Source organism: Cellulomonas sp. PhB143 (assembly GCF_003752595.1).
Taxonomy (GTDB): Bacteria; Actinomycetota; Actinomycetes; order Actinomycetales; family Cellulomonadaceae; genus Paraoerskovia.
On the sequence record NZ_RKIJ01000009.1, the window covers coordinates 172052 to 286979 of the forward strand.

At 74.4% G+C, this 114928-nt stretch carries 97 protein-coding genes and 2 pseudogenes (2 of these 99 cut by a window edge); 39 read left to right on the top strand and 60 right to left on the bottom strand.

The genetic code is table 11. The features are described from left to right. The 3 genes in view from EDF32_RS02250 to EDF32_RS02260 are tightly spaced (at most 43 nt apart) and all read left to right on the top strand, a layout consistent with a single transcriptional unit that may run on beyond the window. Positions 1-84, top strand: partial view of a 2-C-methyl-D-erythritol 4-phosphate cytidylyltransferase gene (locus tag EDF32_RS02250; protein WP_123306901.1) — the 3' portion only. It extends 606 nt beyond the left edge of the window; 84 of the gene's 690 nt are visible here — the last part of the coding sequence; its start codon lies off the left edge, out of view; it ends in the stop codon at positions 82-84. Then, the gene (locus EDF32_RS02255) at positions 77-781 is read left to right on the top strand and encodes an SDR family NAD(P)-dependent oxidoreductase (protein WP_123306902.1); all 705 of its coding nucleotides are present in this window, start codon (positions 77-79) and stop codon (positions 779-781) included. Before EDF32_RS02250 ends, EDF32_RS02255 begins: the two co-directional genes overlap by 8 nt. 43 nt (positions 782-824) lie before the next feature. After that, positions 825-2546 carry a CDP-glycerol glycerophosphotransferase family protein gene (locus tag EDF32_RS02260; RefSeq protein ID WP_123306903.1) on the top strand — a complete coding sequence of 574 codons (1722 nt, stop codon included), beginning with the start codon at positions 825-827 and terminating at the stop codon, positions 2544-2546. Here the strand turns inward: EDF32_RS02260 and EDF32_RS02265 are convergent. After that, positions 2543-4078 carry a glycosyltransferase gene (locus EDF32_RS02265; RefSeq protein WP_123306904.1) on the bottom strand — a complete coding sequence of 512 codons (1536 nt, stop codon included), beginning with the start codon at positions 4076-4078 and terminating at the stop codon, positions 2543-2545. The two genes, EDF32_RS02260 and EDF32_RS02265, sit on opposite strands and share 4 nt — an antisense overlap. Next, positions 4075-5001 carry a hypothetical protein gene (locus tag EDF32_RS14515; protein ID WP_158614041.1) on the bottom strand — a complete coding sequence of 309 codons (927 nt, stop codon included), beginning with the start codon at positions 4999-5001 and terminating at the stop codon, positions 4075-4077. The genes EDF32_RS02265 and EDF32_RS14515 overlap by 4 nt, the downstream gene beginning before the upstream one ends. Here EDF32_RS14515 and EDF32_RS02275 point away from each other — a divergent pair. Continuing rightward, a complete protein-coding gene (locus EDF32_RS02275; protein ID WP_158614042.1) occupies positions 4979-6544 on the top strand; it encodes a SpoIID/LytB domain-containing protein in 1566 nt (521 codons plus the stop codon). The two genes, EDF32_RS14515 and EDF32_RS02275, sit on opposite strands and share 23 nt — an antisense overlap. 4 nt (positions 6545-6548) lie before the next feature. Here the strand turns inward: EDF32_RS02275 and EDF32_RS02280 are convergent, their stop codons facing one another. From EDF32_RS02280 to EDF32_RS02290, 3 genes are all read right to left on the bottom strand, one after another. After that, on the bottom strand, positions 6549-7850 hold the full coding sequence (locus tag EDF32_RS02280; RefSeq protein WP_123306907.1) for a CDP-glycerol glycerophosphotransferase family protein: 1302 nt from the start codon (positions 7848-7850) through the stop codon (positions 6549-6551). Between the two features lie 64 nt (positions 7851-7914). Further along, positions 7915-10524 carry an N-acetylmuramoyl-L-alanine amidase gene (locus EDF32_RS02285; RefSeq protein WP_123306908.1) on the bottom strand — a complete coding sequence of 870 codons (2610 nt, stop codon included), beginning with the start codon at positions 10522-10524 and terminating at the stop codon, positions 7915-7917. 36 nt (positions 10525-10560) lie between these two features. After that, positions 10561-12312 carry a glycosyltransferase gene (locus EDF32_RS02290; RefSeq protein ID WP_123306909.1) on the bottom strand — a complete coding sequence of 584 codons (1752 nt, stop codon included), beginning with the start codon at positions 12310-12312 and terminating at the stop codon, positions 10561-10563. 90 nt (positions 12313-12402) lie between these two features. Here EDF32_RS02290 and EDF32_RS14520 point away from each other — a divergent pair, with 90 nt between their 5' ends. Beyond that, on the top strand, positions 12403-13470 hold the full coding sequence (locus tag EDF32_RS14520) for an acyltransferase (protein ID WP_158614043.1): 1068 nt from the start codon (positions 12403-12405) through the stop codon (positions 13468-13470). A 97-nt stretch (positions 13471-13567) separates the two neighbouring features. On the opposite strand, the gene EDF32_RS02300 is transcribed toward EDF32_RS14520, so the two are convergent. The 4 genes from EDF32_RS02300 to EDF32_RS02315 all read right to left on the bottom strand — a co-directional run bounded on the left by EDF32_RS02300 (position 13568) and on the right by EDF32_RS02315 (position 16542). After that, a complete protein-coding gene (locus EDF32_RS02300) occupies positions 13568-14212 on the bottom strand; it encodes a hypothetical protein (RefSeq protein WP_123306910.1) in 645 nt (214 codons plus the stop codon). Between the two features lie 233 nt (positions 14213-14445). Beyond that, complete coding sequence (locus EDF32_RS02305) at positions 14446-14655, bottom strand: Trm112 family protein (protein ID WP_123306911.1); 210 nt, start codon at positions 14653-14655, stop codon at positions 14446-14448. A 7-nt stretch (positions 14656-14662) separates the two neighbouring features. Further along, entirely contained in the window at positions 14663-16153 is a 1491-nt protein-coding gene (locus EDF32_RS02310) for a phosphomannomutase/phosphoglucomutase (protein WP_123306912.1), read from the bottom strand. A 35-nt stretch (positions 16154-16188) separates the two neighbouring features. Continuing rightward, on the bottom strand, positions 16189-16542 hold the full coding sequence (locus EDF32_RS02315) for a DUF3499 domain-containing protein (protein ID WP_123306913.1): 354 nt from the start codon (positions 16540-16542) through the stop codon (positions 16189-16191). A 197-nt stretch (positions 16543-16739) separates the two neighbouring features. Between EDF32_RS02315 and EDF32_RS15060 the strand changes: the two genes are divergently transcribed. Next, positions 16740-17288, top strand: a complete 549-nt coding sequence (locus EDF32_RS15060; RefSeq protein ID WP_370449889.1) for a metallopeptidase family protein — start codon at positions 16740-16742, stop codon at positions 17286-17288. Here EDF32_RS15060 and EDF32_RS14525 read toward each other — a convergent pair. From EDF32_RS14525 to EDF32_RS02335, 3 genes are all read right to left on the bottom strand, one after another. Next, positions 17282-18961: a DUF5719 family protein gene (locus tag EDF32_RS14525; RefSeq protein WP_158614044.1), complete on the bottom strand. Its 1680-nt coding sequence runs from the start codon at positions 18959-18961 to the stop codon at positions 17282-17284. The genes EDF32_RS15060 and EDF32_RS14525 overlap by 7 nt on opposite strands. After that, positions 18958-22449: a glycosyltransferase gene (locus EDF32_RS02330; protein ID WP_123306914.1), complete on the bottom strand. Its 3492-nt coding sequence runs from the start codon at positions 22447-22449 to the stop codon at positions 18958-18960. Before EDF32_RS02330 ends, EDF32_RS14525 begins: the two co-directional genes overlap by 4 nt. Positions 22450-22520: 71 nt before the next feature. After that, on the bottom strand, positions 22521-22784 hold the full coding sequence (locus EDF32_RS02335; protein ID WP_199734808.1) for a WhiB family transcriptional regulator: 264 nt from the start codon (positions 22782-22784) through the stop codon (positions 22521-22523). A gap of 236 nt (positions 22785-23020) precedes the next feature. Here EDF32_RS02335 and EDF32_RS02340 point away from each other — a divergent pair, with 236 nt between their 5' ends. Next, positions 23021-23794, top strand: a complete 774-nt coding sequence (locus EDF32_RS02340; RefSeq protein ID WP_123306916.1) for a TIGR03089 family protein — start codon at positions 23021-23023, stop codon at positions 23792-23794. A 43-nt stretch (positions 23795-23837) separates the two neighbouring features. Beyond that, positions 23838-24722: a glucose-1-phosphate thymidylyltransferase RfbA gene (gene rfbA, locus EDF32_RS02345; RefSeq protein ID WP_123306917.1), complete on the top strand. Its 885-nt coding sequence runs from the start codon at positions 23838-23840 to the stop codon at positions 24720-24722. On the opposite strand, the gene rfbD is transcribed toward rfbA, so the two are convergent. After that, a complete protein-coding gene (gene rfbD, locus EDF32_RS02350) occupies positions 24719-25567 on the bottom strand; it encodes a dTDP-4-dehydrorhamnose reductase (RefSeq protein ID WP_123306918.1) in 849 nt (282 codons plus the stop codon). The genes rfbA and rfbD overlap by 4 nt on opposite strands. Before the next feature lie 98 nt (positions 25568-25665). Between rfbD and EDF32_RS02355 the strand changes: the two genes are divergently transcribed. Beyond that, entirely contained in the window at positions 25666-26310 is a 645-nt protein-coding gene (locus EDF32_RS02355; protein WP_123306919.1) for a dTDP-4-dehydrorhamnose 3,5-epimerase family protein, read from the top strand. Between the two features lie 135 nt (positions 26311-26445). On the opposite strand, the gene rfbB is transcribed toward EDF32_RS02355, so the two are convergent. The 4 genes from rfbB to EDF32_RS02375 are packed head-to-tail and all read right to left on the bottom strand — an operon-like array spanning position 26446 to position 30509. Beyond that, positions 26446-27441, bottom strand: coding sequence for a dTDP-glucose 4,6-dehydratase (rfbB, locus tag EDF32_RS02360; RefSeq protein WP_123306920.1), 996 nt, complete (start codon positions 27439-27441; stop codon positions 26446-26448). A gap of 21 nt (positions 27442-27462) precedes the next feature. Continuing rightward, positions 27463-28635, bottom strand: a complete 1173-nt coding sequence (glf, locus tag EDF32_RS02365; RefSeq protein WP_123306921.1) for a UDP-galactopyranose mutase — start codon at positions 28633-28635, stop codon at positions 27463-27465. 37 nt (positions 28636-28672) lie between these two features. After that, a complete protein-coding gene (locus EDF32_RS02370) occupies positions 28673-29518 on the bottom strand; it encodes a glycosyltransferase (RefSeq protein WP_123306922.1) in 846 nt (281 codons plus the stop codon). Next, positions 29511-30509, bottom strand: coding sequence for a glycosyltransferase (locus tag EDF32_RS02375; RefSeq protein ID WP_123306923.1), 999 nt, complete (start codon positions 30507-30509; stop codon positions 29511-29513). The genes EDF32_RS02370 and EDF32_RS02375 overlap by 8 nt, the downstream gene beginning before the upstream one ends. A gap of 130 nt (positions 30510-30639) precedes the next feature. Here EDF32_RS02375 and EDF32_RS02380 point away from each other — a divergent pair, with 130 nt between their 5' ends. Further along, a complete protein-coding gene (locus EDF32_RS02380) occupies positions 30640-31920 on the top strand; it encodes an LCP family protein (protein WP_233565634.1) in 1281 nt (426 codons plus the stop codon). A gap of 7 nt (positions 31921-31927) precedes the next feature. After that, the gene (locus tag EDF32_RS02385; RefSeq protein ID WP_123306924.1) at positions 31928-33352 is read left to right on the top strand and encodes an LCP family protein; all 1425 of its coding nucleotides are present in this window, start codon (positions 31928-31930) and stop codon (positions 33350-33352) included. Between the two features lie 52 nt (positions 33353-33404). Here the strand turns inward: EDF32_RS02385 and purE are convergent, their stop codons facing one another. From purE to EDF32_RS02405, 4 genes are all read right to left on the bottom strand, one after another. Then, positions 33405-33947, bottom strand: coding sequence for a 5-(carboxyamino)imidazole ribonucleotide mutase (purE, locus tag EDF32_RS02390; protein ID WP_123306925.1), 543 nt, complete (start codon positions 33945-33947; stop codon positions 33405-33407). Then, positions 33944-35131, bottom strand: a complete 1188-nt coding sequence (locus tag EDF32_RS02395) for a 5-(carboxyamino)imidazole ribonucleotide synthase (RefSeq protein WP_233565679.1) — start codon at positions 35129-35131, stop codon at positions 33944-33946. Before EDF32_RS02395 ends, purE begins: the two co-directional genes overlap by 4 nt. 119 nt (positions 35132-35250) lie before the next feature. Next, the gene (locus tag EDF32_RS02400; protein WP_123306927.1) at positions 35251-36585 is read right to left on the bottom strand and encodes an ATP-binding protein; all 1335 of its coding nucleotides are present in this window, start codon (positions 36583-36585) and stop codon (positions 35251-35253) included. A 21-nt stretch (positions 36586-36606) separates the two neighbouring features. Continuing rightward, the gene (locus EDF32_RS02405; RefSeq protein ID WP_123306928.1) at positions 36607-37293 is read right to left on the bottom strand and encodes a response regulator transcription factor; all 687 of its coding nucleotides are present in this window, start codon (positions 37291-37293) and stop codon (positions 36607-36609) included. Between the two features lie 180 nt (positions 37294-37473). Here EDF32_RS02405 and EDF32_RS02410 point away from each other — a divergent pair, with 180 nt between their 5' ends. Together EDF32_RS02410 and EDF32_RS02415 are read left to right on the top strand one after the other, a co-directional pair. Continuing rightward, positions 37474-38814 (top strand): sensor histidine kinase, encoded by a 1341-nt coding sequence (locus EDF32_RS02410; RefSeq protein WP_123306929.1) that lies wholly within the window; start codon positions 37474-37476, stop codon positions 38812-38814. Beyond that, complete coding sequence (locus EDF32_RS02415; RefSeq protein WP_123306930.1) at positions 38815-39540, top strand: response regulator transcription factor; 726 nt, start codon at positions 38815-38817, stop codon at positions 39538-39540. A 137-nt stretch (positions 39541-39677) separates the two neighbouring features. On the opposite strand, the gene EDF32_RS14820 is transcribed toward EDF32_RS02415, so the two are convergent. Continuing rightward, a complete protein-coding gene (locus tag EDF32_RS14820) occupies positions 39678-40055 on the bottom strand; it encodes a hypothetical protein (protein WP_233565635.1) in 378 nt (125 codons plus the stop codon). A gap of 884 nt (positions 40056-40939) precedes the next feature. Between EDF32_RS14820 and EDF32_RS02425 the strand changes: the two genes are divergently transcribed. From EDF32_RS02425 to EDF32_RS02435, 3 genes are all read left to right on the top strand, one after another. Further along, the gene (locus tag EDF32_RS02425; protein WP_123306931.1) at positions 40940-41764 is read left to right on the top strand and encodes an ABC transporter ATP-binding protein; all 825 of its coding nucleotides are present in this window, start codon (positions 40940-40942) and stop codon (positions 41762-41764) included. Then, positions 41764-44325, top strand: coding sequence for an ABC transporter permease (locus EDF32_RS02430; protein WP_123306932.1), 2562 nt, complete (start codon positions 41764-41766; stop codon positions 44323-44325). The genes EDF32_RS02425 and EDF32_RS02430 overlap by 1 nt, the downstream gene beginning before the upstream one ends. Before the next feature lie 98 nt (positions 44326-44423). After that, positions 44424-48449, top strand: a complete 4026-nt coding sequence (locus EDF32_RS02435) for an FtsK/SpoIIIE domain-containing protein (protein ID WP_123306933.1) — start codon at positions 44424-44426, stop codon at positions 48447-48449. On the opposite strand, the gene EDF32_RS02440 is transcribed toward EDF32_RS02435, so the two are convergent. Further along, positions 48415-48858: a hypothetical protein gene (locus EDF32_RS02440; RefSeq protein WP_148061552.1), complete on the bottom strand. Its 444-nt coding sequence runs from the start codon at positions 48856-48858 to the stop codon at positions 48415-48417. The two genes, EDF32_RS02435 and EDF32_RS02440, sit on opposite strands and share 35 nt — an antisense overlap. 251 nt (positions 48859-49109) lie before the next feature. Here EDF32_RS02440 and EDF32_RS02445 point away from each other — a divergent pair, with 251 nt between their 5' ends. Continuing rightward, positions 49110-49358 carry a WhiB family transcriptional regulator gene (locus tag EDF32_RS02445; RefSeq protein ID WP_123306935.1) on the top strand — a complete coding sequence of 83 codons (249 nt, stop codon included), beginning with the start codon at positions 49110-49112 and terminating at the stop codon, positions 49356-49358. A 102-nt stretch (positions 49359-49460) separates the two neighbouring features. On the opposite strand, the gene EDF32_RS02450 is transcribed toward EDF32_RS02445, so the two are convergent. Further along, positions 49461-50963, bottom strand: a complete 1503-nt coding sequence (locus EDF32_RS02450) for a sensor histidine kinase (RefSeq protein WP_123306936.1) — start codon at positions 50961-50963, stop codon at positions 49461-49463. 88 nt (positions 50964-51051) lie between these two features. Here EDF32_RS02450 and EDF32_RS02455 point away from each other — a divergent pair, with 88 nt between their 5' ends. From EDF32_RS02455 to EDF32_RS02485, 7 genes are all read left to right on the top strand, one after another. Then, on the top strand, positions 51052-51564 hold the full coding sequence (locus EDF32_RS02455; protein WP_123306937.1) for a DUF2505 domain-containing protein: 513 nt from the start codon (positions 51052-51054) through the stop codon (positions 51562-51564). Positions 51565-51790: 226 nt separating this feature from the next. After that, on the top strand, positions 51791-53104 hold the full coding sequence (locus EDF32_RS02460; protein WP_370449890.1) for an extracellular solute-binding protein: 1314 nt from the start codon (positions 51791-51793) through the stop codon (positions 53102-53104). 176 nt (positions 53105-53280) lie between these two features. Then, complete coding sequence (locus EDF32_RS02465; protein ID WP_123306939.1) at positions 53281-54264, top strand: carbohydrate ABC transporter permease; 984 nt, start codon at positions 53281-53283, stop codon at positions 54262-54264. Continuing rightward, positions 54261-55148, top strand: a complete 888-nt coding sequence (locus tag EDF32_RS02470) for a carbohydrate ABC transporter permease (RefSeq protein WP_123306940.1) — start codon at positions 54261-54263, stop codon at positions 55146-55148. Before EDF32_RS02465 ends, EDF32_RS02470 begins: the two co-directional genes overlap by 4 nt. Then, entirely contained in the window at positions 55145-56611 is a 1467-nt protein-coding gene (locus EDF32_RS02475) for a GH1 family beta-glucosidase (protein ID WP_123306941.1), read from the top strand. Before EDF32_RS02470 ends, EDF32_RS02475 begins: the two co-directional genes overlap by 4 nt. A gap of 17 nt (positions 56612-56628) precedes the next feature. After that, positions 56629-57672, top strand: coding sequence for a LacI family DNA-binding transcriptional regulator (locus tag EDF32_RS02480; RefSeq protein WP_123306942.1), 1044 nt, complete (start codon positions 56629-56631; stop codon positions 57670-57672). A 50-nt stretch (positions 57673-57722) separates the two neighbouring features. After that, positions 57723-58934: a DNA glycosylase AlkZ-like family protein gene (locus EDF32_RS02485; protein WP_123306943.1), complete on the top strand. Its 1212-nt coding sequence runs from the start codon at positions 57723-57725 to the stop codon at positions 58932-58934. Between the two features lie 6 nt (positions 58935-58940). Here EDF32_RS02485 and EDF32_RS02490 read toward each other — a convergent pair whose 3' ends face one another. The 3 genes from EDF32_RS02490 to EDF32_RS02500 are packed head-to-tail and all read right to left on the bottom strand — an operon-like array spanning position 58941 to position 64350. Continuing rightward, positions 58941-59990 carry a 1-acyl-sn-glycerol-3-phosphate acyltransferase gene (locus EDF32_RS02490; RefSeq protein ID WP_233565636.1) on the bottom strand — a complete coding sequence of 350 codons (1050 nt, stop codon included), beginning with the start codon at positions 59988-59990 and terminating at the stop codon, positions 58941-58943. 10 nt (positions 59991-60000) lie between these two features. Beyond that, a complete protein-coding gene (locus EDF32_RS02495) occupies positions 60001-60822 on the bottom strand; it encodes a patatin-like phospholipase family protein (protein ID WP_123306944.1) in 822 nt (273 codons plus the stop codon). Between the two features lie 51 nt (positions 60823-60873). Next, a complete protein-coding gene (locus EDF32_RS02500) occupies positions 60874-64350 on the bottom strand; it encodes a bifunctional proline dehydrogenase/L-glutamate gamma-semialdehyde dehydrogenase (protein WP_123306945.1) in 3477 nt (1158 codons plus the stop codon). Between the two features lie 62 nt (positions 64351-64412). Between EDF32_RS02500 and EDF32_RS02505 the strand changes: the two genes are divergently transcribed. Beyond that, positions 64413-65210 (top strand): AraC family transcriptional regulator, encoded by a 798-nt coding sequence (locus tag EDF32_RS02505; protein WP_233565637.1) that lies wholly within the window; start codon positions 64413-64415, stop codon positions 65208-65210. Between the two features lie 4 nt (positions 65211-65214). On the opposite strand, the pseudogene EDF32_RS02510 reads toward EDF32_RS02505, so the two are convergent. Together EDF32_RS02510 and EDF32_RS02515 are read right to left on the bottom strand one after the other, a co-directional pair. Next, positions 65215-66198: pseudogene (locus EDF32_RS02510) on the bottom strand (GtrA family protein); the annotation flags it as partial. Further along, positions 66195-67256: a phosphodiester glycosidase family protein gene (locus EDF32_RS02515; protein WP_123306947.1), complete on the bottom strand. Its 1062-nt coding sequence runs from the start codon at positions 67254-67256 to the stop codon at positions 66195-66197. The gene EDF32_RS02515 and the pseudogene EDF32_RS02510, both read right to left, overlap by 4 nt. Before the next feature lie 106 nt (positions 67257-67362). Here EDF32_RS02515 and EDF32_RS02520 point away from each other — a divergent pair, with 106 nt between their 5' ends. The 3 genes from EDF32_RS02520 to EDF32_RS02530 all read left to right on the top strand — a co-directional run bounded on the left by EDF32_RS02520 (position 67363) and on the right by EDF32_RS02530 (position 70036). Next, a complete protein-coding gene (locus EDF32_RS02520; protein ID WP_123306948.1) occupies positions 67363-68151 on the top strand; it encodes an aldo/keto reductase in 789 nt (262 codons plus the stop codon). 242 nt (positions 68152-68393) lie between these two features. Beyond that, positions 68394-69584: a Glu/Leu/Phe/Val dehydrogenase gene (locus EDF32_RS02525; protein WP_123307232.1), complete on the top strand. Its 1191-nt coding sequence runs from the start codon at positions 68394-68396 to the stop codon at positions 69582-69584. A gap of 152 nt (positions 69585-69736) precedes the next feature. After that, positions 69737-70036 carry an antibiotic biosynthesis monooxygenase gene (locus tag EDF32_RS02530; protein WP_123306949.1) on the top strand — a complete coding sequence of 100 codons (300 nt, stop codon included), beginning with the start codon at positions 69737-69739 and terminating at the stop codon, positions 70034-70036. A gap of 115 nt (positions 70037-70151) precedes the next feature. Here EDF32_RS02530 and EDF32_RS02535 read toward each other — a convergent pair whose 3' ends face one another. The 10 genes from EDF32_RS02535 to EDF32_RS02580 form a co-directional block, all read right to left on the bottom strand. Further along, positions 70152-71015: a tryptophan-rich sensory protein gene (locus tag EDF32_RS02535; RefSeq protein WP_233565639.1), complete on the bottom strand. Its 864-nt coding sequence runs from the start codon at positions 71013-71015 to the stop codon at positions 70152-70154. A gap of 68 nt (positions 71016-71083) precedes the next feature. Next, the gene (gene hemQ / locus EDF32_RS02540; protein ID WP_123306951.1) at positions 71084-71845 is read right to left on the bottom strand and encodes a hydrogen peroxide-dependent heme synthase; all 762 of its coding nucleotides are present in this window, start codon (positions 71843-71845) and stop codon (positions 71084-71086) included. A 43-nt stretch (positions 71846-71888) separates the two neighbouring features. After that, on the bottom strand, positions 71889-73043 hold the full coding sequence (locus EDF32_RS02545; protein ID WP_123306952.1) for a ferrochelatase: 1155 nt from the start codon (positions 73041-73043) through the stop codon (positions 71889-71891). Between the two features lie 214 nt (positions 73044-73257). Beyond that, complete coding sequence (locus tag EDF32_RS02550; RefSeq protein ID WP_123306953.1) at positions 73258-76206, bottom strand: cellulose binding domain-containing protein; 2949 nt, start codon at positions 76204-76206, stop codon at positions 73258-73260. A 50-nt stretch (positions 76207-76256) separates the two neighbouring features. Further along, on the bottom strand, positions 76257-77282 hold the full coding sequence (locus EDF32_RS02555) for a carbohydrate ABC transporter permease (protein ID WP_370449892.1): 1026 nt from the start codon (positions 77280-77282) through the stop codon (positions 76257-76259). After that, complete coding sequence (locus tag EDF32_RS02560) at positions 77279-78151, bottom strand: carbohydrate ABC transporter permease (protein ID WP_199734809.1); 873 nt, start codon at positions 78149-78151, stop codon at positions 77279-77281. The genes EDF32_RS02555 and EDF32_RS02560 overlap by 4 nt, the downstream gene beginning before the upstream one ends. Positions 78152-78326: 175 nt before the next feature. After that, positions 78327-79724: an ABC transporter substrate-binding protein gene (locus tag EDF32_RS02565; protein WP_123306954.1), complete on the bottom strand. Its 1398-nt coding sequence runs from the start codon at positions 79722-79724 to the stop codon at positions 78327-78329. A gap of 52 nt (positions 79725-79776) precedes the next feature. Beyond that, on the bottom strand, positions 79777-81423 hold the full coding sequence (locus EDF32_RS02570) for an alpha-amylase family glycosyl hydrolase (protein WP_199734794.1): 1647 nt from the start codon (positions 81421-81423) through the stop codon (positions 79777-79779). 221 nt (positions 81424-81644) lie between these two features. After that, complete coding sequence (locus tag EDF32_RS02575) at positions 81645-82664, bottom strand: LacI family DNA-binding transcriptional regulator (protein WP_123306956.1); 1020 nt, start codon at positions 82662-82664, stop codon at positions 81645-81647. Between the two features lie 63 nt (positions 82665-82727). Then, entirely contained in the window at positions 82728-83489 is a 762-nt protein-coding gene (locus EDF32_RS02580) for an isoprenyl transferase (protein WP_123306957.1), read from the bottom strand. Between the two features lie 142 nt (positions 83490-83631). On the opposite strand from EDF32_RS02580, the gene EDF32_RS02585 reads away from it, so the two are divergent. Then, positions 83632-84297 carry a hemolysin III family protein gene (locus tag EDF32_RS02585; protein WP_123306958.1) on the top strand — a complete coding sequence of 222 codons (666 nt, stop codon included), beginning with the start codon at positions 83632-83634 and terminating at the stop codon, positions 84295-84297. On the opposite strand, the gene EDF32_RS02590 is transcribed toward EDF32_RS02585, so the two are convergent. The 3 genes from EDF32_RS02590 to mca are packed head-to-tail and all read right to left on the bottom strand — an operon-like array spanning position 84287 to position 86368. Continuing rightward, positions 84287-85096 carry a carbon-nitrogen hydrolase family protein gene (locus EDF32_RS02590; protein WP_123306959.1) on the bottom strand — a complete coding sequence of 270 codons (810 nt, stop codon included), beginning with the start codon at positions 85094-85096 and terminating at the stop codon, positions 84287-84289. The genes EDF32_RS02585 and EDF32_RS02590 overlap by 11 nt on opposite strands. Before the next feature lie 28 nt (positions 85097-85124). Beyond that, positions 85125-85475, bottom strand: a complete 351-nt coding sequence (locus EDF32_RS02595; protein WP_123306960.1) for a hypothetical protein — start codon at positions 85473-85475, stop codon at positions 85125-85127. Beyond that, complete coding sequence (mca, locus tag EDF32_RS02600) at positions 85472-86368, bottom strand: mycothiol conjugate amidase Mca (RefSeq protein WP_123307235.1); 897 nt, start codon at positions 86366-86368, stop codon at positions 85472-85474. The genes EDF32_RS02595 and mca overlap by 4 nt, the downstream gene beginning before the upstream one ends. Positions 86369-86576: 208 nt before the next feature. On the opposite strand from mca, the gene EDF32_RS02605 reads away from it, so the two are divergent. Next, positions 86577-87017 carry a DUF4307 domain-containing protein gene (locus EDF32_RS02605; RefSeq protein ID WP_123306961.1) on the top strand — a complete coding sequence of 147 codons (441 nt, stop codon included), beginning with the start codon at positions 86577-86579 and terminating at the stop codon, positions 87015-87017. A 165-nt stretch (positions 87018-87182) separates the two neighbouring features. After that, positions 87183-87665 (top strand): transcription elongation factor GreA, encoded by a 483-nt coding sequence (greA, locus tag EDF32_RS02610; RefSeq protein WP_123306962.1) that lies wholly within the window; start codon positions 87183-87185, stop codon positions 87663-87665. A 3-nt stretch (positions 87666-87668) separates the two neighbouring features. Here the strand turns inward: greA and EDF32_RS02615 are convergent, their stop codons facing one another. From EDF32_RS02615 to EDF32_RS02630, 4 genes are all read right to left on the bottom strand, one after another. Beyond that, the gene (locus EDF32_RS02615; protein ID WP_123306963.1) at positions 87669-88997 is read right to left on the bottom strand and encodes an RNA polymerase sigma factor; all 1329 of its coding nucleotides are present in this window, start codon (positions 88995-88997) and stop codon (positions 87669-87671) included. Position 88998: 1 nt separating this feature from the next. After that, complete coding sequence (locus EDF32_RS02620) at positions 88999-89337, bottom strand: YciI family protein (protein WP_123306964.1); 339 nt, start codon at positions 89335-89337, stop codon at positions 88999-89001. Positions 89338-89443: 106 nt separating this feature from the next. Further along, complete coding sequence (gene ilvA / locus EDF32_RS02625; protein WP_233565641.1) at positions 89444-90691, bottom strand: threonine ammonia-lyase; 1248 nt, start codon at positions 90689-90691, stop codon at positions 89444-89446. Positions 90692-90700: 9 nt separating this feature from the next. Beyond that, entirely contained in the window at positions 90701-92056 is a 1356-nt protein-coding gene (locus tag EDF32_RS02630; RefSeq protein WP_370449893.1) for an AI-2E family transporter, read from the bottom strand. A gap of 169 nt (positions 92057-92225) precedes the next feature. On the opposite strand from EDF32_RS02630, the gene msrA reads away from it, so the two are divergent. Next, the gene (msrA, locus tag EDF32_RS02635) at positions 92226-92897 is read left to right on the top strand and encodes a peptide-methionine (S)-S-oxide reductase MsrA (RefSeq protein ID WP_123306965.1); all 672 of its coding nucleotides are present in this window, start codon (positions 92226-92228) and stop codon (positions 92895-92897) included. A 162-nt stretch (positions 92898-93059) separates the two neighbouring features. Here msrA and EDF32_RS02640 read toward each other — a convergent pair whose 3' ends face one another. Further along, the gene (locus EDF32_RS02640; RefSeq protein ID WP_123306966.1) at positions 93060-94628 is read right to left on the bottom strand and encodes an HNH endonuclease signature motif containing protein; all 1569 of its coding nucleotides are present in this window, start codon (positions 94626-94628) and stop codon (positions 93060-93062) included. A gap of 142 nt (positions 94629-94770) precedes the next feature. Next, positions 94771-95682 (bottom strand): LysR substrate-binding domain-containing protein, encoded by a 912-nt coding sequence (locus tag EDF32_RS02645; RefSeq protein WP_199734796.1) that lies wholly within the window; start codon positions 95680-95682, stop codon positions 94771-94773. A gap of 36 nt (positions 95683-95718) precedes the next feature. Between EDF32_RS02645 and EDF32_RS02650 the strand changes: the two genes are divergently transcribed. Beyond that, complete coding sequence (locus tag EDF32_RS02650) at positions 95719-96120, top strand: DUF5997 family protein (RefSeq protein ID WP_123306967.1); 402 nt, start codon at positions 95719-95721, stop codon at positions 96118-96120. A gap of 28 nt (positions 96121-96148) precedes the next feature. On the opposite strand, the gene EDF32_RS02655 is transcribed toward EDF32_RS02650, so the two are convergent. Next, the gene (locus EDF32_RS02655; protein WP_370449908.1) at positions 96149-96430 is read right to left on the bottom strand and encodes a SelT/SelW/SelH family protein; all 282 of its coding nucleotides are present in this window, start codon (positions 96428-96430) and stop codon (positions 96149-96151) included. A gap of 230 nt (positions 96431-96660) precedes the next feature. Between EDF32_RS02655 and EDF32_RS02660 the strand changes: the two genes are divergently transcribed. Beyond that, entirely contained in the window at positions 96661-97818 is a 1158-nt protein-coding gene (locus EDF32_RS02660; protein ID WP_199734810.1) for a methyltransferase, read from the top strand. A gap of 12 nt (positions 97819-97830) precedes the next feature. On the opposite strand, the gene EDF32_RS02665 is transcribed toward EDF32_RS02660, so the two are convergent. From EDF32_RS02665 to EDF32_RS02675, 3 genes are read right to left on the bottom strand one after another with little or no spacing between them, the layout of a single operon-like run. After that, complete coding sequence (locus EDF32_RS02665) at positions 97831-99276, bottom strand: GntP family permease (RefSeq protein ID WP_123306970.1); 1446 nt, start codon at positions 99274-99276, stop codon at positions 97831-97833. Beyond that, positions 99276-99827, bottom strand: a complete 552-nt coding sequence (locus EDF32_RS02670) for a gluconokinase (RefSeq protein WP_199734797.1) — start codon at positions 99825-99827, stop codon at positions 99276-99278. Before EDF32_RS02670 ends, EDF32_RS02665 begins: the two co-directional genes overlap by 1 nt. Positions 99828-99838: 11 nt before the next feature. Further along, positions 99839-100243 carry an FKBP-type peptidyl-prolyl cis-trans isomerase gene (locus EDF32_RS02675; protein WP_123306971.1) on the bottom strand — a complete coding sequence of 135 codons (405 nt, stop codon included), beginning with the start codon at positions 100241-100243 and terminating at the stop codon, positions 99839-99841. Between the two features lie 260 nt (positions 100244-100503). On the opposite strand from EDF32_RS02675, the gene EDF32_RS02680 reads away from it, so the two are divergent. After that, on the top strand, positions 100504-102414 hold the full coding sequence (locus tag EDF32_RS02680) for a glycoside hydrolase family 15 protein (protein ID WP_123307240.1): 1911 nt from the start codon (positions 100504-100506) through the stop codon (positions 102412-102414). A gap of 133 nt (positions 102415-102547) precedes the next feature. On the opposite strand, the gene EDF32_RS02685 is transcribed toward EDF32_RS02680, so the two are convergent. Further along, positions 102548-103441 (bottom strand): Bax inhibitor-1/YccA family protein, encoded by an 894-nt coding sequence (locus EDF32_RS02685; protein ID WP_123306972.1) that lies wholly within the window; start codon positions 103439-103441, stop codon positions 102548-102550. A gap of 298 nt (positions 103442-103739) precedes the next feature. Here EDF32_RS02685 and EDF32_RS02690 point away from each other — a divergent pair, with 298 nt between their 5' ends. The 4 genes from EDF32_RS02690 to EDF32_RS02705 are packed head-to-tail and all read left to right on the top strand — an operon-like array spanning position 103740 to position 107557. After that, a complete protein-coding gene (locus tag EDF32_RS02690) occupies positions 103740-104681 on the top strand; it encodes an ATP-binding cassette domain-containing protein (RefSeq protein ID WP_123306973.1) in 942 nt (313 codons plus the stop codon). After that, complete coding sequence (locus tag EDF32_RS02695; protein WP_123306974.1) at positions 104678-105523, top strand: ABC transporter permease; 846 nt, start codon at positions 104678-104680, stop codon at positions 105521-105523. The genes EDF32_RS02690 and EDF32_RS02695 overlap by 4 nt, the downstream gene beginning before the upstream one ends. Before the next feature lie 22 nt (positions 105524-105545). Then, entirely contained in the window at positions 105546-106823 is a 1278-nt protein-coding gene (locus EDF32_RS02700; RefSeq protein WP_148061553.1) for a sensor histidine kinase, read from the top strand. Further along, entirely contained in the window at positions 106820-107557 is a 738-nt protein-coding gene (locus EDF32_RS02705; protein ID WP_123306976.1) for a response regulator transcription factor, read from the top strand. Before EDF32_RS02700 ends, EDF32_RS02705 begins: the two co-directional genes overlap by 4 nt. Positions 107558-107570: 13 nt before the next feature. Here EDF32_RS02705 and EDF32_RS15065 read toward each other — a convergent pair. From EDF32_RS15065 to EDF32_RS02740, 7 genes and pseudogenes are all read right to left on the bottom strand, one after another. Beyond that, a pseudogene (locus tag EDF32_RS15065) lies at positions 107571-108286 on the bottom strand (DUF4396 domain-containing protein). Then, the gene (locus EDF32_RS02715) at positions 108279-109043 is read right to left on the bottom strand and encodes a glycosyltransferase family A protein (protein ID WP_123307241.1); all 765 of its coding nucleotides are present in this window, start codon (positions 109041-109043) and stop codon (positions 108279-108281) included. The pseudogene EDF32_RS15065 and the gene EDF32_RS02715 overlap by 8 nt, the downstream one beginning before the upstream one ends. 11 nt (positions 109044-109054) lie before the next feature. Continuing rightward, on the bottom strand, positions 109055-109600 hold the full coding sequence (locus EDF32_RS02720; protein ID WP_123306977.1) for a hypothetical protein: 546 nt from the start codon (positions 109598-109600) through the stop codon (positions 109055-109057). A 5-nt stretch (positions 109601-109605) separates the two neighbouring features. Continuing rightward, a complete protein-coding gene (locus tag EDF32_RS02725; RefSeq protein ID WP_233565645.1) occupies positions 109606-110346 on the bottom strand; it encodes a glycosyltransferase family 2 protein in 741 nt (246 codons plus the stop codon). After that, complete coding sequence (locus EDF32_RS02730; protein ID WP_123306978.1) at positions 110343-111752, bottom strand: PIG-L family deacetylase; 1410 nt, start codon at positions 111750-111752, stop codon at positions 110343-110345. The genes EDF32_RS02725 and EDF32_RS02730 overlap by 4 nt, the downstream gene beginning before the upstream one ends. Further along, positions 111749-112810, bottom strand: a complete 1062-nt coding sequence (locus EDF32_RS02735) for an acyl-CoA dehydrogenase family protein (RefSeq protein WP_123306979.1) — start codon at positions 112808-112810, stop codon at positions 111749-111751. Before EDF32_RS02735 ends, EDF32_RS02730 begins: the two co-directional genes overlap by 4 nt. Before the next feature lie 85 nt (positions 112811-112895). Continuing rightward, positions 112896-114928 carry the 3' portion of an efflux RND transporter permease subunit gene (locus EDF32_RS02740; protein WP_123306980.1) on the bottom strand. It continues 1177 nt past the right edge of the window, so the window shows 2033 of its 3210 coding nt (coding positions 1178-3210); its start codon lies beyond the right edge, outside the window — the gene reads right to left on this strand; its stop codon occupies positions 112896-112898.

Genomic DNA, 114928 nt, shown 5'->3' on the forward strand with positions numbered 1-114928 from the left:
CGGAACATCAAGGTCACGACGCCGACGGACGTCCGGCTCGCCACCTACCTGCTGACCGACCACGAGGAGGACTGGAATGAGTAAGACCCTGCTGGTCACCGGCGCCTCCAAGGGCATCGGGCTGGAGACCGTACGTCGGTTCGTGGCCGGCGACGACCCGCCCGCCAAGGCGATCCTGGTGGCGCGCCCGTCGGCGGAGTACTCCGAGGCGCTCAAGGAGCTGGCCTCAGTGAGTTCAAGCACCGAGATCGTCTCCTACGAGCTCGACCTCGCGGACCGTGACGCGGTCCTCGACCTGGTCCGGACGATCGCCAGCGATCACGGCAACGTCGACCTGCTGGTGAACAACGCCGGCTACACGAAGCCGGTCCCCATCCAGCAGATCGACTTCGCCGACTTCGAGCGGACGATGGCGGTGAACGTCTACGCGCCGTTCACGTTCGTCCAAGAGCTCCTCCACCAGGGGAACCACTTCGAGCTCATCGTGAACATCGCCTCGACCGCGGGGATCAACGGACGTTCCGGCTGGCTCACGTACTCCGCCTCGAAGGCCGCGGTCATCAACATGAGCGAGGTGATGCGCGAGGAGCTCGCCATCTACGGCACGCGCGTCGTGTGCATCTCGCCCGGTCGCACGGCCACCGCGCTGCGTCGAGTGCTCGCGCCGGACGAGGACCCCTCGACGATCATGCAGCCCGGGGACGTCGCGACGGTCATCGAGATGCTCGCTTCCCCGGTCGGCAGGTTCGTCGACTCGGCGAACCTCGTCGTCCGCCAGTAGCGCCCGCACCACCCATCGTCACGCCATCCCGGAGGGGCCTGCAGTGTCCAGCTCTCGACTCGTCAGCGCTGGGCTGACGACCGCCGCCGTCGTCGCCCTCCTGGTCGCGGCGGCGGGAACCCACGTCACGATCGCCGCCGGCGTCGCACTGGCGGTCCTTCTCGGGATCGCCGTGCGGCTCCGGCGGCGGTTCGCGAGCGAGGGGACGTCAGCCATGGGCGCGTACGCTCCCGCGCGGCTGCTGGTCGCAGCGACTCTCCTCTTGTGCCTGTCGAGCACGGGCCGCGACGGCTGGTCGGGTCTAGCCACGGTCCTCGCCGCGATGTCCGCACTGGCGACGTCCTTCGAGCCCCAGGCAGCACAGGTCTGGCGCCGCGGCTCGCGGTTCGTGCGGAACGTCCCCGGTCTCGAGGCTGAGATGGCCCCGGCACGCCGCGGGAGCCTCATCGTGCTCGGCAATCTGACGATTCTCGCGGCGTGCGCGCTCTCGGTGTGGCTGCCCGTCGTCGGCACCGTGCTGGCGCTGGTCCTCGCGCTGGCGCTCACCGTCGTCGCGGGAGTGTGGACGCGGACGTCGCTCGCGAGCGCGCGAAACCTCGACGAGCGGGTTCACGACGCCCTGGCACGTCTGGGACCCGCGCTCATGGTCTACCTCACGGGCCCTGGTGGTACGCAGTACCAGCTCGGGGTGTGGCTGGCGCAGCTCGAGGCACTTGCCGAGCCGCCGGTGATCGTGGTGCGCGAGACGCCGCTCGCACGGCGGGTCGCCGAGATGACCGGGCTCCCGGTCGTCGCTGCGCCTACGCTCGCCAACCTCGAGGCCGTCCACGCCCCGACCTTCCGGGTCTGTCTCTACGTCAACAACGGAGCCAAGAACTCGCACAACATCCGGTATCGCGAACTGACGCACGTACAGCTCCTGCACGGCGACAGCGACAAGCCGTCGAGCTTCAACCCCGTGACGGCCATGTTCGACAAGATCTTCGTCGCCGGCGAGGCGGGCGCCGACCGGTACGCAGCCCATGGTGTCGACATCCCCCGAGAGAAGTTCGAGATCATCGGTCGCCCGCAGGTGGCCGACATCACGACGGCCGGAAGCGGGAACGACGACTTCACGGTCCTCTACGCACCGACGTGGAGCGGCTTCAACTCCGACAACAACTTCGGGTCGCTCGAGCACGGCGAGGACATCGTCCGACTCTTGCTCGCGCGCAGCTGGCGTGTGATCTTCCGGCCCCACCCGTTCTCGCTCCGGGACCCCGTCTCCGTGGGCCGGATCGACGCCGTCGCCGCGCTCCTCCGTGACGACTCGAGCGCGACCGGGCGTCGGCACGTCGGCCCGGAGGCGCAGGGAGAGCTGAGCCTCGTCGAGTGCTTCAACGGCTCCGATGCGCTCGTCTCCGACGTGTCCTCGGTGGCCGCCGACTACCTGTACTCCGAGAAGCCGTTCGTCATCACCCAGGTCACTGACCAGGAGCCCCAGGACTTCCTCGCCGAGTTCCCGCTGGCCGGTGCCGCCTACGTCGCACGCACGAGCGACCCGCAGTCCCTGCGGACGGCGATCGACCAGCTCTCCCACGACGTCCGACGTGACGTCCGGCTGTCTATGCGCACCTACTACCTCGGTGACATCCCTCGCGAGACGTATGCGGAGGCGTTCCCCAGAGCGGTCGCGGCGCTCCTCGAGGCCAACCCGCGCTATGCCCTCGAGGAGACCCGCCCGCTCGGCGACATCCTCGACGTCGAGGATGACGCTCAGGCCTAGGCCTGGAGGTCGAAGAGCGCCTCCCAGCTGCGCAGGACCGCCTCGTAGGAGTTCCGTGCGCGGGCACGCTCTTGAGCCAGCCGTCCCATCTGTCGTGCCGCGTCCGGATCGCGCAGCAGCTCGACCAAGGACTGGGCTAGCGCGTCCCGGTCACCCCACGGGACGACATGGCCCGTCTCGCCCTCGTCGATGAGCGTGTCGGGTCCGTATCGCAGGTCATAGGCCACGACAGGCGTCGCGCAGGCGTGCGCCTCGAGGATCCCCAGCGGCATCGCCTCGCGCTGCGAGGTCAGGACTGTCACGGCTGCCCCCGCGAGCGCATCGTGGGGTCGGTCGGTCTTGCCCTTCAGGCGCACGACGTCGTCGAGCCCCAGCTGCGTGACGATCCTCTCGAGCCGCGCTGCGTCGGGGCCCCCGCCGTAGATGTCCAGCCGCGCTTCCGGCACGGCGGCGACGACCTGCGAGAACGCCCGGATCGACTCGTCGATGGACTTCATCGGGTCGAGACGCGTCACCAGGGTCACGAGGTCCGGGTTGCGCTCGACGTGCGAGACGTCGGGAAACTTCGTCGCGTTGGGGACGACGTACATCCGGTCCCCGAAGCCGACGGCTTCGGCGATGTGCCCGCGCTGCGGCTCGCTCAGCACCACGAGCGCCTCGAGGTTCTCGAGCACGGAGAAGACGGTCCTGTGGTCGCCACGGATCGTCGCTCCCTCGCGGTACGGCTCGTCGAAGTGGTTGTTGTGCAGCATCCCCGCACGGGTGGCGCTTCCCGCTCGAAGCCGGGAAACCTTGGGGATCGCGCTCGGCGACTCGGCCACCACGAACGGCGGTGTCTCGTACTCGTCGACGACCGACTGGAGCCATGCGGTCTGCCACTGCGGGATCCCGCCGTACGTGGTCTCGCGGACGGAGCGGGTCCCGACGTCGCCCGGCTGGCGAACGACGACACCCACACCGCGCCCCGTGGCCGGGGACGCCGCACGGACGAGGTAGGGGTCCCCGGTCGGCGCGCGGAACGTCTGCAGCCAGGGCCGGCCGTCGACGCACTCGTCGGACAGGATGACGTTGCCGTTCTTGTCGAACGTCTCGCGGAGCGTCACCGTGCCGCCCTGATGGTGCGCAACGACGCGAGTCTCTCGGACCGACTCCTCCCGCACCGTCAGCGCGAGACCGCCGTATGGGTCGAACCATCGGACGTACTCGCCCCGTCCGTCCGCGCCCTCGAGGCGCAGCAGGCCCGACGTGTCCGGCGCTCGTTGCCCGGACCGGTCATGCGGAGCCTGCTCCCGGGCCGCGACCCAGGCAGCGGCATGCACCTCGTGGATGTTGCGGACCTCGGCATCCGGGTGGAGCCGCCCCGCCGCCCGCAGGCCCGCGACGCGCGGTACCTGCTCGGTCCCCGGATCGAAGGTCACCACGGTGGTCGGATGTCCGGCCTCGCAGAACATCTGGATCTGGTCGAGCACGGCGGAGGTGAGCCCGCCGCCACCGAACTTGTGGATGACGACGATCACCGGCCGCGGGCTCATGCACGGCCTCCGTCGTTGTCCGCATCGCCCGCCAGGGCGACGACCCGGCCGGAAGGATCTGCATCGCCGGAGAGGTCGACGACCTCGCGACAGTCCGCGGCGAGAAGCGCTCCGACCGCAGCGGAGCGCTCGCCCAGGGTCGCGAGCACCGGTCGTGCCGCGCCGACGATCTGCCGGACCTGCTCGGCCTCCCAGTGCCGAGCACCGTTCGGGTAGCGCGTCACGCTCGACGCCGAGTGGTCGAAGGCGAAAGCATCCAGACCTTCTCCGGTCCCGGCCACCATCTCCGTGAGGTAAGCGAACCCGTCGGGCCGGACGAAGTCTCGCTGATAGACGGTTCCGCCGGGAGAGAGCCGCTCCCTGATCGCTACCGAGCCGTCGGCACGGCGGGTCTCCCGAGCCGTCGCCCTCTCGCTCCGCGGCGCCTTCACCTTCTTCTCGAGCGCCGGAGGAACGATGGACGCCACCGTCGAGCGTCGAGAGCTCTCGTCGGCGTCTGCCCACCGTGTGTCCGGTCGGCTCCTGAGCCGCATCAGCCTCGTGGACACGAGCGAGCGCGCACGGTGACCCGCAGCACCGTCGTGGACGTCGTGCACGTCGAACGGCTCGCGCGCCGCTCTGCGCCGGGAGCGCCAGCGGTCCGGACCGAGGCAGACGACGGTGACGCTCGTCCCGCGACCCGACAGCCGCCTCAGCTCGGCGAGCACCGACTCCTTCGCGTTGCCGTCAGGGATCACATCGCACAGCAGGACCAGACCGCTCAACGCGTACTCACCTCTCGAACCGGGACAAGGCGTTTCCTTGCCGCGACGTCGTATGACCGGCGACAGTCTCTCATCCGCACGCGCGGGACGCTCCGCCCGAGATGGCGTACCCGACGCCGCGGGGCACACTGGAAGCATGGCTCCCCGGAGGATGGTCACCGGATTCGTCACCGCGCTCGTGCTGGCGGTGCTGACGGCGCTGGTGCCTGCGACGGCCGCCTCTGCGGCGTCGGTCGTGGTGACAGGGAAGATCTCCGGCCCGACCACCATCGTCGCCGGCGGGACGACGACGGTCGCGGCGACCTACACCAAGGGCGGCGCGAAGGTGCCCAAGGCGACGGTCGAGCTCCAGAAGTACAGTGCCGGCCGCTGGATCGATGCCGCGCCCGTCTCGATCGTCAACGGCTCCGGGAGCCGGCTCATCTACCCCAAGGGGACGACCAGCTATCGCATCCGAAACTATGACAGTAGTGCGGTCAGCTCGACGTTCAAGGTGACCCAGGCGCCGTCGGGATTCACGATCCACGGGTCCGGCTACGGCCATGGGGTGGGGATGGCCCAGTACGGCGCCTACCAGCTCGCACGCACCAAGCACTCCTCCGCGACGATCCTGCGCGTGTACTACCCCGGGACCGCGGTGTCGCGCCTCACGACTCCGACGGACATCGCCGTGCAGGTGTTCGGCCCCGAGCCCTACGGCTATGCGCCCGGGAGGTACTCGGACGAGAAGACCTCGACCTCCGTGACGATCTCCGGCGGCGGCTGGCGCCTACGGAGCGCCAGTGGGTCGACGCTGGCCTCGGGTACGGGTTCGACGACGATCCAGCTCAGCACGACGAGCACCCGCGTGACCGCGAAGGTCGGGAGCAGAACCTACAGTGACAGCCTCTTGCGGATCCACTGGTCCGGGACGCGGTACTACGCGACGAGTGGTTCGAAGGCGATCGCGACCGTCGCCGGCGCGCAAGGGACGTACCGCAACGGCCGGTTCACGATCCGGCCTCGTTCGGGCAAGGTCAACGTCGTCAACGACGTCCTGCTCAACACCGAGTACCTCTACGGGATCGCCGAGATGCCGTCGTCCTGGGGCACGTCCTCCCTCTCTGCGCTGGCCGCACAGGCGATCACCGCACGAAGCTACGCGATGACCAAGGCGTGGAAGTCGGCCTGTGCCTGCAATGTCGTCGACGACGTCCGGGACCAGAACTACACCGGCTGGCGCAAGGAGGGCGAAGGCACCTCGGGCTACTACGGGAAGATCTGGGTCCACGCGGTCGATGCGACCGCCCTGGGACGCACGGCGGCGAAGGCCCTGACCTATCGAGGAGCGCCCGTGGTGGCGCACTACTTCTCGTCGTCCGGAGGCCGCACCGTGAACTCACAGGACGCGTGGGCGTCGACCATCCCGTTCGAGCAGAGCGTGGACGATCATTGGAGTCTCGAAGCACCCGGGAACTCGATGGCGAGCTGGACACGCACACTCTCCCAGAGCTCGGCGCGAACTCTTTTCGGCCTCGCGGACGTCAAGCGCGTCTGGGTCTCGAAGACGTCGAGCGGCGGCACGATGCTGGCGCTGACGGCAGAGTCGGCGGCGGGCTCGAGGCGAACGATCTCCGGCAAGTCCGACGCGTTGCGGAGCACGGTCGGTGCCGCCACGACCGAGGGCAACCTTCCCGCCGCTTGGATCCGCTCGATCGGCTGACGCGTCAGACCGGCGCGGTGCCTGATCCCGCGGAAGCAGGTCCGCGGAGCGTGAGCCGCCGCAGCTCACCGTCGTGCTCGGCGATCATGGCGCCACAGGCGTCCAGGAACCGTCGCGTGGCCGCCCCGGGCGTGATGTCCCCGAGGTAGTACTCGGTCATCCGCAGCCTCCGGTCCCGGAAGGGATCCTCGCGGACCTGGTAGAGCACCGTGCGCGCCACCTCGTCCGCGTCGTCCGCGCCGAGGCGTGCGCACGCCTCGAGGATCGGGCTCCGCGCCGTGACGACTCCTCCCGCGGGCTCCGTCACGATCAGCGGACGCCCCGTGGGCAACCAGTCCATGGCGACCGCCGACACGTCGCACACCAGGATGTCCGCACCGCCGAAGGCCTGCTCGATGCTGCCGCCGCTGGCGACCTCGTGGGGCGAGCCGTGCCCCACGTGGTTCGCCGACTCGATGATCTGCCGCACCTCGGCATCAGCATCGCCGTAGGCCGCCGAGCGGACGCCCGTGAGCGGGTGCGGCCGGTAGAGGAGCCGCACACCGTCCGCCGCGACCAGCGCTCGGGCGATCCGCGGGCCCTGCGCGGCCAAGGACCCGTACGCGGCAGAGGGTTGCGCACCCTCCCAGGTTGGGGCGTAAAGGACGGTGATCGGGTCGGCTGCGGAACGCAGGCGCGGCCGCCGCGCCTCGATCGACGCCGGGGCGTCGAGCTGGGGACGTCCCACCTCGACGCAGTGCTCGTTCGAGTCCAGGTGTGGCACGTAGCGGGCGAGGCGATCCACGGCGGCCGTCCCCGCGACGAACGACCGGTCGTACGCCTTCGTCTGGTGAGAGACGGAGACGACCTTGTCCGAGTCGCCGTGCAGCAACGAGACGTGCATCACCGACGTGAATCGCAGCATCGAGAAGTTGAGCGGGTTGTGGTTGACGTAGAGCGCGAGCCTCGTCGAGCTGCCGTCCAGCATTCCGTCGAGCGTCGCGTAGTGGGCGACCGTGACGACACGGAACGAGGTCTCGGACCGCACAGCGCGGGCAGTGCGCGAGTCGCTCGCGACCACGAGGAGCTTTCGCTCGGCGGCCAGAGCCTCGAACGGCCCGTACCACTGCCGCAGCTGGTACAGCCCGTCCGGTGTGTCGGCGAAGAAGACGACGATCTCTTCCTCGAGCGGACGTCCGGCGAGCGAGGCGTCGTCGCCCAGCCCGTCGGGCATACCGCCGGGCAGCAGGCCGAGCCGACGAAGGAGGGTCCCCCCGATGCTGCGGAGCTTCCGCCGGCGCGTGCTCCCGCGAGACTTCGACGACATCCTGGTCCTTGCTCGATCGATAGGGGTCACCCGATCCTAGCGATGAATCGGCACGTCCAGGACCTCACCGGTGCGCGAGAGCGATGGCCGAGACCCGTACCACCCGGTCGTCCAGCGACTTCAGCACGACGGTGCCGTCGGTCGCGCGCGGGAGCACCACGTCAAAGCCGTCCACCCAGTCGCGGGCTCCGCGCATGTCGATCGTGCCGTAGCGCTTCCCGCCCACGTACACCGCGATGCGCCCCGAGTCGGCGTCCTGCCGGCCGATCACCCGGACCCGTCGCACGTCCTGGGCCCCTCGGACCGTGATGGTGGACCCCGCGTTGCGGGCACCGAAGGCGTAGTTGCGGTAGTAGCGGTCGTCGGCGTCCTTGCCCCACACGTGGGCGCCCCCGGAGCGTTGCCACAGCGTGCTCGCGAGCGGCCGAGCGATGGAGGGATAGGAGGAGTGCCCCCCGGCCCCCGTCCGCCCCACGGCGCGTACGGCCACCACCCAGACCGTGCCCGGAGCGCTCATGGCCTGCGTATAGCTCGTCCTCGTGGTCGTGCCCAGCCGGGTCCATGACCCCGGGAGCGTGGCACCGTGGCTTGCCTTGCGCCCGTAGACCTCGTACCGCAGAGCCCCGTTGACCGCGGACCAGCGGAACGTCGTGCTGTCCGCGAGCTGGACCGGCGTCTGGCTCGACGCGAGCGAGACCAGCTTCGGGCGTCCCGGCACTCCCGGCGGAGCCGCGGTCCGCGGGAACGCAACGGCGCTGACGCGCACCTGCTTCCCCGAGTCGACGCTCGAGAGCCGGACCGTCCCGGACATCGACTTCGACAGCGGCACTGTCAGGACCGTGCGGCTGTGGGTCACCGCCGTAGCCAGGGAGACGGTGCCGACAGTGCTCCCGCCGATGGTCACCCGCAGGCGCCCGTACCCCGGGCCGGTCGGCGCGACGATGACGACCTGGCGAGCCTGTCTGACCCCGGACACCTGGACGTACGCCGTACCGCTCGTGCTCCGGCGGGCACTGCCCCAGTAATACTTGGAGCTCGAGACCTTGGTGTACGACGGGCTGAACTTCATGGACCCGACCGGCACCGGGCGCGTCGTCTGCCGCAGGACGGCGACCGGTCCCAGCCTCCCCTTCGCGTCGACGGGTCGCGCCGCGACAACCCTCGTGAGCCCTGCGGATGTCGTGATCGTGGCTTTGGGAGACTTCACGGACCCGATGACGGTCCAGGTCCGACCGTCAGGCATCGAACTTGTGAACGCGGCATGGCGCTCGAGCAGCTGGTACTTCACCGCGCCGGAGACCGCGCGCCAGGAATAGGTCGTCGTGGAGTACTCCTGCATCGGGGCCTGCGTCGCCGCGGGGGCGCTCGGCGAGACGGCTGCCGTGGTGTACCGGACCGAGCCGTACCGCTTCTTCGCGGCATCGACGAGGGTGTCGACGTTGTGGCGGATCCCGCCGAGCTTCGCATAGAGCTTCGCCCCCGGGCACGAGGTCTGGTTGGTGTCCCGGTGGCCCTGGATCGTGCGGACCGTGATCTTCTTCCCTGCCGCGGCCTTCGTGTCGCTCACCGAGCTGCTCCCGGTGGTGAGCGTCGCGCGCCCCTGGGGATCGATCCCGTACTGGTACGCCTTCCAGGCGAGCACCTTCTCGATGGACCGGACCATCGCGGCCGGCGGGTTCGCGGACTGGAAGTTGCCCATCGCGGAGACGCCGATGGTCTCGGTGTTGTACCCGCCGGCCTGCGCGCCGAGCGGGTTGTCGGAGATCGCGTCCTTGCGTCCCTGGAACACGGTGCCGTACCGGTCCACGAGGAACTGGTAGCCGATGTCCGGCCAGCCCCGGGACTTCGTGTGGTAGGCGTAGATGCCCCGCACGATGGACGCGGAGTCCGAGCGCGAGTAGGAGTTCGAGCCTGCGGTGTGGTGGACGTACATGACCTTGAGGTGGGCCGAGACCGTCGGCCAGCTCGAGGCCAGCCGCTCGTCGGCCCCCCACCTCGCCCGCGTCACGATCGACGGCTGGATCTCGTAGCCCGTGGCCGCGTCCGCGCTCGCCGCGGGCGCGCCGGCCGACAGCTCGTCCGCCGCCGACTCCCCCGGGTCGATCACGTCGATCCGCAGGCCCGCGGGCGCCTTCCCTGACGCGGTCACGACCCTCGCCTGGACCCCGTCGGACCCGGGGCTGATCACGGGCTGCGTCCCGCCGCGCTCCCCGGGGATGCCGAGCGAGTCGACCTCCAGCGCGGTCCAGTCGGACCACCGGTCGTCCTCGTGCACGCGCACCGCGACGTCGCGTACCTCGTCGCCCTCCGCGGGCTCGTCCCAGGTCACCCCGGCCACGAGGAACTCCCCCGTGAAGGTCAGCGGGCTCAGGGCGGCGAGCTCGCCGCCCGCATCGTTGCCCAGCTCGGTCTGGGCCTCCGCGGCCTCTCCCGCCTCCGCGGCGTCCGGTTCCGGGTCGGGCTGATCGGCCGTGGCGTCGATGTCCGCGTCGACCTCGGCGGGCTCCAGCGCGGTCGCGTCGTCGGCGGCGGCGGTGTCGACGCCGTCGAACGTCACCTCGTCCGTCGTCGGGGCGACGGCGTGCGCCTCGGGCACCGGGAGGTTGACGACCGGGACGACCACGCCCGCCCCGGCCAGGACGGTGATGACGGCTGCTGCGAGGACCTTGCGCATCGCACGAATGTAACCTCCGTCACATTCGCGTGCCTCTCAGCCGTCGAACCGCGCGTCCCACGCCGCGCGGGAGGACGCCTCGGGCAACGCCGCCGCGTAGTCGCGCCGCAGCCCGTGCCACGCGCGCGCCGTCCGCAGGTGCAGGTGCAGGGCCTCGCGCAGCAGGCGGCGCGCCCGCTGCGGGTCGCGCACGAGCGCGGCGCCACCCTCCCCCGCACCGAGCAGGACGACGTCGCGGCCCAGCGCGGCGCGCCAGGTGAGCTCCGCGGGGCTCGCGAGCGCCACCGCGCCGCGGCGGCCGCGCACCCGGGCGGCTCGTCGCAGTCCCGTCAGGGCACGCCGCAACGCCGGGACCAGGGCCAGCGGCGGACCGGGGACGGCGACGACGTCGGGCACAGGAGGACGGCCGGCGGCGTCGATCAGCGCCTGGGCGCGGGGCCGCACGGCGGTCAGGTCCTCGGAGAGCCAGCCCGGACCGCCGGCCGCCTCGGCGATGGCGGCGTTCCACAGCTCCGCGGCGTCGTACTGCAGGGAGAGCACGTGCTTGACCTGGTGCACGAGCGAGTCGAGCAGCACGCCGCGTCCCGCCCCGTACGCGGCGGCGGTGGCGAGCCGGTTGCGGTGCAGCGGCCACGACGACCAGGAGGAGATCGTCCCCTTCGCCGCCCAGGTGGGGTGCCAGACCGCGGGGCCCGGGATCGTGGCCACGGCCATGCCCGCGGCGCGCGCACGCAGGCCGTACTCGGCGTCGTCCCACTTGAGGAAGTACGGCACGGCGAGGCCGAGGCGCGCGACCGTCCCCGGTGGCAGCAGCGTGCCCCACCAGGCCGTGTACTCGGAGCGGTCGCGCGGCGCGGTGAAGGACCAGGTGTCCGGCCCGCCGTCCGCGACGTCGACGCCGTCGCCCAGGCCGTCGACAGGGCCCCAGGCGAACGTCCGGCGTCGGACGCCCTCCGCGAGCGCCTCCAGCGACGTCGGGGCCTCGGCGGAGAGCAGCCCGGTCCCGAGGATCGTCGGGTCGACGACGAGGGTGGAGAGCACGTGCAGGCGGCGCAGGCCCTCGGGCTCGATCTCCGCGTCGTCGTCGAGCAGGAGCACCGCGTCCTCGGGCCAGCGGAGCGACTCGACCATGCCGCGCGAGTAGCCGCCGGACCCGCCGAGGTTGCCCTGCTCCAGCAGCACCACGCGGTCGCCGGCGGCATCGAGCACCTCCCCCGCCCCGGCGGCGCTCGCGAGGCTCCCGCCCTGGTCGATGACGACGACGTGGCCCACCGTCTCGGCAAGGCCGGCGGCGCTGAGGCGGGCGACCTGGTCCAGGCAGTCCTGCTCGCGCCGATACGTCGGGACGACGACGGTCACCTTGCCCGCGCGCCCGCGCGACCTGCCGAGACCCCCGCCCGAGGCCCACTCCACGGACTCCAGCATCGCGCCGTCGGGGCCGGCAGCAAGCTCCAGCCAGTACCAGTCGGTGCCCTCGGTCCGCGGCAGGTGGGTCTCGTACGTCCCGTCGAGGAGCCGGGAGTCGACGACGTGCCGCCGGCCACCGCCCGCGCCCCAGACCGTCAGGGTGCCGCGCCCCCGCACCCGCAGGCGCAGGTGACCGGGCCCCAGGAGCTCGCGCCACCACCCGACCGGCGCGGCGTTGAACCACGTCCCGAGGTCGAGGACGCCGCCCGGCTCGACGACGAGAGCGTCGTCGTCCGACAGCTCCGCGGGCCCGCGCCAGAAGGCGGGACGGCGCGCGTCGATGTCGGTGACGGCCAGGCGCTGGAGGTCGGTCGACGGCATCGCGCCAGTCTAGGTGCGGGCCCGCACGGGTCCGGTGCGGACCCGCGAGCGAGACGGGGACCGGGTTCCGGTGGCCTGTATGTTGGCGCGGTGACCGTGAACCCCCCTCCGCCCCGGGCCCGGCTGCGCGCCCTCGACGGGCTGCGATTCCTCGCCGCCGTCGCAGTGGTCGGGTACCACTACACCGGCGTGCGCACCGGCTTCTGGGGAACCGCCCCCTCGAACGTCTTCCCGACGCTGAACCACGTGACCCGCTACGGCTTCATCGGCGTGGAGCTGTTCTTCGTCATCTCCGGCTTCGTGATCCTCATGACGGCGTGGCGTGCTCCTATCGAGCGCTTCACCGCGTCGCGGATCGCCCGGCTGTTCCCCGCGTACTGGGCGGCCGTGATACTCACGGCGATCATGCAGTACTTCTGGGGCGGCGGGCGGCAGCCGTCGCTGCGCGAGACCCTGGTCAACCTGACGATGCTGCAGGACCCGTTCGACATCGTGGACATCCAGGGCGCGTTCTGGACGCTGTGGATCGAGCTGAAGTTCTACCTGCTCATCGGGGTCTTCGTGCTCGTCGGGATCAACCGGGCCCGCGTCATCGCGTTCGCGGCCCTGTGGCCCTTGCTCTCGCAGATCGCCCAGGTGACCCACGCCCCGATGCTGGGATCTCTCCTCATCCCCTCCTACGCGCCGTACTTCGCGGCGGGGATGGCGCTGTTCCTGCTCTACCGTGACGGCAACAGCGTGATCGTGTGGCTGGTACTGGCCCTGGACACGATTCTGTGTCTCGACCAGATCACTGACTACGCACCGCGGGTCTCTCGCTACGTCGGCCAGGAGGTCTCCCCCGCCGTCTGCGGGGTCCTCGTCCTCGTGTTCATCGCACTGGTATGGGCTGTCTCGTCGGGCCCGCTGGCTCGCATCCAGTGGCGGTGGCTCACCGTGGCCGGTGCCCTGACCTACCCGCTCTACCTCGTGCACGGCCAGTTCGGGTTCATGATCATCGACCTGCTGCACGAGCGCCTGAACGCCTATGTCACGCTGTCCGTCGCCGTGCTCGTCGCGGTCGCCCTCGCGTTCGCGCTGCACTACCTCGTCGAGCGTCGGTTCCACGATCCGCTGCGCGGTGCGGTGCAGCGCGGACTGTCCGACCTGAAGACGTAGTGCCGGCTCGGCGACGCAAGTCCGGGTGCACGACCGTGGGCCCACGACCGGATGGTCGTGGGCCCACGGTCGTACGACGGGTTCGGAGGGACGACCGTCAGCGCACGTCGACAAAGTCGCCGGTGCTGACGTGTGACGCGTAGAGCGAGTTGCCGGCGTAGGTGGCGCTCCAGACGCCGTCCTGCTTGGCCGTAAACCGCTTGGAGTACTTCCCGTGGCTGTTCGTCGTCACGGAGCCGGCGTACCGCTTGGGCGAGGATCCGGTGGGGTCGAAGTAGAGCTTCACCGTGCGGCCCGAGAAGGGCGTGTAGTAGGCGCTGCCGTAGGACGGGACCTTCAGTGCCTTCACGGTGCCGACGACCGAGATCGCCGAGCCCTTCTTCACGGGCTCGGGGGTCGCGTTGAGGGAGATCTGTGTCGAGCGCTTCAGGTAGAAGGTGCTCTCGTAGTCGTCACTGATGTAGTCGTAATTGCCATTGGCGAAGTCCGCCCAGGCGTCGACCCCGACCCACCACTTGCCGACAGGGTTGCTGTTGTCGACGTAGGTGGTTCCCCGCCAGATGTCGCCGCGGCTGGTCGCCTTAAGCTCGAAGTACTCCCACCCGTATCCGTTGTCCGACTCGAGCGTCACGTCGGGCGCGTCGATCGAATAGCGGCTCGTGCCGTAGAAGTCGACGGTCACGGTGATCTTTGACTTGCCCGACGACTTCAGCGGCTCGGCCGAGACCTTGACGCTCTGCACGGACAGTGAGTCATCGCTAGCGGCCTGTGCTGGGGCGGCCATGCCAACCAGGGCAAGGCCGACGGACAGCGCCGAGGCCACGAGGGTCTTCTTCATCATGGGAGTTCTCATTCGTCCAGGGCGTAGCACCTCTACGCTGACGGAATCCTAGGTGCCCGAAGGCTCCTGGAACGCGTCCGGCGGGTGTCGACCTGGCCACAGCACCGAATTCACCCGCGGTGCTCACAGGCTCGCTACAACCACCGCGCGTCGCTCTCCAGCAGCACCGGGATCCCGCCGCGCACCGGGTAGGCGAGCGGGCGGTCCGGGTCGGTCGAGTGCAGCTCCGGCGCGCCGTCGGGCCCGGTGCCGGGCACCAGCCGCGCACCCGTCGCGGGGCACCGCAGGATCTCGCTGACCCAGGGGTCCAGCGCCGGCACGCCGTGGTTCGGGAAGTCGGTCATCGGGTCCTCAGCTCTCGTCCGGCTCGCCCGGCTCGTCCGCGCGCACGAGCGACAGGACGTCGTCGCGCACCTTCTCCATGATGTCCTCGTCGGCCGCCTCGACGTTCAGCCGCAGGAGCGGCTCGGTGTTCGACGCCCGCAGGTTGAACCACCACTGCGGCTGCGCGCCCCAGTGCGAGACCGTCAGCCCGTCGAGCTCGTCGACCTCGACCGGCCCCGCGCCCTCCTCGGTCACGTAGGCCTGCACGACGCGCGCGCGGGCCGCCGGCACGTCGGCGACGCGGGAGTTGATCTCGCCCGAGGCCGTGTACGGCTCGTACATCTCCGCCACGACGGACAGCGGGTGCGGCTGGCTGCCGAGCGCCGCCAGGACGTGCAGGGCCGCGAGCATGCCGGTGTCGGCGAAGAAGAAGTCGCGGAAGTAGTAGTGCGCGCTGTGCTCACCGCCGAAGACGGCGTCGTTCTCGGCCATCTGCGCCTTGATGAACGAGTGCCCCACACGCGTGCGGACCACGCGGGCGCCGGCGGCGTCGAGGAAGTCCGGGACCGCGCGCGAGGTGATGAGGTTGTGGATGACGGCCGGGTGCTCTGCGCCCCGTGCCTTTTCCTTCTCGACCTCGCGCAGCCCGACCAGCGCCGTGATGGCCGACGGCGAGACCGGGTCGCCGTGCTCGTCGACCACGAAGCAGCGGTCGGCGTCCCCGTCGAACGCCAGCCCCAGGTCCGCGTCGTGCTCGACGACGGCCGCCTGCAGGTCGCGCAGGTTCGCCGGCTCGAGGGGGTTGGCCTCGTGGTTCGGGAACGAGCCGTCGAGCTCCCAGTACAGGGGCACGAGGTCGAGCGGCAGCTCGGGCAGCCCGGCGCCCGTGCCGAGCACGGCCGGCGCGGTGAACCCGCCCATGCCGTTGCCGGCGTCGATCACGACCTTCAGCGGACGGATCCCGGAGATGTCCACCAGGCCGCGCAGGAACGCGGCGTACTCCGCGAGCATCTCCCGGTCGCTCACGTCGCCGGCGCGGGGCGCGGCGTCGGGCAGGCCGTCGTCGAGGTAGGACTGGGCGAGGGTCCGCACCTCGGCGAGGCCGGTCTCCTGGCCCACCGGGCGCGCGCCGGCGCGGCACAGCTTGATCCCGTTGTAGATCGCGGGGTTGTGGCTCGCGGTGAACATCGCCCCGGGCCGGTCGAGGACGCCCGACGCGTGGTACAGGCCGTCGGTCGAGCAGAGCCCGATGCGGACGACGTCCACGCCCGCGGAGGTGACGCCCTCGGCGAACGCGTCGACGAGGCCCGGCCCCGACTCGCGCATGTCGTGACCGATCACGAGGCCGGGGCGGTCGGCGTCCAGCGCCCCGTCGTGCGAGACGTCGGCCCACTCGGGGACGACCACGACGCGGGCGAAGGCCGCGCCGACGGCGCGCGCCACCTCGGGGCCCAGCTGGTCGGGGACGACGCCGCGGACGTCGTAGGCCTTGATGATCTCGGAGAGGTCCTGGGTCACGCCGGTCAGCCTATCGGTCGGGGTGGCCGCGATCCTCAGCCCCGGTCGGCGCGCAGCACGCGCAGGTGACCGCGGCGTCCGACCTCCGTGACGTCGTCGGGCTCCCCCCGGCGCGGGGCACGGCCGGCCTCGCGGACGGCGTCGGCGAGCGCCGACAGGTCGTCCGGGCTGGGCCCCGACTCGACGAACTCCGGCTCGAGTCGCACGACCTCCCAGCCGCGCGGCGCGGTCAGGCGCTCCGCGTGGTCGACGCACAGGTCGTAGCTGTGCGGCTCCGCGAGGTGCGCGAGAGGGCCCAGCACCGCGGTCGAGTCCGCGTAGACGTAGGTGAGGGTGGCGACCGCGGCACGCGTGCACGCGGTGCGGGAGCACTGCCGGACCGGTTTCACGGGCTCAGCGTAGGCCCGCGCACCGACATCGACGTCCCGCACACGCCGCCGCCCGGGTGCCGCCGTCTGCCCCCAACGCCGTCGGCCCCACCGCCGAACGCGTCCTTTGTCGGCCCGAACCGTCGATCCGGCCGACGGATGACGCGCTCGGCGGTGGGGCGATGGCCCCGGCCGGGAGCGCGGCCTAGAGTCGACGCGTGCCCCCGCCACGTCGACCCGATCAACCGAGCCCCGACGCGCCCCGCTCCACACGCCGCGACGGGCCGGTCTGGTCCAGCGCCCAGCGCGACCTGAGCGCCCGCGCGGAGGCGTTCGCGTTCGTCGTGCCCGACGGCGTCGCCCCGCACCGTCGCCGTCGCGACCGGCGGGGTCGCGGCGTCCGCGGCCCGTTGCTGCCCCAGAACGTGCCCGCCTACCTGACCCGCGCCGAGCGGTTCGACGACCACGTGCTCGCAGCCGTCGAGCGCCTCGAGCGCCGGTGGGGCGACGAGCTCGGCGGGACCGAGTTCGCCGTCGAGGACGTCCCGCCGTCCGACCCGGCCCCGTGGGAGGACCGCGGCGTACTGCTCGGGCGCTGCCACCCGGCGGAGTCGGGCCAGCCCGCACGGATCGTGGTGTTCCGGCGGCCGCTGGAGACCCGGGCGGGCAGCGTCGAGGACCTCGAGGACCTCGTGCACGACGTCGTGGTCGAGCAGGTCGCCCAGCTCCTCGCCCGCAGCCCCGAGGAGATCGACCCGGACTACTGACCCGACGGGGTCGGCGTGGGCTCGGGAGCGGGCTCCGGGGCGCCGGACTGGCCGCCCACGGTCTCCGTCTCCCGGACGCTCACGTCGCGCTCGCCCGGACCACGCAGGACCGGCGCGAGCGCCGAGACGAACGACCCGGGGTCGCCCTTCGTCGCGTGCGGTGCCTGCGGTCCCGCGTCCAGGCTCACGCCCCACACGGCCCGGGCGTCGTCCCCGCCGTCGGCGGTCAGCGAGACGGCCGCGACGCGGGGCGCCTTCGCGTCCTTCGCGGCCTTCTTCGCGAGGTCCGCCACGTCGACGGTCGCCGTGCGGCCGGCCTTGACCGACACCGCACGCTCGGCCACGGCAGCGCCGTCGGTCCCGTACGCCGTCAGGGTCCCGGCGACGTCCTCGTCCCCCACCGCGCCCACGCCGACGACGCCGTGCACGCCCTCGGGCAGCGCGACCGAGCCGAGGTACCCGGCGGCGTCGACGGACCGCGTGAGGTCGGACGCCGCAAGCCACGCCTGGTCGTACTGGATCCCGCCGCGCGTCGAGTCCGGGTCGGGCGTGCCGGCGCGCGAGAGCCAGGCGCCGCCGACTACGGGCCCGTCGGCGTCCACCACGACCGTGTAGGTGCCGGCGGGCAGGCCGCCGAGGCCGACGTCCTGGACCACGCCGTCGTCCAGCGAGACCTTCTCGGCGCCCGGGATGGCGACCTCGCCGTCCGGCCCGAGCGCGCGCACGGTGGCGGTGACCGGGTCCCCGTCGGGCGCCAGGAGCCGCAGGCGCGGGGCGTGGTCGTCGCCCACCGCCTCGCCCGCGCTGACGACGCCGGCCACGGCGAGCGACGTCGTCGGGCCGGAGCCGGGCGTGACGTCGTCGACCCCCTGGGCGACGATCCCGCCGACCGTGCTGTGCTGCAGGTAGGCCGAGACGAGGCCGCCCTCGCTCTCGACGTGCACGACGACGCGCTCCTGGTCGGGCACGCCCGCCTCGACGAGCGTCTCGACCTCGCCCTGCGGCGGGACGACGAACCGGTCGGAGCCGCCCACCGTGACCTCACCCGTGGGCCCGAACACCGTCATGGACACCGACGCGGCGGTGCTGCCGGGGTTCTGCAGCACCAGCCGGCTCGAGCTGCCGAGCTCCGTGCTGCCGCCCACGAGCCACTGGTTGATGGACGGCGCCGTGCACGACGCCGCCGCGAGGCCCCGCAGGTCGCCCGACGCCGTGGTGGACGCCACCGCCGCCGTGCCCGTCGGCCCGGTCCCGCCCTGCGGCTGCGCGACGAGCACGCGCGGGTGCTTCGCGTCGTCGGACGCGATCACCGCCGCGTCGGGCCCGGCGTCCAGCGTGACCGGCTTCGAGGCGTCCAGCGGGCCGAACGTGCCCTTCGCGTCCGGGCCGACGACGGCCGCGGCCGCCGTCGAGGTCGTGCGCACCGGGTCGGCGTCGAACGCCTTGTCCCCCACGGACCGGTCGTCCGTCAGCCGCGCGCCGGACGGGCAGGACAGCACCTGCTCGGCCGCGGGCACGCTGACCTGCCGCACCGCGGAGGAGCCGGCCCCGCCGTGGAGCGAGTCGCCGAGGCCGGGGAGCGGGTCGAGCCCGTAGGCCGCGACCGCGCCGACCGCCGCGACGAGCACGACGCCGCTCGTGATCGCGCCCGCGCGGCGCCACCGGCCCGTCAACGGACGGTCCCCCGACGGCGGCGCGTCGGCAGCGCGAGCAGCGCCACCACGAGGAGCACGAGGCCGCCACCGACGATCCACGGCGTGCGCAGCCCGTCACCGTCGTAGCGGACGGCGAGCGTGCCGGCACCGGTGCCGACCTCGAACGCCTGACGCCCGTCCACGGTCGCGGGCCGCAGCGCCCGGCCGTCGAGCGTGGCCGACCAGCCCGGGTCGGCGTGCTCGGCGAGGACCACCCGGCGCGGCGCGTCGGAGGCGAGGAGCTGCGCGTGCACCTCCGCGTCCTGGGCCGCGAGGTCGCGCAGGTCCGTGCCGTCGCCGGCGACGAGCGTCGCCCAGGCCGGCGGGACGGCGTCCGCGGCGTCCGTGCGCGCGACGCGCCAGAACACTGCGGAGCGGCCCTGCGTCACGCGCTCGAGCCCGTCGATGGTGTCGAGCCGGGTCACGAGCTCGGCGCGCGAGCGCGTCGGGTCCGGCGTGGCCGGGACCAGCACGCCGCCGACGCCCAGGTCCGCGAGCCGGTCCGCGACGTCGGCGCCCCCGACGGCGGAGATGTCCCCGACGACCTGCGGGACGGCGTCGGCCGGGGACGCGTCGCTGCCGACGAACGCGCGCAGCCGCGCGACGGCGGCCGAGTCCACGAGCTGCGCGCCGTCGCCGCGCAGCAGCGCGTAGACGATGGTCCCGTCCGGGCGGGTCTCCAGGGAGAGCACGCGGGCGAGCCGCGGTGGCGCCTGCAGCTGCTGGCCGACCGGCGGGACGACGGTGGTGGTCGTGGCCTGCAGGCTCCCGACGGCGGCCGGGCGCACCTGCGTGGCGCCGTCGGCCGCCGGGGCCGTACCGCCACGGTCGACCTCCGCGTCTACCCACGCCCACCCGGCGCCCACGGGCGCCGCCACGCACACGAGGACCAGGACGGCCGCGCCGACGTGCACCAGGGCGCGGCCGAGCCGCCCGCTGCGCGAGGCCGGCGCGGGACGCGGAGCGGCGGGGAGCTCGCCGTCGTCCCGGCGGCGCAGGCCGACGAGCCCGGCGACGAGCAGACCGAGGACGACGAGCGAGAGGGCCGGACCGGGCGAGCCGGGCAGGCTCGCGCCCGTCGCCGGGTCGACCGCGACCGTCGTCGCGGCCACCGGGACCGCCGTCGCCAGACCGAGGAGGGCGAGCACCCAGCCGAGGCGGGCGCCGCCGACGCGGGCGCGCCGGAGCAGCCCCACGAGCGCCGCGACCGCGACGAGGCCCGTCAGCACGTAGGGCGCCCACGCGGCCGCCGTCGTCCACGGGTCGGCCGAGGGATCGAACCAGCCGGCGGGCTCGCCCGGCCAGCCGAGAAGCATCTGCCACGGCTCGGCGGCGACCGACGCCGACGGCACGCCCGGCCCTGCGGCGAGGAGCCGCCAGCCGCCGTCGGTCCACGTCGTGACGACCTCCAGCAGGTACGGCGCGCAGACGACCAGGGCGGGGACGGCGACGAGCACGAGGTAGCGCCGGCCCTGGTGCACGACCGCGCCGACGACCACCAGCGCCACGAGGGCCGCGGGCAGCAGCATGGGGGCGGCGCCGACCGCGAGGGCGAGCGCCAGCCCGGCGGCGGCGGCCGAGCCGAGCGACGGAGGCGCGGCGGTCTCCGCGTGCAGGGTGCGGCGAGAGACGACGACCTCGACGTGGTCGGTGGCCTGCGCCCCCACGGCGCGCGCGACGCCGTACGCCGCCCACGGCAGCGCGGCGTGCGCCAGGACCGCGCCGAGGTTCCCGCCGGCCAGCCCGACCAGCAGCGGCGGCGCGACCACCCAGACCGCGACCGCCCACGACCGCAGCGCCACCGACCGGGTCACCGCGCCCGCCGCGAACCACGCGCCGAGACCGGCGAGCACGAACGAACCGATCAGCAGCACGTTCACCGCCGCCTGCAGGTGGCCCCCGGTGAGCACCGTGAACGGGACGAGCACCGTCAGGAGCGGGTCGGCCGGACCCTGCTCCCCCAGGCCGGTCTGCACCCAGCCGCTGGTCGCCGCGCGCCACAGGTCGCCCAGGGAGCCGTCGGCGGTCAGCAGCGCACCGCCGACGAGGCGCCCGCCCGAGGCGAGGGTGCCGAGCATCGGGCCGTACACCCACGCCGTCAGACCGAGCAGGACGACGGCCATGGCGGCGAGGACGGTGCGGCGACGCACCGCGAGCGCGCGCAGCTCCGACCGCTCGATCTCGGTGGGCGCGGTCCGCGCGAGCGAGCGCTCGAGGCGCGAGCGGCGCAGGTTGCGGCGCTCGAGGGTCACCTCGCGCCAGGTGCCGAGCAGCGGCGTCAGCGCCGAGCGCGGGACGGTGCTGGTGCGCCGGACGCCACCGCGCGCCCGGGAGAGCGGCCCGAGCCGGACGGCGACGACGACGAGCGCCGCGACGATCTCGTCCACGGCCTGCATCGGCCGTTTCGCGGCGAGCCGGTACATCGCCCGCACCGGCGACCACAGCACCGTGCCGACGATCAGGAAGGGCACGAGCGCACCGTGCACGCCGACGAGCCGGTAGTACATCTGCGACCGGCGCCGGGCGCGGTAGGTGTTGCCGGGGCCGGTGTCGATGTCGGGGCGCCGACGGCGCGGCACGTGCACCGGGGCGTCGGTCGGGCCGGCGTCTGCCGGCTCCGCCGGCTCCGCCGCTTCCTCCACGCGCAGCCCACGCAGGCTCGCCTGCGCGTGGTGCACCACGGCCCGCGGGACGACGACGACCCGGTGGCCGGCGAGCCGGGCGCGCCGGCACAGGTCCAGCCCGTCGCCGAACGCCCCGTACTCGGGGTCCGTGCCGCCGAGCTGGTCCCACACGCCCCAGCGCACGAGCGCGCCGGCGAGCCCGACGGCGAGCACGTCGTCGCGCGCGTCGTGCTGGCCCTGGTCGATCTCGGCGACGTCGATCCCGGTCATCCGCCGCCCGAGCGGGGACGTCGTGAAGCCCACCTCGAGCAGGACGTCCGGGTCGCTCCATCCGCGCTGCTTCGCGCCCGCCACGGCGACGCTCGGGGTGTGCTCGACGGCGGCGACCAGGTGGGCGAGCGCGTCGGGCTCCGGTGCGGAGTCGTCGTGCAGCAGCCACAGCCAGGTGGGGGCGTGGACGGCGTCGGACAGGGCGAGCTCGACGGCCTGGCCGAACGAACGAGCGTCGGGGGCGGCGACGAACCGGGCGTCGCCGAGCTGCAGGTCGCGGTAGTCGCGCATCGAGGCCGACGCGCCGACGTCCACGACGACGACCCGGTCCGGACGGTCGGACTGGGCGCCCAGCGCCGCGAGCGTCCGGGCGAGGTACGGGGTGTGACCGCGGGTGACGACGACGGCCGTCACGGTCACCGCGACGGGGACGGCGCCGGTCACGGCGCTCACCGCGGCAGCCGCACCGGACCCCGGGGCGTGGGGCAGGCGGTCGCCGGTGGAGTCGCGAGCCTCGTCGCGCGGGGCGGTGCCCTCGCCGACGGGGGTGGTCGCGGTGTCGGAGGTGCTCATGCTGCAGCCATCATGCGCCCGGTCACGGACGCATCACGGGAGCCGCGCGGCCCGGTGTGTCGCTGCGGCGCTCAGACGACCTGGCGCTTGAGCCGGCGGCGCTCCCGCTCGGAGAGCCCGCCCCAGATGCCGAAGCGCTCGTCGTTCTCCAGCGCGTACTCCAGGCACTCCTGGCGGACCGGGCACCCGACGCAGACCTTCTTGGCCTCTCGCGTCGACCCGCCCTTCTCGGGGAAGAACGCCTCCGGGTCGGTCTGCGCGCACAGGGCGCGCTCCTGCCAGCCGAGCAGGGTCTCGTCGATCTCGTCCTGCGCCTGCCCGAACAGCGGGAGCACCGGGGCAAGCTGCCCCTGCTGCTCGACCGCGGGCCGGTGCCCCACGTCGCTGGGGAAGTCCCCATCACTACCGTCCAGAACGTTCCACATGATGCGCCCCTCATCTCCGCGTGGAAATTGCTTACTGAGAATTACACGCGTGTCATCCGCCTCCGTCAAACGGAGGGTGTGCTATCGGCGTGCCGACATCGTGCTGTGCACCGATTTCATCCGGTACGTACCTCTACGCTGACGAGATGCCCGCCTTCCCCGCCTCCGTCGCCACGCTCCTGCAGGCCCTCTCGCGCGCGCCGGGCGCGCCGCGCATCACCTGGTACGGGGACGACGGCGAGCGCATCGAGCTCTCGGGCGCCGTACTGGAGAACTGGGTCAGCAAGTGCACCAACCTGCTGGTCGAGGAGCTCGACGCCGCACCCGGCACGCGGGTGGTGCTGGACCTGCCCGCGCACTGGCGCTCGCTCGTCTGGGCCCTCGCGGCGTGGCGCTGCGGCGCGACGCTCACCGCCGCCGAGCCCGCGGACGTCGTCGTCACGACGCGGCCCGACGCCTGGTCGGGCCCCCGGGCCGCCACCGGCACCGGCACCGCCGAGGTCGTCGCCGTGGCGCTGCCCGCCCTGGCGCGCCGTTTCGACGGGGACCTGCCCCCCGGGGCGATCGACGCGGCGTCGGCCGTGATGACCTACGGCGACCGGATCGGCTGGGCGCCGGACACCGACCCCGCCTCCCCCGCGCTGGACCGGACCGACGAGGGTGACGGGGACATCGTCGTCCACCGCGACCTGATCAAGGTCGCCGCGCGCACCGCTGGGGTTCCCGACGGCGCCCGCGTCCTGCTCGACGCGGGCGCGGCCGGGCCCGCACAGGTGCTGCTCACCGTCGTCGGCGTCCTCGCGGGCGACGGTTCGGTCGTCCTGGTCTCCCCCGCAACCGCCGGCGCGCTGCGCGCCGACGCCGCACGGCGCGCGAGGCTCGTCGACGGCGAGCGGGTGACTCTCGACCTGTTGGCCTGATCTGGCCGACCGGCGTGGCGCCGATGCGGCATGATGACTCACCATGCGCGGAATCATTCTGGCCGGCGGCTCCGGCACCCGGCTGCACCCGGTCACCCAGGGCGTCAGCAAGCAGCTCGTCCCGGTGTACGACAAGCCGATGGTCTACTACCCGCTCTCGACGCTGATGCTTGCCGGCATCCGCGACGTGCTGGTGATCACGACGCCGCACGACGCCGAGCAGTTCCGACGGCTGCTGGGCGACGGGTCGCAGTTCGGCATCTCGATCGACTACGCCGTGCAGGAGCAGCCGAACGGGCTCGCGCAGGCGTTCGTCCTGGGTGCCGAGTTCATCGGGAACGACTCCGTGTCGCTCGTGCTGGGCGACAACATCTTCTACGGACCGGGTCTCGGCTCCCAGCTCCAGCGCCACGCGGAGCCGGACGGCGGAACCATCTTCGCCTACCGGGTGTCCGAGCCGCGCGCCTACGGGGTCGTCGAGTTCGATCGATCGGGGCGCGCGCTCTCGATCGAGGAGAAGCCCGACCATCCCCGCTCGAGCTATGCGGTGCCCGGGCTGTACTTCTACGACAACGACGTCGTCGAGGTCGCACGGACCATCCGGCCCTCGCCCCGCGGCGAGTACGAGATCACGGACGTCAACCGCCACTATCTCGATCAGGGCCGGCTGAACGTCGAGGTCCTCCCGCGCGGCACGGCCTGGCTCGACACCGGGACCTTCGACTCGCTGCTCGACGCGGCCGACTACGTGCGCACCATCGAGAACCGGCAGGGACTGAAGATCGGGGCACCCGAGGAGATCGCCTGGCGTCAAGGGTTCCTCACCGATGAGGGGCTCCGCGAGCGGGCGGAGCGACTGGTCAAGTCGGGCTACGGCACCTATCTGCTCGGCCTGCTCGAGCACGCGAGCTGGGACGGACGCCTCTAGCCGGCGAGCACCTCGCTCGCCGCGAGAGCCCACCGATCGCGCCAGTCCCCGATCGGCTCGACGCCGGCGCCACGCGACCGCTCGTGCCCCAGGACCGAGTAGGCGGGGCGGGGTGCCGGTCGGACGAACGACTCGCTCGTCACGGGAGTCACGGAGTCGGCGTCGAGCCCTGCCGCCTCGACGGCGGAACGCGCGAACTCGTACCACGACGCCTCGCCCGACGACGTCGCGTGGTAGATCCCGCCGGGAGCGTCGGCCTCGACGAGCCGGGCGATCGTCTCCGCCACGTCGCGGGTCCACGTCGGCTGCCCGATCTGGTCGGTGACGACCGCCACGCCGCCGCGCTCGCGCGCGACCCGGACGATCGTCCGCGGGAAACAGCCGCCACCGGCACCGTAGAGCCACGCCGTGCGCACGACCATGTTCTGCGCGGAGGCGGCAAGCACTGCCCACTCGCCCGCCGCCTTCGTCCGGCCGTAGGCGGACGACGGCGCGATCGGAGCGTCCTCGCCGTACGGAGCTCTGGCAGCTCCGTCGAACACGTAGTCCGTGGAGACATGGACGACCCGAGCGCCGTGCGCCGCCGCGGCCCGTGCGACGTGGGCGGCACCGACGGCATTGAGCGCGAACGCGTCGGCCTCGTGGTCCTCTGCCGCGTCGACCGCCGTGTACGCGGCACAGTTCACGACGACGTCCGCGCCCTCGAGCGCGGCGGCCACCGCCGGTGCGTCCAGCACGTCGAGCTCTTGCCGACCGAGCGCGTGCACCTGTTCGCCCCGCGACCCGAGAAGGTCGGTCACGTCCTGGCCGAGCATCCCCCGGGCACCCACGACGATCCACTTCACGTTCTGCTCCCCCGTGCTCGTCCCTGCGGACCGTCGACGGTCCGGCTCGCCAGCGTAGCGGGATATCGTGGACCGCCGCCGCCGACGAAGGAGCCCTCATGCAGATCCGCGAGCTGTCCGTCCCCGGAGCCTACGAGCTCACACCGCGCCAGTTCGGCGATCCGCGCGGCGTCTTCCTCGAGTGGTTCACGGCCGGCTCGTTCGCGGGCGCCGCCGGGCACGCGTTCGGCCTCGAGCAGGCCAACCTCTCGGTCTCGGCCGCCGGCGTGCTGCGCGGCGTGCACTTCGCCGACATCCCGCCCGGGCAGGCCAAGTACGTGACGTGCCCCAAGGGCGCCGTCCTCGACGTCGCGGTCGACATCCGCGTGGGGTCGCCGACGTTCGGGCAGTGGGACTCCGTGCTGCTCGACGACGTGGACCGCCGCGCGATCTATCTGCCCGAGGGCGTGGGACACGCCTTCATGTCGCTGGAGGACGACTCGACGGTGCTGTACCTGTGCTCGTCCGGGTACGCCCCAGAGCGCGAGCACGGCATCCACCCGCTCGACCCGGAGCTGGGCATCGAGTGGCCGACCACGGCGCGCGACGGCTCGCCGCTCGTGCCGCAGCTGTCCGCGAAGGACGAGGTGGCGCCGACGCTCGCGCAGGCGCTGGCCGCCGGGACGTTGCCCGACGCCGGGACGGTCGAGGCCTACGTGGCGGGGCTGCGTCGTCGGGCGCACGAGGACCCGACACCCGCCTGACCGCCCACGCACCTGTCAGACCCTCCCCCCGCCATACCGGGGCCCACGTCTGACAACCCGCGAGGTCACCGACGTGTCAGACTCCGGCCCCGCCATACCGGAGCCCAGGTCTGACAACCTCGGAGGAACGGCGCGTCAGGCGTGGCCCGCCGCGCGGTACCGCTCCTCGGTCGCGGCCTTCGCGGGCCGCCACCAGTCCTCGTTCGCCCGGTACCAGTCCACGGTCGCGGCGAGGCCGTCGTCGAACGACGTGAAGCGCGGCGCCCAGCCGAGCTCGGTGCGCAGCCGCGTCGAGTCGATCGCGTAGCGCAGGTCGTGGCCCGCGCGGTCGGTGACGTGGTCGAAGTCGTCGCCGTCACGCCCGAAGATCCCCAGCAGGGCGCGGACGACCTCGAGGTTGGACTTCTCGCCGTCGGCCCCGATGAGGTAGGTCTCCCCGATCTGCCCTCGCTCGATGATCGCCCACACCGCCGCGTTGTGGTCCTCCACGTGGATCCAGTCGCGCACGTTGGCCCCGGCGCCGTAGACCTTGGGTCGCACGCCGTCGACGAGGTTCGTGACCTGGCGCGGGATGAACTTCTCCACGTGCTGGTACGGCCCGTAGTTGTTCGAGCAGTTCGAGATGGTCGCCGCGACGCCGAACGAGCGGACCCACGCCCGCACGAGCAGGTCGCTTCCGGCCTTTGTCGACGAGTACGGCGAGGACGGGTTGTACGGCGTCGACTCTGCGAACCGCGCCGGGTCGTCGAGCTCCAGGTCGCCGTACACCTCGTCGGTGGAGACGTGGTGGTAGCGCACCCCGTGGCGGCGCACCGCCTCGAGCAGCGTGAAGGTGCCGACGACGTTCGTCCGCACGAACGGCGACGGGTCGGTCAGGGAGTTGTCGTTGTGCGACTCGGCGGCGAAGTGGACCACGAGGTCGGCGTCCGCGACGAGCCCGTCGACCACCGCGGCGTCGGCCACGTCGCCGCGGACCAGCCGCACCCGGTCGAGGCCCTCGAGGTTGCGGGCGTCGCCGGCGTAGGTGAGCAGGTCGAGGACCGTCACCTGCGCGTCCGGGCGCTCGCGGACGGTCTGCCGCACGAAGTTGGTCCCGATGAACCCGGCGCCGCCGGTGACGAGAACTCGCATGTTCTGCCTCTTTCTCGGCGCTCAGGCCGTCAGCGACTCGCCCGACGCGAAGTGCGGGGCGATCCTGTTGTCCACCATCGACAGCGCGGACCCGATGGCCATGTGCATGTCGAGGTACTGATAGGTGCCGAGCCGTCCGCCGAACAGCACGTCCCGCTCGCCCTGGGCGAGCTCGCGGTAGGCGAGCAGCCGCGCGCGGTCGGTGGCTGTGCTGATCGGGTAGTACGGCTCGTCCCCGGGCTCGGCGAACCGCGAGAACTCCCGCATGATCACCGTCTTGTCCTTGACGTAGTCCCGCTCGGGGTGGAAGTGGCGGAACTCGTGGATGCGCGTGTACGGGACGTCGGCGTCGGCGTAGTTCATCACCGTGGTGCCCTGGAAGTCGCCCACGGGCAGCACCTCGCGCTCGAAGTCGAGCGTGCGCCAGGACAGGGGCCCCTCGGCGCCGTCGAAGTAGCGGTCCACGGGCCCGGTGTACACGACGGGCACGTTCCCGACGACGGCGCGCTTGTTCACCGGCTGCGTCTCGTCGAAGAAGTCGGTCCCGAGGCGCACCTCGATGTTCGGGTGGTCCGCCATCCGCTCGAGCCAGGCGGTGTACCCGTCGACGGGCAGACCCTCGTGCGTGTCGTTGAAGTACCGGTTGTCGTACGTGTAGCGCACGGGCAGGCGCGAGATGATCGACGCCGGCAGCTCGCGCGGGTCCGTCTGCCACTGCTTGGCCGTGTACTCGCGGATGAACGCCTCGTACAGCGGCCGCCCGATCAGCGAGACGCCCTGCTCGTCGAGGTTCGCGGGCGTCCGGTCGCCGAGCTCCGCCGACTGCTCGCGGACCAGGGCGCGCGCCGCGTCGGGGCCGTGCGCCGAGCGGAAGAACTGGTTGATCGTCCCCAGGTTGATCGGCATCGGGAACACCTCGCCGCGGTGCGTGGTGTACACGTGGTGCACGTAGCCGGTGAACGCCGTGAAGCGGTTGGCGTAGCGCCACACGCGCTCGTTCGACGTGTGGAACAGGTGCGCGCCGTAGCGGTGCACCTCGATCCCGGTCTCGGGGTCGTCCTCGGAGTAGGCGTTGCCGCCGATGTGCTCGCGCCGGTCGATCACGAGCACCTTGCGCCCGTGCTCGGCGGCGACCCGCTCGGCCACGGTCAGCCCGAAGAACCCCGAGCCCACGACCACCAGGTCGACGTCCACACCCACTCCTCTCGATCGACGCCCATCACTGTAGGGCTCAGTCCGCGTCGTGGCGGACGACGGCGCGGTAGGCCCGCCTCCGCACGACCTCCGGCGTCAGCCGGTATCCCCCGCGGACCACGACGTTGCGCGCGAAGGTCCAGAACGACGTCATCCCCGTGCGCCACATGCGACGCTGCAGCTCGACCTCCGAGCGCAGCAGCCGCGTGCCTCCGCGGCGCGCGTACGCCCCGGCGCCGACGCGGTACAGGACCAGCGGCCGGTCGACGTTCGCGACGCGGGCACCGTTCTCGATCATCCGCGCGAAGAGCCAGTAGTCCTCCATGAGCGGCAGGTCCTCGTAGCCGCCCGCGGCCGCCACGGCCGAGCGCCGGTACACGACCGACGGGTGGTTGAACGGGGAGCGGAACCGCGCGTGGTGCACGATCTCCGCCTGCCCCACCGGCGGGACCCGGACCAGGCCGCCCTCGGACTCGACGACGAACTCCTCGATCGCGGAGCCGACGACGTCGGCCCCACCGTCCGCACCACCGTCGCCGCCGCTGACCATCGGCACCTGGACGGCGAACCGCTCGGGCCGGGAGACGTCGTCGGCGTCCTGGCGGGCGACGACCTCGTGCGCGCAGCGCGCGAGACCGGCCTCGAGCGCCCGGGCGAGGCCGACGTTGCGCTCCAGCTCGACGACCACGACGGGGACCTCGCTCGTGCGGCGCAGCCGGTCCAGCAGCCGCTGCAGCTCGGTGCGCACGGGGCCGTCGCGGACGATCACGACCTCCGCGGGCGCGAGCGTCTGCTCGGTGGTCACCGACGTGAAGGACCGCTCCAGGAAGTCGGGAGAGTCGCCGTCGTAGACGGGCAGGAGTACGGAGAACTCCTCAGGCACGTCCGGCCGCCCGCTCGACGGCCCGCACGTCGTCGGACGCGCGGCCCAGCCCGGCGAGGACGTCGGCGGTGCGCTGGGGACCGCGCAGGACGCCGTCGCGCAGCCCCTTGGCCCCGCTGCGCACGAGGACCCCGCGGTCGGCGGAGCCCACGAAGGTCCGCGCCCAGCGCACGAGGGAGGAGCCGGTGTAGAGCACGCGCTCGGCGGGCTTGAGGCCGCCGCTGCGCGTGAGCAGCCAGATCTTGTTGCGCACCTCGAAGTAGAAGCGCTCGCCCGGGTCCACGTCCGTGGACCCGAACACCTTGGTCCGGTGCTCGACGACGCTGCCCGCCACGTGCAGGCCCGTCGCGCGGCGCAGCAGACGGCAGGAGAACTCGAAGTCGTCGTTCCAGATGAAGTAGTCCGCGACGGGCAGCCCGTGGGCGCGCACGGCACCCGCGTCGACGAGCATCGAGACGAACGACGACGAGCGCACGGGGATCGCGCCGGCGCCCTGCGCCTCGACGATCGTGGCCTGGTGCGCGCCGGGGCGGCGGCGCGGCGTGTTCATCGGGTGCTCGCGGCCGTCGTGCCACACGACGCGGCTGCCCAGCAGCGCCACGTCGCCCACGTGCTGGTCGCGCGCGCGCAGGAGGACCTCGAGCGCGGTGGGCGTGGGGATCGTGTCGTCGTCCATCAGCCAGACGAGCTCGGCGCCCATCTGCTCGAGCGCGACCGCGAGACCCACCGCGAACCCTCCGGCACCGCCGGTGTTGCGCGACAGCGACAGCAGCCGCGGGCCGGAGGGGTGCTCCGCCGCGACCCGCGCCGTACCGTCGGTCGAGGCGTTGTCGACGACGAGCACGGCGTCGACGGGCCGGGTCTGGTCGGCGAGGGCGTCGAGCGCCGCCCGCAGGAGCTCCTCGCGGTCGAAGGCGACGACGACCGCCACGACACGGGGCGTCGTGGGGGCGAAGGGCGTCGCGGCGTCCGCTGCAGTGTCCTGGGGCATCGTCGCAGGGTACCGGGAGACGGCCCCGGGACCCGAACCGGCACCACGGACCGCTTCTGCACAAGTCCTCCACCGCCTCGGTGCGGCCGGCCCGCAACTCCGCCGCCGCCGCACCCTATGCTCGTGGACCGTGGCTGACCAGACCCGTGCGCAGACGACGCACCGACCCCGCGGACCGGCGCACGCGCGCTCCCTGCACCGCGCCGGCGCGGCGCGACGCATCGGCCTGGCGCTGACCGGCGTCCTCGTGTTCGTCGGCGTCGGTGGCGTGGCCGTCGCCCAGAGCATCAGCGGCAACATCACCACCGCCACGGTCAGCGACGACATGCGCGGCGAGGTGAAGAAGCCGGCGCCCACGGACCCCGACGCGGGCTCGCCCCTGAACATCCTGCTGCTCGGCTCCGACTACCGCGGCGGCGACAACACCGACTTCGCGGTCCAGGGCGTAAGCGGGATGCGCTCCGACACCGCGATCGTGGCGCACGTCTCCGCGGACCGCTCGCGCGTGGAGCTCGTCTCGATCCCCCGCGACTCGATGGTCGACCGCCCCGAGTGCACCACGAGCAAGGGCACGAAGATCCCGGGCGGTCGCGACCTGTTCAACTCCGCCTTCGCCTACGGCGCCGACCGCGGCGGCGACATCGCCTCGGCCGCGGCGTGCTCGATGAACACCATCTCCTCGGAGACCGGCCTGTACATCGACGACTTCGTCGTCGTCGACTTCTCCGGCTTCGAGAAGATGGTCGACGCCGTCGGCGGCGTGCCGATGTGCATCCCCGAGGCGATCGACAACAAGAAGGCGGACCTCAAGCTCAAGGCCGGCGAGCAGACGCTCGACGGCAAGGAGGCGCTCGGGTTCGCCCGCGCCCGCTACGGCATCGGCGACGGCTCCGACCTCAGCCGCATCGGCCGCCAGCAGCAGCTCCTCGCCGCGACCATGAGCCAGGTGCTGAGCAAGAACCTCCTCACCGATGCCCCGGCGCTCTACAAGTTCCTCTCGGCCGCGACCGCGTCGCTGACCGTGAGCGACGGCCTGGGCTCGGTCCCGGACCTCACCGGCCTCGCCTACAGCCTGCGCGGCGTGCGGGCTGACAGCATCACCTTCATGACGATCCCCAACGCCGCGGACCCGTCCAACCCGAACCGGGTGGTGTGGACGCCCGAGGCCGACGACGTGTGGCAGAACCTCGTCGACGACAAGCCGATCGTCGACCCGGAGCCCGAGCGCGCCTCGACGAAGGACGGCGACGCGACGAAGGACGACGCCACGGACTCCCCCTCGGCGGACCCGGACGACGCCGCGAGCGACTCCCCCTCGGCCTCCGCCTCGACGACTCCCGAGCCGAAGGCGACCAAGGAAGCCGGCAAGGAAGCCTTCACGCCCGACGACGTCACCGCCGTCTGCGGGTGACGCGACGATGACCACCGACGACCGGTCCGGCGGGGGCGGCGCGCCGCGCTCCGTCCCGCCCAGCTTCACACCCCCCTCGGGCGGGTCGAACCGTCCGCGCAGCACCGACGACGCCATCGCCGTCGGCCCGCAGGGCGGGTCCGGCTCCCGGCCCGTCGTGCCGCGGCCGCCGAGCCCGTCCGGCGACCGCGGGTCCGGCCCGAGCCGGATCGTGCGCCAGTCCACCCGCAGCACCGGCGAGCAGAAGGTCGACCGGCCGGCGCAGGCCGGCGCGCGCCCGACGTCCTACCCGCCGGCCGGCGCGGGCGCCTCCGCGGAGCCCGAGCCCACGCGGGTGCCGCGCCGCGCGAGCAGCACCCCCCACTCCTCGGCCGCGCAGGGCCAGCCCCGGACCGCCGCGGCGCCGCCCCCCGGCGGACGCCAGGGGTCCGCGGCGCAGGGGTCCGCACCGCAGGGGCCCTCGCGCCCCTCGGGCGGGTCGACCGTGCGCATCCGCAAGGGCCGCGTCGTCGCCCTCGTGCTGGTGCTCGTCGTCATCCTGCTCCTGGCCTGGCCGGTGGGCCTGATCATCTGGGCGAACAGCAAGATCCAGCACGTCGACGCGCTCTCCGGCGCGAAGGACACCAGCGGCACGACCTACCTGCTCGCCGGCTCCGACGAGCGCGACGGCACGGTCTCCGAGGACGGCACGAGCGGGGCGCGCACCGACTCGATCCTGCTGCTGCAGCAGCCGAAGGACGGCCCGGCGTCGCTGATCAGCCTCCCGCGCGACACCTACGTCGACGACATCCCGGGGCACGGCCCCGGCAAGCTCAACGCGGCGTTCTCCTACGGCGGGGCCCCGCTGCTCGTGCAGACGGTCGAGCAGCTCACGGGCATGACCGTCGACCACTACGTCGAGGTCGGCTTCGCCGGCGTCGAGGAGCTCGTGGACGCCGTCGGCGGCGTCGAGCTCTGCCTCGACTACGACGTCGACGACGAGAAGAGCGGGCTCCAGTGGGAGTCGGGCTGCCACATGGCCGACGGCGAGACCGCCCTCGCGTTCTCGCGGATGCGCTACTCGGACCCCAAGGGAGACATCGGCCGCGCCGAGCGGCAGCGCCAGGTCATCGGCGCCATCGCGGACGCGGCGATCACGCCCTCGCTGCTGTGGCACCCGGGGACGCAGGTCGACCTCATCACCGCCGGCACGGACGCCGTCTCGGTCGACGAGGACGCCGGCCTGGTCGACCTCGGCAGGCTCGCCCTGACCTTCAACCGGGCCTCGGGGCCCGACGGCGTCACGGGCACCCCGCCGATCTCGGACCCCGACTATCGCCCGGGCGGCGTGGGTTCCACGGTCCTGCTGGACCCCGACAAGGCACCCCAGTTCTTCGAGGACGTCATGAACGGCGACCTGAAGGCGGGCAGCACGGTGGGCGGTCTGAACTGACGGCGGGCTGAGCCGACGGCGGGCCGAGCCGCCCGGCCCGAGCCCGGGCGGCTCAGGCGCTGAAGCCGGTGGTGGTCGCGCCGGCGCGCGAGGCCCGCAGCGCGGCGCCCTTGGCCCGCGCCTGGTCCGCCAGGGACGCCTGGAAGTCGGCCATCCGCGCGCGCAGGGCGAGCGAGGCGTCGTCGGTCCCGGCGCCGAGGATGCGGGCGGCGAGCAGGCCGGCGTTGCGTGCCCCGCCGATCGAGACGGTCGCGACCGGCACGCCCGCGGGCATCTGCACGATCGAGAGCAGCGAGTCCATGCCGTCGAGGTGACGCAGCGGCACGGGGACGCCGATCACCGGCAGCGGAGTCACGGCGGCGAGCATCCCGGGCAGGTGCGCCGCTCCCCCGGCCCCGGCGACGATCACGCGGACGCCCCTCCCGGCGGCGTCGCGGCCGTAGTCGATCATCTCGGTCGGCATGCGGTGGGCGGAGACCACGTCCACCTCGACGCCGACGCCGAGCTCGCCGAGGGCGTCGGCCGCCGCCTGCATCACCGGCCAGTCGGAGTCCGAGCCCATGACGATGCCGACGACGGGGTCCTGCGTGGTCATGATGCCTCCGGGCTGGGGTCGGTCTCGGGGTCGGTGGCGGGCTGCTCGCCGCGCAGCATCGCGGCGGCGGCCAGCGCCCGACGACGGACCTCGTCCAGGTCGTCGCCGCTGACGTTCACGTGGCCCAGCTTGCGGCCGGGGCGCACGCCCTTGCCGTAGAGGTTCACGCGCGCGTCCGGGAACGCGGCGAGCACCGCGGGCAGGGCGTCGGTCAGCTCCTCGAGGGAGGAGCCGAGCACGTTCGCCATGACCGTCCACGGCGCCGTCGCCCGCGTCTGGCCGAGCGGCAGGTCGAGCACCGCGCGCAGGTGCTGCTCGAACTGGCTCGTCACGGAGCCGTCGATGGTCCAGTGGCCGGAGTTGTGCGGGCGCATCGCGAGCTCGTTGATCAGCAGGCGCGGGCCGTCGGCGCCCGCGACCTCGAACATCTCCACGGCGAGCACCCCGGTCACGCCGAGCCCCTCGGCGACGTCGACGGCGACCTGGCGCGCACGCTCGGCGTCGGCCTCGTCCAGGCCGGGCGCGGGGGCCACGACCTCCGCGCACACCCCGCCGCGCTGCACCGACTCGACGACGGGCCACGTGCGCACCTCGCCGCCCGGGCGCCGCGCGACCAGCACCGCGAGCTCGCGCACGAACGGCACCTTCTCCTCCACGAGGAGGCGCGGGCCGCCGTCGGCCGCCCCGGCGAGCCACCCGGCGACCTGGTCCGCCCCGCCCTGCGCGGTCGTCACGACCCGCACACCCTTGCCGTCGTACCCGCCGCGGGACGTCTTGACGACGGCCTCGCCGCCGGACTCCTCGAGGAACGCGGCGAGCGCGACGCGAGCCGCGGTCTCGTCCTCGGGCAGCGCCGCCCACCGCGGGCACGGCGCGCCGAGCGCCGTGAGCCGCTCGCGCATGACGATCTTGTCCTGGGCGTGCACGAGGGCGTCCGGGCCGGGGTGCACCGGCGTTCCCGCGGCCACGAGGTCGGCCAGCAGCGCGTTCGGCACGTGCTCGTGCTCGAAGGTCAGGACGTCGGCCGCGGCGCCGTCGGCCGGGGCCACCAGGGCGCGCAGCGCGGACTCGTCGGACGCCGCCCCCACGGGGGCGTCCACCACCACCTGCCCGGCCGAGCCGCCGCGCTCCTCGACGAGCACCCGCAGGTGCACCCCGAGCTCGCCGGCCGCCGGGGCCATCATCCGGGCGAGCTGTCCGCCCCCGACCACTGCCACCACTGGTACGCGCGATGTTGCCACGGGCCACAAGCCTAGCCGCACCGGGCACGCGCCCCGGGCGCCGCCCGGGCCGGCCGGGGTCGCTAGGGACGCCCGAACCAGCCCTTGCGCGTCCCGGTCGAGGAGATCGCCCTGCCCCGCGGGAGCACGGCGGTCGCGTCCAGGGTGCGCGGCACGCCGGCGAGGAAGTAGGAGAACACGGCCGGCGTCCGCTGGGAGAGCTTCAGCCGGCCGCCGTCGGCCGCCGCGAGGTCCCGGGCCAGCGACAGGCCCAGGCCCGTCCCGGCGCCCGACGTGACCGAGCGCTCGAAGATGTGCGGGGCGAGGTCCTCGGGGACGCCCTCGCCCTCGTCCGCGACCTCGATGACGACGGCGCCGCTCGGGCCGCTCGGACGCGACCGGATGGTCGTGGTCCCCCCGCCGTGCTTGAGGGAGTTCTCGACGAGCGTCGCGAGCACCTGGGCGAGCCCCCCGGGGGTCGCGAGGACCTTCTCGCCCTCGGGGACGTCGATCACCAGCTCGCGCCGGGCCTTGGTGAACGTGGGGACCCACTCCTCCTCGAGCTGGCGTACGACGTCCATGAGCTCGACCGGCTCCGTCGTGCCGCCCTGCGCCTGGCGCGACTGGCGCAGCAGGTCGTCGACGACGCCCACGAGGCGCTCGACCTGCTCGAGCGAGATGCGCGCCTCCTCCTGGATCGCCTCGTCGTCGGACGCCATCGAGATCTCCTCGAGGCGCATCGTCAGCGCCGTCAGGGGCGTGCGCAGCTGGTGGGAGGCGTCGGACGCGAACTGCCGCTCGGCCGCCAGGCGCCCCGCCATCCGGTCGCCCGTCCGGGCGAGCTCGGAGGCGACCAGGTCGATCTCCTCGACCCCGGAGGGCTGCAGCTGGGGCCGGACCTGCCCGGAGCCGAGCTGCTCGGCGGACGCCGCGAGGTACACCAGCGGGGCCGCCAGCCGGTTCGCCTGCCACACCGCGACGCTGATCCCCGCGACGAACGCCACGAACGACGCGACGATCACGAGCACCACGACCTGCGCCTCGCGGAGCGCGATCTGCAGGGACGAGACGCTGACCGTGATGAACGCACCGTCCTCGGTGCGCCGGCTGTCGGAGACGACCTTGCCGTCGATCGGGTCGCCGCCCTCGATGCGGTTCCCGTCCGGGTCGATGACCAGCACCGACGCCGGCAGCCTCCCCGAGGCGTCGGCGGCGTTGTCGACCGTGCTCTGCGGGATCTCTTCGCCCGCGTCGATCCGCGAGTCGACACCGCGCGCGAGCGAGTCCGTGCGGGCCGTCAGCTCGCGCTGCTCGTTGTCGCCCACGTACATGGCACCGAGGTACGCGAGCGGGAAACCGAGCAGCAGCACGGCGACCGCGACGGCGGAGATGGTCGCCTGCAGCACCTTGCGACGCATGCCTGGCCTGCTTCCGTCGGGTCAGTCGGGGGCGCCGGCCTCGAAGCGGAAGCCGAGGCCGCGCACCGTCGAGACGTAGCGGGGCGACGTCGCGTCGTCCCCGAGCTTGCGGCGCAGCCACGAGACGTGCATGTCGAGGGTCTTCGTCGACCCGACCGGCTCCGAGCCCCAGACGTCCCGCATCAGCGCGTCGCGCACGACGACGGAGCCCACGTTCGAGACGAGGACGCGCAGCAGCTCGAACTCCTTCGTGGTCAGGTGGAGCTCGCGCTCGCCCTGGAAGGCGCGGTGCGCGGCGACGTCGACCCGCACGTCCTGCGCGTGCAGCTCGTCCTCCTCGACCGCGTCGACGTGCGTGCGGCGCAGCAGCGCGCGCACCCGCGCGAGGAGCTCGGCGAGCCGGAACGGCTTGGTCACGTAGTCGTCCGCGCCGGCGTCCAGACCCACGACCAGGTCGACCTCGTCGGCGCGCGCGGTCAGCACCAGAACCGGGGTCGTCAGGCCCTGGTTGCGGATCTCGCGGGCCACGTCGAGCCCGTCCATGTCGGGGAGCCCGAGGTCCAGGACGACGATGTCGGCACTGTGCGCCGAGTCGACCGCCCCTTGACCTGTCCCCTGCACGACGACGTCATAACCCTCGCGCGTGAGCGCGCGGGCCAACGGCTCGGCAATTGCGGGGTCATCCTCCGCTAGAAGTACGTGGGTCATTTGCACATGCTAGGGCATTCCCACCCGCACGGTCCGTCCCGCAGGCGCCGACCAGCGCCGGATCTCGCGCCTCGGACACGGCACCGCCGGACGCCGTCCTCCCCCGGGCTGACGCGCGGGTCCGGCGCGTCCACCCGGGGGTCGACGCGCCCCGCCCGGCGGCGCTCGTAGGGTGGGCGCATGGGCTGGTTCGAGCGTCTGGGCGCGTGGTCCGAGGACCACCGCCTGGCCGTGGACGCCGCCGCGGCGGCGAGCCTCGGGTTCGTCCTCCTCCTGTTCTCCGCCGCCGCCGGCGGGCTGCACTGGATCGTGTGGACGGTCCTGCTGATCACGCCCCTCGCGTGGCGGCGCACCAGGCCGGTCGCGTCCGTCGTCGCCGTCTACGCGGTCGCGCTCGCGCACCTCGCCGTCGGCGCGCCCGTGCTGCCGGCCGACGTCGCCGTGCCGGTCGCCCTCTACTCCGTCACGGTGCACGGACCCGTGTGGGCGCACCGGACCGCGATGGCGTCCGCCGTCGTCGGCTCCGTCGTGGTCGGGGTCGAGCTCGGCTGGCGCGCCGGGATCGGCGGCCTCGCGACCGCGACCGCCGGGAGCGCCGCGTTCGGCACCCTCTTCTTCCTCGTCGTCTGGGCGTTCGGCCTGCTGCGCCGCTCGCGCCGCGAGACCATCGAGGCGCTCGTCGACCGCGCCCGGCGCCTCGAGGTCGAGCGCGACCAGCAGGCCCAGATCGCCACGGCCGCGGAGCGGTCCCGGATCGCCCGCGAGATGCACGACATCGTGGCGCACTCGCTGTCCGTGATCATCGCCCAGGCCGACGGCGGCCGGTACGCCGCGGCGAAGGACCCCGCCGTGGCCGAGCGCGCGCTGGGCGTGGTGGCCGAGACGGGGCGCGCGGCGCTCGCCGACATGCGCCGGCTGCTCGGGGTGCTGCGCACGGGCGGGCCCGGGGACGTCGGCGTCGGCGGCGGCTTCGGCGGCGCGGGCAGGGGTGGCGGCGAGCCGGGCGCGGGGGTGGGCGGGGCGTCGTCGGGCACCGTGCAGGGCGGCCTGCCGGGCGACCTGCCGGGCGGTGGGACCGGCCCGGTCCTCCGGGAGCTCGGGCCCCAGCCCGGCGTCGAGGACCTCGACACGCTCGCCGAGCAGGTCCGCTCGAGCGGCACCCCCGTCTCCGTCGTCACGGTCGGGACCGGGCGACGCCTGCCACCGGGGCTCGGGCTGACGGTGTTCCGCATCTGCCAGGAGTCCCTGACGAACGTGATGAAGCACGCCGGGCCGGGCGCGGGCGCCACGGTGCTCGTGCGCTGGCGCCCCGAGGCCGTCGAGATCGAGGTGCTCGACGACGGGCGTGGCGCGGCCGCCGAGCCCGGGGCGGCCGGGTTCGGGCTCGTCGGCATGCGCGAGCGCGTCGCCGTCTACGGTGGGTCGCTCCGGACCGGCCCGCGGCCCGGAGGCGGGTACGCGGTGCGCGCCTCGATCCCCCTGCCCCCCGGCGCGGGGACTCCCCAGAGCACGGAGGACTAGGTGGACGGCAGCAGCTCTGCCCCGCAGGCATCGATCCGCGTGGCGCTGGTCGACGACCAGCAGCTCGTGCGCGCGGGGTTCCGGATGGTCATCGACTCCCAGCCGGACCTGACCGTCGTGCTCGAGGCCGGCGACGGCGCCCAGGCCCTGCGGCTCCTCGCCGACCACGCGGTCGACGTCGTCCTCATGGACGTGCGCATGCCGACCATGGACGGGCTCGCCGCGACGGCCCGCCTGACCGCGGACCACACCCCCGGCCCGGGCTCCGTGCCCGTGCCGCGCGTCATCGTCCTGACCACCTTCGACCTGGACGAGTACGTGCTCGAGGCGATCCGCGCGGGCGCGAGCGGGTTCCTGCTCAAGGACGCGCCGCCCGAGGAGATGCTCGCCGCGATCCGGACGGTGCATGCCGGGGACGCCGTCATCGCGCCGTCGTCCACCCGGCGCCTGCTCGAGCACCTGGTCACGGCCCTGCCCGCGGAGCAGCAGGCCGGCGAGGACACGCCGGCGCACCGGGCGGTGGGGTCGCTGACCGACCGCGAGCGCGAGGTGCTCGTGCTCATGGCGCGGGGGCGCTCCAACACCGAGATCGGCGGCGAGCTGTACGTGGCGGAGGCGACGGTGAAGACCCACGTCGGGCGCATCCTGGCGAAGCTCGGCGCCCGCGACCGCGTCCAGGCGGTGGTGACCGCCTACGAGGCGGGGCTGGTCCGCCCGGGCGAGTGACGCCGTCGTCCCCCCGAGCTGTCAGACCCTCACCCCGCCCCACCGGGGCAGGAGTCTGACAAGTATCTCGCGCCCCGAGCTGTCAGACTCCAGAGCCGCCCTGCCGGGGCTCGAGTCTGACAGCTCGCGGGCGCGCGCTACGCCAGGGCCTGGAGGTGGCGCGCGATGATCACCGCGACCCGGACGCCGTCGTGCCGTACCGCCGACGACGGCAGCCGGATCCGGATCTCGTCCTGACGTGCGCCGACCTCGGCCTCCCGGAGCAGGTCGTCGTACCAGCGCTCGCGCTCCATGTGCCCGATGCCGTCGATCTCGAGCCACAGGCTGCCCCGTCGGCACCGCCACAGCGCGTCGAGGTACCGCCACCGCCCCCGGGAGTCGCGGCGCCGGGCCTGCTGCTCGGGCGCCGGCAGGCCCGCCGTGCGGCACGTGCGCACGAGGTCGATCTCGGCCAGCGACTGCGAGCCCCCGGCGCAGTCGAGCAGCCCGAGCTGCATCGCCCGGCGGTGCTGCACGCCCCCGACCCGCTCGACCTGCTCGAGCAGCGGCTCCGGCGTCGCCAGTCCCTGCTGGACGCACGCCGCGAGCAGCCCGACGGCGGTGCGCCACGACGGCTGCCACGCCGCCGCACCGGGAGGCCGTCGCGAAGCACGATGTCCCCGGCCTCGGGGCGCCGGGACTCGTGGACGACGAGCCACGGATGGCGGGCCGCCTTCTGCCCCCGGGCCAGGACGATGTGCAGCGGCTCGCGGAACCAGTGATCGAGTCCCCAGACCTCGAGCGCCGACCACGCCCCGAGCGCCGTCCCGGGGACCGCCCCGAGGACCCCGATCCACCGGCGCGCGGGACGGGTCCATGGCCCGCGGTGCAGGACGGCGACGTCGCGCGACGCCAGCCGCCAGCGTCGGGCCGCGAGCTGGCAGTCGACGTGGTGGTGGGTCACCCCGAGGTCCAGCAGCTGCGCGCGGGTCAGGACCCCGTGCTGGGTCCGCGCACGGCGCGCGAGCCCGGGGACGTCGTCGAAGAACGTGGCAGAACCGCTCATGGGCTCAGCGTCGCGCCCGACGACGGACGGCGAGCCCCGTCGTCGGGCGCCTGTGGACGGGGGCGCGAGACGCACAACCTGGGGACGCCCGCTGCCGGGCGCAAACCTGTCAGACCCTGGATCCGCCCTACCGGGGCTCAGGTCTGACAAGTCCAGCGGGACGCAACCTGTCAGACCCTGGAGCCGCCCTACCGGGGCTCAGGTCTGACACGTCGAGGGGGGGTCGCGTACGACCTGGGTATGACCGCGCACCTGCACCGACCCACCCGCCGGCCGACGCGGCGACGCACCGCCGTTGCCTAGCGTCGTCGTGCAGGCGGACCCCCGCCGTCAGACCCAGACCCTGGAGACCCCGTGGACACGACCGTCTACCGCCCCCTCGACCCCGGCTCGCGGCCCGGCCCGCAGTCCGGCACGACGACGACCGCCGCCGTCCGCGCCCGTTCCCTGTCCAAGCGCTACGGGACCGGCGACGCCGAGGTGCGGGCGCTCGACGCCGTCGACGTCGACTTCGCCGCCGGGGAGCTGACCGCGATCATGGGGCCGTCGGGCTCCGGCAAGTCCACCCTCATGCACCTGCTCGCCGGCCTGGACACCGCCACGTCGGGGCGCGCCTACCTCGGCGAGACCGAGGTGACCGCCCTCGGCGACAAGCAGCTCACGCACCTGCGCCGCGAGCGCGTCGGCTTCGTCTTCCAGTCCTTCAACCTCCTGCCGATGTTCACGGCGGAGGCGAACATCGTGCTCCCGGTCGAGATCGCGGGCGCCACCCTCGACCGGGCGTGGTTCGACACCCTGGTGCAGACCCTCGGGCTGGGCCGCCGGCTCGACCACCGCCCGAGCGAGCTCTCGGGCGGCCAGCAGCAGCGCGTCGCCATCGCCCGCGCCCTGATCACGAAGCCCGACGTCGTCTTCGCCGACGAGCCCACCGGGAACCTCGACTCGCGCTCGGGCGCGGAGGTGCTCGGGTTCCTGCGCCGCAGCGTGCGCGAGCTGGGCCGGACCATCGTCATGGTCACGCACGACCCGACGGCCGCTGCGTACGCCGACCGCGTCGTCCTGCTCGCCGACGGCCGCATCGCCGGGGAGATCAGCGACCCCACCCCGGAGTCGGTCCTCGCCGGCCTCGACGCCCTGCGCACGCTCGACGACGCGCCCGGCGCGGAGGTGCGCGCCTGATGGTCCGGATCACCCTGGCCCAGATGCGGCGCAGCATCGGGCGCCTCAGCGGCGCGGGCATCGCCGTGCTCATCGGGACGGCGTTCGTCACCGCGACCCTCCTCGCGGGGGCCGTCATCAACGCGACGATGGTCGGCACGGTCGCCGCCCGCTACGCCGACGCCGACCTGGTCGTCTCGACGGACGACGGGTCCGCGGTGCCCGTCGACCGGGTCGCGGGGGCCGACGGCGTGGCCGCGGCCGAGCCCGTGAGCACCGGCTACGTCGAGCTCGGCTCGGGCGCCCGCACCACCTATCAGGCGGTCGTCGCCACCGACACCGACCGGGCGTTCGACCCGCAGTCCCTCACGGCGGGCGCGCTGCCCACCGCGGACGACGAGATCGCGCTCCCGGCCGACCTCGCCGACCGGTTCGGCCTCGGGACGGGCGACACGATCACGGCCACGACGTGGGTCTACGACGCGTCCGACGACTCCGACCCCGGCACCGAGCAGCACGAGGACCTGACGGTCGTCGGCCTCGTGGACGACCCGCGCGGCGCGTTCTCCGAGACCGGCGGCGCCGCCGTCGTCACCCCCGCGGCGCTGACCCGGCTCGCGCCGGACGCGGAGCGGAGCGAGGCGGTCGTCGCCCTGGACGACGCCGCGGACCCCGCCGCCGCGACGGCGGCGATCGAGGCCGCCGTGCCCGACGCCGCCGTCCGGACCACCGAGGCGGTGGCCAAGGACAAGGCGGCGTCCATGACCGGCGACCAGGACGTCTTCACGTGGCTGATCCTCTGCTTCGCGGCCGTCGCGCTGGTCGTCGCCGCCCTCGTCATCGCCAACACCTTCCAGGTGCTCGTCGCCCAGCGCGCGCGCACGCTCGCGCTGCTGCGCTGCGTCGGTGCCGACCGCGCCCAGCTCGCGCGGTCGGTGCTGCTCGAGGCGTCCATCCTCGGGGTGGCCGCCTCCGTCGCGGGGATCGTCGTCGGCGCCGGGCTGTGCCAGGCCGCGCTGGCGGTCGCGGGCCGGTTCGACCTCGGCGTCCCGCTCCCGGCGACCGTCTCGGTCACGGCGGCGGCGGTCCTGGTCCCGCTCGCCGTCGGCACCGCGGTCACCGTCGTCGCGTCCCTCGCCCCTGCCCGCGCCGCCACCCGCGTGGCCCCGCTCGAGGCCCTGCGCCCGGCGGCCGCGCCGTCGGGCGCCCGCTCCGGGGGCCGGGTCCGGCTCGTGGTCGCCGCCCTGCTCGTCGTGGGCGGGGTCGCCCTGCTCGCCGGCGGGGTCCTGCTCGGGGCCCACGACCTCGTCGGCCCGGGCCTGGCCGCCGGCGTGCTCGGGGGCGCGGCGTCGTTCGTCGGCCTCCTCGTCGGTGCGGTGTTCTGGGTGCCGCGGCTGGTGGCGCTCGTCGGGCGCATCGCGGCGCGCACGGGCGCGAGCGGGTCGCTCGCCGCGGCGAACACCCTGCGCAACCCGCGGCGCACCACCGCCACGAGCGCCGCCCTGCTCATCGGGGTCACCCTCGTGACGATGATGTCCACGGGCGCCGCGAGCGCCCGCACCTCCCTGACCTCGGAGCTCGACGCGCACTACCCCGTCGACGTCGACGTGCAGGGCGACCGGGCGCAGGTCGGCGCGGGCTCGGCCGACGACGCCGCGGCCCTCACCCCCGAGCACCTCGCGGCCGTCGGCGCCGTCGACGGGGTGAGCGACGCCGTCGCCGTGTCCGGGGTGACCGCGGACGTCACGCTGAGCGGCACGAGCGCGAGCGTCTCGCTGCTCGCCCTGCCGGCGTCGGACGCCGCGCGGGTCCTGCGCGACCAGGACGCGGCCGCCGCGTTCGAGGCGCTGACCGACCGCGACGTGCTGCTCACGCCCGGGGACGCGAAGGGCTACGACGTCACGGACGGCGACACCGTCACGGTGACGGGGGCCCGCGGCCCGGTCGACCTGACCGCGCGCGTCGTCGACGTCGCGTCCGAGGGCTCGACCCTGTACGTCACGCCCGCGACGCTCGGGTCGATCGATCCCGGCGCCGCGACGTCCGACCTGTGGGCACGGGTCGCGGACGACGCCGACCCGCAGGCGGTGGTCGGCGACGTCCAGGACGCGGTCGACGACGTCCCGGTCGCCGTCGTGAGCCCCGTCGCGGAGCGCGCGAGCCTGCAGTCCGCGATCGACACGATGCTGGCCGTCGTCGTCGGCCTGCTGGGCGTCGCGGTGGTCATCGCGGTCGTCGGGGTGGCGAACACGCTCTCGCTGTCGGTGCTGGAGCGGCGCCGGGAGTCGGCGACGCTGCGCGCCATCGGGCTCTCGCGGGGACAGCTGCGCGGGATGCTCGCCGTCGAGGGGGTGATCGTCGCGCTCGTGGGCGCCGTCGCCGGCTCCGTGCTGGGGGTCGCCTACGGGTGGGCGGGGTCGGCCGTCGCGCTGTCGGTGATGGGCGACGTCGCCCTCACGGTGCCGTGGCGCGACCTCGGGATCGTCCTCGTCGTCGCGGTCCTCGCCGGGCTGGTCGCGAGCGTCGTCCCGGGGCGGACGGCGGCCCGCACGTCGCCCGTCGCCGCGCTCGCGGTGGACTGAGCCGCCGCGGCACCGCGCCGCGCCTGTGGATGCCGACGGGGTCCACAGGCGCGGCCGCGGGCCGGGCGTCCGACCGCGCGGCCCGCCAGGCTCCAGCCGTGAGCACCGCGACGAGCACCACCGATGCCGGCGGTCCGGCGCGCGCACCCGAGGTCCATGCCCGGGACGTCCGGGTCACGGTCCGCCCGCAGGAGGACGTGCTGCTGCCCGCCGGCCGCCGGCTCGGGGAGCTGCGCCGCGACCTCGCCCGCGTCCTCGCCCGGCCCGAGCTGCACCATGACGCGCTCGTCGCGCTCGGCGACGCCGCCGTGCCGCCGACGCCGCTCGCCGACGACCAGGTCGTCGGCGTCCACCCGCTCGTCCCGGGCGCGACGCTCACCACGTGCCCCCGCCCCGCGGCTCCGCCCGGCCCGGCCGACGGGTCCGGCGTGCTCGCCGCGGCGTGGCACGTCGCCGTCGTCGCGGGGCCCGACGCCGGCCACCTCCTGGCCGTCCCCGCGCGGCGCACCACCCTCGTCCACGGGATCCGGGTCCGCGCGGGCCGGCGCACCGTGCGGGTCCTCGACACCGGCCGCGCCCGGTGGGTGCGCGGCGACCGCGGCCGGAGCCGCCGGGCGGCGCCGGGGTCCCGGTGGCGGCCGGGGCGCGAGCTCCTCGTCGACGGGGCGGTCCTGCGCCTGCGCGTCCGGCCCGACGTGCAGGCGTGGGGCCTGCCCGGCCGCGCCGCGGACGCGGCGGACGCCGCGGGCCCCGACCGGGCCGGCGGGGGCGGGACGGCGCCGGTCCACGCATCGGCGCCGGCGGGCCCCGGGGTCTCGACGCTGCTGACGACGGCGCTCGTCCCCGCGGCGGGCTCGGCCGCGCTCGCCGTCGCGCTCGGGCACCCTCTGCTGCTGCTCGTCGCGCTCGTGGGACCGCTCGTCCTGCTCGGGCCCCGGGCGGCACGCGGGCTGCGCCGACGCCGCGAATCCGACACCGGCGCGCGCCCCGCCGCCCCCTCCCCGGGCCGGGACGGGACGGCACCCCTCGCGGAGCCGGCTGACCTGCTGCTGACCGCGCTCGCGTCGGCGCACGGTGCCGCGTCGCCGCCGGGCGCGCCCCGGCCGCCGGGCGCACGCGTGCCCGCCCGCGTGGCCGGCGCGCTGCCGGACCGCTCCGTCGCGGTGCTCGGACCGCACGCCCGGGGCGTCGCCCGCGCCCTGGTCGCGGGGCTCGTGTGCGAGGGCGCGCACGTCGTGTGCGCCGGCTCGGCCGCCCTCGGGTGGGCGTGGCTGCGCTGGGTCGGCGGCCGCCGGGCGCGCGGCGTCCCGCCGGCCGCGGACCCGGCCACGGTCCTCGTGGTCGACGACGACGACGACCTCGCGCGCTCGTCCGCGCTCGTCCGCTGGCGTGAGGCCCGCCCCGGCGCGACCCTCGTCGTGGTCGCGCGCCGGCCCGACCAGGTGCCGGCGTGGTGCCGCACGGTCGTCGGCACGGGCGACCCCGTGCACGCCGGCACCGTGCACGCCGGAACCGTGCCCACCGGAACCGTGCCCACCGGAACCGTGCCCACCGGAACCGTGCCCACCGTGTCGTGGACGCTGCCCGGGGGTCGCCGCGCGACAGGCCGGCTGGGTGCGGTGAGCGCGGCGTGGGCGGAGTCGTTCGCCCGGTCGCTGGCCGGGGCGAGCGCCGCCGGGCGTGGCCCGGCCGTCCTCCTCGCCGGCCCGGCCGTCGTCGCCGGGACGCCGGGGGACGACGCGGCCGCCGCCGAGCCCGCCGACCCCCGGATCCCCCGGCAGGTCTGCCTCGCCGACGTCCTCGACGCGCCGGACCACCCGGACGCGGGGTGGGTGCGTGCACGCTGGGCACTGGCGCGCGACGAGCGCGGTCTCACGGTCCCGCTGGGCCGGACGGCGGCGGGCCTCCTCACGCTCGACCTGGCCGCCGGGCCCCACGCGCTCGTGGCCGGCACCACGGGCGCCGGGAAGTCGGCGCTGCTCCGCTCGCTCGTGCTCGGCCTCGCGCTGCGCTACCCGCCGGACCGGCTCGCGCTCGCGCTGGTCGACTTCAAGGGCGGCACGGGCTTCGGCCGCTGCGCGACGCTGCCCCACGTCGTCGGCACGGTCACCGACCTCGACCCCGGCTCCGCCGCGCGGGCGATCACCGGGATCCGGACCGAGCTGACCCGGCGCGAGCGCGTCGTGGCACGCCACGGCGCGACGCACCTCGACGAGCTGCCGCCCGGGACGCTCCCGCGCCTGGTCGTCGTGATCGACGAGTTCCGGGCGCTCGCCGAGGACCTGCCCGACCTCCTCCCCTCGCTCCTGCGGCTGGCGGCCCAGGGACGCGCGCTCGGCATGCACCTCGTGCTCGCGACGCAGCGGCCCGCGGGCGCGGTGAACGCCGAGATCCGGGCGAACGTCCCGCTGCGCATCGCCCTGCGGACCGTGGACCGCGCGGACTCGAGCGACGTCGTCGGCGTGCCCGACGCGGCGCGCATCTCCCCGTCCACGCCCGGGCGGGCGGTCGCGCGCACCGACGACGCGGCGGCGGTGGCGTTCCAGTGCGCGCTGGTCGACGGCCCGCGGCGCCGCGCGCGGCCCGGGGTACGCCGGGCGCCCGGCTGGGCGGCACGCGCCCCGGGTGACCTCACCGCCGATCCCGACACGCTCCGCGACGCTCCCCGCGGGGACCTCGACCTCGTCGCCCTCGTGCGCGACGCCGCCCCGCGGCCCGGCGCCGCGCCCCCGGCCCGGCCCCTCTGGGCCCCGCCCCTGCCCGGCGCGCTGGACCTGCGCGCCCTGGCCGCGCACCCGCGGGACGCGGACGACCTGCCGCCCGGGACCGTTCCCCTCGCCCTCGGGGACCGGCCCGCGCAGCAGCGCCACGTCGTCCTGGGCTGGCGGCCGGGCTCCGGCCCGCTCGGGATCCTCGGCCGGCCCCGGTCCGGGCGGACGACCGCGCTCGCCTCGCTCGCGCACGGGCTGCTCGCCGCGGGCCACCACGTCCACGCCGTCGCCGGACCGGGGCTCCGCTCCCTGCTCCCCGTGTCACCGGGGCTGGGCACCGTCCTCCCGCCCGACGACGTCGCCCGCCTCGCCCGCCTCGTCGACCTCCTCCTCGCGACGGGCGGGCAGGGCCCGCGGCCCGTCCTGCTCGTCGACGACCTCCCCGTGCTGCTCGAGCAGCTCGCCACCGTGCCCGGCGGGCCGGAGCTGGTCGACGCCCTGCTCCGCGCGGGCACGCCGCTGGCGGTCACCGGCACCGCGTCAGCGCTGCAGCGCTGGGTACCGGCCCTCGGCGCGCGCCTCGTCCTCGGCTCAGCGGACCGGCACGACGACGTCGCCGCGGGGATCCCGGCGGCGCTCGCCGGTCAGGGCGGGCCGCCCGGGCGCGGCGTGTGGATCTCGCGCGCGGAAGACGTCCCGGCCACGGCGTGCCAGGTGGCGCGCCCGGGCCCAGGACCCGGTCCGGGACCCGTCCCGGGCGCCCGCCGGGGCGCCGGGGCGCCGCCCGCACCGACGCGGCTCGCCGCCGTGCCGGAGCGCGTCGAGGCCGGTGCCCTGCCCCGGGACGGGCGCGGCCTTGCCGACCGGGTGGTCCTCGGCCTCGGCGGCGACGCCGCCGGCCCGGTGACGCTGGACGTCGCGGCGGGCGCCGTCGTGGTCGGGGCCCCCGGCTCAGGGCGGACCACGGCGCTCGGCGTCGTGGCCGCGGCCCTCGCGCGCGACGGCCGGCTCCTCGGCATCGTGGGCGACCTCCCCGGGCCGCGGTGGCCGGACGCGGCATCCGACCGGGCACCCGCCGTGGTCACCGGCGTGCTCGTCGTCGACGACCTGGACCTGCTGGCGCTGCGCGACCCGGACGGGGCGGAGCGGGTCGCGGCCCTGGTGCGTCAGGGGGTGGGCGTGGTCGCGGGGACGACGCCCGCCGCGGTGCTCGGCGCCCACCGCGGTGCGCTGGCGGAGCTGCGCGCCGCGCGCCGCGCCCTGGTGCTCGGACCGCCCGAGCGGGGCCTGCTCGAGGTCCTGGGCGCCCGCCCGACGCCGGCGTCGGCCGTCGTCCCCCGCAGGCCCGGCCGCGGGGTGCTGCTCGACCGGGGGTCGGTCACCCACCTGCAGGTCGCGACGTCCCCGCCGTGACCTGGACGACCGGCCGCAGCATCAGAGCGACCAGCACCACCGCGGCGACGACGACGGCCGGCACGCCCCACGCGGGGGCGCCGCCCTGCACCGCGGTCACGCCGACGATCCCCTGCAGGAGCTGCCACGTGGCGACCGGGGCACGCCCGGCCCGCCTCCCGCGCAGCAGGGCGCGCGTGCAGCCCGCCAGGATCGCCGCGAAGCCCAGGGCGAAGACGCACAGGCCGAGCGCGAGCCCCACGGACACGTCGTCGCCGCCCACCACGCGCCACAGGGCGTAGCCCGCGGCGGCGACGAGGGCCGCCACCTCCAGCGCGGCCCCCGCGACGACGACGCGCAGCCCGGCCGGCGCGCGGCGGAGCCCGGGCGCGCCCGAGGGCTCGGCGGCGGAAGGGGAGGTGGGTGGCACGGGCAGCACGATACGCCTGACCTGCACCGACGCCGAGGTGTGATTGACGCCTCAGCGTTTACCTGCAAGAAACATCCCCGTCACCCCTTGTGCGCCCCAGGGCGAGATGTGAACCTAGACGAAGAGCTTTTCGACCCCCTTCATCCCCCTCACGATCCTCGAGCACGGCCTGACGCGCCCCGAGACCCTGGGCGCCCCGGGCCCGCGCGCCCACGGGCTGCGCCGGGGCTCGATCCCGACAAGGAGAAGCCATGGACTGGCGCCACGAAGCAGCATGCCTCGACGAGGACCCTGAGCTGTTCTTCCCGATCGGGAACACCGGCCCCGCCCTCATGCAGATCGAGGAGGCGAAGGCCGTGTGCCGTCGCTGCCCGGTGACGGACACCTGCCTGAAGTGGGCGATCGAGTCCGGTCAGGACGCCGGCGTCTGGGGCGGCCTCTCCGAGGACGAGCGTCGCGCGCTCAAGCGCCGCACGGCCCGCGCCCGCCGCGCCGGCTGACCCACCGCCTGCCGCGACCCGAGGTCGCGTCGCACGGGCCGTCGTCCTGCGGGACGGCGGCCCGTCGTCGTCCCCCGCAGGCCGGTCACACGGGCAGGCTGGTCATGCGGGCCCCGAGACCGCCTCGCCCCGCGGGTCCTTGAGCAGGACGTCGAGCCGGACCTCGGTGCCGCCGCCCTCGCGCACGGCCCACTCGATGGACCCGTGCAGCTCGTTGGTCACCAGCGTGGAGACGATCTGGGTGCCGAGCCCGCGCTTGCCCCGGGTGGGGTCCGCCGGAGGCGCGTCGACGCGCGCGCTCATGCCCACGCCGTCGTCCGCGACGACGACCCGGACGGTGCTTCCGTCGCGGTCCGCGGAGATGGTCACGGTCCCCGTCGCCCGCCCGGACAGGCCGTGCTCGACGGCGTTGGTCACGAGCTCGGTCAGCACCAGCGCCAGCGGGGTCGCCACCTCGGCGGGCACCATGCCGAAGCTGCCCTCGCGCACGGTGTGCACGCTCGTGTCCGCGGAGGCGACGTCGGCCGCGAGGCGCAGCGCCCGCCCGACCATGTCGTCGAACTCGACGACCTCGTCCAGGGTCTGCGAGAGGCTCTCGTGCACGAGCGCGATGGTCGCCACCCGGCGCATCGCCTCCTCCAGCGCCGCCCGGGCCTCCGGGACGTCCATGCGCCGGGCCTGCAGGCGCAGCAGCGCGGCGACCGTCTGCAGGTTGTTCTTCACGCGGTGGTGGATCTCGCGGATCGTCGCGTCCTTGGTGATCAGCTCGCGCTCGCGCCGGCGCAGCTCGGAGACGTCGCGGCACAGCAGGACCGCACCGATCCGCTGGCCCGACTCCGTCAGCGGCATCGACCGCAGCGACAGCGCGACCCCGTGCGACTCCAGGTCCGTGCGCCACGGCGCCCGGCCCATGACCACGAGCGGCAGCGACTCGTCCACCGGGCTGAGCTGCTCGACCAGGTCCGTCGTGACCTCGATCAGCGCGCGCCCGACCAGGGGCCCGATCACGCCGAGGCGGTGGAAGCAGCTCAGGGCGTTCGGGCTCGCGTAGAGGACCTCGCCCTCGGAGTTCAGGCGGATCAGCCCGTCCCCCACGCGCGGCGCGCCGCGCCGCGAACCGGTGGCCGCGTGCGCCATGGGGAACTCGCCGCGGGAGATCATCGCGATGAGGTCGTCGGCGGACTCGACGTAGTTGAGCTCGAGGCGGCTCGGCGTGCGCCCGCTGCCGAGGTTGGTCTGGCGGGCGACGACGGCGATCGCCCGGCCGTCGTGCACCACCGGCACGGCCTCCTCACGCACGGCGTACGCGCCGAACCAGCGCGGCTCGCGCGAGCGCTGCGCGGTGAGCTCGACGAGCGCCCGGCGCAGCTGCGGGAGCTGGCCCTCGGGCGCCATGGAGCCGACGATGTCGTCGTAGTGCACCGTGGCCCCGGTGCTCGGCCGGCACTGCGCGACGGCGACGAACCCGTGGTCGTCGGTCGGCATCCACAGGACCAGGTCTGCGAAGGCGAGGTCGGAGATGACCTGCCAGTCGCCCACCAGGAGATGGAGCCACTCGTTGTCGGCGTCCGACAGCTCGGCGTGGCGGGAGATGAGGTCACTCATGGCAGACACGCCCACCAGGGTACGCACGCCGCGCGGCCCGGCTAGGCTCGGGCGGGCCAGGCCCCCGCCGCAGACCGGAGCACCGCGCATGCATGTGACCGTCACCCAGACCTACGACGCGCCCGTCGAGACGGTCGTCGCGATGCTCGCCGACGTGGACTTCGTGCGCTGGCGCGCCGACCGCTCCAGCGGGGAGGGGTCCGTCGAGCAGGCGGAGGTCGCGGGCACCCCGGCGGCGGGCTTCACGGTGAGCGTGCGGCGCACCCTGCCGGGTGCCGCGATCCCCGCCCAGGCGCGCGCGCTGGTCGGCGACCGCCTCGAGGTCCGCCAGGTCGAGGTGTGGGAGGCGGGCGTCGGCCCGGCCCGCGCCGGCACCGTCACCCTGGAGATCTCCGGCGCCCCCGTGCGGCTGACCGGCACGCTCACGCTCGCCGAGACGGCCGACGGCGGCACGCGCCAGACGTACGACGGCGAGGTGCGCGCCTCGGTCCCGCTGTTCGGCGCGGTCGTCGAGCGCGCGGCGGCGGACGCCGTCCGCGACGCGCTCGCGGCCGAGGAGTCCGCGACGCGCGAGTGGATCGCGCAGGGCACGGCGCCGTGAGCGACCGCCTGCCATGAGCGACCGCCTGCCGTAACAATTTGGAAACAGCCGCTGCCCGCGCAGGGCTCTGACCTGCACCGATGCAGGAACGGGAGCCGGCCTCGCAGCTTTCGTCCGGGCAGATGGTTGACACCGGTGCCGTGGTAGCGCTTCCATTCCGGTAGATGGAAGCGCTACCACCTGGCGGGGCGACCATCGCCAGAGTCCTCACGACAAGGGAGTTATCGTGCAGCGAAGCACACTCAGGAACGGCGCGCCCCGCAGGGCGGCCATGGTCGCGGCGGGCGTCGCGACCCTCGCCCTCGCCCTCACCGCCTGCGGCTCGGACAGCGACGACTCGGCCGAAGGCGGCTCGGGCGACAGCGGCGGCAAGGTCACGCTGACGATCTCGACCTTCAACGAGTTCGGGTACGACGACGGCCTGCTCGACGAGTACATGAAGCAGAACCCGAACATCACGGTCAAGCACACGAAGGCCGACACCTCCCAGGCCGCCGGCGACGCGCTGCGCAACGCGCTCGGCGCGGGCTCGGGCGGCTCCGACGTGGCCGCCATCGAGGGCGACCAGATGCCGGAGTTCCTCCAGTACGCCGACAAGTTCGAGGACATCAGCGACCCGTCGCTCGACGGCCGCTGGCAGGACTGGAAGACCGCGCAGGCCACCGACGCCAAGGGCCGCCTGATCGGCTACGGCACGGACATCGGCCCGGAGGGCATCTGCTACCGCTCCGACCTCCTGAAGGAAGCCGGCCTCCCCACCGACCGCGAGTCGGTCGCCAAGTGGATGGGCAGCACCTGGGACGACTACTTCAAGGCGGGCGAGGAGTACACCAAGAAGACGGGCAAGCCGTTCTACGACTCCGCGGGCACCATCCGTCTGGGTATGGAGAACCAGATGCAGAACGCCTTCGAGAAGGACGACGGCACGATCATCGCCACGGAGAACCCCGAGGTGAAGGACATGTACGACCAGCTCCTCGCGGAGTCCGCGAAGGGCCTGTCGGCCGGCCTGTCCCAGTGGACGCAGGACTGGAACGAGTCGTTCAAGACCGGCGGCTTCGCCACCACGCTGTGCCCGGGCTGGATGCTCGGCGTCGTCCAGGGCAACGCCCCGGACGTCAAGACCTGGGACATCACCAACAGCTTCCCCGGCGGCGGCGGCAACTGGGGCGGGTCGTTCCTGACCGTCCCGTCGTACGGCAAGCACGTCAAGGAGGCGAAGGCGCTCGCCAACTGGCTCACCGCTCCTGAGCAGCAGATCGAGGCCTTCAAGTCGAAGGGCACCTTCCCGAGCCAGATCGAGGCGCTGAAGGACCCGGCGATCACCGAGGCGACGAACCCGTACTTCAACGACGCCCCCATCGGCCAGATCCTGACCGACCGCGCGAACGCCGTGACCGTCAAGCCCTTCAAGGGCCCGCACTACCAGGCGATCAACGACTTCCTCGCCGACGCCCTCGGCCGCGTGGACATCGACAAGGTCGACGACGCCGACACGTCGTGGAACAAGTTCGTCACGGACGTGAACGGGCTCAAGTGACCACCGGTGACGACGGTCGCTGACCGCCGCTGAGCGGTGCAGCGCACCGTCGTCACCACCTTGGACGGGGCCCGCGGAGGACTTCCGTGGGCCCCGTCCGCTGCCCGCACGGGACCGGAACCGGCCCCGTGCCCGGCGCCGCCTCGTCCTGCGACCTGAGGGAACACACCACCGCCATGGCCACCACCACGAGCTCTCGCACGGCCGGCTCCACGCCGACCCCCGCGAAGCCACGCACACCGCGAAGGGCGGGCTTCTCCCAGCGCCTCGGCCGCTGGGACCTCAAGCTCTCGCCGTACCTCTACATCTCCCCGTTCTTCATCCTCTTCCTGGTGACCGGGCTCTTCCCGCTCTTCTACACGGCCTGGGTCTCGTTCCACGACTGGGACACCGTGATGGGCCAGGGCGAGTTCGTCGGCCTGGAGAACTTCCAGTACGTGCTCACGAGCGCGGACTTCTGGAAGGCGGTGCGGAACACCTTCAGCATCTTCCTGCTCTCCTCGATCCCGCAGGTGATCATCGCGCTCGTGATCGCGGCGATGCTCGACCAGAACATCCGCGCGAAGACCTTCTGGCGCATGGGCGTCCTGCTGCCCTACATCGTCACCCCGGTCGCGGTCGCCCTGATCTTCAGCAACCTGTTCGCCGACCAGTCCGGCATCATCAACCAGTGGCTCGGCGCCCTGGGCTTCGACCCGGTGCGCTGGCACGCCGAGGTGATCCCGAGCCACCTCGCGATCGCCACGATGGTGAACTTCCGCTGGACCGGCTACACCACGCTGATCCTGCTCGCCGCCATGCAGGCCGTGTCCCGCGAGCTGTACGAGGCGGCCGTGATCGACGGCGCCGGCCGCGCGCGACAGTTCTTCTCCATCACCGTCCCGCAGATCCGGCCGACGATGATCTTCGTCGTCATCACCTCGACCATCGGCGGGCTGCAGATCTTCGACGAGCCCCGACTGTTCGACCAGGCCGGCAACGGCGGCAGCGACGGCCAGTGGCAGACCCTGACCATGTACCTGTACCGGCTCGGCTGGAGCCAGTCCGACTTCGGTCGTGCGAGCGCGGTCGCCTGGCTGCTGTTCGTCATCATCGTCATCATCGGACTCATCAACCTCGCGGTCACTCGACGGATCGCCACGAGCGGAGGCAAGCGATGACCGCCCCAGCCCTGGTGCCCACGGCACCGACACCCGAGAGCCTGCGCCCCAAGAAGGTGCGCACCGCCGTCCGACGCCCGGGCTGGATCACCTACGGCCTCCTGGCCGCGGTCCTCGTCGGCAGCGTCTTCCCCCTCTACTGGTCGGTCCTCGTCGGGTCGTGGGACTCCAGCGTCCTGACCCGCGACCCGATGCCCTGGTTCCCCGGCGGGAACTTCTGGTTCAACGCCTCCCGCGTCCTCGACTCGATCCCGTTCTGGAAGGCCACCGGCAACTCGCTGCTGGTCTCGACCGTCACGGCATCCAGCACCGTGATCTTCTCGACGCTGGCCGGGTACTCGTTCGCCAAGCTCCGGTTCCGCGGCAAGGGCCCGCTGCTGATCTTCGTCATCGCGACGCTGGCCGTCCCGACCCAGCTCGGCGTCGTGCCGCTGTACCTGGTCATGGCCAAGCTCGGCTGGACCGGCTCGATGCTCGCGGTGATCGTCCCGGCGCTCGTCACGGCGTTCGGCGTGTTCTGGATGACGCAGTACATCGGCAGCGCTCTGCCCGACGAGCTCATCGAGGCCGCCCGCGTGGACGGCGCGTCGATGATCCGCACGTTCTGGCACGTCGGCCTGCCGGCCGCGCGCCCGGCAGCATCGATGCTGTTCCTGTTCACCTTCGTGCAGGTGTGGACGAACTTCTTCTGGCCGTTCATCATCCTGGGCCCGCAGAACCCCACGCTGCCCGTCGCCCTGCAGTCGCTGCAGGCCGCGTACTTCGTGGACTACTCGCTGGTCCTCGCGGGTGCCACGCTCGCGACGATCCCGCTGTTCATCCTCTTCCTCGGCGCGGGCCGCCAGCTCGTCTCCGGCATCATGGCGGGGGCGGTCAAGGGATGAGCCTGTACACGCCCACCGCGCCGCTCACGGCGCCGGGCCCGAACGCCACGGGGCGCGTGCAGTTCCCCGAGGGCTTCCTCTGGGGCGCCGCCACGGCGGCGTTCCAGGTCGAGGGCGCCAGCCAGGAGGACGGCCGCAAGGACTCGATCTGGGACGCGTACTGCCGCGTGCCGGGCGCCGTCCTGAACGGTGACGACGGCACGGTCGCCTGCGACCAGTACCACCGCTACCGCGAGGACGTGCGGCTGATGGCCGACCTGAACCTCGCGACGTACCGGTTCTCGACGTCCTGGGCGCGCGTGCGCCCGGACGGCGGTGCCGTCAACCCCCGAGGCCTGGACTACTACTCGCGGCTCGTGGACGAGCTCCTCGGCGCCGGTGTGATGCCGTGGCTGACGCTCTACCACTGGGACCTTCCGCAGGCCCTGGAGGACAAGGGCGGCTGGGCGAACCGCGACACGGCATACCTGTTCGAGGAGTACGCCGTCACGATGCACGAGGCCCTGGGCGACCGGGTCGGCGTGTGGACGACGCTCAACGAGCCGTGGTGCTCGGCGTTCCTCGGCTACACCGGCGGGCAGCACGCGCCGGGCCGGCGCAGCGTGCGGGACGGCCTCGCGGCCGCCCACCACCTGATGCTCGGCCACGGCCTGGCGGTCCGGGCGCTGCGCGAGCGCGCCCCGGAGGCCAGCCTGGGGATCACGCTGAACTTCGAGGTCGAGGATCCCAAGGACCCGCAGGACCCTGCCGACGTCGACGCCGCACGCCGGCTCGACGGGCAGTTCTCGCGGATCTTCGCCGACCCGATCCTCAAGGGTGCCTACCCGCTCGACGTCCTCGAGGACGTCGGCGGCCTCGGCCTGGCGGACGCGATCCACGACGGCGACCTCGAGATCATCTCGTCCCCGATCGACGCGCTCGGCGTGAACTACTACCACGGCAACCTCGTCGCGGCGACGCCCCCGGAGCGCTACCTCCAGGGCAGCGCCCCGACGACGTACCCGACGCGCTCGCCCTTCCCGGCGGCCGACGACGCGCACGTGCACCCGCGCGGCCTGCCGGTCACGGACATGGACTGGGAGATCCAGCCCGAGGGCCTGACCCGGCTGCTCGAGCGGCTGCACGCCGACTACACCGGTCCGCAGGGGGTCGCGCTGTACGTGACGGAGAACGGCTGCGCGTTCGACGACGTCGTCTCCCCGGACGGCTCGGTCGACGACCAGGGCCGCCTGGCGTTCTACGACGCGCACCTGCGCGCCATCAAGGACGCCATCGACGCCGGCGCCGACGTCCGCGGCTACTTCGCGTGGTCGCTCATGGACAACTTCGAGTGGACCTGGGGCTACGGCAAGCGCTTCGGCATCGTCCGGGTCGACTACGAGACCCAGGAGCGCACCGTGAAGTCCAGCGGCCGCTGGTACGCCCAGGTCGCCCGCGACAACGCCGTGCCGGCGACGGCGTAGTCGGGGAGCCTGGTCCCATGACGCAGACCATCGACTCCGGCCAGGGTCGGGGCACCGCGCACGCCGCCCCGACCCTGGACGAGGTCGCCCAGGCGGCGGGCGTCTCGCGCTCGACGGCGTCGCGCGCGATCAACGGGGGCCACCGCGTCTCGCCGGAGGCGCAGCTCGCGGTCGACGACGCCGTGGAGCGCCTCGGGTACGTCCCGAACCGCGCGGCGCGCTCGCTCGTGACGCGCCGCACCGGCTCGGTCGCGCTCGTGCTCCCCGAGCCGGACGAGCGGGTCCTCAACGACCCGTTCCTCACCGGGACGCTGCGCGGGGTGAGCTCGGCGCTCGGCACGAGCGAGCTCCAGCTCGTGCTCATCATGGCGCGCCCGGGCGACCAGGACGGTCGCATCGCGCGCTATCTCGGCGGCGGGCACGTCGACGGCGCGATCGTGGCGTCCCACCACCGCGAGGACGGCCTCGAGGAGGACCTCGCCCGCTCGGGCATGCCGTCGGTGTTCGTCGGGCGGCCGTTCGAGCCGGAGAACCACCTGTACGTGGACGTCGACAACTTCGACGGCGGGCGCCAGGCCGCGCAGCGGCTCATCGACCGCGGCTGCCGCCGGATCACGACGATCAGCGGCCCGCTCGACATGACGGCCGGGATCGACCGCCTCGACGGGTGGGCGGCCGCGCTGCGCGCCGCGGGCTTCGAGACCGACGGTGTCGAGCACGGCGACTTCACGATGGCCGCGGGCTCCGCCGCCGCGGAGCGCCTGCTCGCCCGGGTGCCCGACCTCGACGGCATCTTCGCCGCCTCCGACGCCATGGCGGCGGGCGCGGTCCGCGTGCTGCGCGAGCACGGGCTCTCGGTGCCCGACGACGTCGCGGTCGTCGGGTACGACGACCTCGGCTTCGCCGTGGCCTCCACCCCGCAGCTGACCACGGTCACCAACCCGGTCTCGGTGCTCGCGGGCGAGGCGACGATGCTGCTGCTCGACGTGCTCGCGGGGGCCGAGGCGCCCGTCGCGCCGACCGTGCTGCCCGCCGAGCTGGTGGTCCGCGCGTCGGCCTAGCGCGCCGGCCCGGTGTGCCGGCTGTCGGCGGCCCGGCGTAGCGTCGGTGCATGGACACGCTCCGGGTCACCGGCGCGCAGGTGCGTGCCTGGCGCCACCGCCGTCACGAGCTCGACCGCCCGCCGGGTGCGGCCGCGTCGGCGGAGGACGTCGCGGTCCTGGACGTCGGGGTTCAGGACACCGGGTCGGACGGCGCCGCGTGGGCCCTGGTCTGCCGCGGCGCGAGCACCGACAGCACCGACAGCACCGACAGTCCCCTGGTCCTCGCGTGGACCCTGCGCGGCGCCCCGCACGCGTACCGGCGCGCGGACGCCGCGGAGGTCGCCGTCGCGACGGCCCCGTTCTCGGAGGCGGACGCCGCGAAGCGCGTGATCAGCGCCGCCCCTGCCCTGCGCGCCGCGGGGATCGACGTGCTCGAGGCGCTGCGCACGGTCGCCGGTCTCGAGCGCGAGATCGTCCGCTCCCCCACGGTGAAGGGCGAGCTCTCGTCCCGCCTGAGCGGGCGCCTCGACGCGCCGTACGTCCGGTTCTGCGCGCCGTGCGACGCCACGCACGTGTACGAGATGCCGTTCCGGCTCGCCGCGCTGCAGGCCGGGCTCGAGCTCGAGCCCGGCACGTCGCCCCCCGTGCTGCGCCGCATCCCGGGGCTGCGGCCCCGTCCCTACGCCCGCCTCGGCGACGCGGCCGACCCCCGCCTCGACGTCGTGCGCGGGTACCTGCGGTTCTACGGCCCCGCGTCGGCCAAGGACGTCGCCGAGCACCTGGACGCACCGCTGCGCGACGTGCGTGACCGGCTGCCCCACGACGTCGTGCCCGTCGAGGTCGTCGACGTGGCCTTCCCGAAGGGCCGCCAGGAGCGGTGGGTCCTCGCGCAGGACGCGGACGGGCTCGCGGGCACGTCGCCGGACGCCGTGGCGGGCGGCCGCCGCGGCGGGGCTGCGGACGCGCAGGTCCGGCTCGTCGGCCCCTACGACCCGTACCTGCAGCTGCGCGACCGCGCGGTGCTCACCCAGGACCCCGCGCGGGCGAAGGACCTGTGGCGCACCCTCGGGCGGCCTGGCGCGGTGCTGGCCGGCGGCGACGTCGTCGGCACCTGGCGGGCGCGGAGCGCCGGGAGCGGGGCACGTCGCCGGCTGACCGTCGCCGTCGACCCGTGGTTCCCCCCGGACCGCGCGCTGCGCGGTGCGGTGGCAGAGCAGGCCGAGCGCCTCGCCGCGTTCCGCGGGACCGGGACCGTCGACGTCGAGGTCGGTGGTGCCTGACCGGGCTCAGGGAACGGCGCCGGCCTCGCGCTCGCGCCGCTCGTAGGCGTCGATCCACTCGTCGACCGACAGCCACTGCGCGAAGAGCCACTCCTCGCGCTCGCGCGCCGGCGTCGGCACCTGCGCGCGCGGCACCGTCCGGCCCGCCATCACGATGCGCTTGTCCATCGGCAGCGCCCGCCAGATGTCGCGGGCCGTCACGAGGCTCTCGAGGCCGGTGTGCGCGACGAACACGATCTCCGCCTCGGGCGCGGCGTCGAGGGCGGCCAGCACCCCGCCGAGGTGCGGGGCCATGACGTGCCGCATCGACTCGGCATAGGCGGCGAGGCGGTCGTCCCCGGCGTCGCGCAGCGCCTGGACCCGTCGCGCCTGGCGGCGCGGGGTGACGTTCCCGCCCTCGGGGAAGATGAGCAGGGCGTCGTCGTCGTCCATCCCGACCGCCAGGTCGCCGACGGCGGCGCTGCCGCCGGGCGCGCCGGGGCGGCGCCGGGAGTGGGGCGTGATGAAGCGCGTCGGGATGCGGTTGAGCAGCACGTCGATGGCCGGGTCCCACTGCATGCTGTCCTTGAGGACGATGCGCGGCTCGCGCGCGAACCGGTTGAGGAGCGCGTCGACCAGGACGAACGAGTCCCCCGGGCCGGCGTGCCGGCTGACCACGACGACGGGCCGGCCGGCCAGCGGTGCGAGCGCCTCGGCCCCCTCGACGTCGATCGTCAGGCGCAGGGTCCAGCGCACCTGCCAGAAGAACGCGGTGATCATCCGGCGCGCGAGCGCGTAGTGGGCACGCTGGAACGCGGGCCGGTGGATCGCCCACCCGAACCCGGAGGCCACCCAGAGCGCGAACAGCGCCACCAGGGCCGCGGCGTCCCAGAGCACGTAGAAGCTCGCCATCCACAGCACGCGCGTCAGGCGCAGGCGCCCGGGCAGCGCCCAGCTGACGATGCCGAGCACGAGCAGGGCGAGCATCGCCGTCGTCGGCACGAGCAGCACCGCGAGGAGCACGACCAGGGGGCCCAGCACCAGCCGGCGCACCCAGCGCGGAGGAAGTCGCCGCACGGCCCGCGCCTCAGGCCTCGTCGTGCAGGTAGCCGACCGCCGCGGCGTACGCGACGTCGATGCGCGCCTGCGTCGCGTCGAGGCGCCGGTACGCGCCGCGCTTCTCGTCGCCCGGCGCCGGGCCGCCGCTGGGCAGCACGTGCAGGACGACGCCGTCGGGCAGGTCCGCGCGCTCGCGCGCGAAGCGGTGCCGGCGGGCGACCTCGAAGCTGACGCGCGCGACGTCCACCGGGTTCTCGGGCGCGGTCAGCGGCTCCTCGATCCGCCCGACCTGCAGCACGTAGATCTCGGTGGCCCCGCGGCGCACGGCCTCGCCGAGCGGGATGGAGTTGACCATGCCGCCGTCGATGTAGTGCTCGCCGTCGATCTCGGTCGGCGGGAGCGCGCCGGGCACGGACGCCGACGCGAGCACCGCCTCGACGAGCGGCCCGGAGTCGAACCAGTGCTCGGCCGCCCGCTCGATGCTCGCGGCCGAGACGACCAGGGGCACCTCGAGGTCCTCGAACCGGGTGCCGGCGCCCACGGCACCGGCGATCAGCGCCCGCAGGGACTCCGGGTCGTTGAGGTGGGTGCGCGACGCGGCCAGGCGGCGCACCTGGCGCAGCCACGACTCGCCGTAGATCTTCGCGGCGGTCGGCGACGCCCACGCCTGGGCCAGCCGGCCGATCACCGCGGGCGTCGGGTCCTGGGCGAGCGCAGCCCCGTTGATCGCGCCGATCGACGTGCCGACGACGAGGCCGGGCCGGATCCCGGCCTCGAGGAGCGCGCGCAGCATGCCGATCTGCACGGCGCCGCGCACGCCGCCACCACCGAGGACGAAGGCCGTGGTCATGGCGCCGATGCTCTCACGATCCGCCGGCCCGCTCTCGGGCTCGGGACCCGCTCAGCCCATCACGTGGCCGTAGCGGTGCAGCGTGCGGCTCACCGCCTGCTCGCGCACCATCGTCAGCAGCTCCCGGCGCCCGGAGGCGAGCACCGGCCCGTCGAGCACCGTGACCTCGCCGACCCGCCCGGCCGCCGCGGCCCGCAGCCCCGCCGCGGCGCCCACGACCCGCACCCAGCCCGTGACCCGGCCGTCGGCGACCGCGGCGGCGAAGTCCGCGTCCGGGACCGACCCGGGGCCCTCCGACCGGCTCACCTCGACGGTGACGCCGGCCCGGCGGGCCGCGGCGAGCACCCGCGCGACCTCGACGGGCCGCGCGCCGCGCCCGACGCGCAGCGTGACCGCGTCGAGGGGGCGGTACCGGAAGACGTTCGCCTCGGCGGCCAGCCCCGACGGGTCGTGCTCGACGCCGAGCTCCTGCGCCCAGGCCCGTGCGTCGTCGGCCTCGGCCCGGGCGAGCCACCCCTCGGGCTCCGCCTCCCGGTCGGGGACGCCCGCGGCGTCGGCCCACGAGCCCAGCCCGGCGACGTAGTTGGGGCCGCCCGCCTTGGCGCCGGGACCCACGGACGAGGCCTTCCAGCCGCCGAAGGACTGGCGCTGCACGATCGCCCCCGTGATGTGCCGGTTGACGTAGGCGTTGCCGACCTCCACGCGGTCCAGCCAGCGCTCGACCTCCGCGTCGTCGAGGCTGTGAATCCCGCCCGTGAGCCCGAACGCGACGGCGTTCTGCAGGCCGATCGCCTCGTCGAGGCTCGCCGCCCTCATCAGGCCCAGCACGGGGCCGAACACCTCCGTCGTGTGGAAGGGCGACCCGGGGGCGACGCCCGCCTTGAGCCCCGGCGACCAGAGCCGGCCCTCGGCGTCCAGGCGCGCGGGCCGCACGAGCCACTCCTCCCCCGGCTCGAGCACCGTCAGCGCGCGCAGCAGCTTGCCCGACGCCGGCTCCGTCAGCGGGTTCATCGTCACGCCGAGGTCCGTGGGCGCACCGACCCGCAGGGAACGGACGGCGTCGGTCAGCTGGGTGCGCACGCGCCGGCCCGTGCGGGTCCGCGGGTCGCCGGCAGCGCCGACGAGGATCGCGAGCGACGCGGCCGAGCACTTCTGCCCCGCGTGACCGAACGCCGAGCGGACCAGGTCGGCGACCGCGAGGTCGATGTCCGCGGCGGGGGTCACGACGAGCGCGTTCTTCCCGGAGGTCTCGGCGAACAGGGGCCGCTCGGGCACCCACCCGGCGAACGCCTGCGCCGTCTCGAGCGCGCCGGTGAGGATCACGCGCGACACGCCGTCGTGCGTGACGAGGTGCCTGCCGAGGTCGCCGTCGGGGACCCGCGCGTACTGCACGAGGTCGCGGGCGAGGTCCTCGTCGAAGCCCGCAGCACCGACGCCCGCCGCGTCGAGCAGGCCCGCGCGGATCGCGGCGACCGCGACCTCCAGGCACCGCGGCGTCGGGGGCGCGGGCTTGGCGACGACCGGCGAGCCGGCGGCGAGCGCCGCGAGGATCCCGCCGACGGGGATCGCGACCGGGAAGTTCCAGGGCGGCGTGACCAGGGTGACGCCCGACGGCGAGAAGGTGGCGTCCTCGACCTCCTCGAGCTGCTCCGCGCAGAGCGCGTAGTAGCGCGCGAAGTCGACGGCCTCGCTCACCTCGGGGTCGGCCTCCCCGATCGTCTTTCCCGGCTCGTGCACCATCGCGGTCACCAGGTCGGTGCGCGCCTCCTCGAGGCGGCGGGCCACCGCCCGCAGCGCGGCTGCCCGTGCCGCGGGCGCGACCCGGGACCAGGTCGCGGCGGCCCGGCCGGCGCGGGCGACGACGTCGTCCACCTCGGCCGTGCTCGTGACCTCCGACGCCACCACCGGCCGGTACCCCTCGCCCGCCGCGACGCGGCGGGCCCACGCCCGGTGCTCCGCGACGGCCGGGTCGGTGTCCGCGGCGTTCTCGAAGCCGGCGTCGACGAACGCGGCGTCGATCACCGCGCCCGGCGCGGACCGCGGCCGCCGGCGCGGGGTCACCGCGTCGGCCGGGAAGTCGACGCCGAGCGCCACCGAGGCGCGGAACGCGGCCTCCTGCCGGTCCATGGGGCTCTGCCGGTGCGTCGGGTCCTGCCGGTCCATGGACTCGTGCTGCTCGTCCGCGAACATGGCGTGCAGGAAGTTCTGCTCGGCGGAGTTCTCCTCGAGCCGGCGCACGAGGTAGGAGACCGCGACGTCGAAGTCCTGGTCGGCGACGGCGGGCGTGTACAGGACGACGGTGCCGCCGTCCTTCGCGACCTCGTCGCGCACGGCGCGGGACTCCGCGGGGGCCATGCCCTGCAGCATCTCGACGTCCAGGCCCGCGCTGACGCCGCGCGCCCGCCCGAGCAGCACGGCGAGCGCCACGTGGAAGAGGTTGTGGCTCGCGACGCCGAGGCGCACCACCTCGGAGCGCCCCGGGCGCAGGGCGTGGTCGACGAGCCGGACGTAGTTGGCGTCCACGTCCGCCTTGGTCGGGTAGGGCGCCGGCGTCCAGCCGTGCAGCTCGGCCTCGACGTGCTCCATCGCGAGGTTGGCGCCCTTGACGAGCCGGACCTTGATGGGCGCGCCGCCCGCGGCGACGCGCTCGCGGGCGAACTCGGTGAGACCGTCCAGGGCGCCCAGCGCGTCCGGCAGGTAGGCCTGCAGGACGATCCCGGCCTCGAGGTCGCGCAGCTCGTCGCGGTCCAGGACCGCGCGGAAGACGGCCGTGGTCAGGGCGAGGTCCTTGTACTCCTCCATGTCGAGGTTGACGAACACCCCGTGCTCGCGCGCCGCCCGGTACAGCGGCAGGAGGCGCTCGACGACGCGGTCGCGCGAGCCCTCGAGGTCCCACGGCACGAGCTGGGAGACCACCGAGGAGACCTTCACGGAGACGTAGTCGACGTCGGGGCGCTCCACGAGCGCGATCGTGCGGCGCAGGCGCGCGGTCGCCTCGTCCTCGCCCAGGACCGCCTCGCCGAGCAGGTTCACGTTGAGCCGGTACCGCTGCGCGCGGGTGCGGGCGAGGTGGGCGCCGAGGCCGGGACCGGCGTCGGCGACGAGGTGACCGACGAGCTGGCGCAGGCGCGTGCGCGCGGCGGGCACGACGACCCGGGGCAGCGCGGGGGCGACGAGCGCGCCCGCGCGCAGCAGCAGCCGGTCGACCGGGCCGAGGAACCCCTGCGCGTCGCCCGCCAGGCCGCCGAGGCGGCGCAGCTCGCGGGCGGCGACGTGCACGTCGTGCGGGCGGGCGACGTCGTCGACGAACCGGACGGCGAGCTCCAGGCCGCGCGGGTCGGAGACCAGCGCCCCGAGGCGGCCGGCGGTGGCCTGCTCGGCGGCGTCCTGGTCGGCCTCCGCCGCCGCGATCCAGGTGCGGGCGAGGGCCACGGCGTCGTCGGCCAGCGCGGCAGGGTCGCAGGGGCGGGCGGGACCGACGGGCTCCGCGAGGGGTGCCGACGGGACGGGGGACGATGTGTGCGCCATCACACCACTGTGCTCCGCGCGCGGGCGTGCTGTCTTGTACGAACCGGGGTGGGATGGGCCCCGTGCCCGACAACCCGACCGACCTGCCGCTGAGCCCCGTCATGGTCGCCCTGATGGACGAGCTCGCCCAGACGATGTTCTGCGCCAAGGACCTCGCGGGCCGGTACGTCGCGGTCAACCGGGTCTTCGTCATGCGGACCAGCGCCCGCTCGCGCCGCGACGTCCTCGGGCGGACGGCGGCCGACCTGTTCGTCCCCCAGCTCGCCGAGCGCTACGCCCAGCAGGACGCCGAGGTGCTGCGCACCGGGCGCCCGCTGCGCAACGAGCTCGAGCTGATCCGCCGCCTGGGCGGCACCCCGGGCTGGTTCCTCACCTCGAAGCTCCCGGTGCACGACGACGCGGGTCGCCTGTGCGGGATCGTGTCCGTCTCCCAGGACCTGCACGAGTCGGACGCCGACGACGCGACCATGGACTCGATGGCGCGGCTCGTCGCCGCCGTCGAGGAGCGGCTGACGGAACCTCTCGCGGCCGCCGACCTCGCGGTCCTCGCAGGGTGCAGCGTCGACGTCCTCGACCGGCGCGTGCGGCGCGTCTTCTCCCTCACCCCGCGCCAGCTCGTGCTGCGCGCCCGCGTGGACCGCGCCACGGCGCTGCTGACGGGCGGCGATCTGCCGCTGGCCGACGTCGCGGCCGCGGCGGGGTTCTACGACCAGCCGTCCTTCACCCGGACGTTCGCGCGCCTGACCGGCGAGACGCCGGCGTCGTACCGGCGCCGGGCGCGCGCCCGGTCCCGCTGGGACGCGCGAACACCAGCCGCCGCTGCACCGACCAGCCGACGAGGAAGAGCACCAGGTCGGTGAGCACCTTCGCGGGCAGCACGGGCGCGCCCATCGCCGCGAAGCCGCGCAGGAGCACGTACCCGGCGGCGACCAGGACGACGGCGAGGCACGCGTAGCGCAGCGCCTCGCGCCGGGTGTGGCGGCGGTCGGTCGCGCGGAACACGACCAGCTTGTTCGCCAGGAAGTTCGCCGAGCCGCTCACCACGCGCGCGCCGACGAGGGCGAGCAGCAGCGACCCCGTCCACGACTGCAGCAGGACGAGGAGGGCCAGCTCGAGCGCGAACGACGCCGACCCGGTCGCCGCGAACCGCAGCACCGGCGCCAGCACCCGCAGGGAGTCGACGACGGGGCGGAAGTGCGAGGACGCGTTCTGCTCGAGGTAGACCGTCTCGACCGGCAGCTCGACGACGGCGTGGCCCGCGCCCCGCGCGCGCAGCAGCACCGCGAGCTCGTACTCGAACCGCTCCCCCGGCACGCTGAGCAGCCAGGGGAGCATCGCGAGCGGGTACGCGCGCAGCCCGGTCTGCGTGTCGTGCAGCGGCAGGCCGGTGACGAGCCGGAAGGCGCCGCGCGCGACGGCGTTGCCCAGGCGGCTGCGCAGCGGCACCCGCCCGGTGAACCGCCGGCCGCCGAGCACCATGCCACCCGCCGCCCCGGCGCCCGCCGCGCCGGCCCGCTCCGCGACCCGCAGGACGTCGCGGACCGTGTGCTGGCCGTCGCAGTCGGCGCACACGACGACCTCCTGGGCGTCGCGCCCGGCGCCCTCGAGGAGGTGCCGGAACCCGAGCCGGAGCGCGTGCCCCTTGCCGTGGTTGACGGCCCCGCCGTCGGCCGCGTCGACCACGACCGTCGCCCCCAGGGCCGCGACGTCGTCGAGCACCGGCGCGTACGCGGGCCCGGAGCCGTCGTCGACCACCACGACCCGCGCGCGGGGCGCGGACCGCGCGAGCTCCGCGACCAGGGCGGTCAGGCGCCCGTCCGGCTCGTAGGCGGGGACGAGGACGATCACGACGACGCCCCGGCGGCGGCCCTGCGGGCGTCGGCGACGTAGAGGATGTCCGACGTCCCGCGCTCCTGGCCCCGGCCGAGCGGGTCGTTGACGAGCGCGCCGTCGAAGTACATGGTCGACGAGCCGCCGCCGTCGATGTTGTAGGCGGTCGTGGCGCCGAGCCCCTGCATGATCGTGGCGAGCCCGGTCATCGTGACGCCCGCGCTGTACCCGGGGCTGCGGCCGTCGACCACGACCAGGACCAGGTGGTTCTCGTCCACCACCCCGATCGCGGTGCGCGGCTGGGCGCCCTGGATGGAGTGGTTGCCGACGTTGGTGTCGACCTCGACGTCGTCGATCCCGGCGGGGACCTCGCCGTCCTCGAGGATCGCGGGGCCGAAGGACAGGGTGTTCCAGACGCCGTCGTCCACCAGCGTCTGCGCGTCGGTCGCGGTCTCGTCGTAGACCTCGACGTGGCCGTCGCGGTAGAACGCCAGCCCCTCGCGGGCCCCCTCGTCGCGGAAGACGACACCGTCCCGGATGACGATGCCCGTGTCGCGGAAGCCGTAGTAGTCGCCGTTGATCGCCAGGATCGCGTCGTTGTCCGCCGCGATGTCGGAGGTGTCCTCGACGATGTTGGTGCCGAACTCGTCCTGCGCGAAGGCCGAGCGCAGCGTCGTGGCGTCGTCGAGGACGACGTCGGCGACGTAGTAGGTGACCGTGTCGTCGCCCGAGCCCTCGGTCACCGTGTCGATCGAGATGCTCGTGCCGCCGGACGTGTAGGAGGTGTCCGTGACGGCCGTGTCGTCGTCCCCGGAGGTGGCGGTGTCCCCGGAGGCGGCGGCGCCGGAGGCCCCGGAGGCGGCGGCGACGTACGAGCTCACGTCCCCGATCTCGACGTGGTCCACCACGAACCGGTCGAGCGCCCACGCCGACGTCCCGCCGACGACGAGCGCGAGCGACGCACCCCCGGCGACCCACGCGCGGCGGCGCCGTCGTCGGCGGTGCCGGTGCTGCTGGTCCTCGTGCTGGCTCTGGCGGTGGGTCCGGGTCTGGGTCTCACGGCTGTCGGTCGTCATGCCTCGTGTCTACGGACCGCGCCCACGCGCCCGGTCAGCCCGCGCTGGGTCCCGGCTGTGACCTGCAGAGGCTGTGACCTGCGCAGCCGCCGCGTACGGTGGCCCGATGACGCCTCCCGACGCGCACCCCGTGCCCTCAGCGACACTGCCCGGCGGCGAGATGCCGCTGCTGGGCCTCGGTACCTGGCAGGCCGAGGGCGACGACTGCTACCGCGCCGTCTCGACCGCGCTCGAGGCCGGTTACCGGCACGTCGACACCGCGACGGGCTACGGCAACGAGGAGCAGGTCGGGCGCGCGCTGCGCGAGTCCGGGCTGGCCCGCGACGAGGTCTTCGTGACGACCAAGCTGCCCCCGGAGGCCGAGGGCAAGGAGGCCGAGACGCTCGCGCGCTCGCTCGAGGCGCTCGGCACCGACCACCTCGACCTGTGGCTCGTGCACTGGCCGCCCGGAGGCGTGGCAGCTCCGTGGGTCTGGGCCCGCCTCGTCGAGGCCCGCAACGAGGGGTACGTCCGCTCGGTCGGCGTCAGCAACTACTCGGTCGAGCAGGTGGACGTCCTCTCCGAGCAGGTCGGCGAGACCCCCGCGGTCGACCAGATCCCCTGGAGCCCGGCCGACCACGACCCGAGGCTCGCGCACGAGCTCGCGCGTCGCGGCGTCGTCCTCGAGGGGTACAGCCCGTTCAAGCGCACCGACCTCGACGCGCCGGTGCTGCGCGAGGTCGCCGCGACGCACGGCGTGAGCCCCGCCCAGGTCGTGGTGCGCTGGCACCTGGACCACGGGTACGTCGTCATCCCCAAGTCGGTGACGCCCGGGCGGATCCGCACGAACCTCGACGTCACGGGCTTCGCGCTCGACGACGCCGAGCTCGCCCGGATCGACGCGCTCGGCGGCTGAGGCGCCCGGCCAGTACCGGCCGGCCGGGGTACGTTGATCGCTCAGCGGCGCCGCTGACCCGCGGCGCCCCGACGACCTCGTACCCCGGAGGGCCCGTGTCCACAGAGGCGGCCGCACGGCCGACGCCACCGTCCACCCCCGCACCGTCCACCCCCGACCCGCACCCGGGCACCGACCGCGACCGGCCGTCCCCGCACGGCCCGCTCGGCACGGCGCTCGCCCAGCTGGCCGGCGCGGTGGACATGCTCGGCCTCGACGAGGGCACCCACGAGATGCTGGCGACGCCGCGGCGCGAGGTGCACGTCGCGGTCCCGCTGCGCCGGGACGACGGCACCTCCGTGCTGTTCCGCGGGTACCGCGTGCAGCACAACGTCTCGCGCGGTCCCGGCAAGGGCGGCCTGCGCTACCACCCGAGCGTGGACATCGACGAGGTGCGGGCGCTGGCCATGTGGATGACCTGGAAGTGCGCGGTCGTCGACCTGCCCTACGGCGGCGCCAAGGGCGGGGTGACCATCGACCCGCGCGAGCACTCCGAGCGCGAGCTCGAGCGTGTCACGCGCCGCTACACCAGCGAGATCAAGCCGATCATCGGTCCCGAGCGCGACGTGATGGCCCCCGACATGGGCACCAACGAGCAGACCATGGCCTGGGTCATGGACACCTACTCCGTCAGCGAGGGCTACACCATCCCGGGCGTCGTGACCGGCAAGCCCATCGCGGTCGGGGGCTCGCTGGGCCGCGCGACGGCGACCTCCCGCGGCGTCGTGCACACGGCCAAGGCCGCCCTGAACGAGGCGGGGGTCGACGTCGTCGGCGCGAGCATCGCCATCCAGGGCTTCGGCAAGGTCGGCTCGCACGCCGCGGCGATCTTCGCCGAGGAGGGCGCCCGGGTCGTCGCGGTGAGCGACCAGTACGGCGGCGTCGTGAACCGGGACGGTCTCGACGTCGACGCGCTGTTCACCCACGTCGCCGCGACCGGGACCGTGGTCGGCTTCGAGGAGGCCGACGAGATCAGCAACCACGGGCTCCTGGGGCTGGAGGTCGACGTCCTGGTGCCCGCCGCCGTCGAGGGCGTGCTCGACGAGATCACCGCCCAGCAGGTGCGCGCGCGGTTCGTGGTCGAGGGCGCCAACGGGCCGACGACGGGCGAGGGCGACACGATCCTCGCCAAGAACGGCGTCGTCGTCGTGCCCGACGTGCTCGCGAACGCGGGCGGCGTCGTCGTCTCCTACTTCGAGTGGGTCCAGGCCAACCAGGCGTACTGGTGGACGGAGCCGGAGATCTCCGAGCGGCTCGAGCACCGGATGCACTCCGCCTACGCGGACGTCTCGGCCCTCGCCCGGCGCGAGGACGTCTCGCTGCGCGACGCCGCCCTCGCCATCGGCGTCCAGCGGGTGGCCGAGGCCCACGAGATCCGCGGGCTGTACCCCTGACCCTGCCCCTCCCCCATGCCCCTCCCCCATGCCCCTCCCCGGCGCCGAGCACGGGGTTACCGCCGGATCGAGCGACGCGATCCGGCGGTAACCGCGTGCTCGCAAGGCGGGAACGCCGGGGTCGGCGGGGCGGTCCGGGTGACGCTCCCGACATGATCCGCGAGCACGCCCTGCTGTCCGTCCGCCCCGGCTCGGAGGCCGAGTTCGAGTCCGCCTTCGCGACCGCGCGGCCGCTGATCGAGTCCCGGCCGGGCTTCCTCCGGCTCAGCCTGTCGCGCGGCGTGGAGTCATGGTCGACGTACCTGCTCCTCGTCGAGTGGGACTCCGTCGAGGCACACGAGCAGGGGTTCCGCCGCTCGGCGGAGTTCGCGCGCTGGCGTGAGCTGCTCCACCACTTCTATGAGCCGATGCCGGTGGTCGAACACTTCGCGCCGGTCGCGACCTCGGACTGACGCCACCGCTCCCCCGGCCGAGCCGCCCCCTGCCGAGCACGCCACCTGTATCGTTCCAGGCCACGGGATCGACACCGATGACGTGTTCGGCGCTGGGCCGTGCTGGGCCGGGCCGTCAGTGGCCGCGCACCTCGCGGGGGCGGCCCAGCCACGCGACGAAGGGCGCCACGAGCGCGACCGCCGCGGCGATCGCGGCCGCGACCGCGACGGTCTCGTCGACCAGCGGCCCGCCGAACCGGCCCGCCGAGATCCAGCCGAGGCCCCAGGCCATCGCGAGGCCGATGCTGATCGCGACCACCGGGCGCGGCGCGGCGAACACCGCGTAGGCCACGGACAGCACGGCGCCGGCGGCGACCACGACCACGCCCCACGCGCTCGCGCCCAGGCCGAGCTCCCCGACGTCGGACGCCGTGGGCGCCGCGGCGACGTCCGCGAGCGTCGCGACGCTCACCCAGCCGAGATAGAGGCCCGTGGTCACGTCCGTCACGGCGGCCTCCACGACGCCCGACGCCGGGATGCGGACCAGCCGCACGAGGACCACGGCGAGCACCGCCACCAGCGCGCCGATCACGACGACGCTGGCCCAGAGCCACCCGGCCTGGACCACGCCGATCCATGCGGCGTTGAGCAGCATCGACGCGAGCACCCACCAGGACACGGCCCGCAGCCGTGGGTTCGCGCCCTGCGCGGGCAGCACCTGGTAGACGGCGAAGGCCACGAGGCCGAGGTAGACCACCGACCAGATGCTGAACGCCGGGCCGTCCGGGGCGACGGGCGTCGCGGTCGCGGACAGCGCCCCGTCGGCGGCGTCCTGGATCGCGGTGCCGCCGAAGGCGCCCGAGCCCCACGCCGCGCCGGCGACCGCGAGCAGGGCGCCGACGAGCACGATCCCCTGGCGGACGCGGTCCCGCGTGGTCACGGCAGTCTCGGGCGGCAGGTCGCTGGCCGCGTCCCCGCTGTTCATGGCTGCACTGGTCATGCACCCACTGTGCCAAGTCCCGCGGGCCGCGGCATGCGGGACCGGTCGGGCTGCCGGCATGTCGCCGGTCAGGCCAGAGGCTGGCGGTCCGCCCAGGCGGCCAGGCTCGTGCGCGGCCCCGTGAAGAAGGGGACCTCCTCGCGCACGTGGCGGCGCGCCTCGGTCGCCCGGAGGTCACGCATGAGGTCGACGATGCGGTGCAGCTCGTCCGCCTCGAAGGCGAGGATCCACTCGTAGTCGCCGAGCGCGAACGCCGAGACGGTGTTGGCGCGCACGTCCTTGTAGTCCTTGGCGGCGAGCCCGTGGTCGCGCAGCATCGTGCGGCGCTCCGACTCCGGCAGCAGGTACCAGTCGTAGGAGCGCACGAACGGGTAGACGCACACGTAGTCGCGCGGGGCCTCGCCCGCGAGGAAGGCGGGCACGTGGGCGCGGTTGAACTCCGCCTGCCGGTGCAGCGCCGCCACGGACCACACGGGCTCGAGGCCGCGGCCCAGCGACGAGGCACGCAGCCTCTGGTAGGCACCCTGCACCGCCTCGATCGAGGAGCCGTGGGTCCACAGCAGCAGGTCCGCGTCCGAGCGCAGGCCGCCGACGTCGTACCAGCCGCGCCGCACGAGCTCCGCGTCCGTCGACGCCGGGTCGACGCCGTCCTCCGGGCCGCCGCCGACGGCGCGCTCGGCCGCGGCGACGAGGTCCGCGCGCTCGCCGTCGTCCTCCGGGAGGGTCTCCGAGAGCGAGAACGCCGACCACATCGTGTAGCGGATCGTCGCGTGGATCGAGGTGGTGTCGACGGCCTCGCCCGTGTCGCCGTGGACGTGGTGCTCGCTCATGGGTTCCCTCTCGTCGGTGGTGCGTGGGGCCGGGCGGCGGCGGTCAGGCGGAGACGTCGGCCCCGCACAGCGCGGGGACGTCGCTCGGCTCGCCGTCGCGGCGCAGGCAGCAGCCGGGGGCGCAGACCGAGCGGAACGCCGGCAGGCCGCCGACGGTCGCCTCGTCGACCTCCTCGCCGCGGGCCAGGGCGGCGCGCTCGAGGACGAGGTCGACGAGCCCGCGGACGAACGGCTCGCGGGTGCCGACCGTGCCGGCGCGCACCGCGGTCATGCCGAGCCGCGCCGCGGTCTGGATGGCCTCGGTGTCGAGGTCGTAGGCGACCTCCATGTGGTCGGAGACGAACCCGATCGGCGAGAGGACGACGTCGCGCAGGCCCTCGCCGGCGCGCTCCTCGAGGAGGTCGTTGACGTCGGGCTCGAGCCACGGCTGGCTCGGCGGGCCGGAGCGCGAGCAGTAGGCGAGCTCCCAGCCGACGTCGTGCCCGAGCCGCTCGCCGACCCGCGCGGCGACCAGGGCGGCGAGGTCGAGGTGCTGGGCCGAGTAGCTGGCGCCGGAGACCTTCGAGGCCGCCTCCATGGTGTCCGGGATCGAGTGGGTCACGAAGACCAGGCGCGCCGCCCGGGGGTCGCCGCCCTTCTCGGCGAGGGCCTCGAAGCCCTCGACGACGGCGTCGGTGTTCGCCTCGGCGAAGCCGGGGTGGTTGAAGTAGGAGCGCACCTTGTCGAACCGGACCGTCGTCGAGCCGCCCGGGCCGGTGCGGTCCAGCTTGCCCATCCCGTCCAGCACCACCGCGAGGTCCTCGCGGTACTGGCGGCAGCCCGAGTAGGACGAGTAGGCGCTGGTCACGAGGGCGACGGCGCGCTGGGCGCCGAGGGCCTCCAGCTCGCCGACCGCGTCGGCCGTGTACGGGGCCCAGTTGCGGTTGCCCCAGACCACGGGCAGGTCGATGCCGCGCCGGGCGAGCTCCGCCTCGAGCGCCGCCTTGAGCGCGAGGTTCTGCTCGTTGATCGGGCTCTTGCCCCCGAACCCGTAGTAGTGCTCGCCGACCTCCTCGAGCCGGGCGTCGGGGATGCCCTTGCCTGCGGTCACGTTGCGGAGGAAGGGGACGACGTCGGCCGGCTCGTTCGGGCCGCCGAACGAGTAGAGCAGGAGCGCGTCGTACGGGAGGACGGGTGCTGAGGGAGTCAGGCCGGGCATGGTCCCATCCTCCCCCACCGCGGGTGCGCGCGGGGGCCGGATCCGCCCGGATCCGGGGCTCGCGGGTGTGACGTCGACCCGACGCGCCGTCAGATCCCCCGCCGGGACGCGACGCCCCGCCCTCCGCCGAGATGTCGAATTCCGCCCCGGATTCGTCGAATCCTGGGGCGGAATTCGACATCTCGGCGGACGGGTCCTTCCGGGGGCGGGGGCGTCAGGAGCGGGCGCAGGGGATCCCGTTCAGGGTGAAGGCGTCGGGCACGTCGACGCGAGAACCGTTCGTCGTGCCCACATACCCGAACGTCACGCTGCGACCCGGCGCCACGACCCTGTTCCACCCCAGGTCGGACGCGGTCACGAGCGGCCCGTCCTGGACGGACGCCGCGCCCCACGCACGCCCGGCGCTCTGGCCGGAGCCCAGGTGCCAGCGCAGGTCCCAGCCGTCGACCGGCGTCGTGCCCGTGTTCTTCAACGTGACCGTCGCGACGTAGCCGCCGTGCCAGACGCCGGAGGCCGTGGCGCGCACGGTGCACGTCGACGGCAGCGGCTGCGTGACGCCGAGGTTCCCGCCGTCGTCGATCATCGTGCCCCAGAAGTGGAACCGGTTGCCGTCGTCCATCGTCGGGTTGCCCGAGACCACCACGTTCTTCAGGTGGTGGTTCCCGCCGACGCGGAACGCGAGGCCGTAGGAGCCCGTGTCCGTGATCGTCGTATCGCGGACGGTCAGCTCGTTGACCCACTTCGACCCGCTGACGAGGATCCCCTCGTACGTCGAGTCGAGGATCCGGTTGTCCGACAGCACTACGGGCGTCGTGATGTGCGAGGTGTCGGCGAACACCCAGACCGCCCCGAACGACGTGCTCCAGTTCGGCTCCCAGCCGCCCGTGCGCACCAGGGTGTTGCCGTCCACGACGGTGGTGCCGGAGAACGGCACCGGGTTGAACCGCGTGCTCACCGCGACGCCCGCCGCCGCGGTGAGCGTGTCGCTCACCGCGTTGTCGGTCACCGCGTTCGAGTCGCCGCCGTAGATCGCGAGGCCGTTGCCGAGCAGCGGCACCTGGACCGTGTCGTGGGCGAAGACGCTGCGCGTCACCGCGCCGCCCGCCGACCACATCGCCATCGCGTCGTCCCCGGTGTTGCGCACCACGCTGTGCTCGACGCGGCTGTCGCTCACCGACCCGTGCAGGTGCACACCGTCGGCGTACGTGTCGCGCACGCGCAGGCCCAGGGCGTAGAGCCCGTCGGTACCGGCGTCCGCCCACAGCCCCACCTTGGTGTGCTCGACCCACACGTCCTGGACGAGCGACCCGGCACCGAAGCTGCCCTCGAGGGCCGCGTCGGTGTGCCCGTCGTCGCGGTGGTCCACGTCGCCGTCGATCATCAGGTCGGCGACCGTCACCCCGCTCCCCTGCGCGTAGATCCCGCCCTTGCCGTCGGTGCCCTCGAGGACGGAGTACCAAGGACCCGCACCGCGGACCGTCACCGCGTGGACACGCACGCGCGCGGACAGCGTGAAGCGCCCCTCCGGCACCCAGACGCCGGTCCCGGCCTCCGTCGCCGCGTCGACCGCGGCCTGGACCGCGGCCGTGTCGTCGGTGCCGTCGTCGGGCGTCGCCCCGAAGCCCGTGACGTCGAGGAAACCGTCGGGCGCGGCCAGGGCGCGGGGCACGAGCTCGGTGTCCACCAGGTCCACCGTGTAGTCGAGGTCCGCGGAGGCCTTGTCCTTCTGCAGCCGCAGCGTCGTGCCGGCCGGCAGCGTCGGGAACCGCACGCGCGACTCGTCGAAGTAGCGCTGCGGGCTGCCGCCCGACGGGTCGTTGTCGTACGGGTAGCCGCCGTAGACCCACGAGTGCTCGCTCGAGACGGGGACGTCCGCGACCTTCTTCTTCCCGGCGTACACACCGAGGGAACCGATCTGCCCCGCGCCGTCGGCGGTGTCGGGGATCGACGCGCGCAGCACCAGCGAGCTGGTCGGCTCCGTGAGCCGCCACTCGACGTGGTCGCCCGCGTCGGCGAGCCGCACCGCCTGACGCCCCGACGCCTCGGCCGCGACATCGTGGAACGCGCGGCTCGGCGCGAGGATCTCGCCGTTCGTCAGACCCTGCTCCGCCTCGTGCTCGATGTACGGGACCGTCGCGCCGGTCTCCGCGAACGCCGTGCCCCGCTGCAGCACGACCCGGTCGAGGACGAGCGCACCGTCGTGCGCCGTCCCGGTCGCCCGCAGCTCGACGCTGCCGACGCCCGCGCGCAGGGTGACGGGCACGCCCACCTCGGCCCACCCGCGGGTCGCGGGCAGCGCGAGCCGCCCGAGCGCGGCACCGTCGGCGCCGAGCACGAGCGAGGCGTCGGCTCCGTCGTTGCGGTAGCGGACCGTGGCCGTCTGCGTGCCGGACTTCGTCGCATCCACCGCGACGACGGCGCGGGCGCGCTCCGCGGACAGGTCCACCCCGTCCTCGGTCACGACGGCGCCGTTCGCGTGGAAGGCGTCCTCGGCCTCGTAGGTCTGGCCCTGGCGCGCGTGCGTGGACCGGAGGATGTTCGTGACACCGTCCCACCGCGTGTCCGGCCCGGTGCCCTGCTGGTCGCCGGGGTCGGTCTGCCCGCCGCCCGGCGTCGTGAGGTCGCCCACGGTCGTCAGGGCGACGGCGTCGATGTTGACGTTGCCCGTGTCGTCGTCGTCGAACCGGTAGGTCACCTGCTGCTCGCCCGCGTCGAGGTCCACGACCTCCTGGTGGACGAACCAGAAGCTCCAGCCCGCGCCGACGTCGGACGGCAGCTCGATCTGCCGGTCCTCGCCGCCCGCGACCTGCGAGAGCGTCATCGTCGAGCCCAGGCCGTTCGCGTACCGGACGTTCAGCCCGTACTCGCCGGCGACCGGGACGTCGAGGTCGAAGGTGATCGACGCCGTCCCCGTGTTGTCGATGACGAACCCGTCGACGAACCCGCTGCCCGAGTAGCCGAGGTGGTCCGCGTTGACCCCCGCACCCCCCGCGAGGGCGGCGTCCTCCGCCTCGAGGGCGACGGGCAGCCCCGGGGTGTCGCCGGGCACGGCGGCTGCGGGCACGGCGGCTGCGGGCACGGCGGCTGCGGGCACGGCGGCGCCGCCCGCCCCCAGGGTGAGGGCCGCCGCCAGGCAGGCGGTTCTCCTGATGGTCGGTCGCATGCGGTGATCTCCTTTGATCCGGAACGCGGGGGCGGGTCGGGCGGGACGGGTCAGCCCTTGACCGCGCCGCCCAGCCCCGCGCCGTTGAGGAACAGGCGCTGGAACACGAGGAACAGCACGATGGGCAGCGCGGTCGAGATCGCGAGCGCCGCGAGGAACACGTCGAGCTGGACGTAGTCGGCGAGCGCCGGCAGCCGCACCGACAGCGGCTGCTTCGCGGGGTCGCGGAGCACGAGCAGCGGCCAGAGGAAGTCCTTCCACGCCGCGATGATCGCGAATACGGACACGACCCCGAGGATCGGCTTGGACATCGGCAGCACGATCGACCACGCCACCCGGAACGGCCCGGCCCCGTCGACGCGGGCCGCCTCGAAGATCTCGCGGGGCAGGTTGTCGAAGAACCGCTTGACGAGGACGACGTTGAACGCGCTCGCGCCCGCCGGCAGCCACACGCCCCACCAGCTGTTGATCAGGGACACGTGCAGGAAGGGCACGTCGAGCACCGTGAGGAACAGCGGCACGAGGAGCACGACCGCGGGGATGAACAGCGTCGCGAGCACGAGGACGTTCGCGACCCTCCCCCAGGCCGGCCGCAGCACGGAGAGCACGTAGCCGCCGCTCGCGGCGACGACGATCTGGACGAGCCACGACCCGAGCGCCAGCACCACCGTGTTGAAGAAGTACAGGTCGATGTCGAACCGGGTCCACGCGGTGGAGAGGTTCGCCCAGTCGACCCCGTGCGGGAAGATCGCCATCGGGGTGCGCAGGGTGTCCTGCGTGGGGGTGATCGCCGACTTCGCGAGCCAGAGGATCGGCCCGAGACCGGCGACGACGAGCCCCACGAGCAGGACCAGGTGCGAGGCGCGCATCGGCAGCCTGACCCCGCGGCGGCGCCAGTCGGAGGAGGACACGATCCCCCGGTCGCCCTGCGCGTCCGACGCGCCGGGGGCACGACGACGGCCAGACGGCGGCTGCGCGCCTCGCGAGGCGTCGTCCGCCTCGACGGGCGCGAGCTGCTCCGGCAGACGCGCCTCCGGCTCCCCGGCGACGGCGAGGGGGTCGCGATACCCGGTCACCTGCTCCACCTCTCCGTGGCCCTGAAGTAGACGATCGACAGCACGGCGAGGACGACGGCGAGCATCAGGCTCAGCGCCGTCGCCTTGCCGTAGGCGCCGAACCGGAACGCGTAGTCGTAGATCATCAGCATGATCGTGGTGGTCGAGTTCGCCGGGCCGCCGCCGGTGAACAGGTACGGCTCGAGGAACACCTGGGCGGTGCCGATGATCTGCAGGATGAACGTGATGAACAGGACGCCGCGCAACTGCGGCATCGTCACGTGCCAGACCTTCTTCCACACGCCCGCGCCGTCGACCTCGGCCGCGTCGTACAGCTCGGGGGCGACGCCGGTCAGCGCGGCCAGGTAGATGATGACGGTGCCGCCGGCTGCGGCCCACGTGGCCTCGAGGACGAGGGACGGCATCGCCATCGTCTGGCTCGAGAGCCAGGGGTACGGCCCGAGCCCGACCCACCCGAGGATCGTGTTGAACACCCCGGTCGGCGACCCGCTGTAGAACTGCTTCCACAGCAGCACGGCGACGACCGGCGGCACGACGACGGGCAGGTACGCCAGCGCGGAGAACAGTCCCTTGCCCCGCCGGAGCTCGCTCATCAGCACGGCCGCCACGAGGGGCACGGGGTAGCCGAAGACGAGGGCCAGGACCGCGAAGTACGCGGTGTTGAGGACCGCGGTGCTCAGCAGCGGGTCGTTCCACACGGCGACGAAGTTGTCCCAGCCCACCCAGACCGGGTCGGTGACGAGGTTCGTCGTCTGGAAGCTCATCACGGCCGCGCGGACGATCGGGTACCAGGAGAAGACCCCGAAGACGACGATCAGCGGCAGGCCGATGACGAGCGCGCTGAGCCCGCCCCCGCGCACCCAAGTCATCGGGGTGCGCGGCCGACGGCGCCGCGGCTGCCGGGCGGTCGGGGCGACGGTCGGGACGTCGTCCGCCGGCGGGCTGCCCGGCGGCGGGGAGACGGTGGTCGCGGTCACGTGCGGTGCCTTTCGGAGGGGACGGACGGTCGGCGGCGCGCGGGTCCGCGCGCCGCCGACCGCGAGGTCACTGTGCGTCGATGACGCCCTGGACGTTCGTCTGCGCGTCGGCGAGGAGCGCGTCGATGTCGGCGTTCTTGTCCGTCAGGACGGCCTGGACGACCGGGTCGAGCGCGGCGTACATGTCCTGCGTCGCCACCGGCGGCTCGGCCGCGAGCGGCTGGTCGTAGATGTGGTCGCTGTAGGGCTTGAACTGCTCGAGCGGGACGTTGATGTAGTCCTTGATCCACTCCTGCGTCTTGTCGTAGGTCGCCTTGTCGAAGACCGGCAGCACCGGCGCCCCGACCGGCTGGTCGGCGTCGGCCGTGGTCTTCGCCTCCTGGACGGCGGCGTCCTGCTCGGTCAGCTTCTCCATGTAGTAGAAGTCGATCCACTTGACGGCGGCCGCCTGCTCCGCGGGCTCCGCCTTGGCGCTGACCGCGGCGAGGGTGCCGCCGCCGAGGACCGCGCCGTCGTCGCCCTCCAGCGGGACGACGGTGACGCCGTAGTCGTCCGCCGGCATCGCGTTCTGCGTGACGAGGTTGCCGTAGTCGCCGCCGCCGGAGATGAACATACCGATCTTCCCGGCCGCGAAGTCCGCGTGGCTGCTCGCCCAGTCGTAGGAGAACTCGCTGCCCATCGACTTGTCGTCCCAGCGCATCTGCTGGAGCATCTCCAGCGCCTTCTTGTACTCCGGCGTGTCGACGCTCGCCTTGACGGCGTCCCCCTCGCCGGTCTCGCCCCGACCGCCGAGCGCGTAGACGAGGGTGGTCAGGATCCAGCCGCCGGTGTTGGAGGCGGTCATCTCGGCGTAGCCGGCCTGGCCGGTCGCGTCGGAGATCTTCTTGGCCGCGTCGCGGACGCCGTCCCACGTGGTCGGCGGGTTGTCGGGATCCAGGCCGGCCTTCTCGAAGAGCGCGCGGTTGTAGTGGATGCCCTGGCCGTAGGCCGCGATGGGCACCGCCCACTGGCTGCCGTCCTCGGCCTGGCCCGCGGCGGCCACCGTGTCGCTGAAGTCGTTCGCGTAGGGCAGGTCCGCCACGAGCTTCGAGACGTCGGCGATCTGCTGCCGCTCGATCAGGCCGCGCCCGTCGGTGAACGGCACGGTGAAGACGTCGGGAAGCGTGCCACCGGCGAGGTCCGCCGTGAAGGTCGTGCCGACCCAGGTGTACTCCTGGGGCTCGACCGTGATGGTCGGGTTCGCCTTCTCGAACTGGTCGACACGGGCGTTGAACGCGTCCTTCGCGCCCTGCTCGAGCCCCTCGTCCATGGCGACCTGGATCGTCACGGGCTGGTCGTTCGCGGCTGACGCGCCGTCGCCCGAGCCGGTGCCGTCGTCGTCGTTCGAGGAGCTGCAGGCCGCGAGCCCCGTCAGGGAGAGCGCGCCCACGAGCGTGAGGGCCAGTGTCCTGCGTGATGACTTCATCGTCACTCCTTGGTGGTGGTCCGCCCCCGGTGCCGGGTGCGGGTCGTGTCTGCTAGGTGGTCGTTCGGTACCAGGCGCTCGCGTCGCTGGGCAGCGCCCCGTCGTCGAGCTCCGCGCTCGCGAGGAGCAGGTCGGCGTCGTCGGGCAGCGGGAGCGGCCCGGCGCCGAGGTTCGTCACGGAGACGACGTCGCCGCGGGAGAAGGCGATGACGTCCTCGGACGCCCCGGGCAGCTCCACCCACGAAAGGTCGGCGGAGCGCAGCCCGGGCTCGCTGCGGCGGAGCGCCAGGGCAGCGCGGTACAGCGAGAGCATCGACGCCGGATCGGCGGCCTCCGCCTCGGCGGACCAGCGCCCCCAGCCCTCGGGCTGAGGGAGCCACGGCGGGGCCGCGCCGTCGGGCGAGAAGCCGTGGCTGTCGCCCCCGACGGTCCAGGGCAGCGGGACCCGGCAGCCGTCCCGGCCCGGGTCGACGCCCCCGGAGCGGAAGTGCATCGGGTCCTGGATCGCGTCGCGGGGCAGGTCCTCGACCTCGGGGAGCCCGAGCTCGTCGCCCTGGTAGACGTACAGCGAGCCCGGCAGCGCCGCCGTGAGCAGGGCGGCGGCCCGCGCGCGCCGCTCGCCGAGGGCGAGGTCGGTCGGCGTCCCGAACCGCTTGGCGGCGAAGTCGAACGAGCTGTCCTCGCGGCCGTAGCGCGTCACGGGCCGGGTGATGTCGTGGTTCGAGAGCACCCATGTGGCCGGGGCGCCCACCGGGGCGTGCGCCGCGAGCGTCGCCGAGATCGCGGCGCGCAGCTCCTTGGCGTCCCACGGGCGCGTCATGAGGTCGAAGTTGAAGGCCGTGTGCATCTCGTCGGGCCGCAGGTACATCGCGAACCGCTGCACGTCCGGCAGCCAGATCTCCCCGACGAGCACGCGGGGCTCCGCGTAGGAGTCGGCGACGGCGCGCCAGCCGCGGTAGACGTCGTGCAGCTCGTCGCGGTCGAGGTGGGGGTGCTCCCCCGGGCCGAACCCCTCGGGCACCTCGGGCAGCGCCGGGTCCTTGACGGGCAGGGCGGCGGAGTCGATGCGGATGCCGGCGGCGCCGCGGTCGAACCAGAACCGCAGGACGTCCTCGTGCTCGCGGCGCACGTCCGGCGAGGACCAGTTGAGGTCGGGCTGCTCGGGGGTGAACAGGTGCAGGTACCACTGGCCCGGCGTCCCGTCGGGGTCCGTGGTGCGCGTCCACGTGGTGCCCTGGAAGCTGGACTCCCACCGGGTCGGCATCTCGTCGCCCCCGGGCCCCTTTCCGTCGCGGAACCAGAACCGCTCGCGCTCCGGCGAGCCCGGCCCGGCGGCGAGCGCCGCCCGGAACCACTCGTGCTCGGCGGAGACGTGGTTGGGGACGACGTCGACGATGGTCCGGATCCCGAGGTCCCGCGCCTCCGCGATCAGCGCCTCGGCCTCCTCGAGGGTGCCGAACGCCGGGTCGATGGTGCGGTAGTCCTGGACGTCGTAGCCGCCGTCGGCCAGCGGGGACAGGTACCAGGGCGTGAACCAGACGGCGTCGACGCCGAGGTCGCGCAGGTAGGGCAGGTGGCGGCGGACGCCGGCGAGGTCGCCGGTGCCGTCACCGTCGCCGTCCGCGAAGCTGCGCGGGTACACCTGGTAGATGACGGCGTTGCGCCACCACTCGTCGGCCGCCGGGCTGGTGCTCGTCAAGGCGCCTGACCTCTCCTCCGTCACGGGACGGGCCGGCCGGCGCCGGGCCCGTCGTCGGGCGCCGGGGCGGATGACCTCGTCGTCTGGGTGTGACAGTAATCACCGGACAGGATCAACGCAAGAACTCGACACCACCGTTACCGAACCGCGACCTGATGACTGCAGGAAGGGAGCGATCGACCGCGGGTGCCGCGCGGGCGCAGCCTGTCGGGGCCGCCGCGTCAGGCGCGCGCGGGCGCGGGGGCTGCCGCGGTGGAGCGCCGCACCACGAGCTCGGGCTCGAACAGCAGCTCGTCGCGCGAGACCTCGCCGCCCGCGATCATCGCGGCCAGCAGGTCGACGGCGGCGCGGCCCATCGCGTCGATGGGCTGGCGCACCGTCGTCAGCGCCGGGTCCGTCGAGTTCATCAGCGCGGAGTCGTCGTAGCCCACCACGGACACGTCCCGGGGCACGTCGAGCCCCGCGCGGCGCACGGCGCGGATCGCGCCGAGCGCGAGGGGGTCGCTCGCGCACACGATCGCGGTCACGCCGTGCTCGAGCAGGCGGTTCGCCGCGGCCTGCCCGCTCTCGAGCGAGTACTGGCTGTGCACCACCAGGCGCGGGTCGATCTCCATGCCGCGGGCCTGCGCGAAGGCCTTCGCGGCCGCGACCTTGCGCTCCGACGGCACGTGGTCCGCCGGGCCCAGCAGCAGCCCCACGCGGGTGTGCCCCATGGAGATCACGTGGTCCAGCGCCTGGTGCACGGCCACGAGGTCGTCGCACGAGACGTGCGGGAAGTCGAGCGTCTCGATCGACGCGTTGATCAGCACGGCGGGCAGCTTGAGGGCGGACAGCCGCTCGTAGTGCGAGTGGTCGGCCTCCCGCTCCGCGTACAGGCCGCCGGCGAAGATGACGCCCGAGACGTGCTGGGCGAGCAGCAGGTCGATGTACTCGGCCTCCGTGATGCCGCCCGCGCTGCGCGTGCACAGGACGGGGGTGAACCCCTGCTGCGCGAGGGCGCCGCCCACGACCTCGGCGAACGCCGGGAAGATCGGGTTCACCAGCTCGGGCAGGACCAGCCCCACGAGCCGGCTGCGCTCGCCGCGCAGCTTGGTGGGCCGCTCGTAGCCGAGGACGTCGAGCGCCGTGAGGACCGCGTCACGGGTGGCCTGGGAGACCCCGGGCTTGCCGTTCAGGACGCGGCTGACGGTGGCCTCGCTGACCCCGACCTTCGTGGCGACCTCGGCCAGACGTCTCGACATGCCGGCAACTATACGCACGGACGCAAGCCGCTTGCGCGATTTGCAAGCGCCGGCAAGCGCCGGTCAGCGGCCGAGCCGGCGCTCCCGCGCGCCGAAGGCCCGCAGCGCCCGCAGGTAGTCCACGCGCCGAAAGTCGGGCCAGAACGCCTCGCAGAAGTAGAACTCCGACGTCGCGCTCTGCCAGAGCAGGAACCCGCCGAGGCGCTGCTCGCCCGACGTGCGGATCAGGAGCTCGGGGTCCGGCTGGCCCTTGGTGTACAGGTGCGCCTCGATGTGCTCGACGTCGAGCGTCTGCGCCAGGTGCTCGAGCGACCCGCCGGACGCCGCCTCGTCGCGCAGGACGGCGCGCACGGCGTCGGCGATCTCGTGACGCCCCCCGTACCCGATCGCGACGTTGACGTGCAGCCCGTCCACCTCCGCGGTGCGGGCCTCGGCGGCGCGCAGCGCGGCGGTCGTGCGCTCCGGGAGCAGGTCGAGGCGCCCGACGACGCGCACCCGCCACCGACCGGTCTCGGCCAGCCCGCGGACGGCGTCCTCGATGATGTCGAGCAGCGCCTCGAGCTCGTCCTGGGAGCGGGAGAGGTTGTCGGTCGAGAGCATCCAGAGGGTGACGACCTCGATCCCGAGGTCCTCCGTCCAGCCCAGGAACTCCTGGATCTTGTCGGCCCCCCGGCGGTGGCCGTGGGCGGCGGGCTCCCCGAACGAGCGCGCCCAGCGCCGGTTGCCGTCGAGGATGACGCCGACGTGGCGGGGCACGGCGGTCGGGTCGAGGGCGGCGGCGAGCCGTCGTTCGTACAGGGCGTACAACGGCTGCGGCAGGCGCACGACTCTCCTCGGCAGAACTCCACGACGGTCGCGCTCACGCTACCGGACGGCGCCCCGGGTCCGAACCTACGGTTGCGTAACCTACGATGGCGTAGGTACGCGTGGTCACGCGTAGGTACGGCCGCCGACCCGAGGAGCACCCGTGGCACCCGCATCCCCCGGCCTCGCCGACGTCGTCAAGCCCCACCTGCGCGGCTGGATCCACGCCGGCACCTTCCCGCTCGCCCTGGTCGCGAGCATCGTGCTCGTCGCCCTCGCGCCCACCACGGCGGGCAAGGTCTCCTGCGCCGTGTTCGGGGTCTCGGCGTGCCTGCTGTTCGGCACGAGCGCCGTCTACCACCGCGGCACCTGGTCGCCACGGGTCGCCGCGATCCTGCGCCGCGCGGACCACTCGAACATCTTCCTCATCATCGCCGGCACGTACACGCCGCTGGCGGTGCTGCTGCTGCCGCCCGACCAGGCGAAGGTGCTGCTCGTCCTCGTCTGGGCGGGCGCCCTGCTCGGGCTCGCCGCGCGCATCGTCTGGCTGAACGCCCCGCGCTGGGTCTACGTCCCCGTCTACGTCGCGCTCGGCTGGGTCGCCGTCGGCTACATGGGGCGCTTCTGGGCGACGGGCGGACCGGCCGTCGTCTGGCTGCTCGCCGTGGGCGGCCTGGCCTACACCGTCGGCGCCGTCGTCTACGCCACCCGCCGGCCCGACCCGAGCCCCCGCTGGTTCGGGTTCCACGAGGTCTTCCACGCGCTGACCGTGATCGGCTTCGGGTGCCACTTCGCCGCGATCGCGGTCGCGGTGGCCGTCACGTCCTGAGGCCGGGCTCCCGGGGGACGACGGCGTAGCGCCGGTTCGCGAGCGACGGGTTCCGCTCCCGCACCCCGGCCAGCAGCGAAGGGTCCAGGTCGACGGTGCGGACCTCCGGGCCGTCGCCCAGCTCGAGCCCGACCTGCCCGTCGGGCCCGACGAGCAACGAGTGCCCGACGACGCCGCGCCCCGCCTGGCCGACGGCGAGCACGACGGCAGTGTTCTCGATCGCGCGGGCGGCCGCCAGGGTGCGCCAGTGCTCGAGCTTGAGGGGGCCGCTCGCCCACGCGGCCGGCACGACGAGGACGTCCGCACCGGCGTCGACGAGCCGGCGGGCCGACTCGGGGAACCGCAGGTCGTAGCAGGTCATCACGCCGAGGCGCACGGCGCCGACGTCGAGCACCAGCGGCGGCGCTTCCGCGGGGCCCGGCTCGATCCGGTCCGACTCGCGGTGGCCGAACGCGTCGTACAGGTGCACCTTGCGGTACGTGCCGACGAGGCGTCCGGTCGCGTCGACGGCGACGACGGTGTTCACCGCGTGCTCCGCGTCGCTCCCGGGGACGAGGGTCCCGGCGACCACGGCGAGCCCGTGCGCGCGGGCCTGCTCGCGCAGGAACGTCACGAACGGCCCGTCGAGCGGCTCGGCGTGCTCGGGCCCCACCCCGTCCGGGTCGAACGCCGAGGAGTACTCGGGCAGCACGAGCACCTGGCTGCGCAGGGACGCGGCCGCGCGGACGGCGTTGCGCACGACGTGCCGGTTCGCCGCGGCGTCGTCGGACACCGCGAGCTGGGCGACCGTGACGCGCACGGGGGGTACGGGAGGCACAGCGCTCACGTCAGCCCCGCTCGCCCGGCGACCCGTCGCTGCCGCCGGGACCGGCAGTGCCGGCGGCGTCGTCGCTCCCGCCGGACACGTCCTCGGCGGAACCCGCCACCGGGTCGCCCGCGGCGGCCCTGAGCTCCTCGTTGTGCCGCACGCGGCGCAGGTGCTTGGTCAGCGAGAGGAAGAGCAGCACCGCCGCGAGGGCGACCGCGAAGATCGCGAGGAACCCGACGAGCCCCGGCGAGACGTCGTACGGCGAGAGCTCCGGCTTGAGCGGGCCGGGCGTCGGGGACGGGCTCGGCGCCGCCACGGCGACCCAGCGGCCGACGAGCCCGGTCGTCAGCCCGGCCGTCAGGGCGATCACGCGGCGTCCGCCGTGCCGGGGCCGACGCCGGGACGCACGCCCGCGAAGAGGTCGGTCTCGAAGCCCTCGGCGGGGAGCGTGGAGCCGACCCGCGAGCGGGCCAGCTCGTACTCCTCCCACGGCCAGACGTCGATCTCCAGGTCGCGCGGCACCGCGAAGAAGAAGCCGTCCGGGTCGATCTGCGTGGCGTGCGCGCGCAGGGCGTCGTCGCGCCGGTCGAGGAAGTCGCTGACCTCGATGCGGGTCGTGACCTCGCGCTCGGGGATCTCCCGGGCCGCGCGCGACTCGACCCACTCGCCGAACGGCGACTCGAGGCCGGCGCCCTGCATCGCCTCGTGCACCGCGCGGATGCGGCCCATGGAGAACCCGTGGTTGTAGTAGAGCTTCGCGGGCGTCCAGGGCGCCGCGCCGCCGTCGACCACGTAGCGGTCCGGGTCCCCGGCCGCGTCGAACGCGACCACGGCGACCTCGTGCGAGCGGATGTGGTCCGGGTGCGGGTAGCCGCCCGACGGGTCGTAGGCGGTGATCACGTGCGGACGGAACCGGCGCACCGACTCGACGAGCGGGGCCGCGGCGTCCTCCAGCGGGACCAGGGCGAAGCAGCCCTCGGGCAGCGGGGGCAGCGGGTCGCCCTCGGGCAGCCCCGAGTCGACGAACCCGAGCCACTCCTGGCGCACGCCCAGGGCGGCCGCGGCCGCCGCCATCTCCTCGCGGCGCAGCGCGGCCATCTCCTCGATGGTGTCCGGTCCAGGACCGAACGACGGGTTGAGGATGTCGCCGCGCTCGCCGCCGGTGCAGGTCACGACGAGCACCTCGACGCCCTCGGTGACGTAGCGGGCCATCGTGCCCGCGCCCTTGCTCGACTCGTCGTCCGGGTGGGCGTGCACCGCCATGAGCCGCAGCGGCTCGCCCGGGGCGGGCGGCGCGACCTCGACGAGCGAGGCGCTGCCCGTCGGGTCGGTGCTGTCGGTGTGCGGCGTTCCGGCCGTCTCGGCCACGGGGTCCTCCGGGTATCGGTGTGACAATGGTGCGGAGCAGGTGCTGACCCCATGATCGCGCATCCGCGACGTGCACCGCACACCCCCGACCCCGGTGGAGCCCATGACCCAGCACGACCTGAGCACCGACGACCTGCCCGCCGGACGGTACGGCCCGGCGACGCGCGGCCCGCGGCGGCGGGTGCGTCTCGGCAGGTTCCACGTGCCGGTCACGGCCCTGGTGCTCGCGGCGCTCGTGGTGCTCGGGACGCTCGCCGTCGCCTGGCTCTCGGCGGAGAACGCCAAGGACTCCGTCGACTGGCAGGACGTCGGGTTCTCGATCCAGGGGCCCGAGCAGGTCGACTCGACCTTCGACGTCACCATGGCCCCGGGGACGACGGCGGTGTGCACGGTCCAGGCCCTCGACCCCGGTTTCGCGGAGGTCGGGTCGCTCGACGTCACGGTCGGCCCGAACCCGACGCGCACGGCGCGCTACACGGTCTCCGTCTCCACCTCCCAGGAGGCCACGACGGCGGTCGTCAAGACCTGCGACGCGCAGGACTGACAGGGCTGAGCTGGGCGCGCTCACCGTCGTCGGCCCCGGCGTTTGCTAGCCTGAGGGATTCAGTTGCCGCCTCGTTCCGCGAACCCCACCCGTCCTGGTCGGGACGGGTGCGCCCCCGTGCACCGACGAACGACTGGTTCGACGAACGACAGAAAGGAGCGAACCGTGACCGAGACCAACGTCACCTGGCTGACCCAGGAGGCATACGACAGGCTGCAGGCCGAGTTGGCTCACCTCAGCGGCGAGGGCCGCGCCGAGATCGCCGAGCGCATCGCCGCCGCCCGCGACGAGGGCGACCTCAAGGAGAACGGCGGCTACCACGCCGCGCGCGAGGAGCAGGCGAAGAACGAGGCCCGCGTCCGCGAGCTCACCGAGAAGCTGCGCAGCGTGCAGGTCGGCACCCCCAAGGACGACGGCAAGGTCGAGGCCGGCATGGTCGTGACCGCCAAGGTCGGGGGCGACCCGATGACGTTCCTGCTCGGCTCGCGCGAGATCGGCGAGGGCACGGACCTGCGCGTCTACTCGCCCACGTCGCCGCTCGGTGCCGCCATCGACGGCCGCGCCGTCGGGGACACCACCTCCTACGAGGCACCCACCGGCGCGAACATCGCCGTCGAGATCCTCGAGGCCAAGCCCTACACGGGCTGAGGCCTACACGGGCTGACCGCACTGCGCGAGGCGCCGCCCGAGATACCGGCGGTCGACGTCGCGCTCGGCCACGGCGAGGGCCCGCGCGTACTGCGCGCGGGCCTCGTCGAGCCGCCCGGCGCGGCGCAGCAGGTCGGCGCGCACGGCTGGCAGCAGCCGGTAGCCGGCGAGCGCCGGGTCGTCCGCCAGGGCGTCGACCGCGGCGAGACCCGCCTCCGGGCCGTCCCGCATCCCGAGCGCGACGGCCCGGTTGAGCCCGACGACGGGCGAGCCGGTCATGGCGAGCAGCACGTCGTACAGGCCCACGACCTCGGCCCAGTCGGTCTGGGCGGCCGACGCCGCGTGCGCGTGCGTCGCGGCGATCGCGGCCTGCACCTGGTACGGGCCGGGGCGGCGCGCGGCGAGGGCCCGGTCGAGCTCGGCGGTGCCGGCTGCGACCTCGTCGGTGCGCCACGTGCCGCGGTCCTGCTCCTCGAGGGTGAGCAGCTCCCCGGCGGCGTCCGTGCGGGCGTCGCGGCGCGCGTGCTGCAGCAGCACCAGGGCCAGCAGGCCGCGCGCCTCCGGGTCGTCGGGCAGCAGCGCGGCGACGGTCCGGGCGAGCCCGACGGCGTCGTCCGCCAGCGCCCGCTGCTCCGGGCCCCCGGTGGCGGGGTCCGGGTCCGCCCAGGCGTCGTACCCCTCGGTGAAGAGCAGGTACACCACCGCGAGCACGGCCTCGGTCCGCTCGGGCAGCATCTCGCGCGGCGGCACGCGGAAGCGGATCCCGGCGTTCCGGATCTTGCGCTTGGCGCGCGTGATCCGCTGGGCCATCGTCGCCTCGGGGACGAGGAAGACGCGGGCGATCTGCGCCGTCGTCATCCCGGTCAGGGACCGCAGGGTCAGCGCGACGCGGCCCTCGAGCGGGAGCGCCGGGTGGCAGCACGTGAACACGAGGCGCAGCAGGTCGGCGGCGGCGTCATCGGCGACCCAGGCCCCGTCGTCGTCGGACCCGTCATCGTCGGTCCCGTCGGTCCCGTCGGTCCCGTCGACCGTCGCGCCGTCCATACGGTCGAGTCCGTCGAGCCGCGCCGCGGCGTGCGTCTTCGTCGTCTCGACGGCCCGGCGGCGCAGCACGTCGAGCGCGACCCGACGGGCGGTCGTGGTGAGCCAGGCGCCCGGGGCGCGCGGGACGCCGTCGGCCGGCCAGCGCACGACGGCGCGCGCGAACGCCTCCTGGGTCGCGTCCTCGGCGAGGTCGAGGTCGCCCGTGCCGCGCGCCACCGTGGCGAGCACCCGGGCCCGCTCGCCGCGGAAGGCGGCGGCGAGCGCGGCGCGGGCGTCCTCGTCCCCCACGTCAGTCCTTGCCGGACCAGAAGGGGCGCAGCTCGATCATCCCCACGTGCGCCATCGGGTGGGCGGCGGCGATGCCGATCGCCTCGTCGAGCCCGTCGGCCTCGATGATGTCGAACCCGGCGATCTGCTCCTTGGTCTCGGCGAAGGGGCCGTCCGTGACGACGAGGCGACCGTCGCGCACCCGCACGTCGGTCGCGTCCTGCGGGTCCCCGAGGCGCTCGCCCATGACCCGCGCGCCGCTGGCGTCGTTGCGGGCGGCCCACTCGTCGACGTCGGGCACGGTGCCGGCGGCAGGCTCGGGGGCCGTGGGGTCGGTCATCACCAGCATCAGGTAGCGCATGGGTCTCTCCTCCTGTGAGCGTTCGCGGCGGCCCGGTCGGGCGCCGTCACGGGGACGACGAACGGGAGGGCGTCAGATCGACACCCCGTTGCAGGGCTTCCGCGCGTCATGTCGCGACGACCAGGAACCCCGCGGCGCGGAGCCGGTCCACGAGCAGGTCGCAGTGGTCGGGGCCCTTGGTCTCGAGCTGCATCTGCACCCACGCCTCGTCGACGGCGAGGTCGATGTCGGTGCGCGTGTGGTCGATGTGCATGATGTTGCCGCCGACGCCGGCGATCACCTCGAGCAGCACGGCCAGCGACCCGGGGCGGTCGTCGAGGCGGACCCGCAGCTGCAGGTAGCGGCCCGCGGCGGCGAGCCCGTGGCGCAGGGCGCGCATCTGCACGTTCGGGTCCACGTTCCCGCCCGAGAGCACGGCCACGACCGGGCCCTCCAGCCCGGAGGGGTCGGCGAGCAGGGCCCCGACGCCGACGGCGCCCGCGGGCTCCACGACCAGCTTGGCGCGCTCGGCGACGAGCAGGAGGGCGCGGGCGATCTCGAGCTCGGGCACGGTGCGCACCTCGACGCCGAGCTCCGCGAGGACCTCGAACGGCACCCGGCCGGGGGTGCCCACCGCGATCCCGTCGGCCATCGTCGAGGACAGGCGGGCCGGCGTCGGGCGCCCCGCGGCGAGTGATCCCGGCCAGGACGCGGCCCGCTCGGCCTGGACCGCGACGACGCGGACGTGCGGGGCCGCGTCGGCCAGGGTCGCGGCGACGCCCGCGGTGAGCCCGCCACCGCCGAGGGGCACGAGGACGGTGCGCGCGTCGGGCACCTGCTCGGCGATCTCCAGGCCGACGGTGCCCTGGCCCGCGACGACGTCGGGGTGGTCGAACGGGTGGATCAGCACGGCCCCGCTGCGCGCGGCCTCGCCCGCTGCGGCGGCGAGCGTCTCGTCGACCGTGTCGCCCACGAGCCGCACCTCGGCGCCGTACTCGCGGGTCGCGGCGACCTTGGGCAGCGCGGCGTCCACCGGCATGTACACGACCGCCCGGATCCCCAGCTCGGCCGCGGCGAGGGCGACGCCCTGGGCGTGGTTGCCGGCGCTCGCCGCGACGACGCCGCGCGCCTTCTCCTGCGCGCTCAGGCGCGCCATGCGCACGTAGGCGCCGCGCACCTTGAACGAGCCGGAGCGCTGGAGGTTCTCGCACTTGAGGAGCACCGGGACGCCCGCGAGCGCGCTCAGGGCGCGCGACGTGTGCACCGGGGTGCGGTAGGCCACGCCGTCGAGCAGGCGGGCGGCGGCGCGGGCGTCGTCGGCGATCGCGCGGGCGTGCTGGGGGCGGCCGGTGCGCTCCGGGGAGGACGACGTCACGGTCGGAGGTCAGCCGTTCTCGTCGCCGCCGCGGCGGAAGCGCTCGCGCCACTCGGCCATGCGCTGGGCCGCCTCGGCGTCCTGCCACTGCGGGCGCGGGGCGCCCGTCTCGTTCGCGACGAGGAGCCCGATCTCGGAGCGGCGCACCATCACCGGGGTCTCGCCGTCCGAGGGCAGGACCTCCTCCCCGCGCAGGGTCAGGTGGTCCTCCTTCCCGAGCTCGGGGAACTTGTCGTGCCCGTGGAAGTAGAGGACGACGGTGTTCAGCACCGCGGCGATCGGCACCGCGAAGAGGGCGCCGACGATCCCGGCCGTGAAGCCGCCGGCCGCGACCGCGAGCAGGACCGCCACCGGGTGCAGCGAGAGGGCGTGGCCCATGAGGAACGGCTGCAGGAGGTGACCCTCGATCTGCTGCACCAGGAGCACGATGCCCAGCATGATCAGGGCCGTCACCCAGTCGTTCGCGACGAGGGCGACCAGCACGGCGACCGTGCCCGAGAGCACCGCGCCGACGACCGGGATGAACGCGCCGACGAACACGAGGATCGCCAGGGGCAGCGCGAGCGGTACGCCGAGGATCGCCGCACCGACGCCGATGCCGACGCTGTCGACGAACGCCACGAGGATCTGGGTGCGCGTGTACGCCGAGAGGGTGACGAAGCCGCGGCGTCCGGCCTGGTGGATCCGGTCGCGCGAGCGGGCCGGCATCAGGCCGACGATCCAGCCCCAGACGAGGCGGCCGTCGAGCAGGAAGAAGAACGTGCAGAAGAGGGCGATCAGGGCGCCCGTGAGCACGTGGCCGAGGGTCGTGGCCGCCCCGAGGGCGCCGGCGACGATCTGGCTCTGGTTCTTCGAGACGGCGGAGGTGATGTCGTCCGTGTAGGAGCTGAGCTGGCTGGCGTCGATGTGCAGCGGCCCGGAGGCGAGCCAGTCCACGAACTCGTTGAACCCGGCCTGCGCCTGGTCCGCGAGGTCCTGGAAGCCGCCCACGATGGAGCGTCCCGCCACCGTGACGAGGCCGGCGACGAGCACGAGCAGGGCGATCAGCGAGGTCCCGGCGGCCCAGCCGCGACGGAAGCGCAGGCGGCGCTCGAAGAAGTTGCGGACCGGCGTGAGCAGGACGGTCAGGAGGATCGCGACCGCGATGGGCACGACGATGACCTTGATGGTCCCGATGAGGTAGATACTCGCCGCGACGGCCCCGCCGATCACGAGCGCCCGCCACGACCACGAGGCGGCGGCGCGCACGGCCGGCGGGACGGCCTCCGCCTCCTGCTGACCGCCGACGATCGCGACGGGGACGTCGGCTCCCTCGGGCGCGGGGCGCTGGGGCACGGACGGACGACGACGACGGAAGAGGCTCACGTCGCCACCCTACGGCGGGGCGTCCTTCCTCACCGCGTCGGTGCGCAGCGCGTCGCACGCGCGCCGGGAACACCCGCCGGTGCGGGCCTGTTCTCCTGGCACGACCGGCGTCCCGCGACGGGACGCCCGGCACGACTCCCCGGCCGCGGCCGGGGCACAGGAGGTCTGGATGTTCGAGTCACTGTTCGGGTCGTCGCTCAGGTCCACGATGGTCACCGCGGACCGGGCGCTGCGCGGGCGCGGCGCTCCCCCGGAGCAGGTCCCCGCCGCGCACGCCGTGCTCGGCACCCCGCTGCAGGGACCGTGGCCCGAGGGGACGCGCGTGATCTACCTCGGCCTCGGGTGCTTCTGGGGCGCGGAGAAGGAGTTCTGGCGCCTGCCGGGCGTGGTGACGACGGCGGTCGGGTACCAGGGCGGGTTCACGCCCCACCCGACGTACGAGGAGGTGTGCACCGCGCGGACCGGACACGCCGAGACCGTGATGGTCGCCTACGACCCCGCGAAGGTCTCGGACGCCGAGGTCCTCGCGGCGTTCTGGGAGGCACACGACCCGACCCAGGGGTACCGGCAGGGCAACGACGTCGGCACCCAGTACCGGTCCGCCGTGTACTGGACGACGCCCGAGCAGGAGAAGGCGGCGCGGGCGACCTCGGCCGCGTTCGCGAAGGGCCTCGCGGAGAAGGGCTTCGGGGCCATCACGACCGAGCTCCGCTCCGCCGAGGAGGCCGGGCCCTTCTACTACGCCGAGGGGTACCACCAGCAGTACCTGTACAAGAACCCGAACGGCTACTGCCCGGTGCACTCCACCGGCGTGGCCTGCCGGGTGCCCGACGACGTCTGAGTCGGCTCGGTCCGCCGGTGACCAGCCTGGTGCCCTGGGGGCGCTGGGTTGGGCGCCGCCGCCCGTTCCGATCGGCAAGAGCCTCAGCGTCCTGGCGCGCCGGAATGCCAGAGCAGCGGAGCGCCGGAGTACTCACGCTGAGCTGCGGGCTGCGCCTCAGGCTCAGAAGGGTGGTGGTCCGAGGTCGGGCGGTGGCATCGCTCGACGGGCCGTTCGCTCGATCGCTCGATCGGCTGGGTGGTCGTAGCGTTCGGGTGGGCGGTCGTAGGTGTGGCCGGTGGGCGCGGTCCAGGTCGTGGTCCCGTCAGGGCGGGTGCTCACGGTCCACTCGCCGTGGGTCTTGAGGCGGTGGTGGTGGCGGCACAGCGCCTGGAGGTTCGACGCGCGCGTCTGCCGCTCACCGCCGCCGGGGCCAGTGTCGGGGTTGGGTTGGTAGGGGTCGACGTGGTCGAGGTCGCACCGGTCGGCCGGGACCCGGCACCCGGGGAAGCAGCAGGTAATGTCGCGGGCCTCGACCGCGGCCCGCAGCGGCCGCGCGGGCCGGTAGGTCGTGGTCCCGGCGTCCAGGAGGCGCCCGTCGGCCGGGTCGGTCAGCAACCGGGTCCAGGTCGCGTCCGCCGCGATCTGACGGGCCACGTCCGCGGGCACGGGCCCGTACCCCGCGATGTGACCGGGCAGGTCGTCCAGTCCCGCGAGGGTGGTGAACGGCACCGTGACCAGCACCCGCGCCCGCGGACGGACACCAGAGCCCCGGCTGGCGAGACCACCAGTGCCGGTGCCAGTGCCGGTGCCGGTGCCGGTGCCGGTGCCGGTGCCGGTGGAGTCGGTGTCGGTGTCCGGGGCGACGCCGACGTCGTCAGCGCCGGTGGCCGGGGTGCCGCAGACCTGGTCGACGAGGGCGTCCGCGCGGCGCTGGTCCGCGCTGCGGTCATCCGCGGGCAGGGCGCGGGCAAGGTCGTCGACCGTGCGGTACAGGGCTTGGGCGTCCTCGGCGGGCAGGTACGCGCTGATCCGGGCCATCGCATCGGGCAACGGGTCGAAGAACACCCCACGACGCCGCTTCTCACCCTCGCGGCGGGCCCGGGCCGCGGCCGGGTCGTACTCGATCTCCGCCCGGCGGGCACGGTCCCGCAACCGGGGCGCGGTCAAAGACTCGGCCTCACCCAGGAGGCCTGCGACCAGCGCCACCCGCTCGTCCTGCGGCACGGTCGGGGCCGCCTCGATCAGGACCCGGGCACGACGCTCGCAGATCCGCCCCGCCGCCAGCGCGTCTCCCACGCTGGGGTGGACCCGCAACCCCACGGCCAGGTCCACGCTCCGGGCCGCCACGGCCCGCGTCGTGGTCAAGGCCGCGGCGACCTCATCGACCGCGAACTCCGCCTCCCGCGACCCGCGACGGCGTGAGAGGAGCTCGTCGACGCCCGCCGCCTGCGCGGCCGTGGCCCACGAGATCAGGTGCTGCCACGCCACGATCCGGTCCACCACCTCATCATCCGTGCCCCCCGACACGTCACCACCCGCCAGACGGGCCGCGAGCGCGGGACCCGGGGGCGCCTCGTGCACCGGCAGGCGAGACGCCGGTGAAGGCACGGGCACGGACGCTTCCCGCGGGAAGGTCGCAGCCAGGTCCCCGCCACCCGACGAGCGCCACCCCGCCACGATGCCCGCGAAGGCGACCTCGAGGACCGACGACTCCACGTCGTCGGCCACCACACCGCCCTGTTCGAACATATGTACAGACTAGAACGAGCCACCGACACCCGTCCCCGATCCCCGACGGAGTCCGGGCAGCGACGCTCTTGTCTGATTCCGAACGCACAGCGGTCCCGTCCGGATGCTCGGGAGGGGTCCGTTGTCCAGAGCGGGTGACGTGTCAGCCTTCCCGGCGCCGCGCCCGCTTGCCCGCGGCCGCGCGCCGGGCCGCCGCGCCACGTCGCGCCGCATCCACCGACGACGCACCCGCGCCCTTCCCGCCGCCGCCCTTCGCGCCCTTGGAACCGCCCTTGGCGGCCCCCTTCCCGGCGCCCCCCTTCGGCGCACCCTTCGCCGCCTTCGCGGTCTTCCCCGACCCAGGGCCGGCCTCGGGCGCAGGCGCCCCCACCCCGGCACCGGTCCCGCGCCCGCGCGAGCTGTTCGCCGTGCGCCCCCGCACGATCCCGACGAGCTCCTCGACGAGCGGCGTCGTCCGCTCCGTCGCCCACACCAGCCCGACGGGGGCCGACGGCGCCCCCGTCAGCTCCCGGTAGGTCACGTCCTTGCGGTGGTGCAGGCGCGCGAGGGACTTCGGCACCACGAGCACCCCGACGCCCGCCGCGACGAGCTCCACCGCGTCGGACGTCGTCGTCGGCCGTTCGCGCGCCGGCACCCCCGGGCGCTCGCCGGGCCAGGCGAGGACGTCGTCCTGGGGGTGGAGGACGACGTCGTCCCCCAGGTCTCCCGGGTCGACCGGCTCGTCCTCCTCGAGCGCCGCCACGGCGTGCTCGCGCCCGACGACCACGACCGCGACCTCCTCGTACAGGGCGATCGCGCTCAGCACGTCCCGGCCGACGGGCAGGCGCGCGAGCGCCGCGTCGATCTCTCCGGACAGCAGCGCGGCGTGGGCCTGCGCCGCCTCGACGGGCACGAGGGTCAGCGGCTCGCGCGGCAGGCGCTCGCGCCACACGGACGCCCACTTCGCGGGGGTCGCACCCGGCACGTAGCCGAGGCGGAGGCCGGCCGTGGAACCGTGCGCGGACCCCTGGTCGCCGTCGTCGGTGGTCGGGTCGCTCGCGCTGGTGTCGGTCACGGTCCCCAGGCTAGTGGGGGCGGATATCCTGGGCACATGACCTCCCAGGCGTCCCAGACCATGAAGCCCGCGACCGCGGCCAAGAAGCTCGGGGTGTACCTGCCGGCGACCCCCGCCGAGTTCCAGGAGGGCCTGATCACGCGCGGTCAGCTCGAGGACCTCGAGAAGAACCCGCCCGAGTGGCTCAGCGAGCTGCGCCGCAACGGCCCGCACCCCCGCCCCGTCGTCGCCGGCCGGCTGAGTGTCTCCATCGCGGGCCTCGCGCGCGGCGGCGTGACGGAGCCCCTCACGACCGAGGAGATCAACGCGCTGCGCGAGGACCCGCCGACCTGGCTCGTGCGCGAGCGCACCGTCCAGGAGGGCGTCCGCGCCGAGGAGGAGCGCATCAAGGACGAGCAGGAGCGGGCCGAGCGCGCCAAGCAGCGCGGCAACCGCTGAGCCGTCCGACTGCTGAGCCGTCCGACTGCTAAGGCGTCGGCTCCGCGGCGGCCCGGTCGGTGTGCCCGAGCGACATCTCCGGCGCGACCCGGTCGCGCACCAGCTGCTTGAGCACGGGGATCTCCGGGAAGCCCCGCTGGACCGCCCGGTCCCAGACGACGTCGTCGTCGATCCGCACCCGGAACACCCCGCCGGTACCGGGGACGAGGGCGACCTCGCCCAGCCGGGTGCCGAACGTCGTCAGCAGCTCCTGACCGATCCAGGCCGCGCGCAGGAGCCACCGGCACTGCGTGCAGTAGGTGATCTCCACCCGTGCGCCGCCGCGCTCGTCTCCCGTCCCCGCCGGGCCTGCCGTCTCGTCCGTCGCGCTCACGGCCCCAGCCTGCCAGAAGGCCGCCCCGCGCCCGCCCCCGCGCCCGCCGAGACGCAGTCGGGGAGGATGGTCCCGTGACCACTCCCCCGCAGCCCGGCCCGCCCGACGACGCCCCGCAGCCCCGCAGCACCCCGCAGCCCGACGCCGTCGAGCGCCTCCTTGCCGGCCTGCGCCGCCACCCCGACGCGCCGAAGGACCGCACCGCCAGCGCGCTCGTCGCCGTCGACGCGACCGACCGGCTCCTGCTCGACCTCGCGGCCCCCGAGCTCGCCGGCGCCGCGCCCGGGGACGTCGTCGTCGTCGAGGACCGGTTCGGCGCGCTGACGCTCGGCGCGGCCCTCGCCCACGACCTGGACGGGATCCGCGTCCACCAGGACCTCGTGACGGGCGAGACGGCGCTCGCCGCCAACGCCCGCGCCGCGGGCCTCGCCGACCGGTACGCCTCGCTCCCGCTCGGCCCCGAGGCGTTCGACGGCGCCCGCGTCGTCCTCCTGCAGCTCCCCCGCTCGCTCGCCGCCCTCACCGAGATCGCCGAGGCGGTCGCCGCCTCCGCGCACCCGGACGTCGTCGTCCTCGCGGGCGGGCGCCTCAAGCACATGACCCGCGCGATGAACGACGTCCTCGCCGCCTCGTTCGACGACGTGTCGGCGTCGCTCGCGCGCCAGAAGTCCCGGGTCCTCGTGGCCCGCGGCGTGCGGCCGGTCGACGGCGCACGCCCCGCGTCGTTCCCCGTCACGACGCGGGTCGACGTCCCCACCGGCGCGGGCCGCGTCCTCCCGCTCGACGTCGTCGCCCACGGCGGCGCGTTCGCGGGCTCCGGTCTCGACCTCGGCACCCGGTTCCTGCTCGAGCGCCTCGACCAGGTCGCCGCGAGCACGCCCGACGACGCCCCGCTCGACGGCGTCGACCTCGGGTGCGGCACCGGGATCCTCGCCACGGCCCTCGCGACGGTGCGCCCCGGCGCCCAGGTCGTGGCCACCGACGCCTCCGACGCCGCGGTCCGCTCGGCGGCCGCCACCGCCCGGGCCGCCGGCGTCCGGGCCCGCGTGCGCGTCCTGCGCGACGACGTCGGCTCGACGCTCGAGCCCGCGAGCGCCGACGTCGTGCTGCTCAACCCGCCCTTCCACGCGGGAGCGGCGGTCGACACGGACGCCGCGCACCGCATGTTCGAGGCCGCCGCCCGGCTGCTGCGGCCCGGCGGCGAGCTGTGGACCGTGTGGAACTCGCACCTGCGCTACCGGGCCGCGCTGGACCGCGCCGTCGGGCCGACCACGGAGGTCGCGCGGGACAAGCGCTTCACGCTGACCCGCAGCCGACGCCGCTAGACCACCGCGCCGCTAGACCACCACCCCCAGGATCATCACGACGACGATCGCCGTCACGGACAGCACCGTCTCCATCAGCGACCACGTCTTGAACGTCTGCCCGACGGTCATCCCGAAGTACTCCTTGACCAGCCAGAACCCCGCGTCGTTGACGTGCGAGAGGAACACCGAGCCGGCGCCGATCGCGAGGACGAGGAGCGCGGCGTGGGTGTCGGTGAGGTCGCCCGCGAGCGGCGCCATGATCCCCGCGGCGGTGATCGTGGCGACCGTCGCCGAGCCGGTCGCCACGCGGATGAGCACCGCGACGAGCCAGCCGGCGAGCAGCACGGGGATCCCCCAGTCCGCGATGCCCGACGCGACGACGTCGCCGACGCCGGTGTCCACCAGCGTCTGCTTGAATCCGCCGCCGGCGCCCACGATGAGCAGGATGCCCGCGATCGGGGCGAACGAGGAGCCGACGAGGTCCGAGACCTGCTGGCGGGTGCGCCCCACCGCGGTGCCGAACACGACGAGGGCGACGAGCGACGTGATGAGCAGCGCCACGAGCGGCGTGCCGACGAAGACGAGGAGCTTCCCGACCGTCGAGTCGTCGACCTCGGCGACGTCGACGACGGTGCGCAGCAGCATGAGGACGACGGGCAGGAGGATGACGGCGATCGACGCAGCGAACGACGGGCGGCGCGCGGGCGCGTCGTCGTCCCCCGAGCCCTCCCCCGGTCCCCCGCCCGAGCGCTCCCCGACGCCGAGGATCGTCTCCGGCGGGTCGAGCGGCACCCAGCGGGCGAGCGGTCGGGCGAGCAGCGGGCCCGAGATGATCACCGTCGGGATCGCGACGATGAGCCCGAACCCCAGGGTGAGGCCGAGGTTCGCGCCCAGCGCGTCGATCGCGAGCAGCGGGCCCGGGTGCGGCGGGATGAGGCCGTGCAGGGCGGACAGGCCCGCGAGCGCCGGGATGCCCACGAGGATCGGCGAGACCTTGCTGCGCCGGGCGACGAGCATGACGACCGGGATGAGCAGGACGACGCCGACCTCGAAGAACAGCGGGATGCCGATGACGAACGCGGCGAGCGCCATCGCCCACGGCAGGCGCTTCGTGCCGGTCTTCGCGAGGATCGTGTCGACCACCTGGTCGGCCCCGCCGGAGTCGATGAGCAGCTTGCCGATGATCGCGCCGAGCGCGATGAGCGTGCCGACGCCCGCGACGGTCTCGCCGATGCCGGTGGTGTAGGAGTCGAACGCCGAGACGTAGTCGACCCCGGCCACGATCGCCATGACCGCCGAGCCCAGCGTCAGCGCGAGGAACGGGTGCAGCTTGAGCCACACGATCAGGACGATGATGACGGCGATGCCGACGACGGCGGCCACGACGAGCTGGGTCGTGCCGGCGTCGGTGGTGCGTTCCGGGTCGGCCGCCTGCAGAGCGGCCGGCAGGGCGGTGGCGGCGACGAGATCGAGCATCAGTGCTCCTTCGCGAGACGGGCCAGGACCTCGTCGGCGAGCTCCTGGGGCGGACGCGCGACGTCGAGCACGACGCCGTCCTCGTCCGGGTCGAGCGGCTCGAGGGTCTCGAGCTGGCTGGTGAGCATCTCCGGCTTCATGAAGTGCCCGGACCGGTGCCCGATCCGCTCCTCGAGGAGCGCACGGGGCCCGTCGAGGTGCGCGAACCACACGCCCCCGCGGGCCTCGCGCAGCACGTCGCGGTAGCTGCGGCGCAGGGCGGAGCACGTGACGACCGCGCTCTCGCCGGCGTCCGTGCGCTCCGAGAGCCAGTCGCGGATCGCGCGCAGCCATGGCCACCGGTCCTCGTCGTCGAGGGGGTGGCCCGCGCTCATCTTCTCGATATTGGCGGCCGGGTGGAACTCGTCGGCCTCCGCCGAGGCCCAGCCCGTGCGCGCGACGAGCAGCTCGGCGAGCGTCGTCTTGCCGGAGCCGGCGACGCCCATGAGCACGACGTGCACCGGGTCGCTGCCGGCCCGGCCCGGGACCCCGGCGTCGTCGGCGGCGTCCATGGCGGCCCGCCCTACTTCACGTCGACGAGGTCGATGACGAAGACGAGCGTGTCCCCGCCGCCGATGCCGGCCTGCGGGACGCCGCGCGTGCCGTACCCGTGCTCCGGCGGGATCGAGAGCAGGACGCGCGAGCCGGTGCTCTGCCCGACCAGGCCCTGGTCCCAGCCGCCGATGACGGCGCCCACGCCGATGGGGAAGTCGATGGTCGCGCCGCGGTCGTAGGAGTTGTCGAACATCCCGCCGTCCCAGACCTGGCCGTAGTAGTGGACGACGATGGTGTCGCCCTTCGCGACGACGCGGCCGTCGCCCTGCTCGAGCACCTGGACGTGCAGGCCCTCGGGGGCGCCGCCCTCGGGGAAGCTGAGCGCGGGCTTGTCGCCGAACGTGCCGGACGCCTCGGGAAGTGCGGGTGCCATGGGGTGCCTCTCTCGTCGGAGCCGCACCGTCGCGGGCCCGCGACGGTGCCCGGCCAGCCTACGGGCGGTGTGACGACCGTGTTAATTCACCTCGCCCGGGCGCGGCCTGCGTGGAAAAGGCGTCGCGCCGGGAGCACGCTGGAGGCATGTCCCACGTACCTGCCGAACCGACCAGCACCCCTCCGGTGCCGCAGCGCGTCGCCGCGGACGGCCCCCTCGGGCACGGCCAGCCACGCCCCCGGCCGGGCAGCGTGAGCGGCATGGACTACGGACCCGAGCCGACCGAGGGCCGCAGCACCTTCCCGTCGATCGCGGAGTACGCGTTCCTGTCCGACTGCGAGACCAACGCCCTCGTCGCGCCGAGCGGGTCCGTCGAGTGGATGTGCCTGCCGCGCCCCGACTCCCCCAGCGTCTTCTCGGCGATCCTCGACCGCGGCGCGGGCTCGTTCCGCGTCGGTCCCTACGGGGTCCGCGTGCCCGTGGCGCGCCGCTACCTGCCCGGGACCCTGATCCTCGAGACGACCTGGCAGACCTCGACCGGCTGGCTGCAGGTGCGCGACGCGATGGTCATGGGGCCGTGGCACAACGTGGCCGAGCGCTCCCAGACCCACCGCCGCACCCCGACCGACGACGACTCCGAGCACGTCCTGCTGCGCACCGTGAAGTGCGTCAGCGGCGCCGTCGACCTCGAGGTGGTCTGCGAGCCGATGCCGGACTACGCCCGGCACGAGGGCCACTGGCAGTACGACGGCGAGGGCTACTCGTCGGTCGTGTCCCCGAGCCTCGACGCCCGCAACCCGGACCTGCGGATCACCAGCAGCCTGCGGCTCGGCATCGAGGGCCGCCGCGCGCACGGGCGCACCCGGATGTCCAAGGGCGACGCGCACTTCGTCGCGATGTCGTGGTCGCCCCTGCCCGCCCCGGACGGCTGGCGCGAGGCCGCTGACGCGATGTGGCGCACCGAGCAGTTCTGGCGCGACTGGATCACGCAGGGCTCGTTCCCCGACCACCCGTGGCGCAACTACCTCCAGCGCAGCGCGCTCACCCTCAAGGGCCTGACGTACGCGCCGACGGGCGCCCTGCTCGCCGCGGCGACGACGTCCCTGCCGGAGACCCCGGGCGGCGAGCGCAACTGGGACTACCGGTACGCGTGGATCCGCGACTCGACGTTCGCCCTGTGGGGCCTGTACACGCTCGGCCTGGACCGCGAGGCGAACGACTTCTTCGCGTTCATCCACGACGCCTGCCGCGACAACAAGGAGCTGCAGATCATGTACGGCGTCGGCGGGGAGGAGCGGCTCGAGGAGTTCGAGCTGCCCCACCTGAGCGGGTACGAGGGCGCCCAGCCGGTCCGGGTCGGCAACGCCGCCTACGACCAGCGCCAGCACGACGTGTGGGGCGCCGTCCTCGACTCGGTCTACCTGCACGCCAAGTCGCGCGAGCAGCTGCCCGAGTCGCTCTGGCCGATCCTCAAGCAGCAGGTCGAGGAGGCCGCCAAGCACTGGCACCTGCCCGACCGCGGGATCTGGGAGGTGCGCGGCGAGATGCAGCACTTCACGTCGAGCAAGCTCATGTGCTGGGTCGCGATGGACCGCGGCGCGCGCCTGGCGCGGATGTACGACGAGCACGACTTCGCCGAGCAGTGGCAGAAGCTCGCCGACGAGATCCACGCGGACGTGTGCGCCAAGGGCGTCGACGAGCGGGGCGTGTTCGTCCAGCGCTACGGCTCCGACGCGCTCGACGCCTCGCTCCTGCTCGTCCCGCTCCTGCGGTTCCTGCCGCCCGACGACGAGCGCGTGCGTGCCACCGTCCTCGCGATCGCCGACGAGCTCACGGAGGAGGGCCTCGTGCTGCGCTACCGCGTCGAGGAGACCGACGACGGCTTCGCCGGCGAGGAGGGGACGTTCACCATCTGCTCGTTCTGGCTCGTCTCGGCGCTGGTCGAGATCGGCGAGCTCGAGCAGGCGCAGCGGCTGTGCGAGCGGCTGCTGTCCTTCGCCAGCTCCCTCGACCTGTACGCCGAGGAGATCGACCCGCGCTCCGGGCGCCACCTCGGCAACTTCCCGCAGGCCTTCACCCACCTCGCGCTGATCAACGCCGTCATGCACGTGATCCGCGCCGAGGAGGGGCTCGTCGACGGCCACTACTTCGAGGCCGCCAACCAGTCCTGAGCCCGCTGGACAGCCTGGGCGCCGCACAGCGCACAGAAAGACCCGCCCCGACGTGGCCTGGAGATGGCCGTCGGGGCGGGTCCGCTGTTCTGTGGGGTCGTGCAGGTGCTACGGGGGCTGCTGGACCCTACGGTCAGTCGCGACCCTGCAGGATCGCGAACAGCCGCAGGAACTCCGTGTACAGCCAGATCAGCGTGACCATCAGGCCGAACGCCGCCGACCACGCGTACTTCGCGGGCACGCCGTGCTCGACGCCGCGCTTGATCGAGTCGAAGTCCATGATCAGCGACATCGCGGCGAGCACGACGGCGATCAGGCTGACGCCGATCCCGATGGCGCCGCCGCGCAGGCCCCACTCGCCCATCCCCGGCGCGAAGATCAGCACGAAGACGTTGACGATCGAGAAGAGCAGGTAGCCGACGAGCCCGATGAGCAGGATCTTCGTGAACTTCGGGGTGACGCGGACCTTGCCGGAGCGGAACAGCAGCAGCGACGCGGTGAACGTGCACACGGTCGCGACGACCGCCGTCGGCACGACGCCGGAGTAGAACGCCTCGTAGAACGCGCTGATCCCGCCGAGGAACATGCCCTGCGCGATCGTGTACAGCGTGATGAGCAGCGGGCTGGGCTCGCGCTTGAACGCGTTGACCAGGCCGAGCACGAGCCCGGCGATCGCGCCGAGGATGTACAGCCCCGGCGCCAGCACCCAGGTGGCCGCGGCGACGACCACGAGCAGGGCGAGCAGGCCGCCCGTCTTGATGATGACGTCGTCGTACGTGAGCCGCTTGGTCTGCGCCGTCGTCGCCGACGGGGCGTCGTACATGGCGTTCAGCTGCGCGGCGTCGGTCGTGGCCGGCCCGGCGCCGTACGCGCCCGGGGTGCCGTAGGCGGACTGCCCGCCGGGCGTGCCGTACCCGGGCACCTGGCCGCGCGCGCCGCCCTGCTGCGCCGTCCCGGCGCGGCCACGCTGCTGCTGGGCGTTCGGGTCCCCGAACACCGGGCTGCTGTTGAACACGGGGTTGCTCATCAAGTCCTCCTGGTCGCGCGTCCCGCCGGGTACCCGGCCGGCACCTGTCGCGGGACGTCTCGCTGGCCTCGTACACCGAGTCTAGGGGCCCGGTCGCGGGGCGGGCATCGGCCGCAGTGCGCAGCCGCGGGCGCCCGCGTCATCCCTGCGGCGTACGCCGGGAGCCCGGAGATCCGCCCCGGTGATGGCGCGCCGGCGTCCGCGGGCGCCTAGTGTCGGTCGGGCCGGCTGCGCGGGCCGAGAACCTGCACGCGACGGGCACGCGACCTGCACCAGACCACCCCGAGGAGCGCGAGCGATGATCGAGGCCCAGGGCCTGACCAAGAGATACGGCACGAAGACCGCGGTCGACGACGTGTCGTTCACCGTCCGTCCCGGCCAGGTGACCGGGTTCCTCGGACCCAACGGCGCGGGCAAGTCCACGACGATGCGCATGATCATGGGCCTGCACCGCCCCACGTCGGGCACCGTCACCGTCAACGGCAAGCCCTACGCCCAGCACCGCGCGCCGCTGAGCGAGGTCGGCGCGCTGCTCGAGGCCAAGGCCATCCACCCGGGCCGCTCCGCCGCCCACCACCTCCAGGCGCTCGCCGCCACGCACGGGATCGGCCGGCGCCGCGTCGACGAGGTCATCGAGATGACCGGGCTGCGCAGCGTCGCGAGCAAGCGCGCCGGCGGGTTCTCGCTCGGCATGGGCCAGCGGCTCGGGATCGCCACCGCGCTGCTCGGCGACCCGCGCACGCTGATCATGGACGAGCCCGTCAACGGCCTCGACCCCGACGGCGTCCTGTGGGTGCGCAACCTCGCCAAGCACCTCGCCGCCGAGGGCCGCACCGTGTTCCTCTCGAGCCACCTGATGAGCGAGGTCGCGCTCACCGCCGACCACATCATCGTCATCGGGCGCGGGCGCATCCTGGCCGACGCCCCCGTGGGCGAGTTCATCGACGGCCAGTCCCAGCGCACCGTGCTCGTGCGCACGCCCGACGCGACGCGGCTGAGCGCCCTGGTGCGCGAGCGCGGCGCGACCGTGACGAGCGACGAGCCCAGCGCCCTGGTCGTCACGGGTCTCGCGGCCCCCGCGATCGGGGAGCTCGCCGCGGCGGAGCGGCTCGTGCTGCACGAGCTCACGCCCCGCACGTCGACCCTCGAGGAGGCGTACATGGCGCTCACCGCCGACTCCGTCGAGTACACGACGGGCAGCACCGAGCCCACCACCAGCACCGAGGGAGCCGCACGATGACCGCCACCGACGCCGCCGCGCGGCCCACGCCCCGCGAGACCGGGATCCGCCTGACCTTCGCCGGGACGGTCCGCTCCGAGTGGATCAAGCTCCGCACGCTGCGCTCCACGTGGTGGGTCGTGGCCAGCACCGTCGTCGTGATGGCGCTGATCGCCCTCCTGACGTCGTGGACCTTCACGAGCTTCTCGGACGACCCGGAGTTCGCCGCCCAGTCGGGCGGCACCCCCGCCCCGATGGAGCTCGTCACGAGCGGGACCACCTTCGCCCAGCTCGTCCTCGCGGTCCTCGCCGTGCTGACCATCACCAACGAGTTCTCCAGCGGCATGATCCGCTCGACGTTCGCCGCGGACCCGGGCCGCTCCGCCACGGTCTGGGCCAAGGCGCTCGTGCTGCTCGTCGTCTCCCTGGTGGTCGCGGTCGTCGGGGTCGTCGTCGCCTACCTCGTCGCGTGGCCGTTCCTGAACAGCTCCGACATGCTCCCCGACCTGGGCAGCTCCGACTCCCTGCAGGTCGCGGGCGGCACCGTCGCGTACCTGGTGCTCAGCGCCCTCATGGCCCTCGGGCTGGCCGGCCTGATCCGCAGCACGGCGGGCTCGATCTTCACCGTCGTCGCGCTCGTGTTCGTCGCTCCCCCGATCCTCTCGCTCATCTCCAACGACACGGTCCAGTCGATCGCGCAGTACCTGCCGTCGAACGCCGGGACGTCGTTCATGACGGTCTCCGCCGCGATGAGCGGCGGCGCCCAGACCCTGGACCCCGTGCCCGGCCTGCTCGTGATGGTCGCCTGGGCCGTCGTGCCGATGGTCGCCGCGAACGTCGTGGTCAAGCGCCGGGACGCCTGACCCGGAGAGCGGCGTGACCGGGATGAGCGCGCACCCCCCGATCACCGCGCTCGAGGTGCGCCGGCTCGGGCCGCTGCGCCGGTACCTGGCACAGCACCCCGGCGTGAGCGACGTCGTCGTCGTCGCGGTGTTCCTGCTCGGGTCGATGCAGTCGGTGGCGGCCGCGGCGGGCGCCGCCGCGGTCCTCCTGGCCCTCGCGGCGGCGGCCGGGGCGTGCGCCCTCGCGGTGCGCCGGCGCCGGCCGCTCGCCGTCGCGGCGGCCGTGGGGGTGCTCGGCTGCGCGACGATCCTCACCGGCCACGGCAGCTCGGGGTTCGACCTCGCGAGCGGGTTCGCGACGTACTCTGTCGCGGTCGCGCGCCGGCCCCGCACGGCGTGGCTCGTCGTCGGGTGGTTCGTGCTGTCCCTCGCGCTGCCCACCCTCCTGGCGGACCAGGTGGTCCCCGTGCACGGCTCCGACGTCGTGCCGCCGTCGATGCCCTTCGGGGACATCACCGCCGCCCGGATCGCCAACGCGACGATCGCCGTCGTCATCGTGCTGATCGGCCTCGCCAGCGGCGCCGGGGTGCGGGCCCGGCGCCAGCAGGTCGCCGACATCGTCGAGCAGTCGCAGGCGCTCGCCCGCGAGAGCGACCAGCGCGCGGAGCTGGCCGCCGCGGGCGAGCGGGCGCGCATCGCCCGGGAGATGCACGACGTCGTCGCCCACAGCCTCACCGTGATGGTCGCCCTCGCGGACGGCGCCAAGGCGCTCGGGCGCAGCGACCCCGACCTCGCCGCCCGCGCGCTCGACGAGCTCTCGGAGACCGGCCGCACCGCGCTGACGGACGTGCGCCGGGTGCTCGGCGTGCTGCGCGCGCCCGACGGCGAGGCCGCGCCGCTCGCCCCGACCGGGGCGCCCGGGTCGCTCGACGACGTGGTGCAGACCTTCCGGACGGCGGGCCTGCCCGTGCGCCTCACCCGGTCCGGGCCCGTCCGGGAGCTGGACGACGGCGTCCGGCTCGCCGCGCACCGTATCGTGACGGAGTCGCTGACGAACGTGCTGCGCTACGCGCCGCTCGCGCCGCGGGTCGAGGTGAGCCTCGCGGTACGGGCGGGAGGCACGGAGCTGGAGATCGTCGTCGCCAACGTGGCCGGCGCGCCGGCGAGCGACGGCGCGGCAGCGGGCAGGTCGACCATCGGATCGGGAAGAGGGATCGCCGGGATGCGGGAGCGGGCCGCGGTGCACGCAGGCACGGTCGAGGCCGGGCCCATCCCGGGCGGGTGGCGCGTGCGCGCCGTCCTGCCCCTGGACCGCGCATGAGCGCCGGTGCCGGAGCAGCCGCGGCGGCCCACGGGGCGCCGGTGCGCGTGCTGCTGGTCGACGACCAGGCCCTGATCCGCATGGGCTTCCGGATGATCCTCGCCGCCGAGGACGGGATCGAGGTCGTCGGCGAGGCCGGGGACGGCGCCCAGGCCCTCGCCCGCGCGCGCGAGCTGCGCCCCGACGTCGTCCTCATGGACGTGCGCATGCCCGGCACCGACGGGATCGCCGCGACCCGGGCGATCCTCGCGGAGGACCCGCGGGCCAAGGTCCTCATCCTCACCACGTTCGACCTCGACGAGTACGCGTTCGCGGCGCTGCGCTCCGGCGCGAGCGGGTTCCTGCTCAAGGACGCCCGGCCGGCCGACCTGGTCGCGGCGATCCGGTCCGTCGCGCGCGGCGACGCCGCCGTCTCGGCGCGCGTGACGCGGCGCATGCTCGACCTCTTCGCCGACCGCCTGCCCGACGACCCGGGCGACGGCTCGGCCGGCGGCGCGCCGTCGGGCACCGGGACGGACCACCCCCGCCTGGCGGCGCTGACCGAGCGGGAGAAGGAGATGTTCGCGGCGCTCGGCGAGGGGCTGTCGAACGCGGAGATCGCGCAGCGGTTCACGCTCTCGGAGGCGACCGTCAAGACGCACGTCGGGCGGGTGCTCGGCAAGCTGGGCCTGCGCGACCGGGTGCAGGCCGTCGTCCTCGCCTACGAGACCGGGGTGGCCCGGCCCGGCTCCTGAGGGCGGCGGCGCGTCACATGCGCTCCTTGACGCCCGAGCGGACCAGCCACCAGTTCACGGGGTAGCTCGTCACGAACCCCGCGAGCATCGCGAGCTGCATCGCGAACCAGAACTCCGGGCTGTCCACGGGCGCCGTCCCGCCGTACGCCGGCCCGAACCAGGCGAGCTGGACCAGGGCCATGACCCCGTACATCCCCACCTGCCACGCGGAGATCGACAGCGCGTCGGCCTTCGCCGCGGCACGCAGCCCCGCGCCGAGCGACAGGTTCCGCATCGGCGCGATCGTGAAGTACTGGAAGGCGATCCCGAACCGAACGCGAGCAGCAGGTCCAGCACCCACACGGCGTACATCTTCTCCGCGAACAGCGAGTGCCAGCCGAACCAGACCGCCACGGCCGGGAACGCGAACGCCAGCCACTCGGCGACCAGGTCGCCGAGCGCGCACCCCGCGCCGCAGTGGCTCGATCCCTTCGCGACGGCGACCGCGAACGGCTGCTCGCCGCCCCCGGGCCGGTCGCCCGCGCCCCGCCGGGGGGCGCGGCCCCACACCAGGTAGCCCGCGAGCCACAGCACGCTGCCGAACAGGGCCGTGAGCGGCCAGACGGCGTTCATGATCCACATCCGCTGCGGGCGGCGGGACTCGTCGAGGGCGATCAGCGCCGCGCACAGGACGCCGGCGACCAGGGAGACGACCGCCACGGTCCGCAGCGTCTCGGGGAACTCAGGCATCGGCGCCCGCCTGGCGCACCCGCCGCCGGCCAGCACGCGCCGCCGTGCTCGCGCGCCACCGCTCCCAGGGCGGCGCGACCGCCCAGTTGATGCGCAGCGTGCGCCACGCGCGCTCCACGCGCCGGCGGCGCTGGCCGCGGCCGCGCAGCGAGCGCGCGGAGACCCCGACACGCAGCGACCGGTCGAGCCGCACGGTGTGCCGGCGCCCGAGCCGGAAAGCCAGGTCCAGGTCGTCGTGCACCTCCGGGTCGTCGCGCACGACGTCGTCGCGCACCGCGAGCCACGCCGCCCGGCGCACCGCCATGCTCGATCCCCACAGCGTCGTGTGCCCGGCGGCGAGGCGGGTGAGCCCGTAGTAGGCGCCGAGGTAGGCCGCGCACACCGGGGCGCGCAGCCCCGCCGGCAGGTCGACGAAGCGGCCGACGCCGGTGAGCGCGTCCAGGCCCGGCTCGGCGCCCATCCGCGCGGCGATCGTCGCGACCCAGTCCGGGCCGGGGCACGAGTCCGCGTCGAGACGGGCGATCACCGTGCCCCGCGCCGCGTCGTAGCCGCAGGCCGCCGCGGCGGGGATCCCGACGCGCGGCTCCGCGACGACGACGGCGCCCCAGCGGCGGGCCACGGCCGCCGAGTCGTCCGAGGACGCGTTGTCCACCACGACGACCTCGAGCGGCGCGAGGCTCTGCCGGGCCAGGAGCGCCAGGCAGCGCTCGAGCGCGACCGCGTCGTCGCGGACCGGGACGACGACGGAGACGCTCACGCCCTGCCCCGTCACGACCGGCTCCCGGCGAGCAGCCGCCCGCGGGCGAGGAGCAGGCCCGCGACCAGCGCGCCCGTCAGCCCCGCGGCGAGGTCGCCCACGGTGTCCTGGTAGCCGACGGCGATGCGGCCGTCCAGGAAGGTGTGCCCGGCCCACTCCCCGATCTCCCACAGCGTGCTGAGCGCGGCGCCGAGGCCGACGGTGACGACGACGGCGCCCGGACCGGGCTGCACCAGCCGCCACCGCACCAGCGCCGCGTACGCGAGCACGGCGACGAGCCCGGTGATCGCGGCGTGCACGACGACGTCGAGCCAGGAGACCGCGCGGTACCAGTCGAGCTCCGCGGCCCAGGCCCCGAGCAGGACGGTGCCGCAGAAGCTCGCGTCGAGCGCGCCGGAGACCCCCAGCGCGCGCGGGACCATCGTCCCGCCGAGCACGAGCAGGAACAGCGCGACCGCGACCAGGTCGGCGCGGGCGGCGACGAGCGCCACGCTCAGCGCGGCGGCGGCGCGCAGCGCGTCGGAGGCGACGAGGGGTGCCGCGACCCGGACCGGCACCGCGGTCAGGCCCCGACGTTCTCGAGGTCGTCGCGCAGGTAGCGCGCGTAGCCCCCCGGGGTGCGCCCGACGAGGCGCGCCGACGTCAGCACCCAGGCGTCCGCCGTGGCGACGACCCGGGCGCCGAGCTCCCGCGCGGTGGCGACCAGCCCGACGTCCTCGTGCTCGACCAGCGGGGCGTACCCGCCCGCCGCCGCGTAGACGTCGGCCCGGACGCCGAGGTTCGCCCCGTGCACGTGCCCGTTCGCGACGCCGGGCACGTGCCGGGCCAGCCACGCGCGCGCCCGCCCCGGCGTGAGGTCGGCGAGCGGGGGCCGGACCCCGCCGAGGACGACGTCGGCGCCGTCGTCGGCGAGGTCGAGGTGGTGCGTCGCCCAGCCGGGCGGCACCACGGAGTCGGCATCGGTGGACGCGATCCAGGTGCGGGCGGGGTCCGCCCCGCCCAGGCGCTCCAGCGCGTGCGCGACGCCGGCCCGCCGCGCGCGCCCGACGTTCGCCTCCGCCACCGCCAGGCCCACCAGCCCGCCCCCCGGGACCGTCCGGCGCGCGACGACGTCCGCGCTCGCGTCCCGGCAGGCGTCCAGGACCACCACGGCGGCGACGACGAGGTCCGGTCGTGCGCGGCGCGCGGCCGCGAGGCTCACGGCGAGGGCGTCGAGGCAGGCGGGGAGCAGCTCCGCCTCGTCGTGCGCCGGGACGACGACGGCGAGCGTCCGGACCGGCGCCCGCACCGGCGCCGCGCTCACGCCAGGCCCGCCCGCCGGGCCACGGAGACCGCCGGCGGCCGGACCAGCACGTCGAGCAGGAAGTCCTCCTCCTCGTGGCGCACGAGCGTGGCCAGGTCGCCGCGGGCGCGCAGCGCCCGGTGGACGTCGTCGCCTCGCCCGGGGTACTCGGGCACCTCGTGGCGCCAGTGGCAGGCGATCAGCACGCCGTCGTCCGCCAGCGAGGCGGTCGCCCGGTCGATCGCGAGCGACAGGTCCGCCGGACCCCAGTAGTACCCGACCTCGGAGAGCACGACGAGGTCGAACCGCCCGGCCGGCCACTCGCCGGGGGTCGCGACCTGGAACAGCTCGACGCGGTCCCCCAGCCGTCGGCGCGCGGCCTCGAGCGGCGCGGCGGCGATGTCCACGCCCAGCACCCGGTCGCACCGGGTCGCGAGCTCCGCGGTCAGCACGCCGGTGGAGCAGCCCACCTCGAGCGCGGTCGCGAACCGCTGCCGGGGCAGGGCGGCGAGCGTGAGGGCGCGCTTGCGCTCCTCGTACCAGCGGGTCTCGAAGCCCCACGGGTCGGAGCGGCCCGTGTAGAAGTCGTCGAAGAAGCCGACCGGCAGGCTGCGGCCGCCCGGGGTCCCCGGCCCCGCCGGCGCCGGGTCCGCGGGCGGGCTCGTCACGAAGAGCTCCACGTCCCGGTCGAAGTGGCGGAGCATCCCCGCGTGCAGCACCGGCTCGTCGCCCTCGGCCTGCGAGGCGTGCGCCGCGACCGCCCGCCGCTTCGCGTCGCGCTCGTCCTCGCTCAGGCCGAGCGATCGCAGGTGCTCCCAGGGCACGGCGTCGTCCGCCGGGTCGGCCCAGTGCCACAGCCACACCGGGTACTCGAGGAGAGTCACGTCCTGCCCGGCCCGGGGCTCCGCCGCGAGGGCCGCGGCGACCTCCCCGGCGACGCGGTGGTCGCGGTGGCCGTCGCCGCGCCACGGGGCCGCCAGCACGGTGGTGGTCGGCGCCCCCTCCGACGAGCCCGCGTCGAGCACCGCCCCCAGCGCTGCGGCGAGCCGCGCGCGGTGCTCGCGCAGGCCGCCGTCGGGCAGGCCGAGGAGGTGGACGGCGGCGCGCGGCGCGACGTGCGCCACCGCGGCGACGACCTCGCGGCGCCGCCGCGCGGCGAGCGCCTCCCGGTCCGCCGACGGCTCCGGGGACGCCGCCTCGCCGTCCGTCGCGACGACGACGCAGACCTCGGCGCCCCGCCGCGCGGCCCGCGCCAGCAGGCCGCCCGCCCCGAGCGACTCGTCGTCGGGGTGCGCCGCGAGGACGACGACGCGCTCGACCGCGCCCGCGTCGAGGACAGCGAGGTCGAGCGCCGGAGGCCGCTCGGCGACGCCCGCCGCGCGCCAGGCCTCCTCGGGCGTGCCGGGGTCCCGGTGGTCGAAGCTCACGCCGCCGGACCCCGCTCGAGCACCGCGCGGCCGAGGCTCGCGTCGTCGCGCTCCGCGTGGTGCTGGCGCAGGTACAGCGCGAGGTCGGCGGCCCGCCGCGCGAACCCCTCGTCGGTGGTCAGCGGCCCGGGGCCGAGGGCGTGCGCCGCGTGCCGCAGGACGTCCTCGGCGGCCCGGGCGACGACACCCCGGGCGCGCCGCGCCAGCACCGCGGGCGCGGGCGAGCCCCGGTCGGCCTCCGCGGCCGCCTCTCGGAGCACGGCGCGCGCACCGTGCAGGACGGTGTCGGCGGCGCCGAGGTGGGCGAGCGCGACCTGGTCGGGCTCGCGGCCGCGCGACGCCTCGGCCATCGCCGCGTGCACGCCGGCGGCACCGCCGAACCAGCACGCCGCGACCCCGATGCCGCCCCACGCGAAGCCCGGCCGCTCGAGATACCACCCCGCCTCCCCCACCGGGACGGCGCGCGCCCCGTCGAACCGCACCGGCGCGCTGACGACCTGGCGCAGGCCGCGGGCGACCCACGGACCGTCGTCGGCCGCGACGCCGTCGGCCCGGAGCCCGACGGCGAACAGCCGGCGCCCGTCCGGCGTCCACGCCGTCACCAGCGCGTGCGAGAGGGCGCCGGCCAAGGAGCACCACGGCTTCTCGCCGTGCAGCGTCCACGTCCCGCCGGGCGCCGGGCGGGCCTCGAGCCGCCGCCCCGGGCCCTCGGCCGCGAAGACGCCCCAGCTGCTGCCCGCGTCGGCCGCGACCGCGGCGAGGTCGACCGGGCCCGGGACCTGCGCGAGGATGCCGAGCGCGTCGAGGTGCGGCTCGACGACGCGGGCGAGGCCGACGTCGACGAGCGCGACCGACGCGAGCAGGCTCCACGCCTCGCCCGTGCGCCCGCCGCCGGGCGGCGGCACGTCACCCCCGAGGCCGACCGCCCAGGCGAGGGCGGCGCCGACGTCCAGCGGGTCGGGCGGCGCGGCGAGCGCCCGCTCGAGCGCGCCGGCCGGCGGGCCTCCGCCGAGGTCGGGCCAGACCCGGTCGGTCGGGGTGGCGGACGGACCGGGCACGGCGCGGCTCCTCTTGACGGTCGGCGCCGGCGGGCCCGGCGAGGAGCGTCAGTCTCACACCGGGCGCCGCAGCTCGCCCCCCGGGTCAGGCCTCCGCGGCCTCGGCGGCCTCGGCACCGCCGTGCTTCTTGGCGTGCTTCGCGTGCGCCTTCTCGTCCTGGCGCGCGCGGCGCCGCCGGCGCCTCTCGGCCCGCCGGCCGTTGCCGCGCTCGACCAGCGTGTACAGCACGGGGACGACGATGAGGGTGAGCAGCGTCGAGCTGATCAGCCCGCCGATGACCACGAGCGCCAGCGGCTGGGAGATGAACGATCCTCCCCCGGTGAGGCCGACCGCCATCGGGGTGAGCGCGAAGATCGTCGCCAGGGCCGTCATGACGATGGGTCGCAGACGCTTGCGGGCGCCCTCGCGCACCGCGTCGTCGAGGTCCTGCCCGCGTTCGTGGTACTGGTTGATCAGGTCGATGAGCACGATCGCGTTGGACACCACGATGCCGACGAGCATGAGCATGCCGATCAGCGCCGGCACCCCGAGCGGGGTGGACGTCGCCAGCAGCAGCAGGAGCGCGCCCGTCGCGGCGAACGGGATCGAGACGAGCAGGATCAGCGGCTGCACGAGGCTGCGGAACGTCGCGACCATGACCACGTAGACGATGGCGATCGCGGCGAGCAGCGCGAGGCCGAGCTGACCGAACGCGTCGGACTGGTCGGAGGCGACGCCGCCGACCTCCACGGACGCGCCCGCCGGCAGGTCGATCCCGTCGATCGCCGTGTTCACCTGCTGGGTCAGGGCGCTGAGGTCGTCGCCCGCGGGGGTGAGGGAGACCGTCGCCGAGCGCGCGCCGTCGACCCGGGTGATCGACGTCGGCACGTCGACCTCCTCGACCGTCGCGAGCGAGGACAGCGGGACCGGGCCGGCCGCCGTCGGGACGGGGATCGCGTCGAGCTCCTTGACCGTCTGCGGGACGTCGCCCGAGCGCACGGTGACCGAGACCGGCCCGTCGCCGAGGTCCACGTCCCCGATCGAGCGGGGGTCCATCTGCGCGGAGACGATGCCGCCCACCTGCGTCTCGGTGACCCCGGCCGCGGCGGCCTCGTCGCGGTCGACGGTCACCTGGAGGATCGACTGCTGGGCGGCGAGGTTGTTGTCGACCGACGCCGCGCCGTCGAGCCCCTCGGCGACCTTCTGGACCTGCTTCGCGGCCGCGTCGAGCGTGTCGCCGTCGGGCGCGCTGACGACGAGGTCGACCGTCGAGCTGCCGAAGCCGGAGTCGCCGGCCGCCACGGACACGTCCGTGGTCCGGTCCCCGCCGAGGCCGTCGACGGCCTTCTCGATCTCGCTCTGCGCGGCCGCCGGGTCGGCGTCGTCGGCCAGGGTCAGCGCGAACGACGCCGTCGGGGTCGTCCCGCCGCCGAAGACGGCGGCCTCCGGCCCGCCGGCGTCGCCGACGGTCGTCTGCACGGTCGCCACGTCGTCGAGGTCGAGGAGCGCGTCCTCGATCTGGCGGGCGCCGTCGTCCTGCGCCTGCAGGGAGGTGCCCGCCTCGAACTCCTCCGTGACCGTGATGGTGTCCTGGCCGGAGTCGCCGATGAAGTTGGTCTCCAGGCGCGGCACGAGGGCGACCGTCCCGGCCAGGACGACGACCGCGACGGCCAGCGTGACCACGGGGTGGCGCAGCGCGGACAGGAGGGTGGGCAGGTAGGCGCGCTGCCAGATGCCGCGACGCTCCTTGGCCTCCGCGGCCTCGCGCAGGGCCGCCGCCTGGCCCGCGTCCGCTGCGCCGTCGGTGACCGCTGCGCCGTCGGGCAGCCGGGGCGCGCGCGGCGCCCGGATGAACCAGTACGCGAGGACGGGCACGATCGTCAGCGCGACGAACAGCGACGCGAGCAGCGCGATCGTCACCGTGTTCGCGAACGGCCGGAACAGCTCCCCGACGGACCCGCCGACGAACGCGATGGGCAGGAAGACCGCGACCGTGCAGATGGTCGAGGCGGTGATCGCCCCGCCCACCTCGCGGACGGCGGTGAGGATCGCCGCGCGCTTGTCCTCCCCGTAGGACAGGTGTCTCTTGATGTTCTCGATGACGACGATGGAGTCGTCGACGACGCGGCCGATCGCGA

Coding starts and splice junctions, on each gene's coding strand:
- EDF32_RS02275 (WP_158614042.1), top strand. CDS start 4,979: ATGGCTCCCCGGAGGATGGTCACCGGATTCGTCACCGCGCTCGTGCTG.
- EDF32_RS02680 (WP_123307240.1), top strand. CDS start 100,504: ATGGACTACGGACCCGAGCCGACCGAGGGCCGCAGCACCTTCCCGTCG.
- EDF32_RS02410 (WP_123306929.1), top strand. CDS start 37,474: ATGGGCTGGTTCGAGCGTCTGGGCGCGTGGTCCGAGGACCACCGCCTG.
- EDF32_RS02385 (WP_123306924.1), top strand. CDS start 31,928: ATGACCACCGACGACCGGTCCGGCGGGGGCGGCGCGCCGCGCTCCGTC.
- EDF32_RS02550 (WP_123306953.1), bottom strand. CDS start 76,206: ATGCGACCGACCATCAGGAGAACCGCCTGCCTGGCGGCGGCCCTCACC.
- EDF32_RS02430 (WP_123306932.1), top strand. CDS start 41,764: ATGGTCCGGATCACCCTGGCCCAGATGCGGCGCAGCATCGGGCGCCTC.
- EDF32_RS02375 (WP_123306923.1), bottom strand. CDS start 30,509: ATGCCCCAGGACACTGCAGCGGACGCCGCGACGCCCTTCGCCCCCACG.
- EDF32_RS02535 (WP_233565639.1), bottom strand. CDS start 71,015: ATGACCAGTGCAGCCATGAACAGCGGGGACGCGGCCAGCGACCTGCCG.
- EDF32_RS02400 (WP_123306927.1), bottom strand. CDS start 36,585: ATGCGTCGCAAGGTGCTGCAGGCGACCATCTCCGCCGTCGCGGTCGCC.
- EDF32_RS02650 (WP_123306967.1), top strand. CDS start 95,719: ATGACCTCCCAGGCGTCCCAGACCATGAAGCCCGCGACCGCGGCCAAG.
- EDF32_RS02690 (WP_123306973.1), top strand. CDS start 103,740: ATGATCGAGGCCCAGGGCCTGACCAAGAGATACGGCACGAAGACCGCG.
- EDF32_RS02355 (WP_123306919.1), top strand. CDS start 25,666: ATGCAGATCCGCGAGCTGTCCGTCCCCGGAGCCTACGAGCTCACACCG.
- EDF32_RS02445 (WP_123306935.1), top strand. CDS start 49,110: ATGGACTGGCGCCACGAAGCAGCATGCCTCGACGAGGACCCTGAGCTG.
- mca (WP_123307235.1), bottom strand. CDS start 86,368: ATGGCGGTGCACGCCCACCCGGACGACGAGTCGAGCAAGGGCGCGGGC.
- EDF32_RS02520 (WP_123306948.1), top strand. CDS start 67,363: ATGACGCCTCCCGACGCGCACCCCGTGCCCTCAGCGACACTGCCCGGC.
- EDF32_RS02670 (WP_199734797.1), bottom strand. CDS start 99,827: ATGGACGCCGCCGACGACGCCGGGGTCCCGGGCCGGGCCGGCAGCGAC.
- EDF32_RS02525 (WP_123307232.1), top strand. CDS start 68,394: ATGCTCGGCCTCGACGAGGGCACCCACGAGATGCTGGCGACGCCGCGG.
- EDF32_RS02305 (WP_123306911.1), bottom strand. CDS start 14,655: ATGACCGACTTCCCGAACCACGGCGTGCCGGCGCTGGACCCCTGGGTC.
- EDF32_RS02560 (WP_199734809.1), bottom strand. CDS start 78,151: ATGACTTGGGTGCGCGGGGGCGGGCTCAGCGCGCTCGTCATCGGCCTG.
- purE (WP_123306925.1), bottom strand. CDS start 33,947: ATGACCACGCAGGACCCCGTCGTCGGCATCGTCATGGGCTCGGACTCC.
- EDF32_RS02665 (WP_123306970.1), bottom strand. CDS start 99,276: ATGCTCGATCTCGTCGCCGCCACCGCCCTGCCGGCCGCTCTGCAGGCG.
- EDF32_RS02465 (WP_123306939.1), top strand. CDS start 53,281: ATGGCCACCACCACGAGCTCTCGCACGGCCGGCTCCACGCCGACCCCC.
- EDF32_RS02265 (WP_123306904.1), bottom strand. CDS start 4,078: ATGAGCCCGCGGCCGGTGATCGTCGTCATCCACAAGTTCGGTGGCGGC.
- EDF32_RS02545 (WP_123306952.1), bottom strand. CDS start 73,043: ATGCCCGGCCTGACTCCCTCAGCACCCGTCCTCCCGTACGACGCGCTC.
- EDF32_RS02340 (WP_123306916.1), top strand. CDS start 23,021: ATGCCCGCCTTCCCCGCCTCCGTCGCCACGCTCCTGCAGGCCCTCTCG.
- EDF32_RS02700 (WP_148061553.1), top strand. CDS start 105,546: ATGAGCGCGCACCCCCCGATCACCGCGCTCGAGGTGCGCCGGCTCGGG.
- EDF32_RS02470 (WP_123306940.1), top strand. CDS start 54,261: ATGACCGCCCCAGCCCTGGTGCCCACGGCACCGACACCCGAGAGCCTG.
- EDF32_RS02330 (WP_123306914.1), bottom strand. CDS start 22,449: ATGAGCACCTCCGACACCGCGACCACCCCCGTCGGCGAGGGCACCGCC.
- EDF32_RS02255 (WP_123306902.1), top strand. CDS start 77: ATGAGTAAGACCCTGCTGGTCACCGGCGCCTCCAAGGGCATCGGGCTG.
- EDF32_RS02480 (WP_123306942.1), top strand. CDS start 56,629: ATGACGCAGACCATCGACTCCGGCCAGGGTCGGGGCACCGCGCACGCC.
- EDF32_RS02495 (WP_123306944.1), bottom strand. CDS start 60,822: ATGACCACGGCCTTCGTCCTCGGTGGTGGCGGCGTGCGCGGCGCCGTG.
- hemQ (WP_123306951.1), bottom strand. CDS start 71,845: ATGAGCGAGCACCACGTCCACGGCGACACGGGCGAGGCCGTCGACACC.
- EDF32_RS02705 (WP_123306976.1), top strand. CDS start 106,820: ATGAGCGCCGGTGCCGGAGCAGCCGCGGCGGCCCACGGGGCGCCGGTG.
- EDF32_RS02575 (WP_123306956.1), bottom strand. CDS start 82,664: ATGTCGAGACGTCTGGCCGAGGTCGCCACGAAGGTCGGGGTCAGCGAG.
- rfbB (WP_123306920.1), bottom strand. CDS start 27,441: ATGCGAGTTCTCGTCACCGGCGGCGCCGGGTTCATCGGGACCAACTTC.
- EDF32_RS02565 (WP_123306954.1), bottom strand. CDS start 79,724: ATGAAGTCATCACGCAGGACACTGGCCCTCACGCTCGTGGGCGCGCTC.
- rfbA (WP_123306917.1), top strand. CDS start 23,838: ATGCGCGGAATCATTCTGGCCGGCGGCTCCGGCACCCGGCTGCACCCG.
- EDF32_RS02395 (WP_233565679.1), bottom strand. CDS start 35,131: ATGATGGCCCCGGCGGCCGGCGAGCTCGGGGTGCACCTGCGGGTGCTC.
- EDF32_RS02695 (WP_123306974.1), top strand. CDS start 104,678: ATGACCGCCACCGACGCCGCCGCGCGGCCCACGCCCCGCGAGACCGGG.
- EDF32_RS02640 (WP_123306966.1), bottom strand. CDS start 94,628: ATGTTCGAACAGGGCGGTGTGGTGGCCGACGACGTGGAGTCGTCGGTC.
- EDF32_RS02620 (WP_123306964.1), bottom strand. CDS start 89,337: ATGCGCTACCTGATGCTGGTGATGACCGACCCCACGGCCCCCGAGCCT.
- EDF32_RS02675 (WP_123306971.1), bottom strand. CDS start 100,243: ATGGCACCCGCACTTCCCGAGGCGTCCGGCACGTTCGGCGACAAGCCC.
- EDF32_RS02455 (WP_123306937.1), top strand. CDS start 51,052: ATGCATGTGACCGTCACCCAGACCTACGACGCGCCCGTCGAGACGGTC.
- EDF32_RS02485 (WP_123306943.1), top strand. CDS start 57,723: ATGGACACGCTCCGGGTCACCGGCGCGCAGGTGCGTGCCTGGCGCCAC.
- msrA (WP_123306965.1), top strand. CDS start 92,226: ATGTTCGAGTCACTGTTCGGGTCGTCGCTCAGGTCCACGATGGTCACC.
- EDF32_RS02530 (WP_123306949.1), top strand. CDS start 69,737: ATGATCCGCGAGCACGCCCTGCTGTCCGTCCGCCCCGGCTCGGAGGCC.
- EDF32_RS02685 (WP_123306972.1), bottom strand. CDS start 103,441: ATGAGCAACCCCGTGTTCAACAGCAGCCCGGTGTTCGGGGACCCGAAC.
- EDF32_RS02450 (WP_123306936.1), bottom strand. CDS start 50,963: ATGAGTGACCTCATCTCCCGCCACGCCGAGCTGTCGGACGCCGACAAC.
- EDF32_RS02280 (WP_123306907.1), bottom strand. CDS start 7,850: ATGTCGTCGAAGTCTCGCGGGAGCACGCGCCGGCGGAAGCTCCGCAGC.
- EDF32_RS02500 (WP_123306945.1), bottom strand. CDS start 64,350: ATGGCGCACACATCGTCCCCCGTCCCGTCGGCACCCCTCGCGGAGCCC.
- EDF32_RS02515 (WP_123306947.1), bottom strand. CDS start 67,256: ATGACGACCGACAGCCGTGAGACCCAGACCCGGACCCACCGCCAGAGC.
- EDF32_RS02290 (WP_123306909.1), bottom strand. CDS start 12,312: ATGCCGTCGACCGACCTCCAGCGCCTGGCCGTCACCGACATCGACGCG.
- EDF32_RS02405 (WP_123306928.1), bottom strand. CDS start 37,293: ATGACCCACGTACTTCTAGCGGAGGATGACCCCGCAATTGCCGAGCCG.
- EDF32_RS02475 (WP_123306941.1), top strand. CDS start 55,145: ATGAGCCTGTACACGCCCACCGCGCCGCTCACGGCGCCGGGCCCGAAC.
- EDF32_RS02605 (WP_123306961.1), top strand. CDS start 86,577: ATGACCCAGCACGACCTGAGCACCGACGACCTGCCCGCCGGACGGTAC.
- EDF32_RS02285 (WP_123306908.1), bottom strand. CDS start 10,524: ATGCGCAAGGTCCTCGCAGCAGCCGTCATCACCGTCCTGGCCGGGGCG.